This is a genomic window from Nocardioides allogilvus (genome assembly GCF_003047285.1).
GTDB lineage: Bacteria > Actinomycetota > Actinomycetes > Propionibacteriales > Nocardioidaceae > Nocardioides > Nocardioides allogilvus.
This window is the reverse complement of record NZ_PZYX01000003.1, coordinates 222,953-336,039: the sequence shown is the minus strand read 5'-3', so window position 1 is coordinate 336,039 and position 113,087 is coordinate 222,953. Positions and strand designations below refer to the sequence as shown.

Sequence of the window (113,087 nt, the reverse complement as noted above, 5' to 3'; positions counted from 1 at the left end):
GCCACCTCGGCGGCGACCGGTTCGCACCCAACGTGCTGCTCCTGCCCGACCGCACCTGCTACGCCCAGATGCCGGCCGAGCAGGCGGTGCCGACTGTCGAGGCCCACCTCGCCGGGCGGGCGGACGGCGCCTGGCTGCGTGGGGTGGCGGGCCTGCACCCCGCCGAACAGGTCGCCCTCGGCACGGCCCTCACCCGGTGGGGACCGGCGCCCATCGCGCGCCTGTCGACCCGGCTGCTGGACCAGGTCGGCACCTTCGACTCCGGCACCTGGACGGTCGAGCTGCTCGGCGTCGACCCGCTGCCGTCCCGCGTGCGCGTGGTCGTCACCAGCCAGCGCCGTACCGATGCTGCCCGGCTGACCTGCCGGGCGACGCGCGAGACCCGGGCGCTGCAGTGGGACGTGGTGTCGGTGGAGGCCTGACCGCGATGCCATGAAACTCCACGCACAGGCGTGGAGTTTCACCCCGGTTTGGGTGTAGGAGCCCGAAACTCCACGCGCTTGCGTGGAGTTTCACGGGTCAGCTGGGCGAAACAGGTTGCGACCTCGAGCTGGCGGATCGAGAGTCTTCAGGTGCAGGACATTCTCGCTCGCCTTCCGGCCCACTTCGATCTCCACCCGGTGACGTCAGCAAGCGAGGTGTCGGGCGGCCTGTCAAACGCCCTCTACCGGGTTGAGACTTCGGCCGGCGCCTATGCAGTCAAGATCATGGGGATCAACGCCGACTCGCACGACTTCCAAAACAACATCGAGAACGCTTTTGCGGTGGAACAGGCGGCGTTCACCGCCGGCGTTCCGTGCCCCGAGCCGGTCCCCACCTCGCAGGGCACCTGCCTTGCGGCAGTGGCTGGCAAGTTGGTCCGCGTGCACCACTGGGTCGAGGGGGTCACCCCCGCCATCACCCCGGAGTCCGGTCGCTGGGCCGGGGAACTGCTGGCCAAGATTCATTCGATCGAGGGCCATGTCGACCTGACACTGGATGACGATCCATCGGACGAGTCCGGGGGACCAGCCTCGCGAACACCCCGGGACTGAACGAACGACTCGAGTGCCGCCTGAGAGCGGCAGCACCGGCCTTGGCCGACCTGGAGAGACTGACCGCCGCTCCCGGTCAGCTCGCGGCGCATGTGTCAGCGCACGGAGACCTGGATCCCAAGAACACGCTTCTCGATCCCAGCGGTCGCCTGCTCGCGCTGGACTGGGACTCCGCCGGACGCCAACCGGTCCTGCGTGACGTCGTGACGATTGCTCTCGATTGGTCGACAACACCCTCCTCGTTCCGAGGCGTGGTGGACGCCTATGAAGCGGCGTCTGAGGACGTCCGGGTCCCTGCGAAGCCGTGGGTCTTCGGTGGCTGGGTCGTGGCGCACAGCGGCTGGCTGGTCCACAACGCCACCCGGCGTGCCGGCTCAGCCTTGGGGAGTGCCGAGGTCTCGACCACGTGCGACCGGTTGCTGCGGCTCCATGCGAACCTTCCTGTCTACGTGGAGGCCCTCAGCCACCGCTAGTGGGTCAGCCGGGGGCACTAGGAGAGGAACGCCTCCAGGATCGGCCCGGCGGTCCGCGAGCCCGACTCGCCGGTCTCGACGAACACCGCGACGGCGAGGTCGTCCTGGGTGGCGATCATCCAGGTGTGGGTGGGCAGTGAGCCAGACGCGTCGGGCGAGCCGTATTCCGCCGTCCCGGTCTTCGCGCCGACCTGCCCCGGCAGGTCGGCGAGGAACGAGCCGGAGCCGTCGGTCACCACGGCGCGCATCAGCTCCTGCAGGGCTGAGGCCTCGGCACCGGTCAGTGGCTCGGCGGGGGCGGTCTGCGCGACGTCGAGGGACGGCAGGAGCTCCGGGAGTACGGCACGGCCCGCCGCGACAGAGGCGGCGACGGTGGCCATGGCGAGCGGGGAGGCGAGCACCTTGCCCTGCCCGATCAGGTCGGCCGCGGCCTCGGTCTCGCCCTCGGGGGGCGGGACCTGGCCGAAGTAGGCCGGGAAGCCGAGGTCGTGGTCGACGCCCAGCCCCAGCGCCGCCGCGGCCTCGGCGAGGGCGCCGTCCTCCACGAGGGAGCGCGACGAGATGAAGGCGGTGTTGCACGAGTTGGCGACGGCCTGGCGCAGCGTGATCGTGCCCAGCCCCGACGAGGGGTAGTCGTCGTAGTTCTTGAACGACTTCCCGTCCACCACCGTCGTCGGCGCGCACTCGAGCGTGTCCTCGGGCCGCACCCCGGCGCGCAGCAGCGCCAGCGAGGTCACGACCTTGAAGGTCGAGCCGGGTGCGTACTGCCCGAAGGTCGCCGTGTTCAGGCCCTTGCTCCCCGGGCCGCTGGCGGCCGCCAGGATCGCGCCGTCGGAGGGCCGGATCGCGACGACGGCGCTCGCGGGGCCGACGGTCGACAGGGCCTGCTCGGCCTTCGTCTGCAGGTCGATGTCGAGGGTGGTCTGCAGCGGCGTGCCGTCGACCGGGGCGACGTCGTGGACGGCCCGGTCGTTGTCGGCGCCGGCCGCGATGACGGTCAGGCCGGGGGTGCCGGTCAGCTCGTCGTCGTACCTCGCCTGCAGGCCGGACAGGCCGACGACGTCGCCGGCTTCCACCGCGCCACCGGACTCCTCGACGATCTCCGCGGTCGCCTCGCCGACGCTGCCCAGGATGGGCGCCGCGAAGCCCCGCGACGGCGCGAGGTGCTGCTGGTCGGCGAGCGAGACGGCGCCGGGGATCTCGGCATAGGAGGGGGGTACGGCGGTGGTCGCCTCCTCCGCGCGGAGCACGATCGCCTCGACGAACGCCTTGTCGCCGGCCGCCTCGGCCTGCTTGACGAAGGGCCCCGGCCGGACTGAGAGGGCCGTGGCGATCGCGCGCGCCGACGTCGCCAGGTCGTCAGTCGCGGTCAGCTTCGTCTTGTCCAGCCCGAGCCGGACGACGTCGCGCGGCGCGACGATCGCCCGCTCGCCCGCGCCCAGGATCTGGCCGCGCTCGGCGGCGGTGCGGGTCAGGGTGAGGTGCTCGCCCTCGACGAGCGAGGGCTCGACCAGCGACGGCGCCCACTCGACCTGCCAGGCGTCCTCGACGCGGGTGAGGTCGGCGGTGGTCTCGTAGGCCCAGGGCTGGCCGTCGAGCTCCCAGGTCCACGTCAGCGGAGCGGTGGCGGTGTCATCGGTGACCTCGGCGTCGGCGACCTCGACACTGGGTGTGACGTCCCCGAGTCCCTCGACGACCGCCGCATGGGCCGCGACGGCGTCCGGGGAGTCGAACGGCACCCCGCTCAGGTCACCTGACGACAGCCCCTCGGCGAGCGACTCGAGAGCAGCATCGGGGCCCTCCCCACCGTCGAGCAGCTGGCAGCCGGCCAGCGTGAGCGAGCCTGCAATGACGAGGACAGCGAGCCGAGAGCGCATGGCCTCACGCTAGTGGCCACCTGGCACCTATACCCTGCCCCCTATGGGTTGGCGGGGACTCGTTGCGGTCGCGACGTTGCTGGCGGTGGGCATCGTCGGCGGTTTCGCGACGGCGGCCGTCCTCCAGTCGTCCCCCGTCACCTCGGGTGCGCCCACACCGGTGACCGCAGCCGACCCCAGCTTCCCGGTCATTCCGCCGCCGCCGCTGCGTGCGGACCCGCCGCAGCCGCCGCTCGAGACCGGCCTCCCGCTGCGCGAGGTCGCGGTCGGGACCGACAACTACCGCTTCACCTTCCCCGCCCCGCGTGGGTGGAGCAGGTTTGAGACCTCGTCCAACGAGGTGAAGTACAAGAAGCCCCGCAACCCGAGCAACACCTACATCCTGCGCGTCGAGCAGGTCATCACCCAGCACGAGACGATCCCCGACATCCTGGCCGCGCGGATCGAGGACCTCAAGCGCGACGAGGAGGACTACACCGAGCTCTCGCGGACCTACGACGCACTCGAGTTCAGCTACGTCCACGACGGCTACCGGCGGTTCGGGATCATCACCTGGCTCGACATCAACGGCACCGACCAGGCCGAGGCCGAGATCGCCGTCACCGGCCGCCGGGTCGACGTGCCCGGCATGCGCGAGCTCATCACCCGGGTCATCTACGGGATCCGCGCGGGCTGACAGACGAGCTGCGCTGGTGAGCGATCGGCCGCAGATGGATCCCTCAGCCCAGGCGCGTCAGGAGCGAGCGCAACGCCTCGGCGTGCGTCGAGACGTCGAACTCCCAGGTGGACTGGGACGCGGCATAGGACCGTTCTCGACCGTCCGCAGGGACGTCTGCCTTGCTCCAGAAGTAGTGGATGTTGGCGTCGAGCAGCTCCGACATCATGTGCTCATTGCGAGCCAGGTACGCGTCATGGTTCAGCACCACCACGTCGCTCACCTGATCGGCGTAGAGCATGTTGAACATCCCGGTACCACCGAATCCTGCAACCACGCGCGCGTTCGAGAAGGCGTGACACTGCTCCTGAGGCGTCAGTGCGCCGGGGTGGACGATCGTGTAGCCGAGCTCCGAGAAGATGGCTTCCACCTCGTCGACGTTGCGGCACGGCCGATTGCCCTCGCGACGGGTGACGAAGAGACGGTCCCCCTCGGCTGGGGAGACGCCTTCCGGATGGAACCCGTCTCGCAGCCTCCGCCAGATCGCTCGCATGGCCGGGTGGGCCTGGAAGGGTGGACTGTTGTGCCACATCGGAGTTGCACCGACCAACGTGTCCACGACGACCGGCCCGTCGACCCAGACGATGTCCCGCTCGGCGACGCCGAAGGCCCGTAGCACCGCGAGATCCGGGCGTGGGCGGGTCCTTCCGGCATCGCGGGGATGGCGGCGAAGCAGGAGGCGCAGGTCCGGGAGTGCCTCCTTGGCCTCGTCCCAGCCCCACAGCTTGGCGATGGCCTCGGTCATCAGGTGACCGTAATGACCGGGGTGGGCGTAGTCGAAGAAGTAGAAGGCGCCCTCCAGCCGGGTCGGCGGGGACTCGTTCTCCCGCAAGCGTCCGAAGCGGCCCTCGACCTGGGTGAGCTTGGGCTGATGGAGGCGCCTTCCCTGCCACTTGAAGGACTCAGGAAGGACGAACCTCTCCGTGCGGGCGAGAGAACCCGCCGACAGGATGATCTCCCCCTCATATCTGCGCAGGTCCATGCGTGGATAGGAGAGCGTGTTCGAGAGCTGCCCCAGGGGAGTCGCGTCCGGGAACGAGGTGACGATCCGACTGGACGTCTTCGACCCCGCGGGCAGCGAGGCGAGGTGTTCGACGCTCGTCGCCGACCGATGGGCCAGGACCTCCCCCACGTCGCCGTCACGAAGCAGTCGCAGGTGCTGCACGGTCTTCGGCACGAGCACGCCGGCACGTGAGCGTGACGGCGCGCCGATCGCCGCACCCAGCTCACGCTGCCATCTCGCAATGCCGTGCCCGCCGCCTGTCTCGACCCGGGCGCGAAGCTGGCTGAGGCGTGCGACGAGGTCGCGCTGCTTGTCGCGCGGCACCACGACGAGCACCTGCCCGCCGGCAGCCACGTGGGGTGCGAGCCGGGCAACGAGACGGGTCCGCCTGGCCATGGTGCGCTGGACAGCCACCACGACCAGACCGACCTCCCCGATCTCCAGCAGGACCGTGTGCAGCTTGCTCATGCTGTCGGGGCGCGCGACCCACTCCCACCCGCGTGCGACAGCGGATGCGGCCGCGCTCGGCGGACCCACCACGACGACCCTGTCTGCGGTGCACGCCAGCGCGGCGAGGGCAGGCACGTGGTGGCGATCGACCAGGACCACTGCGGTTCCTGCCACGCGCAGACGGCGGCGAGCCTGGAGCATGCCGCGTGCGGCACGTCGCGCAGCGCTCACAAGGACAGCTTGACCGAGTCGAGGACCTCGATGGCGGCCGAGCGGTCCTCGGCGCGGACCTGCACCCACAGCAGCCGGTTGGCGGTGACCTGGATGACCCGCTCGATGGTGATGCCGCCGTGGGGGCAGTCGGTGAACTCGACGGTCATGTAGGAGTCGCCGTTGCGGCGGTCGGTGACGGCCGGGCGGGTGACCTCGCACTCCGGGTGCTGCGGCACGACGGGGGGCAGCTCTCCGGGCAGCACCCCGAGGAAGATGCCCTGGCCCGGGTCGTCGTTCTGGTTCCAGCCGACCGCCGTCCCGGCGGAGATCGAGGCCTGCTCGGCCTCGGCGTCGGGCGGCACCCACTGCTCGGTGTCGACGGCTCGGGTCCACGCCTCGGGGACCGTGACCGAGATGGTGCCCGACACGTCCTCGATGGTGCGGTCGGTGACGATCAGCTCGTGGGCGCCGAAGCCGCTGAGCAGGCCGACGAGCACGGCCGCGAGCCCCACCGCCGTGAGCCGCTTCCGCGACAGCCGGGCGGGCGCGCCCGGCTTCCGGCTCGGGGCCTGCGTGGTCCAGTCCGTGTCGAGGCTGCCGGACGTGCCGGGTCGGGGCGCGGGCAGGGTCAGGTCGGGATCGACCGGGATCCACGTCGGCGGCTCGTCGGTGTGCCCGGCCAGGGAGGTCGACAGCGCGGCGACGAAGGCCGGCACATCGGCGTACCTCTCCTCGCGGTCCTTGGCCATCGCCTTGCTGATCACGGCCTCGGTCTCGGCGGGCAGGCCGTTGTCGAGCGGCGGCGGCGGTGCGGGGTCGGCGGCGGCGTTGAGCGACGCGTGGTTGTACGGCGCCCGGCCGGCCAGCAGCAGGTAGGTCAGCGCGGCGAGGGAGAACTGGTCGGCGCGCGGGTCGAGCGGCTCGCCCTGGGCCTGCTCGGGCGACACAAAGGACGGGGTGCCGCCGATGATCGTCAGCCGCGACGACATGTCCATCGCCTTGCCGAGGCCGAGGTCACCGAGCATCGCGCTGACCTGGGGCGCACCGTTGACCTCGACCGTGCGGAAGAGGACGTTGGCGGGCTTGACGTCGCGGTGCAGCACGCCGCGCTGGTGCAGGGCGTGCAGCCCGGCGCCGACCTGCGCGATGACGTGGACGGCCTGCGAGACGGTCAGCGGCTCGAGGTCCAGCCGGTCTGCGAGCGAGCCCTGGTCGGCGTACGACATGACGAGGTAGGGACGCGAGTCGGGGAGCTCGCCGGCGTCGTAGACGGAGACCACGTGGGGCGACTCGACCTTGCGGAGGAAGCGGCCCTCCTCGACGAACCGCTGGCGCGCGTGGAAGTCCTCGGTCCAGTTGTCGGCGAGCACCTTGATGGCCACCGGGGAGTCGAGCTGCTCGTCATAGGCGAGCCACACGGTCGCGAAGGCCCCCGAGCCGATGCGACGGCGCACGGGGTAGCGACCAAGCCGAGAAGGTGCTGACACATCTGCATTATGTTGCAGTCGTGACTCCAGACGACATCGATGACCTCGCTCGGCGCGCCCGCGACGGTGATCGCGACGCCATGGAGGGCTTGTTGGCCGCCGTCCGCCCCCGTGCGCTCAACGTCTGCCGGGGCGTCCTGCCCTACTCCGGCGACTCCGAGGACGCCTGTCAGGAGGCGCTGCTCAACATCTCCACCAAGCTCGGCTCGTGGAACGGCCAGGGCCGCTTCACCACGTGGATGCACGTCGTGGCGCTCAACAGCGCCCGCACGACCTACCGCAAGCTGAAGAACCAGGCCGTGCCCACCGACTTCGAGGGCGGCCACCACGACCGGCCCGACCCGCGCACGACCTCGGTCATCGCCGGCACCCGTCTCGACCTGCTCGAGGCGATGGAGACGATCGAGAAGGACCACCCGCAATACGTCGAGCCGCTGCTGCTGCGCGACGTCTACGGCATGGCCTACGACGACATCGCCCAGCTCATCGGCGTCCCCCTCGGGACGGTGAAGGCGCAGATCCACCACGGCCGGAAGCTGGCGCGCCCGCTCCTCCGGGGCGAGTGATGACCAGCCCTCGCTGGTTGAGCAGGCGCGCCAGCGCCGTGTCGAAACCAAGAGGGCCCATGGGACTTGCGGCCCTGGTGCTGCTCGCCGGCTGCTCGTCGCCGCCGGACGCCGCGCCGGACGTCGCGCCCCCGGCCCCGTCCAGTGAGAGCGCCACCGCCGTCGCGGTCACCACCCCCGAGGTCGCGGAGCGGGTCGAGCCCGACCTCGAGCTCGCCGAGAGCACCCCGGTCGAGGACTCGGTCTATCCCGCCGTCGGCGGGCCCGACGTCGACGCACTGCTCTACGACCTCGACCTCGCGTGGCAACCGGACGCGCGCACCCTGACCGGCACGGCGACGATCACCTTCCGCGCGGCCCGCGACGCCCGTCGCTTCACCCTCGACCTCGCGGCTCCGCTCGGGGTCGAGAGCGTCACCCTCGACGGCAGCGAGGCGGCGTACGCCCATCGCGGCAAGGACCTCACCGTCAAGGAGCGGCTCGTCCGAGACGGCCGCCACGAGCTCGTCATCGCCTACTCCGGCCAGCCCGGCCCCGTCGCGGCGCCGACCACCCGGCGCGACTTCTCGACCCTCGGCTTCACCGTCACCGACCGCGGCGAGGTCTGGACGATGCAGGAGCCGTACGGCGCCTACAGCTGGTATCCCGTGAACGACCAACCCGCCGACAAGGCGCTCTACGACATCTCCGTCACCGTGCCGGACCCGTGGACCGGGGTCGCCAACGGGCGCCTGGTCGCGGACGTCGCCGAGGACGGGCTGCGCACGACCGAGTTCCAGCTCGACGAGCCCGCGTCGTCCTACCTCATCACCCTCGCCATCGGCGACTACGCCCACTCCAGCGGCTCCTCCGAGAGCGGCGTGCGGCTCGACTACTGGTATCCCCGCGGGCAGCCGCTCGTGCTCGACGACATGACCGCGGCGCACGAGGCGATCGACTGGATCGAGGCACGCCTGGGCCCCTACCCGTTCAGCTCCGCCGGCATCGTCGCGACCGACTCGCAGTCGGCCATGGAGACCCAGACGATGGTCACCATCGGCGACAACGACTACGTCCGATCGGCCCCGGTGCTCGTGCACGAGCTCGTCCACCAGTGGTACGGCGACCAGGTGTCGCCCGCCGACTGGCGCGACGTCTGGCTCAACGAGGGCATGACGATGCTGCTGCAGGGCCTGTGGGAGGCCGACCACGACGGCGACCGGATCAACACCACCATCGGCCGCTGGCGCGACCTCGACCAGGACCTCCGCGACGACTACGGCCCGCCCGGCGCCTACGACCCGGCGCAGTTCGGCGGCTCCAACGTCTACTACTCGCCCGCGCTGATGTGGAACGAGCTGCGCCTCGAGCTCGGCGACGACGAGTTCTTCCGGATCGCCCGCTCCTGGCTGGCCGCCCACGACAACACCTCCGTCACCCGCGACGACCTCTACGCCCACTGGGAGCAGGAGACGGGCCGCGAGCTGTCGGCGTTCTTCGACGCGTGGATCCTGGGACGCACGACGCCACCGCCCGGGGTCTGACTACTCTGCGCGCATGACCCGCCTCGGCGCCCACGACTTCATCGACCTCGTCCTCGACGCCGACTCCTGGGACACGTGGGACACCACGCCCGAGCGGATGGGCATCTCCGAGGAGTACGCCGCCGAGCTGGTCGCCGCCGAGGAGAAGGCCGGCACCGACGAGTCCGTCATCACCGGTGAGGGCCGCATGCGCGGGCGGCGCGTCGCCGTACTGCTCGGGGAGTTCAGGTTCCTCGCCGGCTCGATCGGGCGTGCGAGCGCGGACCGGCTGGTGGCCGGGATCGAGCGCGCCACGCTCGAGGGGCTGCCGCTGCTCGCGGCGCCCGTCTCCGGCGGGACCCGGATGCAGGAGGGGACGCCGGCGTTCGTGCAGATGGTGCGGATCTCCGCGGCGGTCGCCGCCCACCGCGCGGCCGGGCTGCCCTACCTCGTCTACCTCCGCAACCCGACGACCGGCGGCGTGATGGCGTCGTGGGGCTCGCTCGGCCACGTCACGGTCGCCGAGCCCGGGGCGCTGGTCGGCTTCCTCGGACCGCGGGTCTACTCCGCGCTCTACGGCCGCGACTTCCCCGCCGACGTGCAGACGGCCGAGAACCTCTTCGAGCGCGGGATCATCGACGCCGTCGTCCCGCCGGAGGAGATCGCCGACATCCTGGACCGTGCCCTGTCGATCCTGCTCGCTCCGCGCGAGGGCGTCGCCCCGGTCGCCGACCCCGGCCAGGAGGACGTGCCCGACGTCGACACGTGGGACGCGGTGACGCGGTCGCGGCGGCCCGACCGCCCCGGTGTGCGGCGGCTGCTGCGCTATGCGGCCTCCGACGTGGTGCCGCTCAACGGCACCGGGCAGGGCGAGTCCGACCCCGGCCTGCTGATCGCGCTGGCTCGCTTCGGCGAGGCGCCCTGCGTGTTCCTCGGCCAGGACCGCCGCGGCCAGACGACCGACCACCCGATGGGGCCGGGCGCGCTGCGCGAGGCGCGACGCGGCATGCGGCTGGCCTCCGAGCTGGGGCTGCCGCTGGTCACCGTGATCGACACCCAGGGCGCGGCCCTGTCGGCGGAGGCGGAGAACGGCGGGCTGGCCGGCGAGATCGCCCGGTCGCTGGCCGACCTCGTGACGCTCACCGCGCCCACGCTGTGCCTGATGCTCGGCGAGGGCAACGGCGGCGGGGCGCTGGCCTTCCTGCCCGCCGACCGTGTCGTCGCCGCGCAGCACGCGTGGCTCTCGCCGCTCCCGCCCGAGGGCGCGTCCGCGATCGTGCACCGCGACCTCGACCACGCGCCCGAGATGGCGCGCGCCCAGCAGGTCCGCGCCCTCGACCTCTACCGCCGCGGCATCGTCGACCGCATCGTCGCGGAGAAGCCGGACGCCGCCGACGAGCCCGAGGACTTCTGCCGCCGCGTGGGCGCGGTGCTGGAGCACGAGCTCGCCGCGCTGCTGCTCGCCGGGCCCGGCACGGCCGAGGCGCGGACGCGGCGCTACATCTGAGGACGCGTCAGCGGTACCAGTGGAAGCGCACGTCGCCGGGCCCGATGGCTTCCTCGCTCCCGTTCGGAGCATCGGTCGGGGTGGCGAACGGTTCGCGGGGTGACGCTGTGGTCGGCATCGAGCCCGGCAGCAGGTCTGGCTCCTCGCCTCCGAGGTCCTCGGCGAAGAGCAGAATGATGAGCACCGGGGAGGCCGTGAGGAAGAGCAGGACGACTGCACCCAGCACGAGCTTCCAGGCCAGCGGCAGCTTGCGCGGTGGCGGCGCAGCCCTCGGCGCGTACTGCCGGTCCGTGGTGAAGACCAGGCGACACCGAGGACACGACGTGTCGTCCGGGGTGATCGGCTGGCCGCAGCGTGGGCAGTACATCCGACCTCTCCCAGTCGCCACTCGTGAGCTCGGACCCTAGTCGCGTCGCCAGCCCGCGCGCCACGTTATGCCGAGAGTGAACCCCCTTGCCGCATGCACTTCCGGCGGGTGGAGTGAACGCATGAAGCTCCTCGTCCTCGGTGGCACCAGGTTCCTCTCCCGCGCCGTCGCCGAGCAGGCGGTCGAGCGCGGGTGGGACGTCACCTGCGCCTGTCGCGGCGCGTCCGGACCACTGCCCGCCGGTGTCACCCACCTCCCCTGGGACCGGTCGCAGGACGCACCGGCCGAGATCGCGGGCGAGTGGGACGCAGTCGTCGACGTCTCCCGCACGCCGTCGCACGTGCGCCGCGCGGTCGCCGCGGTGCCCGACGCGCACTGGGTCTTCGTCTCGACGATCAACGTGTACGCCGACAACGGCTCACCCGCGATGGAGCCGCTCGTCGAGGCGATCGAGACGGACGTCGATCTCGCCGCTGACCCGGAGGCCTACGGTCCGATGAAGGTGGCCTGCGAGCGGCTCGTCACGGAAGGCACCGCCTCATCGGTGCTCGTGCGGCCCGGACTCATCGTCGGGCCCGGTGACCCGACCGGTCGCTTCTCCTACTGGCCCGACCGGCTGGCCCGCGGCGGCGAGGTGCTGGCGCCCGGGTCACCGTCGGACGTCGTCCAGGTCATCGACGTACGCGACCTGGCGGCCTGGCTGCTCGATGCCGCCGAGGCACGCACGACCGGCGCGTTCGACGGGGTCGGCGAGCCGATGCCGATCGCGCGGCTCCTCGACCAGGTCGCCGAGGGGGTGGGGGCGCTGCCGTCGTGGACCTGGGTCGACGCCGGCTTCCTGACGGAGCAGGGCGTCGAGCCGTGGGCGGGCGAGGGCTCGATCCCGCTGTGGCTGCCGCGGCCCGACTACGACGGGATGATGTCGCACCCGGCCCAGCCCGCGCTCGACGCCGGCCTGCGGCTGCGGCCCGTCGCCGAGACCGCGCGCGACACCCTGGGCGAGACCGCCGTCGGAATCACCGCGGAGCGGGAGCGCGAAGTCCTGGCGGCCTGGCACGCGCGCTAGCAGCCGCGACCGCGTGGGCCGGCTCAGGAGCGGAAGCGTTCGATCTCCTCGGAGATCTGGGCGGCGGGAACCCGGAAGAACGCCTGCGGCACGAGGAAGTCCGGCCCGCTCCCCTTGCGGTCAACGACCACGCCGTAGCCCTTGGGGCCGGATTCACCCGGCCTCATGGACTCCGGCACGCCCGTCCATCGGAACAGGCGGCTGGCCTGGAGCCGGGAGCCGCGCACCTTCACCCAGGGCAGCTCGATGTCGGTGCGATACCCGCGGTAGCGCAGTCCGCTCGGCGCCAGCGTGACGCGCCACCGGTGCAGTCGACCAGTGGCCAGGCGCACAGCGTCAGGGAGAGACGCGAGCAGTGCGCCGACCAGGACCAACGCCGCACCGGGCGACTCGAGAGCATCGATGCCGTCCGTGACCACTGTGAAGACCAAGGATGCTCCGACAACGCCGGCCATGGCCCAGGCGGCGATCATGACCACCACGACGGCCCAGGGGGCCGCGATCGTCAGCGAGCCGTCAACATCGCGGACGAGTTCCCGGCGTCGTCGCGGCCAGAACAGGACGACGCAGAGCACCAGCCCGACAGCGCCCACCGCACCGAAGACCAGCGCCGGCGCCTGTTCGGAATGGCCGCCGACGGCCGCCACCACAACGCCCGCGACCAGCATCAGGGAGAGCACGGCTGAGAGGAAGACACCCGGCCACCGCGGAGCCAGGCGCGGAGCGGTCGCGGCACTGTTCTCAAACGTCACCGCGGCACACTACCCAGCGACGGTCTGCTGCTCGCCTCGGCGGCACCGACGCGGTGCTCGGCACCCGCTGAGATCAGAACGACATCATCAGCATCGCTGCGCCGGCCACCAGGCCGAGCGACATCAGGGCCAGGGCGAAGCAGAACGTGAGGACCTGCGTGCGATCGGAGGGGCCGGAGCGGGGGTGGGGCGCGCGCAGCAGCGGGCCCGACTCCCCGGGCAGCGCCAGGGCGGCCAGCAGGTCGTCGCGCAGCTCCAGCGCGGACCCGTGCCGGCGCTCCGGGTCGCGGTGCATCGCCCGCGCGAGCAGCTGGTTGAGGTGGCGGACCTGCGGCGAGAGCCCGGCCAGCCGGGGCGGCGGGTCCTTGATGTAGCACTCCGCCACCTGGAAGGGCGTGCCATGGTGGACCGGCTGCCCGGTCAGGGTCTCCCACAGCAGGGCACCCATCGAGTGGATGTCGCTGGCCACGCCGGACGGGCTGCCGAGGTGCACCTCGGGGGCCGTCGCGCTCCAGCCGGTGCCGACGTCGGCGAGCAGGCCCACAGCCCGGCCCTCGCGCCACTGCAGCAGCACGTTGGCGGGGGTGAGCGCACCGTGGACGAGCCCGCGCGCGTGGGCCGCGGCCAGGCCGGTCGCCAGCTGCGCCATCAGGTCGATCCCTGCCTGGACGGGCGCCGGGCCCTGGTCGTCGAGGACCTGCGCGAGGCAGCCCTCGGCCACCAGCTCGCTGGCGATGTAGAGCCGCCGGGTGTTGTCCTCGCCGTACAGGTAGACGCGCGCGACGTGGGGCGAACGGACCGACGCGGCGCTGCGCGCCGCCAGGGTGAGGCGGCGCTTGGTGGCCGGGTCGCCGGTGATCGCGGGCGACATCACCTTGAGGGCGACGCGGGCCCCTGACGAGGCCTGGACGGCGGCGAACACGACTCCGTGCTCGCCACCGCCCAGTCGACCTTCGATCCGGTAGGGGCCGACCTTGTCGCCGACCGCCGGATAGGGATGCACCCCGGCCTTCTACCCAGGCCGGGGCGTCCTAATCCCTCAGAACAGCAGTGCCGTTCCCGGGTCCTCGAGGATCCCGGCGACGTCGGCCAGGAACCGCGAGCCCTTCTCACCGTCGATGTGGCGGTGGTCGAAGGACAGCGCCAGCGTCGTGATGTCGCGCGCGACGATCTCGTCACCGACGACCCACGGCTGCTTGCGGATCGCGCCGAAGCACAGGATCGCGGCCTCGCCCGGGTTGATGATCGGCGTACCGGCATCGACGCCGAAGACGCCGACGTTGGTGATGGTGAACGTCCCGCCCGCCATCTCGGCCGGCTGCGTCTTGCCGTCACGCGCCGTGGCGGTCAGCGATGCGAGCGCGCCAGCGAGGTCGAGCATCGAGAGCTGGTCGGCGTCCTTGATGTTCGGCACGACCAGACCACGCGGGGTGGCGGCGGCGATGCCGAGGTTGACGTAGTTCTTGTAGACGACCTCCTGCGCAGCGTCGTCCCAGAACGAGTTGATCTCCGGCGTCTTCTTCATCGCCAGCATGACGGCGCGGCTCAGCACGAGCAGCGGGGAGACCTTGGCGTCCCTCAGCTCGCGGTGCTTCTTGAGCCGGGCGACGAGCTCCATCGTCGCCGTCACGTCGACGGTGATCCACTCGGTGACGTGCGGGGCGGTGAACGCGCTGCCCACCATCGCCTGCGCCATCATCTTGCGCACGCCCTTGACCGGTTCGCGGCGCTCGCGCTCGCCCGTCGCTGCGAACCCTCGCGATGCGTCATGCGAACCCGCATCGACAGGTGCGGAAACGGATGACGCACCAGAGGTCGCGCCTTCGACGTCCGCCCGCGTGATCACTCCACCGGCACCGGAGCCGATCAGGGTCGAGAGGTCGATGCCCAGGTCCTTGGCGAGCTTGCGCACCGGCGGCTTCGCCAGGGCGCGTACGGCGCTGGGCGACTGCACAGCGGCCGGCACCAGCGCCTCGGCGGGCGCGGCGCTCGGGGGCGTGGCAGCGGACGTGGCCGGCACGGCCGGCTCGTCGACGGGCGCGACCTCGTCGGTCCGGGCACCGCCGGGCGCGAACGCGCCCTGGACCTGCAGCTGGGTCTGCGCGCCGGCCTCGGTCGACGGAGTGGCAGAACCTCGGCGGGCCCGGCGCTGCGGACCCCGCTCGGCCTTGTTGCGACCGACCAGCGACTCGCCCTCCCCGCCACCGGAGGCGGCCGGGTTGGACAGGTCCATGTCGGAGAGGTCGTGCTCGGGAGCAGCGGGAGCAGCGGGCGCCACCGCCGGGGCGGCACCGGCCGGCGCGGCCGGGGCGGGCGCAGTCGCCGGAGCAGCAGCGTCGGCCTCGGAGCCGACCGAGATGATCGGCGTACCGACATCGACCATCTGGCCCTCCTCGACCATCAGTGCGAGGACGGTGCCGGCGTAGGGCGACGGCAGCTCGACGATCGACTTGGCGGTCTCGATCTCGACGATGATGTCGTTGATCTCGATGACGTCGCCGACCTTGACCTTCCAGGAGACGATCTCGGCCTCGGTGAGGCCCTCGCCGACGTCGGGCAGCTTGAACTCAGACATGCAGGTCTCCCTTCTCGGTTTCGACACGGCGCTGGCGCGCCTGCTCAACCAGCGAAGTCATCAGAACTCCAGCGAGCGGTCGACGGCATCGAGGACGCGGTCGAGGTCGGGCAACCACTCCTCCTCGATCCGCGAGGGCGGGTAGGGGGTGTCGAAGCCGCCGACGCGCAGCACCGGCGCCTCGAGGGAGTAGAAGCACTCCTCGGTGATCCGGGCGGACAGCTCGGAACCCATGCCGAGGTTGACGTGCGCCTCGTGGGTGACGACGACGCGACCCGTGCGGCGCACCGACTCGTAGACGGGCTTCATGTCCAGCGGCGACAGCGTGCGCAGGTCGATGACCTCGAGCGACTTGCCCTCGTTGGCGGCAGCCTCGGCGGCCTTGAGCGCGGTCTTCACCGTCGGGCCGTAGGCCAGGACGGTCACGTCGGAGCCGGCGCGCACGGTGCGGGCGGTGAACAGCGGGTCGGGCGTGGCCGACTCGTCGAGCTCGAGCTTGTCGGCGTGGTACTGCCGCTTCGGCTCGAGGAAGATCACCGGGTCGTCGCAGGCGATGGCCTGCTGGATCATCCAGTAGCCGTCGACCGGGTTGGAGCAGGCGACGACCTTGAGGCCGGGCGTGTGCGCGAACTGCGCCTCCGGCGACTCGCTGTGGTGCTCGACCGCGCCGATGCCGCCGCCGAACGGGATGCGGATGACCATCGGCATCTTGGACTTGCCCTGCGAGCGGAACGTCATCTTCGCGACCTGGCACACGATCTGGTCGTAGGCGGGGTAGACGAAGCCGTCGAACTGGATCTCGACGACGGGTCGGTAGCCGCGCAGCGCCATGCCGACCGCGGTGCCGACGATGCCCGACTCGGCCAGTGGCGAGTCGATGACGCGGTCCTCGCCGAAGTCCTTCTGCAGGCCGTCGGTGATGCGGAAGACGCCGCCGAGCTTGCCGACGTCCTCACCCATGATCAGGACCTTCGGGTCGTCCTCCATGGCCTTGCGCAGGCCCATGTTGAGGCCCTTGGCGAGCGTGATCTTGGCCATCAGTGGTCACTCCCCTCGAAGGATGCGAGGTAGGCGGCGTAGCCGTCGCGCTGGGCGGCGAGCTCGTCGGTCATCTCGGTGTAGACGTGGTCGAAGACGCTCATCGGCTCCGGGTCCGGCAGTGCCTTGCAGCCTTCGCGCAGGTGGTGGCCGAGCTCCTTCGCCTCCGCGTCGAGGTCGTCGAAGAACGCCTGGTCGACCAGGCCGTTGCGGCGGAGGTAGACCTTGAGCCGCTCGATCGGGTCCTTGAGCTTCCAGTGCTCGACGTCGTCGGAGAGGCGGTAGCGCGTCGGGTCGTCGGTCGTCGTGTGCGCACCCATGCGGTAGGTGTAGGCCTCGACGAACGTGGGGCCCTGGCCGTCGCGCGCACGCTGCAGCGCGGCCTTCGTGACGGCGTACGTCGCCAGCACGTCGTTGCCGTCGACGCGGACGCCCGGGAAGCCGAACCCGAGGGCGCGCTGGTAGAGCGGGATGCGGGACTGACGCTCGATCGGCTCCGAGATGGCCCACTGGTTGTTCTGGCAGAAGAACACGACCGGCGCGTTGTAGGACGCGGCGAAGATGAAGCCCTCGTTGACGTCACCCTGCGAGGAGGCGCCGTCGCCGAAGTGGGCGATCACGGCGGCGTCGCGGTCCGGGTCGCCGGTGCCGACGGCACCGTCGCGCTGGATGCCCATGGCGTAGCCGACGCCGTGCAGGACCTGCGCGCCGATGACGATCGTGTAGAGCCCGAAGTTCTTCTCGGCCGGGTCCCACGCGCCCTGGTCGACCCCGCGGAAGAGGCCGAGCAGGTCGAGCGGGTCGATGCCGCGGCAGTAGGCGACGCCGTGCTCGCGGTAGGTCGGGAAGACGTAGTCCTGGGGGCGCAGCGCGCGGCCGGCACCGATCTGGGCGGCCTCCTGGCCGAGCAGCTGGGCCCAGATGCCGAGCTCGCCGTGGCGCTGGAGCGCGGTGGCCTCGGTGTCGATGCGCCGGGTCAGCACCATGTCGCGGTAGAAGCCGCGCAGCTCCTCGGCGGAGAAGTCGTGGTCGAACTCGGGGTGGTGGACGCGCTCGCCCTCAGGGGTGAGGAGCTGCACGAGCTCGGGGCCACCGTCCTGCTGCGAAGGGCCGAAGACCTCCACGAGGTCGGGGCCGAAGCCTCCGGTGTTCACTGCGGGGTCGCTCATGGCACTCCATTCGCTAGCGGCTGCGCGGGGTCACCGGGCACGCCGACGGCTGTCTGTTGTCCATGGTGCCGCGGGCGTGTGTGACCCCGACCACATGGTGTCCCCAAAGTTATCCGCCGGACCACCTCGGGGGCCAATCGGTCTAGGTTGTGCGCCGTGCTCCCGCGCCTCCGCGCCGCCCTGACCGGCCTGCTGGCGACTGCGCTGGTGGCCGTCGCCGTACCCGCCCAGGCGGAGCGTGCGCCGCGACCGGTCCTCGCCACGGACTTCGCCGATCCCGCCGTCACCGTGCACGGCGACGGCTTCGTCGGCTTCTCCACGGGCAGCCTGGTCCCGCGGTCCCATGCCGACGGACCGGCGGGCGGCTGGCGACCGGCGAGCCCCGCGCTGGTCCGGCTGCCGTCGTGGTCGCACGCCGACGGCGACATCTGGGCCTCCGACATCGCCCGCCTCGGCCGCTGGTGGGTGCTCTACTTCGCCGCGCCCGTGCGGGGTCTGGGCGAGTACGGCCGCTGCATCGGCGTCGCCCGCTCCCGCTCGGCGACCTCCGGCTTCAAGGCTGTCGGCGGACGCCCGCTGGTGTGTCCGTCGTACGTCGACGTGCCGGCCGCCGAGGACCCGGTGCCTGTCGCCGTGGCCGGCCTGCCCCGGGCCGGTGTCATCGACCCGTCGCTGGCCGTCGCGGACGGACAGCCGCACCTCGTCTACAAGACCGACCGCATCCCGTCGTCGATCCGGCTGCTGCCGCTGTCCGCCAGCGGCCTGCACGCGGCCGGCCCGAGCGTCGAGCTCTTCCGCCACGACGGCGTGCTGGAGAACCCGGTGCTCGTCGAGCGCCCGGCCGGGTGGGTGATGCTGCTGTCGCAGGGCAACTTCACGCGCTGCTCCTACCGGACCGTCTGGCGCCGTACGACATCGATCCTGGACTGGTCGGCCGCGACCGGCGGCGTGCTCCTCGACCGGACCTCGCGCCTGTGCGGCCCGGGCGGTGCCGACGCGACGCCGATGCCGCACTCCCCGCGGCTGCGGGTCTACTTCCACGCCTGGACCTGCCACGGCAGGGCCACCCCGTGCGGGCCGGGGATCCGCAAGGACCGGCTGCGCCACCGGTCGCGAGCGATCCGGCCGATGTATGCCGCCGACCTCGGCTGGGTCGACGGGGTGCCGGTCGTCGCGAACTTCCTCTAGGGACGGTGCTGGTCGAGCAGGCGACCGAGCCGCGGGCCTGTCGGTTTGCGCCAACCCCCCGCCCCCGGGGTATCAAGGTGGTGCCTTGAAGGGGGTTCAAGCCACATGACTCGTCACCTGATCAGGTGGGCCGGTGCACTGACCGCATTGACCGTCCTGCCCGCCCTGCTCGCGCTCGCACCGGTCTCGACGTCGGCCAGCGGCGCGGACGACCGCAAGGCCGCGATGGCCCCACGACCGCTGATCTGGGAGCGCGACTTCGGTGACCCGAGCGTGGTCTTCGACGGCACGAAGTGGTTCGGCGCGGCGACCGGCTTCCGGGGACGCGGGTCCGACTCGGCCAACGACTGGGGCATCTGGAACCCCACGGGCGACCTGCTGAACGCGAAGCCCGCCTGGGCGAAGTACGCCGGCGTGTGGGGCCCGGACCTCGAGCGCGGCCCGGCCGGCTGGCTGGCCTACTACACGATGCCGTCGCGCGGGCTCCCGCACGCGCAGGACCGCTGCATCGGCGTCGCGACCGCGCCGTCCGTGGACGAGACCTTCACCCCTGTCAGCGACCGACCGCTCGTGTGCCCCGACTACTCCGCGACCGAGCCCGCCTCCGACCCGGTCGGCGGTCGGGTCGGGCTGCCGCGCCGCGGGGTGATCGACCCGTCCTCCTTCATCGCCCCCGACGGCCGGCGCTTCCTGCTCTACCGCACCCAGGGCACGCCGTCGACGATCCGGATGATCCGCCTGAACCCGGCCGGCACGGGCACCTTCGGACAGAGCCGCGAGCTGATCCGCGACGTGGGCGTCCTGGAGAACCCGGTCATGGTCCAGCACGGCGACTGGTACTACCTGATCACCTCGCGCGGCGACTACGGCGACTGCCGCTACCGCACGATCTGGCGCCGCTCCCACTTCCGGCACAAGGACTGGCAGGGCACGCGCGGGCACGCCCTGGTCAACCGTCGCAACTCCGGCGTCTGCGGTCCCGGCGGTGCCGACTACGTCGAGGCGACCACCACCCACGCCAACCGGCTGTTCTTCCACGGCTGGGTCTGCAAGGGCACCAACCTGCCGTGCTACCAGAGCTACCAGGGCGGCCAGGACTTCGAGGACGTCGGCAAGCGTGCGCTGTACGCCGCCCGGCTGCAGTGGACGAAGGACGGCCCTGTCCTCTCGGCGTTCGTGCAGGGCCCCGAGCCGGTCCCGCCGCCGCCCAGCCCCACACCGACACCGACACCAACCGTGACCCCGACGACCCCGCCGCCGACGTCACCGACCAGCCCGCCACCGACGTCCCCGACGACGAGCACCACCACCACGTCACCGACGACGTCGCCGACCACGACCTCGACGATCCCGATCCCGATCCCCTAGCCGACCGCTCAGCGGCCGTGCGGGGTCAGCCAGCCGGACTCGTCGGGCCCCAGCGGCACGATGCCCGTGGGGTTCACGTCGGTGTGCACGCGGTAGTAGTGCGCCTTGATCTGCTCGAAGTCGATCGTCTCGCCGAAGCCCGGCGTCTGGAACAGGTCGCGCGCATAGCCCCACAGCGCCGGCATCTCGATCAGCTTGTTGCGGTTGCACTTGAAGTGCCCGTGGTAGACGGCGTCGAAGCGGGCCAGCGTCGTGAACAGCCGCACGTCGGCCTCGGTGATCGCGTCACCCATGAGGTAGCGCCGGTCGGTGAGCCGCTCCTCGAGCCAGTCGAGCGCGGTGAAGAGTCGTTCGTACGCCGCGTCGTAGGCCTCCTGCGAGCCCGCGAAGCCGCAGCGGTAGACGCCGTTGTTGACCTCGGTGAAGACCCGCTTCATCACGGCCTCCATCTCCTCGCGGCCCTCGACCGGCCACAGGTCCGGCGCGTCCGCGCGGTGGTGCTCGCGCCACTCGAAGAAGAAGTCGTGGGTGATCCACGGGAAGTCGTTGGTGACGACCTTCGTCGTCGCCACCTCGACGATCGCCGGCACGGTGATGCCGCGCTCGTAGCCGGGGACGCGGTTGAAGTAGGCCTCCTGGAGCCGCTCGATGCCGAGCACCGGGTCGACGCCGCCGGGGTCCAGGTCGAAGGTCCAGCTGCGGGCGTCGTGGGTCGGGCCGGGCAGCCCGAGCGAGATGACGTCCTCGAGCCCGAGGAGGTTGCGCACGATGATCGCCCGGTTGGCCCACGGGCAGGCCTTGGCCGCCACCAGTCGGTAGCGCCCGGGCTCGACCGGCCACACGGGGGCGTCCGGGTCGGCGCCGTACGCACCCTCCAGTGGGTCGGCCGGCGCCGGGCCCGCGCGCAGCCGGTCGGGGATGTAGTTCATGTCCCGCTCGAACGGCTTGCCGTCCTCGGTGTACTTCGCAGTGTCGGCCATGGCTCCATCATGCCGCTTTCAACCACATCCCCCCAGCCCGACCGACAGACCGGCGCCCACCGTGGAGTCACGATGGGCGCCGGTTGCACTCGGGGACCTCAGATGTGCTGACCCGGGTTCGTGTCGTCGCTCCTCGTCGCGGTGGCCGTGCGCGAGTCCGACAGCCGCGCGAGCTGTCGGGCCGCTGCGTCGCGACCACCCAGGCCGAAGGCGAGGGCCGCGGCAGCAGCACCGCCGACGACCAGTGCGCCGAACGCGAGCTCGATGATCGAGTCCGCGATCCCCATGTAGGACAGGCCCATCGCGACGAACAGCACGAGCGTCGCGTAGCGCACGACCGTGCTGCCGGTGCCCGTGACCAGCTTGGCCAGCAGGTTGGCGATGAAGAACCCCGCGGCGATGATCGCGCCGCCGAACAGGACACGGCCGCCCAGCTCGAGCACCTCGCTGAGGAACTCGGTGATCTGCGGGAAGGCGAGCACCTGGGCAGCCATCACGGCGAAGAACAGCACGATCGCCACCTGCGCGACCTTGGCGACCACGGGGGTCGCGCTCTTGCCCTCGGGCAGCACCTCCATGGCCGTGAGCGCCCGGTCGGTGCCGAATCCGTCGAGCACCTGCGCCAGGATCTCGCCCGCGAACTTGGCGATCATCACGCCGATGCCGAGGATCAGCGCAGCCGCGATCACGAGGGGGATCGTGTCGAAGATCTTCGTCAGCATCTGCTCGGCCGGGTCCGAGATCGACTTGATGCCCAGGATCTGCAGAGCCGCGATCGCCACCACGATCATGATCAGCGCGTAGACCACGGTCGCCAGGGTCTTGGGGAGGGCGGAGAGTCCCGACGGGGTCGAGGTGTCTGCGGCGTACGCCGTGGTGCCCGACGCGGTGTCGGCGGACGTGGCCACCGGGCCGGTGCCCGTCTGCCTGTCCACCGTCGACCTGGCCGAGCTGAACCACCGCTCGAAGGGAACGGCACCCAGCGCGGTCTCGATCAGCTGCCGCACCACCTTGGCCACCAGGGCACCGATGAAGAACACGAACAGTGCGCCGATCAGGTTGGGCAGGAACTCCATGACGCGTGTCAGCAACGTCTGGATCGGCGCCAGCACCTGGTCGAGGGCGAAGACCTGGAGGATGGCGACCAGGCCGAACAGCCACACCAGCAAGGACGCGGCCGTGCCGAGGGAGCTCCCCAGTGACTCACCGTCTCCCCCTGCGCGCTGGAGCGCGGATACCCGGCTGGTGATCTTGCTGAACGCCCATTTGACGACACGGGCGACGATCCAGGTGATCAGCAGGATCACCAGTGCGGTGCCCGCCTTCTGGGCTATGTCCGCCCAGTCGATGTCGTTCCAGAATCCTTCTGAAGTGTCCATGTGGGTTACCTCCGAGTAGTTTCCCCCGCCCCTTCCACTGTTCCGCAAATCCGCTCGGTTGTTAACCCCTGGCCTTCATCGCCGGAACTCCTGGGCCAGGGTGATGAGCCGATCGTTGGCCTCGGTCTCGCCGATGGACACGCGGGCGCCCTCCCCGGCGAAGGGGCGCACGACGATGCCGAGCTCGTCGGCGGCCGCGGCGAACTCGGCGGTCCGCTCACCCAGGTCGAACCAGACGAAGTTGCCCTGCGCGTCGGGGATCTCCCACCCGGCAGCGCGTACGGCGCCGACGACCCGGTCCCGCTCGAGCACCAGCGAGTCGACGCGCGAGAAGAGCGCCTCCGTCGAGGCCAGCGACGCGATCGCCGCGGCCTGGGCGACCGACGAGACCCCGAAGGGCAGCGACACGGCGCGCAGCGCAGCGGCCAGCGGCGGGGGGCCGACGGCGTAGCCGACGCGGAACCCGGCCAGCCCGTAGGCCTTGGAGAAGGTGCGCGTCAGCACCACGTTGGAGTGGGCGCGACAGGTCGCGAGCCCGTCGATCGCATCGTCCATCCGGACGAACTCGAGATAGGCCTCGTCGACGACGACGAGCACGTGTGAAGGAACGCGGGCCAGGAAGGCGTCCAGCTCGGACTGGGTGACCGCAGGTCCGGTCGGGTTGTTGGGGGTGCAGACGATCACGACGCGGGTGCGGTCGGTGATCGCCGCGGCCATCGCATCGAGGTCGTGACGACCGTCGGGCAGGAGCGGGACCTTGACCGACACGGCGGCGGCCGCAGTGGCCGCGATCGGGTAGGCCTCGAAGGAGCGCCAGGCGTAGATGACCTCGTCGTCGGGCTCGCAGAACGCGTTGAAGAGCTGGTAGATCAGCGCGACCGACCCCGTCGCGGCCGCCAGGTCCTCGACCGGCACGTCGAGGGACTCCGACAGGGCGGCGTACAACGCACTGTTGCCCATGTCGGGATAGCGGTTCATCGCCTCGGCCGCGCGTGTTGCCGCCTCGACGACGCCCGGGAGCGGCGGGTAGGGGTTCTCGTTGGAGGAGAGCTTGTAGGACGTGAGGCCGGGCCGCGGGGTGGGTGGCTTGCCGGCGACGTACACGGGGATGGCGAGCACGTTGGGCCGAGGCTGCGGAGTGGTGGACATGGGCGCAGGTTAGCGCCGGCGCCACGGTCGCAGCACGAGGGCGAGGACGATCCCGATCCCGCCGCCGATCAGGGCACCGGTGACGTTGTCGACCACGTCGGTGACGTCGCAGGCGCGGTCGATGCGCGCCAGCGCGAGCTGCATCAGCTCGATCGCCACGCTGTAGAGCCCGAGCAGCACGAGGCCCGCGGGCGCCAGCAGCCAGCCGAGGCGCCAGCGCGCGACGCCGAGCACCCACAGCGCGCCGGCCGGCACGAAGACCGCGATGTTGAGCAGCCGCTGGCTGCCGGGCAGGATCCAGAACCCGTCGGGTGCCGGGCCGCCGTAGTCCAGGGAGCAGGTGTCCGCGCGCGACTCGGCGGGCACGACGCCGGTGCCCCACTGCGCCGGCAGCAGCGTGAGGATGCCGAGCACGACGACCGTCCAGGCACAGCCCGCGAGGGCGATCGCGGTGACCCAACCGAGGCGGCGGCTCAGCCCCCAGGCGACGAGCGCGAAGACTCCGAGGCTGGCCAGCGAGGCCAGCAACATCACGCCCGTCCCGCCGATCGTCACCACCCGTCGAGGTTATCGAGCGGGGTGTCGAGACGACCTGCCCCCTACGCTGACGAGCATGGGTTTCCTCCTCAAGCTCCTTGCGTACGCCGCCGGGCTGGCCGTGGCCGCGTGGCTGCTGGCCGACATCCGCTTCACCGGACCGAGCAACGGTTCGGCCGAGGTGCAGGAGAAGCTGCTCCCGCTGCTGGGCGTCGCGCTGATCCTGACGCTGGTCAACACCTTCATCCGGCCGGTCCTCAAGGTGCTCTCGTTCCCGATCACGCTGCTGACGCTGGGGCTCTTCCTGCTCGTCATCAACGGACTGATGCTGCTCCTGGCGGGCAGGATCGCCGAGGCCTTCGACCTGGGCTTCACGGTCGACGGGTTCCTCGCGGCCGTCATCGGCGCCATCATCGTCACCATCGTCACCTGGGGCGTCGACGCCGTCGTGGGCGACGAGTGACCTCCCTGCCGGCGCCCCACGAGCCGGGTCGCTACCGCGTCGCCTTCATCTGCTCGGGCAACATCTGCCGCTCCCCGAGCGCCGACGTCGTCCTCGCCTCGCTGCTCACCGACGCCGGCCTGTCCGACCGGGTGACGGTGGTGTCGGGCGGCATCGGCGACTGGCACGTCGGCAACCCGATGGACCCGCGCTCCGCGTCCGCCCTGTCGGCGCGGGGCTACGACCCCTCGCTGCACCGCGCGCAGCAGGTCGCGGGCCACTGGTTCGGCCGCGACGACGTGCTGCTCGCCATGGACGAGACCCACCGCAGCGACCTGGCCCGGCTCGGCGACGCGGACCGCGTCCGGCTCTTCGGCGACTTCGATCCGCAAGCTCCGGGTGTGGAAGTACCAGACCCCTACTACGGTGGCAGGGATGGCTTCGAGGAGGTGCTGGACATGATCGAGCGCACGTGCCGTGCCCTGGTCCCCCACATCGAGCGAGCCCTCTCGTCCTCATGACCCGCCAGCCGCTGGTCGCGAAGCGTGCCGAGGAGCTCCTCGGCACGTCCGTGGTGTCGACCGCCCCGGTGGCCGGCGGTGACATCGCCACCGCCACCCGGCTGCGTCTCTCCAACGGCCAGACGGCGCTGATGAAGACCCTCGCCCACGCCCCCGCGGGGTTCTTCGAGGCCGAGGCGACCGGGCTGCGCTGGCTGGCCTCGGCGCCCGGGGGCGTGCCCGTCCCCGAGGTGCTGGCCGCCGACGGCGACTGCGTCATCCTCGCCTGGATCGAGCCGACCCCCAAGCACCAGCCCGAGGCCGCGATCAGCTTCGGGACAGCGCTCGCGGCCACCCACCGCGCCGGCGCATCGGCGTACGGCGCCCCACGCGACGGATTCATCGGCCGCCTCCCGATGCCCAACAAGGCGTGCGCGACCTGGCCCGAGTTCTATGCCGTACGCCGCGTGCTGCCCTACCTCAAGCTCGCTCGCGACCGCGGTGCGGTCACCGACGGCGAGGCAGCCACGATCGAGTCGGTCATCGGCCGGCTGTCCTCGCTGATCCCCGACGAGGCGCCCGCGCGGCTGCACGGCGACCTGTGGAACGGCAACTGCCTGTGGGGCGTCGACGGCGTCGTCCACGCGATCGACCCCGCGGCCCACGGCGGCCACCGCGAGGCCGACCTCGCGATGCTGCACCTCTTCGGGCTGCCCCACCTTCCCCGGGTGATGCAGGCCTACACCGAGGCATTCCCCCTGGCTGACGGCTGGGAGGACCGGCTCCCGCTCCACCAGCTCTTCCCGCTGCTGGTGCACGCGTGCATGTTCGGTGGCGGGTACGGCGCCCGCGCGGCCACCGTCGCTGCGCGCTTCGTCTGAGTCGTTCTCTCGGCCGCAGCCCTGCTCGCTTCCCTGATCGATCGCCCTCGGGTGAAGTTCCACTCGAGCAGGTGGAAGTTCATCAGAGTTCACGCGGAGCCACGGTCAGCTCCACCTGAACTTTCACTCGAGCGAGTGGAAGTCCATCGCGGTTCCCGCGACAGGGAACGCGCTTGCTCAGCCCACCCTCAGGCACTGCTGGCATCCTTGGCGCGTGCCCCAGTCCCGTCCCCGCGTGCTCGTCGTCGACGACGACAAGGCCGTGCGCGAATCGTTGCGCCGCTCGCTCGAGTTCAACGGCTATGACGTGTCGCTGGCCGCCGACGGTGCGGAGGCACTGGCCACCCTGGGCACCACCCACCCCGACGTGGTCGTGATGGACGTGATGATGCCGCGGCTCGACGGGATCGAGACGACCCGGGCGCTGCGAGCGACCGGCAACGACGTACCCGTCCTGGTCCTCACCGCCCGTGACGCCGTCGGCGACCGGGTGGAGGGCCTCGACGCCGGGGCCGACGACTACCTCACCAAGCCCTTCGCCCTCCAGGAGCTGCTCGCCCGGCTGCGCGCCCTGCTGCGCCGGATCGTGCCCGGTGACGAGGACGAGACGCTGGCGTTCGCCGACCTGTCGATGGACATCGGGTCGCGCGACGTACGCCGCGGGCAGCGCAGCATCGAGCTGACGCGCACCGAGTTCACCCTGCTCGAGATGTTCCTGCGGCGACCGCGACGGGTGCTGGAGCGCTCGTTCATCCTCGAGGAGGTGTGGGGCTACGACTTCCCGACCAGCGCCAACTCGCTCGAGGTCTACGTCGGCTACCTCCGTCGCAAGACCGAGGCCGAGGGCGAGCCGCGGCTGATCCACACCGTGCGCGGCGTCGGTTACGTCCTGAAGGAAGCATGAGCGAGCGCTGGCACTACCGGCGCTCACTCGCCTCCCGGGTGGCGCTGCTGACCACGCTGGCCGTCGCGGCGTCGATCGCGGCGATGGCGCTGGGCGCGTTCATGGTGATGCGGATGCAGCTGCAGTCGTCCCTCGACGAGTCGCTGCTCAACCGGGCCCACCTGGCCGCCGAGTCGACAGCCCTGTCCCAGGCGACCGCGCAGGACGTGCCGGCCTGGATGCTGGGTGCGGCCGACGTCCGGGTCATCTTCATCACCGCTGAGCGGGGCGTGCGCTCGGCCGACAACCTGCCGACGTTCCAGCTCGGCCGGCCCGAGCTGAAGGTGGCATCCGGCCAGTCGCCGTCCTCGATCAGGACCGTGCTCGACGACGGCGGCGCGCGCTACCGCGTCGCCACCGTGCCCGCCGGCAGCGGTCAGGCGCTGGTGCTCGCGCAGGCGCTGGAGTCGCAGGACCGCACGCTGCGCAAGCTCGGCACCGTCATGCTGGTCTCGGGCGTGCTCGGCATCCTCGCCGCGGCGCTGTCCGGCTGGGCGGTCGCGACCAACGGCCTCCGGCCCGTACGCCGCCTGACCCAGTCCGTCGAGAAGAACGCCGTCCACGAGGACCTGCGCCCGCTGCCGGTCGAGGGCGACGACGAGATCGCCCGGCTCGCCACCGCCTTCAACCAGATGCTCGGCGCCCTCGCCGCGTCCCGCGACCGGCAACGACGGCTGGTGGCCGACGCGAGCCACGAGCTGCGCACCCCGCTCACCTCGCTGCGCACCAACCTCGACCTGCTCGCCCAGGCCGACGGCGCCGACAACCACACGGCTTTCCCCGTCGAGGCCCGCCGCGAGCTGCTCGACGACGTCCGCGGCCAGATCGAGGAGCTGACCACCCTCGTCGGCGACCTCGTCATGCTCGCCCGCGAGGAGCAGCCCGAGGCCTCCATCACCACCCTCGACCTGGCCGAGGTGGCGGACCGCGCCGTGACGCGCGTGCGTCGCCGCGCTGCGGGGGTCGACTTCGACGTACGCCTCGAGCCGTGGACCGCGCAGGGCGACGCGACCGGTCTCGAGCGCGCGATCACCAACGTGCTCGACAACGCCGCGAAGTGGAGCCCTGCCGGCGGGACGATCACCGTGCGGCTCGCCTCCGGCGTGCTGACCGTGGACGACCAGGGACCGGGGATCAGCGAGGCCGACCTTCCGCACGTCTTCGAACGGTTCTGGCGCTCCGACGAGTCGCGCTCGATGCCGGGCTCGGGACTCGGGCTGGCGATCGTGCGCCAGGTCGTCGACCAGCACGGTGGTCGCGTCGTGGTCGGCGAAGCGCCCGGCGGCGGCACCCGCGTCTCGCTGTCGATTCCCGAGCGAAACTGACCCGGGCGCGTCAGCGTCCGGACAGTTTCGCGAGCACGGCCGGGACGCCGACTCGGGGCTACTCGACCGCCGCATCCTGGTCGAAAACCGACAGCAACCGCTCCGCCTTCCAGCGCGACTCGGCCCACTCGTCCTCGAGGTCGGACCGGACGGTGATCCCGCCACCCGTGCCGAGGGTCCAGCTCCCGTCACCCGCGGTCGTCAGCGAGCGGATCACCACCCCGAGGTCGGCCGGCCCGTCGCCGCTGATCCAGCCGAAGGCACCGGCATAGACCCCGCGCGCCGTCTCCTCGACCTCGTCGATGATCTCCATCGTCCGCAGCTTGGGCGCGCCCGTCATCGAGCCCGCGGGGAAGAGCGCCCGCAGCGCCCCCACCGTCGACACGTCGTCGCGCAACCGGCCGCTGACCGTCGAGACGAGCTGGTGCACCGACTCGTAGCTCTCGACCTGCATCAGCGCCGGCACCTCGACCGACCCGACCTCGCACACCGTCGCCAGGTCGTTGCGGAGAAGGTCGACGATCATCAGGTTCTCGGCGCGGGTCTTGGGGTCGGTGGCCAGGCTGGTCCGCAGCGCGTCGTCCTCGGCGGCCGTCGAGCCGCGGGGCGTGGTGCCCTTGATCGGCTTCGTCTGCAGCGTCCGGTCGGGGGTGATCAGCGCATAGCGCTCGGGGCTGGAGGACAGCAGCCAGGCGCGGTGGCCCTCGACGTCGTGCTGCAGGAACCCGGCGTACGGCGCTGGGTTGACCTCGCGCAGCCGGAGGTAGGCCTCCGCCGGGGTGACGGAGTCTCGCCGGGCCAGCCGGTAGGTCAGATTGACCTCGTAGGAGTTGCCGGCGCGCAGCTGCTCCTGGACGTCGACGAACCCAGCGGCGTACGAACGCGGCGGACTGGTGGGGGAAGTTTCGCGCTTCTTGGGTGTTGCAACGGCCAACCCGTGCAGGAGTCCCCGCTTAGGCGGGGACTCCTGCAGGGGCCCGTGCTCGAAGATCCGCACATGCCGCGCCCGCATCCACACGGCGTCGGGCAGGGCGGGGTCGGGGCGGGCGGGGAGGTCGGGGCGGCAGGCATAGCCGAAGTAGCCGAACCACTGCTCGCCCGGAGCCATCGTCTCTTCGAGTACGGCGAACACGTCGTCGCCCACGACCTCGGAGCGAGCGCCGGCGTGCCGGGTGACCAGCCCGGAGGAGGCGGCGTAGGTCAGGGACACGTCGTCCTCGTCGAGCCAACCGATCAGCGAGCGCTGCCCCGACCACTCGCGCGCGCCGCCGCCGTCGAGCCAGAAGCAGCGCGGGTGCTCGGCGGCGACCTGCGCGAAGAAGTCGATCGGGTCACTCATGCGAGGAAGTTCGCGATCAGCTCGGCGCCGCAGGAGGACAGGATCGACTCGGGATGGAACTGCACGCCCTCGAGCGGCAGCGAGCGGTGGCGCACGCCCATCACCACGCCGTCGGCCGACCACGCCGTCGCGACCAGGGACGACGGCAGGGTCGTCGCCGCCAGGGAGTGGTAGCGCACTGCCTCGAACGTCGGCGGCAGGCCGGCGAAGACACCTGCTCCGTCGTGCCGGACGACCGCCACGTCGCCGTGCGCCGGTTCGACGCGCGAGACGACACCGCCGTACGCCGTCACCAGGCCCTGCAGGCCGAGGCACACGCCCAGCACCGGGACCGTGCCGGCGAGCAGCACCTCGCGCCCGACCGCGAAGTCGGCGGGGTTCGCCGGGTGGCCGGGCCCGGGCGAGAGGATCACGTGGGAGTGGGACAGCACGTCGCCCGCGCTGACCGCGTCGTGCTGCACGACCCGCGGCACGGAACCCGTGACACCTGCGACGAGGTGCACGAGGTTCCAGGTGTAGGAGTCGTGGTGGTCGACCACGATCACGTCCGGCGGCACAGGCCGAACGCTAGTGGGTCGGGCTACGACGTGATGCCGCGGCAGGTGGCGGCGACGGCCTCGTTGCCGACCTGGGCGGCGCAGAGGTCGAAGTCCTTCAGCTTCTGGCGCAGCGACTTGACCTCGGCGGCGTAGCGCGGCTTGGCGAAGGAGTTCGTCTTCTCCCAGACCCGGTTCTTGTAGGGATAGAACTCGTAGCCGTGGTCGGTCCGGTCGGGCGCGTTGTCGAAGTCGTAGCGGATCAGCAAACCCGTGCGGCTTCGTACGGCGACGTAGGACGGGATCCGGTCGAGCTCGTCACCGGTGAGCGCGGAGTCGGGGTCCTTCTTCGTCAGCGCCTGCGCGGTGTGCTCGAAAAAGACGTGGTTGCGGCGCACCACAGCGGGGTCGGCGAACGTCGGGACCAGCGAGGCGCCGAAGCGGTAGGGCTGGGGCGCGAGGCCCGCGAGCTCCTCGAAGGTCGGCGCGAGGTCGATGTTCGAGGTGAGCTCGGCGCGACGGCCCTTCACGACGCCGGGGCCCACGACCAGGAGCGGCACGTGCACGTCGGTGTCGTAGGCGGTGCCCTTGCCGCGGCCCAGGCCGTTCTGGCCGAGGTGGAAGCCGTTGTCGGAGGTGAACACGACATAGGTGTTGTCGTCGACCGTGCGCAGGATCTTGCGGACCGTGCGGTCGACCGACTGCGCCATCATCGCGCGGTTGCGCAGGTCGTTGACGCTGACGGCCGCGCGGAACGGGTTGGGCCGGGTGTTCCACTGCTTGGTGCGCTTGCCCTTGGCGGTCAGCGGGTGGTTGTCCTTGCGACTGTCACCGAAGCCGGGCAGGTCGCGCGTCGTCAGCTCGGCGCAGGCCACGCGGCCGCAGTTGCCCGGCTTGCCGTCGTGGGGACGGTCGCGGAACATCGGCGGGAAGACCGGGTCGCCGGGGTAGTGCGGTTCGGGGTTCGTGCGGTTGTGCGGCGCGTACGGCGCCACCTTGAGGAAGTACGGCGCTGCGCCGGCCTGGTGGCGCTTGATGAAGCCCAGCGCGTAGCGCTCGATCACGCTGCCCGCATAGGCGCGGTCTCGCACGGCCATCGGCGCGGACAGCGGCGGCGCGTCGTGCTGGCGGATCTGGAGGCGGCCGTCGTTCAGCGTGGTGGAGGCGAAGCCCCAGCCGTCGTAGGCGGAGCCGAAGACGACGTTGAGCTCCGACCAGCCGGGGGGCGCCGGCGGCACCGCGCGGCCGGGCGCCCACTCGTACTCGTTGAGGTACTTGCCGACGAAGCCGGTGGTGTAGCCGGCCTGCTGCAGCGCGACGTTGAACGAGCGAGCGGGGTTGCCGTTGCCCTCGAAGGCGGGCCAGCCGCCGAGCGGCATTCCGCTGGCTGTGCCGGAGGTGTTGGTGCGGACCCCGGTCTGGTGGGGGTACTGCCCGGTGAACAGGCTGGAGCGCGACACGCAGCACAGCGAGTCGACGACGAAGGCGTGGGAGTAGTCCGCACCGCGGCGGCGCATGTCGCGCACGGACCGCATCGTCTGGACGAGGTCCATCGAGAAGTCGTCCATCAGGACGAGCACGATGTTGGGCCGCTTCGACCTCCGTCCGGCCTTGTCGACCGTCTGCGGCTCGGCGACGACCGCCTCGACCTGGACGGCCGTGGCGTCGGCGCTGGGGCCGGTGAGCGTGTCGGTGGTCTCCGTGGTCCCGCTGGCGACCCCGCCGCAGGCGCTGACCGCGAGCAGACAGGCGGCAGCAACCGATCGTCGTACGAACTGCAAGGACTCCCCCGTCCAGTGATGATGTGCCCACCCATGGTGACGCATGGGGCCGGGAATTCGTTGCTCGACGCACGAATCCGATAAGGCTACTAGTTCAGTGCAGAATCCCCGACGAGGGCCTGCACGAGGTCGTGCAGCAGGTCGTAGCCGTGCTCGGTGAGGATCGACTCCGCGTGGAACTGGATGCCGCGGTAGTGCGGTCCGGCCACGAGGTGGACGTCGCCGGACTCCTCGTCGCGCTCGACGGTGACGCCGTCGGGCAGCGCGCTCGGGTCCGTCACCCGGCCGACGAAGGTGTTGTAGAAGCCGACCCGCTCGGTGCGACCGCGGTAGGGGATCGGCGACTGGGTGCCCTGGAAGACGATGTCCTTGAACGCGAGCGGGATGCCGAGGCGCTCGCACAGCGTCTGGTGGCCGAGGCACACCGCGAGGAACGGCTGTCCGCTCGCGAGCAGGTCGTCCACGGCGCCGCGGAACGCCGCGATCTTGGGGTGCGTGCCGTCGCGCGGGTCGCCCGGACCGGGGCCGACGATCACCAGGTCGGCGCCGTCGAAGGCACCCGTCGCGTAGTCCTCGTGCCGCACCACGGTCGAGGACATGCCGAAGACGCCGAGCACGTGGCGCAGCATGTTCACGAAGTCGTCCTCGCCGTGCAGGATGACGGCGCTCTTGCCCTTCAGCGTCGGGTCCGGCGGCGCGCCCTCCTGGTCGGTCAGCCAGAAGCGGCTCAGCCGCTGGTTGCGCGTCCCGAGCGCGAGCAGGACGTCCTCGTCGCGGGCCAGCGCCGCGATCGCGTCGCTGTCGACGGTCGCGACCGGCACCAGGCCGAAGGCGCTGAGGATGCCGCCCGCCTTCGCGTGCGTCTCGGCCACCTCGTAGGCCGCATCGCTGTCGCGCACCAGGGTGGCCCCGGCTGTCACCTTCAGGTGCCCGTCGGGCGAGACGTCGGCGGTGCGGATCAGGATCGGGCTGTCCATCGTCGGGTTGCCCTGCCGGTCACGGCCGAAGAGCGCCAGCGCCGAGCCGTAGTAGCCGCGGCCCTCGGTCTCGTAGCGGCTGATCAGCCGGCAGGCGTTCTCGACCGGGGCGCCGGTGACCGTGGCGGCGAACATCGTGTCGCGCAGGATCTCGCGGGGGTCGCGCTCGCTGCGCCCGGCGAGGAGGTACTCGGAGTGCACGAGGTGGGTCATCGGCTTCAGGAACGGGCCGAGCACCTGGCCGCCCTCGTGGCAGATGTCGCACATCATCTTGAGCTCTTCGTCGACGACCATGAAGAGCTCGTAGATCTCCTTCTCGTCGCCGAGGAAGTCGAGCAGCCGGCTCTTCAGCTCGTCGGGACCACTGCTCTGGCCGACGCGGAACGTCCCCGAGATCGGGTTCATCCGCACGTCGCCGCCCATCACCGACACGTGCCGCTCCGGGCTCGCCCCGATCAGGAACCGGTCGCCGGTGAAGAAGATGAAGGTCCAGTATGCCCCGCGCTCACGCACGAGCAGCCGCCGGAAGACGGTGAGCGCGCGCTCGACGTCCCAGTCGGCGACGACGGCGCGGTAGTGCCGGCCGATGACGAGGTTGGCGCCCTCGCCCTGGCCGATCTCGTCAAGGATGATCCGCTCGACGATGGTGGCGTAGTCGTCGTCGTCCACGCCGAAGCCGCCGCGGTCGGAGAACTCGACGGGTACGTCGGGGAGCGCGTCGATCAGGTCGTCGACACCGACCTCGTGCTCCTCGGTGATGTCGACGACCACGAGCGGGGTGCCGTCGTCGATCACGTCGAAGCCGCGCTCGGCGATCTGGCGGAAGGGGACGGCGACGAGGCGGTCGGCGCTGCGGCCCGGCTCGGGGACACCCTCCTCGAGCGGGATGTCGAGGATCGAGTCGACCTCGCTGCGCGTGCCGCCGATGATGCCGGCCGTGGGTGCGGCCTTGCGCCGGATCACCGCCCACGCCTCCTGCCCCTGGACCTGCTCCAGGAGGGCGCGGACGTAAGCGGCGGCAGTCATGGCCGAAACCCTAGTTGGCGCTGGGCTCTCGACTTCGCCCCATCTCAGGGCTGAGGTTCCGCTGAACTGGTGAGCTTGACGCGTGCCCGCGTGAGCGGGGCCAGTCTCCAGGTAGGTAACCAGTTACCTACTCGAGTCATGGAGGAGCCGTCAGGCGGAGACCGGCTCACGCTCGGGTGCAGTCGCTGGCGCCGTACGCCGAGTGGTGCGCCGGACGATCAGGTCCTTCAGCCTCATCGACGGCTTCTCGACGAGGTGCCAGGACAGCGCCGCCAGGGCCAGCGTGACGGTCACGACCATCAGCAGGTTGACCGACATCCGCTGCACGCCGAACACGTCGACGACGAGCTGCTGGACCGGGAACGCCCAGAGGTAGAGGCCGTAGGAGAAGTCACCGAAGCGGGCGCTCTGCGCGATGTACGGCGTGCGCGCGAGCCCGATCGTCAGGACGACGTAGGGGACGACCACCGAGGCGACCTCGAGCGCGAGCCCGGGCGCCACCTCGTCGACCAGGAACAGGACTGCCGTGCCGGCGACCGCGATGTCGGTGCGGAAGCGGAACCACGAGAAGCGCTGACCGGCCAGGCGCAGCAGCGCGCCGCCCGCGAAGAAGGCCCACAGGCCGGCCGCGTCGCGGAGCCGCACGCCCCAGAACACCGGCGATTCGTGCTGAGGCACCTCGGCCAGGTGGATCACGACGGCGAGGACGACGAGGGCGCCCAGCGGACGCACGAAGCGCGGGAAGACGAACAGGAACGGCACCGCGGCGTAGCAGAGGAACTCCACGAACAGCGTCCACAGCGAGCCGTTGACCGCCGTCGCGTAGGGGAGGTCCTCCCACACACCGGGCAGCGGGAAGGTCACCAGCAGCTTGATGTTGTTGACGATGTACGTCGCCGTGCCGGGGTTGTCGAAGTACTCCCCCCGCGGCAGCGTCGTCACCAGGGGGCCGATGACCAGGGCGGTCACCAGTACCACCACGATCAGGGCCGGGAAGATCCGCAGGCAGCGCGCCAGCGCATAGGTGACCGGGTTGCGGGTCCGGCTCCAGCTCGCGGTGATGAGGTAACCGCTGATCGCGAAGAAGATCATCACGCCGATGGTCTGGAGCTGGTAGCCCAGGACCACCGGGACGTCGCCCTGGCGGCCCAGCAGCGCATAGCCGTGGCCGAGCACCACCAGCAGGGCGCCGATCAGGCGCAGCGCGTCGAAGTTGTTGGAGCGGCGCTCCGCGGCCGTGACGGGACCCGGGTGCGCCGACGTCGGCGCGGGCAGTGCGCTCACGACACCGTCACCAGGAGCTGCGTCGCGCGGGTGAGCACGACGTAGAGCGTCGCCCGACCTGTGACCGACTCGTCCTCGATCTCCTGCGGACGCACGACCACGATGGCGTCGAACTCGAGACCCTTGGTGTCGAGGCCGGTGAGCACCACGACGCGGTCCTCGCCGCTCGGGGTGACCGACGAGTCGATCGCCGCACGAGCCCCGGCGGCGTCGGACGCCAGCTCGGGCCACGACGCGAGCCAGCCGTTGACCTCGGAGCGCCGGGCGACCGGGACCACGATGCCGACGGTGCCGGAGACCTGGCCCGCGACCGCGAGCACCTCCTCGCGGACCTGGGCCTCCAGGTCGGTGGCCGAGACCTCACGTGGCGGGGTCCCGGTGCGGCGTACGGCGTCGGGCAGGTCGGCGCCGAGTCCGACCCGCTGCGCGTAGGCGGCGGCGAACTCGTAGATCTCGGCCGAGTTGCGGTAGTTGGTCGAGAGGTGGAACTCGTGGGTCTGCTTGCCCTCGAGCGCCTCGGCGCGGGCGGCGGCCGACTCGGCCGGGATCGGCCACGACGACTGCGCGGGGTCGCCGACGATCGTCCAGCTCGCGGTGCGGCCGCGGCGACCGACCATCCGCCACTGCATCGGAGTGAGGTCCTGCGCCTCGTCGATCAGGACGTGGGCATAGCCGTCGTCCTCGATCCGGTGGGTCGGCGGCGCCCAGGCGCGACCGGAGGGGGCGTACTCCCGGTCCGCGGCGGTCGTCAGCTCCTGCAGGTCGACCCCGCCCTCGAGCGCGGTGAGGGTGTCGTCGCGGTCGTGGTCGGCATCGGTCCTGAGCGGCACGTCGCCGAGGGCGTAGCGCAGCTCGTCGATCAGCGGGACGTCCTCCACGGAGAGCCCGTCGGACCAGGACTTCGTGAGCAGGCGCTGCTCCTCGGGGGTGAGGATCCCGTCGGAGACGCGGTGCAGGAACTCCGGGTCGTGCAGCCACGACAGCACCGTCGGCGCGTCGAGCGGCGGCCACCAGGCGGTCGCGAAGTCGACGAAGCGCTGGTCGGAGAGCAGCTCGGAGTTGAAGTACTCCCGGCCCTGCTCGCGACCGCGCTCGCCACGGACCTGGCGCCACAGCGCGTCGAGCAGGGCGTTGGCCACGCGCGGCAGCTGCCGGTTGCGGCGTCCCTGCGACATCAGCTGGCGGCGTACGCGCCCCAGCGTCGCGCGGTCGAGCTTGAGACGGTCGTCGCGCCAGAAGAAGTCGAAGTCGGCCGAGCTGCCGGGCACCTGCTGCCGGGCCGTACGGCGCAGCACCTCCGCCATCCGCGCCGAACCCTTGATGTCGGCGACCGCGGGCTCGTCGTGGCGCGTGGCCCGCAGCCCGTCGACGACCTCGCCGAGGCTGCGCAGCGCGACGGCGGTCTCGCCGAGGCTGGGCAGGACCCGCTCGATGTAGCGCATGAAGACGCCGCTGGGGCCGACGACGAGCACGCCGCCGGACTCGTAGCGGCGACGGTCGGAGTAGAGCAGGAAGGCCGCGCGGTGCAGCGCGACGACGGTCTTGCCGGTGCCGGGGCCGCCGGAGATCGACACGACGCCCTTGCCGGGCGCGCGGATCGCCTTGTCCTGCTCGGCCTGGATGGTGGCGACGATGGAGTGCATGGAGCGGTCGCGGGCGCGGCCGAGCTGGGCCATCAGGGCGCCCTCGCCGATGATGGGGAGGTCGGTCTCGGCGTTCGTGTCGAGCAGCTCGTCCTCGACGCCGACGACGGTGCGGTGCTCGGCGCTCAGCACGCGGCGGCGGATCACGCCCTGCGGCTCGGCAGCGGTCGCCTGGTAGAACACAGAGGCCGCCGGGGCGCGCCAGTCGATGAGCAGGGTGTCGCGGTCGGCGTCGCGCAGGCCGATGCGGCCGATGTAGCGCGGCTCCCGGTCGATCTCGGGGTCGAGGTCGAGGCGCCCGAAGACCAGGCCCTCGTGCGCGGCGTCGAGCTGGGCGATCCGCTTGGCCGCCTGGAAGACCATCGCGTCGCGCTCGACAAGGCCGCCCTCGTGCTCGAGCTTGCCGCGCTCGTGGCCTTCCTTGGCGAGCTGCTGGGCGTTCTTCGCGCTCGCCTCGAGCTGCACGTAGACCCGATCGATATACGCCTGCTCGACCGCGATCTCGCGCTCCACGAGCTGATCACTCACCCGGACATCCCCCAGTCTTCCTCGCGCACGCCACTAGTGCCGCTCATCAAAACGACAGAAGATCAAGACTACCGACTCAGGCCTGCCTGCGCCGACTTCCCGCGGCACTGCGGGTGGTGCGCGTGAGCCGCGTTACTTCTTGCGGCTCAGGAAGGCCGTCATCGACTCGCGCGCCTCGTCGGAGGCGAAGAGCCGGGCCGAGAGGGCAGCCATCTCGGCGCCCTTCGCATCGATGCGGGCGATGAGGTCGGCGTTGAGGATCCGCTTCGACTCGCGCAGGCCCTGGGGGGCACCCGTCGCCAGCGACCGGCAGAGCTCGGCGACCCGCTCGTCGATCGCATCGTCCGGCACGGCCGTCGTCACCAGCCCGTACGCCGCTGCGTCGGCGCCGGAGAAGACCTCGCCGCCGAGCGTGGTCAGCGCGGCCGCGCGGGGGTCCATCCGGTGGTGCACGGTCAGGCTGATGATCGCCGCGGCCAGACCGAGCTTCACCTCGGTCAGCGCGAACGTCGCGGACTCGTTGGCCACCGCGATGTCCGCGGCGGCGACGATCCCGATCCCGCCGGCCCGCACGGCGCCGTACGCCCGCACCACGACGGGCTTGTCCATCGACACGATGAGGCGCTGCAGCTCGACGATGCGGCGAGCGCCCTCCTCCATGCCGTCGGCCGTGGCCTCGGAGAGGTCGGCGCCCGAGCAGAAGACCTTCCCGGACGAGGTGATCAGGACGACCCTGACCTCGTCGTCGGCTGCCGCTGCCTGCAGGTGCCCGAAGAGCTCGGTGACGAGCTGCTTCGACAACGCGTTGCGGTTGTGCGGAGAGTCGAGGGTGATCGTGGCGAGCGGGCCGTCGACGACGTAGTGCACGAGTTCCATGCCCCGCATCCTGCCTCAGGCCACCCATCCAATCCGCGCAGGGCACGGCGCCGAACACCCGATGTGCTGACACGTCTGCTCCACGCCCTGTTCGGCGTCCTCGCCACCCTCGCCGGTGTCGCGGCCGCTCACCTCGTGGCGGCCCTGACCGTCCCGGCGGCCTCGCCCGTCCTCGCCGTCGGATCGACGGTGATCGACCTGACCCCCACCCCGGTCAAGGAGTGGGCGATCAAGAACTTCGGGACCGCCGACAAGCCGATCCTCATCGGCTCGGTCATGCTCGGCGTCCTGGTGCTGGCGGGGATCGCCGGCATCGTCGCCGCGCGCCGCATCACCCTCGGGCTGCTGATGATCGTCGGCCTGGCCGCCCTCGCCGGCGTGCTGGCGATGCTCCGGCCCACCGCCGGTCCGCTGGACCTGCTGCCGAGCGTCGTCGCCGCCGTCGTCGGAGCCGTCGCCCTGTGGTGGCTGCACCGGCTCGAGGAGGCCGGCACCGGAGAGGCCGTGTCCGGGCCCACCCGACGTGGCGTCCTGATCGCGGCCGGCGGCCTGGCGGTCGCCGCTGCGGCGTTCGGCAGCGCCGGACGGTTCGTGGCGTCGTACCGCCTCAAGGGCACCGACATCGAGCTACCCAAGGCGACCGGGCTGGAGAAGCCCCTGCCGACCGGGCTGGAGCAGAAGGTCCCCGGGATCTCCCCGTTCCGGACGCCGACCGCGGACTTCTACCGCGTCGACACCCGCCTCTCGCTGCCGATCGTGGACGCCGAGTCCTGGACGCTGACCATCGACGGTGACGTCGACAAGCAGGTCACGCTCACGCTGGCCGACCTCTACGACCTCGAGGTCATCGAGCGCGACATCACCATGACCTGTGTCTCCAACGACGTCGGCGGGCCCTACATCGGAGCCGCCCGCTGGCTCGGTGTACGCCTCACCGACGTGCTCGACCTCGCCGGCATCGACAACACGTCGGCCGACCAGATCCTGTCGACCGACGTGGACGGGATGACCATCTCGACCCCGCTCGGCGTCGCCACCGACGGTCGCGACGCAATGATCGTCTTCGGCATGAACGGCGAGCCGCTCCCGCGGGAGAACGGCTTCCCGGTCCGGATGGTCGTGCCCGGCCTCTACGGCTTCGTCAGCGCCTGCAAGTGGATCACCAAGATGACGCTCACGACCTACGACGCCGAGCAGGCCTACTGGACCGAGCGCGAGTGGGCCACCGATGCCCCGATCAAGATCTCCAGCCGGATCGACACCCCGAAGCCGTTGTCCAACAACGACCCCGGACGCCTGTTCATCGGCGGTGTCGCCTGGGCGCAGCACGTCGGCATCGACAAGGTCGAGGTCAGCGTCGACGGCGGCGCGTGGCAGACCGCGACGCTCGGTGCGGACGCCGGCAACGACTACTGGCGCCAGTGGTACCTCGAGTGGGACGCCAAGCCCGGCCAGCACTTCCTGGCCTGCCGGGCGACCAACAAGGACGGCGAGCTGCAGACCGCTGCGCGCATGAGCCCCTTCCCCGAGGGCTCCAGCGGCATCCAGCAGATCGCGGTCAACGTCGGCTGAGCCGGCGGCAAAAGTTTTCAAATACGCACCAATCCGCCTCGATCGAGGCAACGAACACCCTCCGGAAACAAACTCCCGGGGCCACCCGCTCTGGAAGCCCCTCACGAAAGGCAGTTCCCCATGAACCGCATTGCCCGCACTTCCGGTCTGGCCGCCATGGCTCTGACGCTGTCCCTCGGTATGGCTGCCTGTGGCGCCGACGAGGAGCCCACCTCCGGTTCCGCCTCCGAGACGACCTCGGAGACCGCTTCCGAGGAGCCCACCACCGAAGAGACCGAGCCCGCCTCCGACGCCGGTGCCGGCACGTTCGGTGAGGGTTGCGCCGCGATCCCGACCGACCCGTCCGACCCGGGCTCCTTCGAGGGCATGGCCACCGAGCCGGTCGCCACCGCCGCCTCCGGCAACCCGCTCCTCAAGACCCTGGTCGCCGCCGTGACCGAGGCCGGTCTCGTCGACACGCTCAACTCGGCCGAGGGCATCACCGTCTTCGCCCCGACCGACGACGCGTTCGCCAAGATCGACAAGAAGACCCTCGACGCCGTGCTGGCCGACAAGGAGACCCTGACGGCGATCCTGACGCACCACGTCGTTGGCGAGACCATCACGCCGGACAACCTGGCCGGCAAGTTCGACACCCTCAACAACGACAAGCTCGTCGTCAAGGGCTCGGGCGAGGCGTTCACCGCCGACAAGGAGGAGAAGGCCAACATCATCTGCGGCAACATCCAGACCGCCAACGCGACGGTGTACGTCATCGACACCGTCATGATGCCCCAGATGTGATTGTCGGATAACCGACACTCAGCAAGGATCTGTCACGTGGACCACTTGAAGTCCGTGCCCGGCGGGGCATCCTCACCAGAGGGTGCCCCGTCGGGGGACGCAGCAGCACGGCTCGCCTTCTTGATGCAGCGGTCAAGCCGCGGCGACGAGGCCGCCTTCGCTGAGCTGTACGACGCCACCTCGGCCCGGGCCTACGGCCTGGCGCTTCGGGTGGTCCGCAACCCCGCTCACGCTGAGGAAGTCCTCCAGGAGGCGTTCCTCGACGCGTGGCGAACCAGCAGTCGCTTCGATCCCACTCGGGGGAGCGCCATCGGCTGGCTGTTGACGATCGTGCACCGCAAGGCAGTCGACCGGGTCCGCTCGGCCGAGGCCTCCACGGCCCGCGATTCGACATACCACCGTGAGAGCCGACCCGTGGAACACGATTCAACGCTCGAAGCCGCCCACGCCTCGCTGGAAGCCCAGCGGGTCCGCGGAGCAGTCGCCGGGCTCACCGCCGTACAACGAGAAGCCGTGGAGCTTGCCTTCTTCGGGGGCTACACACACACAGAAGTGGCAACGATGCTCGACGTTCCTGTCGGCACCGCCAAGACCCGCATCCGGGATGGACTCATCCGGCTGCGCGATGCGATGGGAGTTGGGTCATGAGCGACATTCACAAGCTCACGGGCGCCTACGCCCTCGACGCGGTCGACGACCTCGAACGAGCAGCGTTCGAACGCCACCTCGCCGAGTGCGAGGACTGCCGCGACGAGGTGGCCTCCCTGCGGGAGACCGCCGCGCTGCTGGCCGATTCCGTCGCCGTCACCCCGCCTCCCTCGCTGCGCGCCTCCGTCCTGACCGGCATCACCCACGTCCGGCCGCTCCCTCCGATCGTGGCACCCTCTCGGCGTGCTGCCTGGTTTCCCCTCCTGGTCGCCGCGTCCATCGTCGCCGTCCTCGGCCTGGCTGCTGCTGTCTGGCAGCCATGGACCCCGTCGGACAACCCATCGCTGACCGTCGCCGAGCAGGTTCTCCGCGCTCCCGACGCCCAGTCGGTGAGCATCGACCTCGGCGACAAGGGTCGAGCCACCGTCACGCGGTCCAAGTCGCTGCACAAGGCCGTCATCCGCACCGAGGACATGGCGCCGGCGCCGAGCGGCCAGACCTACCAGCTGTGGCTGCAGCAGCGCGGCGACATGGTCTCTGCCGGCTTGATGGAGGGCGGCACCGAGGAGATCGTCCTGGACGGTGACGCAGCGACCGCCAGCGCCGCCGGTGTGACGATCGAGCCCGCCGGTGGCTCCGAGAAGCCCAACCTCCCGCCCGTCGCACTCTTCGACTTCTCCCAAGCGACATGACCGCCTCGCCCCGGCACATCGGAGTCATCGGCTCCGGTGTCGCTGGCCTGACCGCTGCGTACGTCGCCTCGCGCACCGCCCACGTGACGCTGTTCGAGGCCGACGACCGCCTGGGCGGTCACGCCGACACCCACGTCGTCGAGTCCCCCGACGGCGAGCTGCGCATCGACACCGGCTTCATCGTGCACAACCGCCGGACCTATCCCACGCTGCTGCGCCTGTTCGCCGAGCTCGACATCGCCACCCAGCCCTCCGAGATGTCGCTGTCGGTCTCCGACCAGGGCTCGGGCGTGGAGTACGCCGGCGCCCTGGGCGCCCGCGGGCTCTTCCCGACCCGCTCGGCCCTGACCTCGGCGACCCACTGGCGGATGCTGGCGGAGATCCCGCGGTTCCACCGGCAGGCACGCAAGGTCCTCGCCGCGGCTGCGGATCCGGGATCTCGGGTCGACGACCAGACCCTGCGGGAGTTCCTCGACGCGGGCGGCTTCTCCGCCCACTTCGTGCGGCACTTCATGGAGCCCCTGGTCGCGGCCGTGTGGTCCTGCGATCCCGAGACCTCGCTCGACTACCCCGCCCGCTACCTCTTCACCTTCCTCGAGCACCACGGCATGCTCGGCGTCTTCGGTTCCCCCGAGTGGCGCACGGTCACCGGCGGTTCGGGGACGTACGTCGCCGCCGTCGCCACCCACCTGCAGTCGGTGCGCACCGGCACCAAGATCACCTCGGTGTGCGAGCTGCCCGACGGGGTCGAGGTCACCGACGGCAACGGCCGCGTGCACTCCTTCGACGCGGTCGTCGTCGCCACGCACCCTTCCCAGGCCCTGACGATGCTGGAGTCGCCGAGCCGGGCGCAGTCCGAGGTGCTGGGCGCGCTGCCCTACTCCGCCAACACCGCCCTGCTGCACACCGACACCTCGCTGCTGCCCCAGGCGGTCAACGCCCGATCGAGCTGGAACTTCCAGCGTCCGGCCACGCCCACCGGCCAGGTCACCGTCACCTACGACCTGACCCGCCTTCAGCGCCTGCCCACGTCGACCCACTACCTCGTCACGCTCGGCGGCGAGCACCTCGTCGACCCGGCGTCGGTGATCGAGCGGATGGAGTACGAGCACCCGCTCTACACCCCCGAGTCGGTGGCCGCGCAGCGACGACTGCCCTCGATCGACACCGACCGGGTCGCCTTCGCCGGCGCCTACCACGGCTGGGGATTCCACGAGGACGGCGCGCGCTCCGGCCTGGCGGCCGCGACCCGGCTCGGGCTCACGTGGCCCGTCGCACAAGCCACCTCCGTCCAACCGGTCGAGCCCGGCCTGTTCCGCACCACGGTCCGGCACACCCGGCGCACACCCTTCAAGCGCACCTTCGAGAACCGCTCCCACCTGTGGCTGGTCGACCTCGACGACCTGCCCGACCGCGGCCCGCTCGCCCGGTTCGAGGCGCGCGACCACCTGGGCTCGCCGACGTCGTCGATCCGCGCCAACGTCGAGGAGTTCCTCGCGCTGCACGACATCGACGTCACCGGCGGCCAGATCGTGATGGCCGCCAACCCCCGCTCGCTGGGCTACTGCTTCAACCCCATCTCCGTCTTCTGGTGCTTCGACGCCACGGGCGCGCAGGCGGCAGCGGTGGTCGAGGTGCACAACACGTACGGCGACCGGCACGCCTACCTCGTCCGGCCCGACGGCCAGGGCCGAGCCCGGACCGACAAGGCGATGTACGTCTCGCCGTTCCACGGCGTCGACGGCCACTACGAGCTCGCGATCCCCGTCCCGAACACCCGCCTCGACATCGCCGTCACCCTGCACACCGACGACGGCTCGCCCTTCGCAGCGAGCGTCACCGGCGAGCGCGTCGAGTCGGCGCAGGACGGACGCGGTCGCTGGGCCGGTGCCTGGCGATCCGCCGGTGCTGCCCTGCGCGGCAGCGCCCTGATCCGGCTCCACGGCATCTGGCTGTGGGCTCGCCGGCTCCCGATCCACCCCCGACCGGCCCACCACCAGCCACTCGTGGACGAGCGTGCCCACTCCGCCGCCACCCTGCAGCCCGAAGAAGGTGTCCGATGACGGACCTGGCCAACAACCCCGCCCACACGCCCCAGCACACCCCGACCCACCGGGCCGACGAGCCGAGCTCCCGGCACCCCGGCCTCGAGCCGGTGCGCACCGGCCCGCGCACGACCGTGTCGGCAGCCGTCGCGCGCCGGCTGTTCGCCGCCGCGATCCGCCGCCTCGACGTGCTCGTCGAGGAGGCGCCCAACAGCCGCGGCATCGGGCGCACCTTCGGCCGCGGTGGTCCGCGGATGGTGATCCACCGTCCCGAGGAGTTCTACGCACGCGTCGGCCGGGACGGGCTCATCGGCTTCGGCGAGGCCTACCTCACCGGCGCCTGGGACACCGACGACCTGGCCGCCTTCCTGACCGTGCCGGCGGCCCGGATCGCGACCCTGATCCCCGAGTCGCTGCAACGGGCGCGCGCCTTCGTCACCCACCGGACCCCGAGCCACCAGCGGAGCACCGAGGACAACAGCCAGGCCAACATCGCCCATCACTACGACTTGTCGAACGAGCTCTTCGCGCTCTTCCTCGACGAGACATTGAGCTATTCGTCCGCCCTGTTCACCACCTCCTTCGTCGCCGGGCCCGACGGTCCGGACCACCTGGTCGCCACTCCACCAGCGACCACCGACAACGCAGCTGCCGCGACAGCGCTCGTCCACAGTCCCGACTTCGCCGAGGCACAGGCGCGCAAGATCGAGCGTCTCCTCGACGAGGCCGCCGTGACCGCGGGCAGCCGGGTCCTGGAGATCGGCACCGGCTGGGGTGAGCTGGCGATCCGCGCAGCGCGCCGCGGTGCGCACGTCCACTCGATCACCCTGTCGGTCGAGCAGCTCGAGCTCGCCGAGCGGCGCGTCGCCGACGCCGGCCTCAGCGACCTGGTCCGGATCGAGCTGCTGGACTACCGCGCGCTCTCGGCGCCGGAGTTCGCGGCGGCGTACGACGCGATCCTCAGCGTGGAGATGATCGAGGCCGTGGGCCACGAGTTCTGGGGCACCTACTTCCAGACCATCGACCACGCTCTCGCGCCGGGCGGGCGCGTCGCGATCCAGGCGATCACGATGCCGCACGACCGGATGCTCGCCACCCGCGGCACCCAGACGTGGATCAACAAGTACGTCTTCCCCGGTGGCTTCCTGCCCAGCGTGCGGGTCATCGACGAGATCACCTCCGCCCAGACCGCCCTGCGTCGCACCGGGCTGCTGGAGTTCGGCAGCCACTACGCCGAGACCCTGCGGCGCTGGGACGAGCTGTTCCTCGCGCGCCGCGACGAGGTGCTCGCGCTCGGCTTCGACGACCAGTTCATGCGGATGTGGCACTTCTACCTCGCCTACTCCCGCGCCGGCTTCGCCAGCGGCTACATCAACGTCCAGCAGCTGACGTTCACCAAGGGAGGCGCCCGATGACGACGACCACCGCGCGGCCCACCCTGACCCGGGCCGGCATCGCGCAGCGGCTGGCCGAGGCCGCGCGTCCCTTCATCGGCGGCGACCTCCCGGTGCGCCTGCAGGTGTGGGACGGCTCCGTCGCCGGGCCCGCCGACGCCCCGCTGGTCGTGCTCCGCTCCCCCGACGCACTGCGCCGCCTGCTGTGGCACCCGGGCGAGCTCGGCGCCGCACAGGCCTACGTCACCGGCGACCTCGACGTCCCCGCGCAGGACGGCTGGGACCTCGACTCCGTCCTGACCCACGCGTTCGCCGTCGGCCAGGAGCGCGGTCTTGCGGGCGTACGCCGATCGCCGGGCGCCTTCGTCAACGCCCTGCGCGCAGCCGCCGGCCTGGGCGTGCTCGGCCTCCCGCCGAAGCTGCCCGCGAGCCAGGCGCGCGTCAAGGGTCGCCTGCACAGCGCGATCCGCGACCGCCGCGCGATCAGCCACCACTACGACCTGAGCAACGAGTTCTACTCCCTGGTCCTCGACCCGGCCATGGCCTACAGCTGCGGCTACCACGAGACCCCGGACGCCACCCTCGAGCAGGCGCAGCGCGCCAAGCTCGACCTGGTCTGCCGCAAGCTCGGTCTCGAGCCCGGCATGCGGATGTTGGACGTCGGCTGCGGCTGGGGCTCGCTGTCCCTGCACGCGGCGGAGCACTTCGGCGCCCAGGTCACCGGCGTGACGATCGCGGCCGAGCAGAAGAAGTTCATCGATGCCCGGATCGCCGAGCGCGGTCTGGGTGACCGGGTCGAGATCCGCCTGCAGGACTACCGCTCGGTCCCCGAGAAGGACCACTTCGACGCCGTCGGCTCCCTGGAGATGGGTGAGCACGTCGGCGAGGCCAACTACCCGACGTACGTCGACGTGCTGCGCCGCGCGGTCAAGCCGGGCGGTCGGGTGCTGGTCCAGCAGATGTCGCGCTCCGGCAGGCAGGGCGGTCGCCACCCCGGCGGCGGTCCCTTCATCGAGTCGTTCATCGCCCCCGACATGCACATGCGACCGGTGGGCGAGACAGTCGCGCACCTGGAGCACGGGGGTCTCGAGGTGCGCGACGTGCACGGCCTGCGCGAGCACTACGTGCAGACGGTGGCAGGGTGGCTCGAGCGCTTCGAGACCAACCTGCCACGGCTCACCGAGCTGGTCGGCGAGGAGGTCGTGCGGGTGTGGCGGCTCTACCTCGTCGGCGGCTCGATGGCCTTCCGGGACGGGCGCATGGGGGTCGACCAGATCCTCATGGTGCGCCCGGGCGCGGTCCACACGCTGCCGGCGAAGCGCGCCTGGTGAGAGCCCTTCATGGGTGACCTCACCATGCTCGCCGCTGCTGGTATCGATCTGCTGATCTGCATCGTGGCGATGGGGCTTGCCGCGTGGGTCAGCTGGCGGGTGGGCCGCGTCTCGGTGGTCGACGTCGTCTGGGGACTGGCGTTCGTCGCCGTCGCCGTCGTGCTGGCGGTCGTCTCCGGACAGTGGCTCTCGGCCCTGCTCGCGGTCCTGGTCACGATCTGGGGCACGCGGCTGGCCCTGCACATCCACCGTCGCTCGCGCGGCCACGGCGAGGACCCGCGCTATGCCGCGCTGATCGGCGACGCCGGGTTCGCCACGGTGATCGGCAAGGTCTTCGTGGTCCAGGGGCTCGCGGTGTTCGTCGTCTCCCTGCCGCTCATGACCGCGGCGGCGTACGACGTCCGCTGGCCGTGGCTGGTCGCCGTCGGTGTGGTCGTGTGGCTGGTCGGCCTGGTGTTCGAGGCCGTGGGCGACGCGCAGCTGGCGGCGTACAAGCGGCTGCCCCGCGACGAGAAGCCGCCGGTCATGCAGACCGGCCTGTGGCGCTACACGCGCCACCCCAACTACTTCGGCGACGCGTGCGTCTGGTGGGGCATCTGGCTGGCCGGGGCGTTGTCGCTCGGCTGGCTGCCCGGCCTGCTCACGATCGTGGCGCCGCTCGCGATGACCTACTTCCTGGCCTTCGCCACCGGGGCGCGGCTGCTCGAGCGGACGATGATGCAGCGACCGGGTTATCCGGAGTACGCCGCGCGGACCTCGATGCTCGTGCCGCTGCCGCCCCGCGGCTGATCACGCGGCCGCCGCACTCCCCCGTGGTGGCCGTCCCGGGTTTCATTTCTGCCGGTCCTCCTCGGCGCTCAGCGTCGCGGGACAGGGCACACTCGAGGGATGGACGCCGTCGAGGCCGCCTTCGCTGCCCACCCCCGCGTGGACTTCCTGCCCGCCCACGCGCGCTCGCAGGCCTCCTTCGACGGCCCGCTGCGGATCGCCGCCGGCCAGACCAACTCACAACCCCGCACGGTGGCCGACATGCTGCGGCTGCTCGAGGTCAGCGCCGGTCAGCGGGTGCTCGACGTCGGCAGTGGTTCGGGCTGGACCACGGCCCTGCTCGCCCACCTCGTCGGGCCGACCGGTGAGGTCGTCGGGGTCGAGCTCGAACCGGAGCTCGTCCGGTTCGGCCGGGCCAACCTCGCGGCGACCGACCAGCCGTGGGCCTCGATCAGCCAGGCGAGCGAGGGCGTGCTGGGGGCGCCCGACCGGGCGCCGTACGACCGGATCCTGGTCTCCGCCGAGCCCGACCAGCTGCCGGCGTCGCTGGTCGACCAGCTCGCCGACACCGGGGTCATGGTCATCCCGGTCGCGGGGATCATGCTGCGCGTCATCAACCCTGGCGGGCTCGTGACCGAGCACGGGCGCTACAACTTCGTGCCGCTGCGGTGATCACTCAGCTTCGGGCTGGTCCTTCTGCTGCTCGCGCTTCTTCTGCTGCTCGTAGCGACGGCGCTGCTCCTCCGCGCGCTCGCGCACCTTCTTCAAGAAGTCCTCGTCCTTGACCGGGTCCTTCGGCATCGCGCGACCGGGACGGTCGTACTCCGGGAACGCCGGCGCAGGTCCGGGCCGCGGGCCGGCGACGACCGGGCGACCGGCCACCAGCCAGGCGATCGAGCCCGCGAGCGGGAAGAACAGGATGAGCAGGATCCACCACAGCTTCGGCAGGTTGCGCATGCGCGACTCATCGGTGGAGACGGCCTCGATCAGGCACCACACCATGAGGATGATGCTCACGATCGAGAGCAGCGCGTAGAGCTTGAACACGAGGACAGCATGAGCCCTCGGACCACTCACCGCCAGCGAACGCACCACCCGGTTAGCGTGGCGCCGTGGAGCTGAGCGCGCGCGAGGACGTCAACCGCCGGATGCTCCGCGCGCGCGACGAGATGGACCGCCGCTACGCCGAGCCCCTCGACGTCCCCACGCTCGCGGCGATCGCCCACCTGAGCGCGTCGCAGTTCGGCCGCGTCTTCAAGGAGGTGTACGGCGAGACGCCCCACCGCTACCTGCAGCGGCGTCGCGTCGAGCGGGCGATGACGCTGCTGCGGCAGACGGACCGGCCGGTGACCGACATCGCGTGGGACGTCGGCTTCGCCAGCCTCGGCACCTTCAGCCGCACCTTCTCCACGGTCGTCGGTTCCTCACCGTCGGAGTTCCGGGTGCGGCACGAGCCGGTGCACGTCCCGACCTGCTTCATCGCCGCGTGGACGCGACCGCGGGAGGCTGCGGCAGGGACAGCGGTTTCGGAGAAGCAGACCGACCGCCCTGCCCCCTAGCGTCCTCGTCATGACCACCAACCACATCACCGCCATCAGCCTCAAGAGCCTCCCGGTCCTCGACCAGGACGAGGCGCTCGCCTTCTACACCGAGCTCCTCGGCTTCGAGGTCCGCAACGACATCGACCTCGGCTTCATGCGCTGGCTCACCATCGGCCTCCCCGGCGCGGACGTCCAGCTGCTCCTGGAGCTCGTCGGCGGGCCGCAGCACGACGCCGCCACCGCCGCCCAGGTGCGCGAGCTCGTCACCAAGGGCGCCCTGGGCGGACTGTTCCTCACGAGCAGCGACATCCACGCGACGTACGCCGCACTCGACGCCGCCGGTGTCGAGATCACCCAGGAGCCGGTCGAGCAGCCCTACGGCACCGACATCGGCATCCGCGACCCCTTCGGCAACCCCGTGCGGATCAGCCAGCCCGCCGCGCTCACGTCCGACCAGATCCAGGAGAAGTACGACGGCGCACCGGCGTGATCGGGGTTTCGTGACGGCGCTGGCGCGCCTCCTCGACCGCCGAGGTCGGAGGTTGAGGAGGTCGCGCAGCGACCGTCACGAGACCGCAGGGCGCTCCACCTGCGCCGCCAGGGTGACCGGCGCCTGCAGGCAGTAGGAGTCGGTGAGCAGCTCGCCCAGCTCGGTCCAGTCGGTGTCGTCGTCGAGCAGCATCCCGACGACGTTGGCGCCCCAGCCGGAGCGGAAGTAGGGATCGCCGAGGTGCTCGAAGGCCATCACCTCGTCGGGCTCGGCGCGGAACGTGATCCGGAACAGCTGGTCCTCGCCGCCGAAGACGTGGGCGATCGTCGCCTGCCCGACGCGCCAGCGGGTGCCGACCCAGGCCGGCTCCTCGCGGCACTCCGGCAGCGCGCACAGGATCGAGCTCAGCCGCCGCACCCACTCCTCGGGCACGAGCGGACGGTCCTTCGGCGCCATGGGCCACAGCGTAGGAGAGGCCACCGACAGCGCCCGGGTCGACATGTGCGAGCGCTAGTCCGCGCGTACGGCGAGAGCCACCCCACCCACGAGCTACCGAACAGTCAGGGGGTCTGCGGGTGGGCGGATTCATATGGTCGAAGCAACGCTTGAAGGAGCGTTGTATGCCGAAGAGTTTCCCGCCAGAGGTTCGCGAGGCGTTTGTGGAGTTGATCTGCGGTGGGGTTTCCCTTCGCCAGGCCGCTGAGCGCACTGGGGTGTCGAGCACCCAGGCCGTGGTGTGGTGGAGCCAGTCTGGCCACATGAACTTGCGCTTGGTGTTCGGTCCTCATGGTGGCCTTGGGGCTGTCGCGCCGTTGGTCGCCGTCGTGGGAGGGGTGCGGCGGCAGTTGTCGATCGATGACCGTGCGGAGATTGCCGTTGGGGTTTCTCAAGGGTGGACTCTGCAACGCATCGCCGACTCGATTGGTCGTGACCGGTCGGTGGTGTGTCGCGAGATCCGGCGCAACCGGAGCCCGGACGGTGTCTACCGGGCGAGCGTGGCTCACCGCGCCGCTGCCGGCCGTCGTCCGCGGCCGAAGACGAGCAAGCTCACTGCCAACCCCGGTCTGTGTCGTCGGATCGAGGAGTGGATGGATGACGGCTGGTCGCCCAGATTGATCAGCCAGATGCTCGCGGCCGATGCGGCCAGCGACACTGAGCGGGTGAGTCACGAGACGATCTACCAGGCCTTGTATGTGCAGACCCGTGGGTCGCTGCGCGTTGATCTGCACCGCTGTCTGAGCCTGAAGCGGGCCCGTCGCAAGGCGCACGGCAGCACCCGGAACCCGGCCAGCCCGTACAAGGAGGCCTTCAAGATCAGCGAACGCCCAGCCGAGGTGGCTGACCGGGCGGTGCCGGGTCACTGGGAAGGTGACCTGATCATGGGCGGGACCGCCACGGGTTCGGCGATCGGGACGCTGGTCGAGCGCTCGACCCGGTTCACGATCTTGTTGCACCTGCCCGGTCGGCATGACTCGAACTCGGTGGCCGAGGCGATGATCCGTGAGATGGGCAAGTTGCCTGAGCACTTGCGCCGCTCGGTCACTTGGGATCGCGGTGTTGAGCTCGCCAGGTACGCCGATATCCAGACCGCTTTGGACCTGAAGTTGTACTTCTGCGACCCGCACTCACCGTGGCAGCGGGGCACGAACGAGAACACCAACCGGCTGTTGAGGCACTGGTTCGAGAAGGGCAGCGATCTCTCGATCCATACTGCCGAGGACCTGGCCCGGATCGCGGCCAAGCTCAACGCACGACCCCGTCCGACCCTGGACCTGCACACCCCGGCCCAGAAGCTGAACGAGCTGCTGCAACAGGCAGCAGCTTGACCGAATTGCTTCGACCGATTGACATTGCCGTGCGGCGGACCCTCGTACTGTTCGGTAACGCGACGCACCCGACGCACCCGACGCCCCCCAGCACCCCACCGGCCGACTGCGATGTGCCGCCACCCCGCCAAGCGGGGCCGCTCAGTATGACTTCGGCAGCCCCAGGCTGTGCATGGCCACGAAGTTGAGGATCATCTCGCGGCTGACCGGAGCGATCCGGCCGAGGCGGGCCCCGACCAGCATGTTGGCCAGGCCGTACTCCTTGGTGAGGCCGTTGCCGCCATGGGTGTGTACGGCGACGTCGGAGGCGTTGCAGGCGACCTCGCCGCCTGCGTACTTCGCCATGTTGGCGTACTCGCCCGCGCCGAAGTCGTCGCCGGCGTCGTAGAGGGCGGCCGCCTTCTGCTGCAGCAGCCGCGACTGCTCGAGCTCGATCTTGATCCGGGCCAGCGGGTGTGCGATGCCCTGGTGCGAGCCGATCGGCTGGTCCTTCCAGACCGTGCGGTCCTTGGCATAGGCGACCGCCTTGTCCAGCGCATAGCGCGCCATGCCGTTGGACATCGCGGCCCCCATGATCCGCTCGGGGTTGAGCCCGGCGAACAGCTGCCAGATGCCGCCGTCCTCGTCGCCGACGAGGGCCTCGGTCGGGACACGCACCGAGTCGAGGAACAGCGTGAACTGCTTCTCGGGCGCCGACCAGCCCATCGGGATCGGCTGGCGGGTGAAGCCCTCCGCGTCGGTGGGCACCACGAACAGCGCCGGCTTGAGCTTGCCGGTCTTCGCGTCCTCGGTGCGTGCGACGATCAGCACCGCGCCCGCCTCGTCGACACCGGAGATGAAGGTCTTCTGGCCGGTGAGCACCCAGCCGTCGCCGTCACGGGTGGCAGTCGTGGTGATCTGGTGGGAGTTGGAGCCGGCGTCGGCCTCGGTGATGCCGAAGGCCATCAGCAGGCTGCCGTCGGCGATGCCGGGGAGCCAGCGCTGCTTCTGATCCTCGGTGCCGCAGCGGCTGATGATCGAGCCGCAGATCGCCGGCGAGACGACCATCAGCAGGAGCGGCGCACCGGCCGCCGAGGCCTCCTCGAGGACCGCGGCCAGGTCTGACATGCCGCCGCCGCCTCCGCCGTACGCCTCGGGGATGTTGACGCCGAGGAAGCCGTTGCGACCCATCTCGAGCCACATCTCGGTCATCTTGCCGCCCTCGCGAGCCTGCTTGGCGACGAACTCGTGGCCGTACTTCCCGGCCAGCTTCTTGACCGCCTCGCGCAGCGCGACGCGCTCCTCCGGCTCGGTGAACATGGTGCTCATCAGGCTGCTCCTTCGTCGGTCTCGTCCGGGGTGACCACCGCGAGCACGGAGCCCGCCTCGACCTGCTGCCCGACGGCCGCCGGCAGCTCGGTGAGCGTGCCGGCATAGGGCGCGGCGATGGTGTGCTGCATCTTCATGGCCTCCATCACGAGGATCGGCTGGCCCTCGGCGACCACGTCGCCGAGCGCCGCCCGGACCGCGATCACGCTCCCGGGCATCGGCGCCAGCAGCGAGCCCTCCGCGACCTGGTCGGCCGGGTCCACGAAGCGGGGGGTACGGCGCAGCGCGACGTGGCCGAGCGAGGACTCGACGTCCACGCGCTCCCCGTCGGTGTTGACCATGAAGGTGCGCTGGACCCCGCCGACGTCGAGCCGGACCGTCTCGGGCCCGGCCTCGAGCACCGTCACGTCGTCGAGGTCGGCGGAGGTGAAGGACCGGCCGCCGAACCACCGGACGTCGAGGACCTCGTCGCCGTGCTGGAACTGCGTGAGCTGCGGCTGGGCCACGACGTTGCGGAAGCCCGCCGGGATCCGCTGCTGGACGGGGCGATCCGTGCGGGCGCGCTCGGCCAGCGCCACCGCGGCGGCGAAACCGCTCAGCGCGACAGCGTCGGGACCGCCGGGGGCCGCGGCGAGCGCGGTCAGGTCGGCACCGTCGAGCCAGGTCGTGTGCATTCGCGCCTCGGCGAAGACCGGGTCGCGCAGCAGGTTGACCAGCAGGTCGCGGTTGGTGACCAGCCCGTGCAGCTGCGCCTTCGCCAGCGCCCCGGCGAGCTGGCGCAGGGCCTGCTCGCGCGTCGGGGCGTGCACGACCACCTTGGCGATCATCGCGTCGTAGAACGTGCCGATCTCGTCACCGGCACCGACGCCCGAGTCCAGCCGGATGCCGTACGTCGACGGCCCCTCGAACTCGGAGACCACACCGGGCACGGAGAAGCGTGCGATCCGGCCGCTCTGCGGCTGGTAGTCGTGGGCCGGGTCCTCGGCATAGAGGCGCACCTCGATCGCGTGGCCGCGGGGCCGGCCCACCTCGAGGTCGGCCAGCGACCGGCCCTCGGCGACGGCGAGCTGGAGCGCGACGAGGTCGACGCCGAGCACCGCCTCGGTGACCGGGTGCTCGACCTGGAGCCGGGTGTTCATCTCCAGGAAGAAGAAGCGGTCCTTGTCGGTGTCGTAGAGGAACTCGACGGTGCCGGCGCCGCGGTAGTCGATCGCCTCCGCGGCCGCCCGGGCCGCGTCGTGCAGCGCGGTGCGGGTCGCGTCGGGCAGGGCAGGGGCCGGCGCCTCCTCGATCACCTTCTGGTGGCGGCGCTGCACCGAGCAGTCGCGCTCGCCGAGCACGAACGTCCGACCGGCCGTGCCGAGCACCTGCACCTCGATGTGACGGCCGCTCTCGACGTACGGCTCGACGAACACCGTGCCGTCGCCGAAGGCGGACTCCGCCTCGGACGCGGCCTTCTCGATCTCGCCGGCGAGGGCGCCGAGCGAGCGGACGATCCGCATGCCGCGGCCACCACCGCCGGCGCTGGCCTTGACCAGCAGCGGCAGGTCGGCGGCGGACGCCGTCTCGGGCGTCAGGTTGCCCAGGACCGGCACCCCCGCGGCCTCCATCAGCTTCTTGGACTCGATCTTCGAGCCCATCTGCTCGATGGAGGAGGGGTCAGGACCGACCCAGGTCAGCCCGGCATCGCCGACCTGGCGGGCGAAGGCGGCGTTCTCGGAGAGGAAGCCGTAGCCCGGGTGGATCGCGTCGGCGCCGGCCTTGCGGGCCGCCTCGATGACGAGGTCGCCGCGCAGGTAGGTCTCGGCCGGCGTGTTGCCCGGCAGGCGTACGGCGACGTCCGCCTCGAGCACGAACGGCATCTGCGCGTCCGCGTCGGAGTGGACGGCGACGGTCTCGATGCCGAGCTCGCGGCAGGTGCGGAACACCCGCCGGGCGATCTCGCCCCGGTTGGCGACGAGGAGTCTGTTGATCGTCACAGTCGGAACACCCCGAAGTTCATGGCGCCCTCGATGGGCTGGTTGTCGATCACGGACAGGCAGATGCCCAGGACGGTGCGGGTGTCGCGCGGATCGATGACGCCGTCGTCGTAGACCATGCCGGAGAGGAAGTAGGGCATCGACTGCTCCTCGACCATGCCCTCGACCATGTCCTTGATGCCCTGGAAGCCCTCGGCGTCGAAGACCTGGCCCTTCTTCTCCGCGGACTCGCGGGCGACGATCTCCATGACGCCGGCGAGCTGGGCCGGCCCCATCACGGCCGACTTCGCGCTGGGCCAGGTGAAGAGGAACCGCGGGTCGTAGGCGCGCCCGTTCATGCCGTAGTTGCCGGCGCCGTACGACGCTCCCATGATCACCGTGAGGTGCGGGACGGTGGAGTTGCTGACCGCGTTGATCATCTGCGCGCCGTGCTTGATGATCCCGCCCTGCTCGTACTCCGCGCCGACCATGTAGCCGGTGGTGTTGTGCAGGAAGAGCAGCGGCGTGTCCTTCTGGTTGGCGAGCTGGATGAACTGCGCCGCCTTCTGCGCCTCCTGCGACATCAGCACGCCGCGGGCGTTGGCCAGGATGCCGATCTCGTGGCCGTGCAGCCGCGCCCAGCCCACGCACAGCGCGGAGCCGTAGAGCGGCTTGAACTCGTCGAAGGCCACCTCGTTGCCGGGACCGGCGGTTGAGCCTGTCGAAACCCCGTCGACGATGCGCAGGATCGCGTCCCGCGGGTCGAAGGGCTCCTTCAGGTCCGTCGGGATGAGGTCGAGGAGGTCCTCGGGGTCCAGGTCGGGTTCGGCGTACGGCGCCTGCGGAGCCGCGCCCCGCTTGCGCCAGTTCAAGCGGGCGACCACGCGGCGCGCGAGCCGCAGCGCGTCGTGCTCGTCGAGGGCCAGGAAGTCGGAGGAGCCGGAGGTCCGCGAGTGCATCTCGGCGCCGCCGAGCGACTCGTCGTCGGTCTCCTCACCGGTGGCCATCTTGACCAGCGGTGGGCCGGCCAGGAAGACCTTCGCCTGCTCCTTGACCATGATCACGTAGTCGCTCATGCCGGGGACGTAGGCGCCGCCCGCGGTGGAGTTTCCGAAGACGACCGAGATGCTCGGCTGCTTGCGCGCCGACGCGCGGGTGAGGTTGCGGAAGCCGCGACCGCCGGGGATGAAGATGTCCTTCTGGGTCGGCAGGTCGGCGCCGCCGGACTCGGTGAGGTTGATCGTGGGCAGGTTGTTCTGCTCGGCGATCTCGCCGGCTCGGAAGGACTTCTTCAGCGACCACGGGTTGAGGGCGCCGCCCTTCACCGTCGGGTCGTTGGCCACGATCATGCACTCGACGCCCTCGACGACGCCGATGCCGGTCACCATGCTGGCGCCGACCGTGAAGTCGCTGCCCCAGCCGGCCAGCGGCATCAGCTCGAGAAAGGCGGAACCCTCGTCGACGAGCAGCTCGATGCGCTCGCGGGCGGTGAGCTTGCCGCGGTCCTTGTGGCGGGCGACGTACTTCTCCCCGCCCCCGGCCACCGCGACGGCGTGCTGGGCGTCGAGGTCGGCGAGCTTCTCGAGCATGGTTGCCCGGTTGGTGGCGCTCATGACTCCAGCACCGCCTTCATCCGCTCGAGGGTGGTGCGCATCCCGCGCTCGTTGGTGCGTCCGCGCAGGCGACCGAGCAGCGCCCAGTAGACGCGCATCGGAAGGCTCGTCTCGAGGCGGAAGTACTCCGTCACGTCGGTGCCGCCGTCACGCGGCGTCAGTCGGTAGCCCCAGTTGTTCGCGGTCACCGAGTCGGTGCCGACGGCGAACTCGAAGACCCGCTCCGGCTCACAGACGGTCACGCGGCACGGCGACCAGTAGGTCGGGCCGACCCCGTTGCGCTTCACGTGGCCGGCAAAGTGGGCGCCCACCTCGGGACCGGTCGAGCCGCGGGTCCACTTCGCCTCGAAGGTCTCGGGCGAGAACTCGCCGATCCTGGTGACGTCGCTGACCAGGGCCCACACCTCGGCGGGCGGGGCGTCCATCCAGATCGTCACGTCGCCGCCGAGCGGCCTCACGAGGTTCATGCGTATCCCAACAGCTTGGCTGCCAGGTCGGTGAGCACCTCGGTGGCGCCACCGCCGATCGGCAGCAGGCGGACGTCTCGGTAGTGGCGTTCGACCTCGGACTCGCGCATGTAGCCCATCCCGCCGTGCAGCTGGACGGCTTGGTCCGCGACCCAGACGGCAGTGTCGACCGCGGTCTGCTTGGCCAGACAGGCCTCCGCGATGACGTCCTCGCCGGCGACGTACCGCGCGGCGACCTCGAGGGTGTAGCTGCGCGCGATCGCGACCTGGCGGTGCATCTCGACGAGCTTGGCCCGGACGACCTGGTTGGCGACCAGCGGCTTGCCGAAGGTCTCGCGGTCCTGGCAGTACTGCGCGGTCAGGGTCAGGCAGCGCTGCGCGTGGCCATAGCCCATCAGCGCCAGCCAGATCCGCTCGGTGACGAACTGCTGGGCGATGTAGTAGAAGCCGTGGTTCTCCTCGCCGACCAGGTTGGCGGCGGGCACGCGCACATCGGCGTACGACAGCTCGCCCGTGTCGGAGCAGAGCCAGCCCATCTTCTCCAGCTTGCGGGAGACGGTGAAGCCGGGCGTGCCCTTCGGCACCACGATCAGCGAGATCCCGTGGGCGCCCGGGCCGCCGGTGCGGACGGCGGTGGTGACGAAGTCGCCGCGCACCGACGAGGTGATGAAGGTCTTCGCGCCGTTGATCACCCAGTCGTCGCCGTCGCGGACGGCTCGGGTGGTGATGCCGGCGACGTCGGAACCGGTGCCGGGCTCGGTGACGCCGAGGGAACCGATCAGGTCCCCGGCGAGGACCGGGCGGGCATAGGTGTCGACGAGGTGCGGCGAGCCGTTGGCCACGATGTGCGGGATGGCGATCCCGTGGGTGAAGGCACCCGCCATCAGCCCGCCGGACCAGCCGCCTTCCATGAAGCCCTCCTGCATGGCGCACACGTCGAGCAGGTCGCCGCCGTCGCCGCCGACCTCCTCGGCGACGCCCACGCCGAGCAGGCCAGCATGGGCCAGCTTCTTCTGGAAGTCGCGCGGGATCTCCCCCTCGCGCTCCCAGGCGTCGAGGTGGGGGGTGACCTCGCGCTGGGTGAACTCGATCGCCGAGCGCTTCAGGGCGAGCCGCTCAGGGCTCCAGCCATGGTCGAAGGTCGTCACAGGAGTCCTCCATCGATGTTGACGTGGCGCGAGCGGATCCACTCGCCGAGGCCCTTGGCCTGGGGGTCGAACCGCGTCGAGGCGGCCACCCCCGCGCCGAGGAGGCCGTGGATGACGACGTTGACCGCGCCGAGGTTGGGCAGCAGGAACACCTCGACCTGGAGGTCGGCCGACTCCGGGACCAGCTCGCGCACCCGCCGGGGGTTGATCACCTTGCACAGCCACTCGACACGATCGGCGTAGACGTCGTCGCGACCGTCGTGGGCGACCCACAGCCCGATGTTCGCGTCGCCGCCCTTGTCGCCCGAGCGCGCGTGCACGAAGGTGCCCAGCGGCAGCCGCCGCGTGAGCACGTCGGACGGTGAGGGGTACGGCGACGGGCGCGCGCCGATGTCGGTGGCCGGTGGCAGCGTGGAGACCGGGGGGTTCCCGATCACCTCCCTGTCTCCGTCTGCGTGCACGACGGTGTGCTCGACGACCGAGCGGTCGACGTACTCCGCGCGATAGACGCCGAACGGCGTCGCGGGTGCCGGCGGCGCGGTCATGGTGAAGCCGGGGTAGGACCCGAGGGCGAGCTCGACGGCAGCCGACGTGAAGGCCCGGCCCACCGGCTCGGGCGCGGAGTCCTTGACCGTGCAGCGCAGCAGCGCCGACGCGCCCTCCTCGGAGTCGGCGTCGGGTGCGGGCATGGCCAGGCGTGACCAGGCGACCTCGGCCGGCGGGTTCGCGGCGAGGGCGGCGTCGAGCTGGGTGCGCACCCAGTCGGCCTTGGCCTCGATCTCGAGACCGGTCAGCACGAGCTCGACGCTGTTGCGCCAGCCGCCGAGCTCGTTGACACAGACCTTGAGCTGCTCCGGCGGAGCCTCGCCGCGGACGCCGGTGATGGCGACGCGGTCGGGGCCGACCTGCTCGAGGGACAGCGAGTCGAGGTGGGTGGTGACGTCGGGACCGAGGTAGCGCGTGGACTGGATCTCGTAGACGAGCTGCGCGGTGACGGTGTCGACCGTGACGGCGCCGCCGGTGCCGTCGTGCTTGGTGATCACCGAGGAGCCGTCGGCCGCGACCTCGGCGAGGGGGAAGCCGAGCGGGGTGCCCGTGTGCGGCAGCGACCGGAAGCCGCTGAAGTTGCCGCCGGTCGCCTGCGTTCCGCACTCGAGCACGTGGCCGGCCACGACCGCGCCGGCGAGGGCGTCGTGGTCGGTCATGGACCACCCGTGGTGCGCGGCCGCCGCCCCAACGACGAGCGACGCGTCGGTGACGCGGCCGGTGACGACGATGTCGGCGCCTCGTGTCAGGGCCGCGGCGATGCCGAACCCGCCGAGGTAGGCGTTGGCCGTGAGCGCGCCCTCCCACAGGCCGAGCGGACGCAGGTCGTCGCCGGCGACGTAGGCGATCCTCGGCGCCAGGCCGAGGCCGTTCGCGACCTCCCCCAGCTTCGTCGCCAGCCCCGCCGGGTTGAGGCCGCCGGCGTTGGAGACGATCTTCACGCCGCGTTCGAGCGCGATCCCGAGGGTGTCCTCGACCTGCCGGACGAACGTCTTGGCATAGCCGAGCGACGGGTCCTTCATGGTGTCCTTGCCGAGGATCAGCATCGTCAGCTCGGCGAGGTAGTCGCCGGTCAGCACGTCGATCTCGCCGCCCTCGAGCATCTCGCGCATGGCGCTCAGGCGGTCGCCGTAGAAGCCGGAGCAGTTGCCGATCCTGACCGCCGGTTGAGCAGGGCGCCCAGCGCCCGTGTCGAAACCAAGGCTCATGCCTTGCTCCTCCCCTCTCCGGGCGGTCCCGCGAAGCACTGCGCGATGTCGAGCCAGCGGTCGGCGTCGGGGCCGGTCGCGACGAGGTCGGTGTCGGCGCGGTTGACCCGCTGCGTGGCGAGGAGGCACAGGTCGAGCGCCGAACCGGTCACCGTCTGCTCGGCGTCCTCGGGCCCGAACGACCACACGTTGCCGCTCGGGCTGACCAGGTCGATGCGGAACTCCGCGCTCGGCGGCACCAGGTCCTGGGTGACGAAGGAGAAGTCACGGGTGCGTACGGCGAGGTGGGCGACGTGCCGGATCCGGTCGCTCGGCTCCGGGGTGACGCCGAGCGCGTCGTGCACGTCCAGGCTGTGCGCCCAGGTCTCCATCAGCCGCGCGGTCGCCATCGAGGTCGGTGACATCGGCGGGCCGAACCACGGCATCTTGCCGCCGTCGAAGGCCGCGAGCGTCTCGCGCAGCGCGGTGCGCCCCGAGCGCCAGCGGGCGAGCAGGTCGGCAGGCGCGGCCTCGGCGCCGGCGATCGCCTCGGTGTCGACGAAGCCGGTCGGGTCGGCGATCGCGAGCACCACCGCCTCGTCCCAGGCCTCCTTGTCGGTGGCGGCCTTGACCGCGACCTCGTCGGTCCACGCGAGGTGCGAGATCTGGGTGGCGACGTCCCAGCCGGGCGCCGGCGTCGGCGTGCGCCAGCCGGCCTCGTCGAGGTCGGCGACCAGCGCGTCGAGGACGTCGCCCTCGGCCGTCAGGTCGTCGAGGACTGTGGTGAGTACGTCGGTCACTGGTGACTCTTCTCAGTTGGGGAACGAAAGCGGGGTCGAAGGCTGTTCTGAGCCCGATCTGGTTCCCCAGCGCAGCGGGCGGGGAACGAGATCGGGCCCACGTCGCCGTACGACCCCGATCTGGTGCCCCAGCCGGTCACGCCAGCTCCCGGTCGAGCACGTCGGCCCAGTGGTCGAGGATCCGACGGCGCCGGGCGGCGTCGTCGGAGATGGTGTTGGCGAGGCCGAGCCCGCGGACGAGGTCGAGGGTGGCCTGCACGAGCTCGCGCACGCCGGGCTGCGACTCGTCGGCGCCGAGCGCCTCGACGGTGAGCCGGTGCACCTCGCGCCCGACCCGCTGCTCCAGCGGTCCGACCGCGGCGAGCAGGGCCTCGTCGGTGCGCGCGGCGACCCACAGCTCGAGGGCGGCGGTGAAGACCGGCGAGGCGAAGTGGTCGCCCAGCATGGTGAGTACGGCGCGGGTCCGCCTGCGCCCGGTCGGCAGCCCCGCCACCGCGTCGGCGATCTCGGCACCCCGGAGGACGGTGAGGTGCTCGACGGCCGCGACGACGAGGTCGTTCTTGGTCGGGAAGTGGTGCAGCTGGGCACCGCGAGAGACGCCGGCGCGCGTGCTGACCAGCGTGGTCGACGTACCGGAGTAGCCGCGCTCGACCAGGCACTCGACCGTCGCCTCGAGCAGGCGCAGCCGCATCGCGCGGCTGCGTTGCTCCTGGGGCACGCGGGCGGTCGTCGTCATGTGACCCATCGTGGGGCCAGATCAACAAACAGTCAAGACTGACTTTTAGTGGGTGGACACGCGACTCCTGCTTGAGCGTCCATATTGACGCTCAAGCCACGGCATCAGGCGCGGTAACCGCTCAGATCCCCACTCAAGCCGTGAAACCGACGACCCCTCAGGTCAGCCGGGTCACCAGCGGCAGCCGTGAGCGCGCGGTCAGGCCGACGATCGCCGCCGTGAGCAGGGGCAGCGCCACGACGAGGCCGAGGATGAGCAACCACGGGATGTCGAGGAACGGCCCGGCTGACTCGCAGACGAGCATCCCGTCGGCGCCCGAGGAACAGGACTGCCCGGCTGATCCGGTGAGCGGATAGGTGATCGCCACCCCTGGGATGAAGCCGACCAGCGCACCGAGGACGCCCCCGACGAAACCGACGACCAGTGCGTACGACGCAGCGACTCCTCGCCGCGAACGCGGAGCCGCTCCCACTGCGGACAGGGTGGCCAGGTCGGGACGGGCGTCGGACAGCGCCAGGAAGGTCGCGGTCAGCGTCCCGCCGAGCATCAGCACGCCGCCGAGGGTGAAGAGGACGAGCAGCAGGATGAAGATCTCGTCGGGGGTCTCGTAACCGCGCTCGACGATGAGGTAGGCATTCGCATCAAGGCCCGTGATCTCCTCGCGGATCGCCTGCTCCTGGTCCTTCGAGATCTCGCCCCCGAGATAGAGGGCGACCGTCTCGACGGGCCGGTCGAGCTCCGCGGCGAACGCGGCGGGAATGATGGCCTGCGTCGGCGGCATCTCGGCGTCCGTCTCGACGAAGTGGGCGGGCCAGGTCAGACTCGACGTGGAGGCAGTCTCGTCGCCTTCCCCGTCCCACCGTTCCATCGTCAGTGTCACCTCATCGAGGTTGACAGGGTGGTCGGTGAGGACAACGGCCTTTCCTGCCTGGAGGGCAGCACGCGCGCCTCCCTCGTCGTCGACCTCGAGGAAGCCGGGGACCACCTCGCCGACCAGCAGGTCCGAGCCGAGAGTGCCGCCCCACCCGGACAAGAGCATCTGCGCACTTGGAACGGAGAGGCTGACGTGGACGAAGGCATTTGCATCGCTTGCGAAACGCAGCCCCTCCACCAGCTCCGTGTCGATCTCGGGCGCCTGCGCCCGCACGATGGCCTGCGCCCGGTCCCACGTCTGCTGGGAAGGAGGCACCGAAGCGGAGCCGTCCATGGACTCCGTCGGATAGATGTTGATCAGGCCCGTGTCCATCGGCAACGAGCGCGTGTAGGTCTCGCGGTTCTGCTTCTCGTCACTGGTGTTGGCGATGCCGAGCGCGACGACGCCAGCCACGGTCGCGGCCACCGCGGCGATCGCCGGGACGGTGCGGGTGCGGTGCCTGGCGGCGTCGCGGGCGGCGTACCGCATCACGAGGGGCAGGCTCCCGGACAACCGTGCCAACAAGGTCACGACCAGCGGCACGATGAAGATCATCCCGAACACGGAGACGACGGCACCGAAGGCGATGGCGTACTGGCCCGCCTCGTAGAAGTTGAAGAGGTGACCCCGCCGGACTCCGGCGACGGACAGCCCGATGCCGGCGCCGAGCAGGAGGACCCCGAGGACCGGCGTGCGGGGGGACGGTGGCGGGTCGCCACGACGTCCGGAGAGTACGGCGACCACGTCCTGTCGCGAGGCCAGCCAGGCCGGCACCACCGCGGCGAGCAGTGCGCTCAGGAGGCCGAAGGCGGCCACGATGGAGACCACCAGCCAGTTGACGTCGTCGGGGCCGAACCAAGCGTTGCTGAACCGCTGGACGACAGGCAGGAGGACAAACCCGAGCGGCACACCGAGCACGGCGCCGATCAGGGCCGCGAGGCCCCCGAGCACGATGCCGGACGCGAGCACCACGCGGCGGGCCTGGCGCGGCGTGCCACCGGAGGCGGCCATCAGCGCGAGGTTGCGCGCCTGGCGGCGGGCTCCGACCGCGAAGGCCGGGCCGGCGAGCAGCACCACCTCGAGCAGCGCCATGGTGATGACGAGCGCCGCGACCGTGATGTAGAGGCCGCGGCCCGTGTCGTAGCCCATGCGTTCGGCCATCTCGACGACGGGAGGCGGGTCGGTCAGCACTGCGCGCGAGTGGACGAGAGCACCCAGCTCGTTGAGCGCCAGCACGTCCGACCAGAGCACCGGGTCTCCGCCGACCAACCAGTCGGGCGCGACCCGATCGCCAGTGAAGTGGTCGCCGAAGCTGCCCGGCGGTGAGATGACCGTCAGTTCCTTGCGGTGTTCGGCGTCGCGGCCGATGCCGACGACGGTGACGTCGTGACCGAGCACCTCGAGAGCGTCGCCGATGGCGACTCCGCGCTCGGCGAAGGCGTCGTTGACGACGGCCTCACCCGGTCGGGCAGGGAGCTCACCCACGCGCAGGTCGAAGAGACCTTCGGCGAGTGGGCTGCTCAGGTCGACCTCGGTCGCCAAGGCCGTGACACGGCGATCACCCAGCGGGATGTTGGCGTGACCGTCGGCGATGGTGATGAAGTCGCGACCGCCCAGGGCCTCAGCGAGCTCGGCCGACGTCGACGCCTCCCCCGAGCCGGTCTGGGTCCACATCCCGGATCCGGGGTCCGGGGCCTGCAGGACGGCACTTCCGCCCGTCGGATGGACCCGCGCCTGCGCCGAGCCCATGGTGCGCTCGACCCCCTCGAGCGAGCTGACGTCGGCGGTCGCCTGCACGACGGAAGCAGCCGTCACTGCCAGCACCGGGAGCGCGATCATGAAGAGCACCAGGATGCTGCGGCCACGAGCCCGGAGCACGTCTCGCCACGCCAGCCTCAGGGCAGGGCGCCAACCCTTCACGGCGTGACCTCGAGCAGCTCGTCGGCCACGTCGGCCCCGGACTCGTCGACGATCAGGCCGTCGCGGAGGAAGACGACGCGGTCGGCCCAGGCGGCGTGCCGGGCCTCGTGCGTCACCAGCACCCCGGCCGCGCCCGCGTCGCAGCGGTTGCGCAGCAGGCGCAGGATCTCCTCGCCGGTGTCGGTGTCCAGCGCACCCGTCGGCTCGTCGGCAAGGATCAGCCGCCGCTCCCCGACGATGGCGCGCGCGATCGCGACCCGCTGCTGCTGACCGCCCGACATCTCGTCGGGGAACCTGTCCGCCAGATCGACGATGCCGACCTCCTCGAGCGCGGCCAGCGCGAGCAGGCGCGCCGCCTTGCTGCGCTCGCCGTCGAGCTCGCGCGGGAGGGCGACGTTCTCCGCCGCGGTCAGCGCGGGGATCAGGTTGAAGTCCTGGAAGACGTAGCCGATCGACGTACGCCGCATGCGGGCTCGTCCGGCGTTGCCGAGGCTGCCCAGGACCGCGCCCTCGACGCTGACGGTGCCGCTCGTCGGCTCATCGAGCCCGCCCGCGATGGTCAGCAGGGTGGACTTGCCGGAGCCGGACGGGCCCATCACGGCGACGAGCTCGCCGGCGCAGGCCCTGAAGCTGACGCCGCGCAGGGCGTGCACCTCGGTGGGACCCTCGCCGTGCACACGGGTCACGTTGTCCAGGTGGAGCACGACGGCACTCATGGGCGAACTTCCTCGGAGTCGGCCGTCCGGGTCGGACAGGCAGGGACGTGCAGGTGACCCTCGGCTGCGGCGCGCCGGAGCCGGGCTTCGCAGTGGTCGAGCCAGCGGATCTCGGCCTCGGCGTCGAAGACGAGCGAGTCGAGGACCAGCGACCACGCGAGGTCCTCGGGTTGATCGGGTCGCGACGCGCGACCGCTGCGCTTGAGGCGCGTGTAGTCCTGGAGGGCGGTCATGGTCGCCGTACGCTGCTGCTGGATCAGCGCACCCACGTCGACGCCCGGCAGGGTCACCGCGATGGCGAGCTTGATCGCGAGCTCGTCGCGGGGCGGCTGGGTGCGAGGCACCGGCGTGGTGAACCACGCCGACACCTCGCCCCTGCCGGAGGGGGTGATGCGATACATCACCTGGGCTGCTCGATCGGGCGCGTCTGCGGCCCCCGCCGCGTCGACGCGCTCGTCGTGCTCGATCAGGCCGTCGCGCTCGAGCCGGGACAGGGTCGTGTAGACCTGCCCGACGTTGAGCGGCCAGGTCGCCCCGGTGCGCTGCTCGAACTCCGCGCGGAGCTGGTAGCCGTACATCGGCTCCGGCTCCAGCAGCGCGAGCATCGCCTGTCGGATCGACATCGCGCCCCTCCTCGTCGTCGGCCCCCGTGACCGACGCTGGGAGATGTATACCACGTATGCATACCGGGTATGCAGGGCCCTTTCTCCCTTGAGCGTCCATCTGGACGCTCAAGTGCTGGCATTCGGTGCGGCATCCGCCAAGAACCCCACTCAAGCCGTGACACCGACATCCACAGGTGGCAGGCTCCGGGTTTCGCGACCCGCATTCGGGGGAGGTACCTCGACGCGCGCTCCTGAGGGCGGCCGCACTTCCACGACTTCCCAAGGGGGAAACATGTCCAACTACGGCAACCCGCCATCCGACCCCTACGGCCAGCCCGGCCAGGACCCCTACGGCCAGCCCGTCAACCCCTACGGCGCCCAGTCCTACGACCCCGCTGGCTACGGCGGCGTGCCGCAGGGCGTGACCTTCGCCCACTGGGGCAAGCGGGTCGGCGCGGCGGTGATCGACGGGCTCCTGGGAATGCTGGCCCAGTCCCTCTACATCGTCGGCTCGATCATGGCCGCCAGCAGCGCCGAGCTCACCACCGACCCGGTCACCGGTGAGGTCACGAACACCGGCGGCGGTGCCAGCGGCCTGGCACTCGCGCTGATGGGCCTCGGCATCATCATGGGACTCGCCTTCTTCATCTGGAACAGCTGCATCAAGCAGGGTCGGACGGGCTACTCCATCGGCAAGGGCGTGATGGGCATCAAGCTCGTCAAGGCCGAGACCGGCCAGCCGATCGGCGCCGGCATGTCGTTCGTGCGCCAGCTCGCGCACATCCTGGACGCGCTCCCCTGCTACCTCGGCTTCCTCTGGCCGCTGTGGGACGCCAAGCGCCAGACCTTCGCCGACAAGGTGATCGGCACCTACGTCATCGACCAGCCGAAGGGCTGACCCAGCTCCACCCTCCGACCCGCCCGGGAGACCGGGCGGGTCGAGTCATGTCGGCTGCGCTGTCACACCGTGTCCTGGACGCTCCTGCGGTCGCCTGCCACCGCAGGAGCGTCACCAGGGCCGCAGTGCGGTGGTGTGGCGCCGGCGCGGTGACCACTCCGGGCGTACGGCGATCAGCCGGCCGCGACGGTGAGCGCGATCTCCGCCCGGGCCGGCGCGGAGAGCCAGCGCCGCCGGGCGCGGACGAGCCGGACGCTCGACCAGAGCAGGAACGGCGCGCCCATGGCCGGCGGCAGCCACCACACGTCGACCCCGGCCGCGCCGACGAACAGCATCCCGGTCAGGGTCGTGACCAGCGAGAGCCGCGCGGCATAGCCGAACATCGCCGTGTGCGGGGCCGGGGTGGCGCGCGGTGAGCGCAGGTCGACGGCATACGGGCGCCGTACGGACCACTTCATCGAGATCGCGAGCACCTGCACCACCGCGACCAGCCAGCAGACGACCAGCGCGATCGCGACCTGCTGCGACGGCAGGCCGTTGCGCACCGACCCGACCAGCACGGGGACCGCGGAGACGGCGACGAGGCACTCGGCGGTGACGAGGGTGCGGGCGTCGAAGATCCGCGCGGGCTCGACGGGCAGGCTCTCGCGCCACAGCATCCCGCGACCGTCGAGGCACCAGGCGTTGACGCCGTAGAGCAGCACGGCACCGCTCGCCCCGAGCCCCGGCAGGATCAGGATCGTGTCCCACTCCAGGCCACCGCCCAGGGCGACCAGGGCGGGGCCGAGGGCCAGCACGATCAGGCCGCGGCGCATCCCTACCGAGCGCCAGACCGAACCGCGGTCCAGCCGCCTCAGCAGGGCGAGGTCGTCGCCGAGCAACCGTGCGACCGGCGCGGGCCGGGCCTCGTGGACGCCCGACTCGACCCTCAGCTCCTCGCGCGGCGGGAGCGAGAGCGCCCAGCGGGCGGGTACGGCGCCGACGGCGACCGCGACGCCCAGCACCGCGACGAGGAGGGCCCCGACCAGCGGCCAGCCAGGGTCGCCCAACGAGGACGCGAGGGCAGTGGTCGGCAGCACCCGGACCAGGTCGTCGAGGCGACCGGCGACCTGCCCGACCAGCAGGGCCACGCCGACGAGGACGGTGAGCGTGCGGACGACGAGCACTCCGTGCCGGGTACGGCGGGTGCCCTCGACCGACCAGCCGACGACCTGCGCCAGCGCCGTGGCGACGAGCAGCCAGAGCACGACGACGGCCTGCGCCCCGAGGAGTCCCTGCGGCCCGACGGAGAGCGCCGTGGCCGCGAGCAGCGCCCATGCCTGCAGCAGCCAGGCGAGGTTGAGCGGAGCGAGCACCAGCGCACCGAGGTGCTCGGTGACCGGCCCGATGGGGTGGATGACGGCCTGCTCGCGGGGCAGGAGCTCACGGCCGCCGCCCCCGCCCATCGAGGCACCGATGCCGAGCAGCAGGAAGCCGGCGAACGCGGCCGGCAGCAGGTCCTCGAGCTGGCGCGCACGGTCGGCGGGCAGGCCCGTGATCCAGGCCGGTGCCACGGCCAGCACGACCGTCAGTCCCACGACGACGGCCACGGCCACTGCGGTCAGTCGCGGTCGCCGTACGGTCCCGGACCGGAAGCGGAGGAGGTGGCGCAGGTCGGCGGTGGCGCCGGACCAGGTCTCAGTCGAGGAGCGCACGGTAGGCCTCGACGGTGAGCTCGGCGGCGTCCATCTCGGCGACGCTCGAGCCGCCGCGCAGGACGATCGCAGAGCCGCACGCCTCCAGGGCGAGGTCGCGCAGGTGCGTGGACAGCAGGATGCAGGCGCCACGGGCGCGCGCGTCGGCGACGACCTCGAGGGTGGCCTCGACGCCGATCGGGTCGACGCCGTCGAAGGGCTCGTCGAGCAGCAGCACGGCCGGCTCGTGCAGGGCGGCGAGCACGACGGACAGCCGGCGGCCCATGCCGTGGCTGAAGCCGCCGACGACCCGGTGGGCGACGTCGCCGAGCTCGAAGCGCTCGAGCAGGTCGCGGCCGCGGGCCTCCCAGTCGGGCATCCGCCGCAGCCGGGCGGTGAGCTGGAGGTGCTCCCACGGCGTCGCGCGCGGGACGAGACCGCCGACGTCGGGGCAGTAGCCGACGGTGCGCTTCACGGCGAGCGGGTCGGTGGCGACGTCGTGGCCGTTGACGAGCACGGTGCCGGACGTGGGGGGTACGACGCCAGCCAGCACCTTCATCGTCGTCGACTTGCCGGCGCCGTTGCGACCGAGCAGCGCTGTCGCCCGGCCGGAGTCCGCGGCGAGGTCGATGCCGGCCACGGCCTCCACCTCGCCGAAGCGCACGTGCAGGGCGCGGATGTCGATCACGGGGGTCACGGGATCATCCTCTGTCAAAGTCCCCGCCTAGGCGGGGAAACCCTCACTTGTTGGCCGTTGCAACGGGCGAGAGGTGCAGGAGTCCCCGCTTAACCGGGGACTCCTGCACCTCTTGGGGAACTTTGACGCGTCAGGCGGGGTAGGTGCCCCCGGCCTCGGCCACGGCGACCACGGAGGCCGGCGGCTCGAAGCGCTCGCCGTACTTCGCGGCGAGCTCGCGGGCCCGGGCCACGAAGCCGGCCGGGCCACGGCCCGCTGCGCCCTCGAAGCCGTTGACGTACTGGATCGCGCCACCGGTCGCGGGCGGGAAGCCGATGCCGAAGATCGAGCCGATGTTGGCCTCGGCGGCGGAGCGCAGGACGCCCTCGTCGAAGCACTTGATCGTCTCGATGGCCTCGACCACGAGCTGGCGGTCCTGGATGTCCTGGAGCGGGATCTGCTCCTCGGCGACCGGGAACTCCTCGGCCAGGCCCGACCACAGGCCCAGGCGCTTGCCGGACTCGTCGTAGTCGTAGAAGCCGGCGCCCTTGAGCTTGCTGGAGCGACCGAGCTCGATCATCTTGTCGATGACCTTCTCGGCACCGTTGACGACCCAGGTGCCGCCGTCACGCTCGACGGCGTCGCGCGAGGCCTTGCGGATCTTGGCCATGAGCTCCATGTTGAGCTCGTCGGTGATCTGCAGCGGACCCACGGGGAAGCCGGCCATGGTGGTGGCGCGGTCGATGCTGACCGGGCTGACGCCCTCGCCGAGCATCGCGATGCCCTCGTTGATCTGGGTGCCGATGACGCGCGAGGTGTAGAAGCCACGGCTGTCGTTGACGACGATCGGGGTCTTCTTGATCAGCTGGACGATGTCGATCGCCTGGGCGATCGCGGTGTCGCTGGTCTCCTTGCCGGCGATGATCTCGACCAGCGGCATCTTGTCCACCGGGGAGAAGAAGTGCAGGCCGATGAAGTCGGCCGGGCGGTCGACGCCCTGGGCCAGCTCGGTGATCGGCAGCGTCGAGGTGTTGGAGCACAGCAGCGCGTCGGGGTTGATGTGCTCGGCGATCTCGGCGAACACCTTGGCCTTCAGCGACGGGTCCTCGAAGACGGCCTCGATGACGAGGTCGCAGCCCTTGGTGTCAGCGGCGTTGTCGGTCGGGGTGATCCGGGCGAGCAGCTCGTCGGACTTCTCCTGCGTGAGCTTGCCGCGGGAGACGGCCTTCTCGTTGATCTTCGCGGAGTAGGCCTTGCCGCGCTCGGCGGACTCCAGCGCGACGTCCTTGAGGACGACCTCCATGCCGGCCCGCGCACAGACGTAGGCGATGCCCGCGCCCATCATGCCGGCGCCAAGCACGGCGACCTTGGTGGGCTTGAAGGCAGGCACACCCTCGGGACGCAGCGCGCCGGAGTTGATCTGCTGCAGGTCGAAGAAGAACGCCTGGATCATGTTCTTCGCGTTCTGACCGGTGACGAGCTTGGCGAAGTAGCGCGACTCGATGCGGGCCGCGGTCTCGAAGTCGACCTGGGCGCCCTCGACGGACGCGGCCATGATCGCCTCGGGAGCGGGGAACTGCGCACCCTTGAGCTGCTTCTTCAGACCGGCCGGGAAGGCGGGCAGCATCTGCGCGAGCGAGGGGTGCGACGGCGTACCACCGGGCATCTTGTAGCCCTTGCGGTCCCAGGGCTGGGTCGCGGCCTCGTCGTTGTCCTTGTTGGCCAGCACCCACGCCTTCGCGGCGGGGAGCAGCTCGTCCTGGGTGGCGACGAGGTCGTGGACCAGGCCCTTGGCCTGGGCGGCCGCAGGCTTGTAGCGCTGGCCCTGGAGCAGGACGTCCATGAGGGCGGACGAGACGCCGAGGAGGCGCGTGACGCGGGCGACGCCGCCGCCGCCGGGCAGCAGGCCGAGGGTGACCTCGGGCAGGCCGATCTCGTAGCGACCGTCGACCGCGATGCGGTGGTTGAAGGCCAGCGCGATCTCGAGGCCGCCGCCGAGCGCGGCGCCGTTGATGGCCGCCACGGTCGGCACGCCGAGCTTCTCGATGCGACGCAGCTGGGCCTTGAGGGCCTGGCTCTTGTCGAAGATCTCCTGCGCCTGGTCGGGGCCGACCGACAGCAGGTCCTTGAGGTTGCCGCCGGCGAAGAAGGTCTTCTTGGCAGACGTGATCACCACACCGGTGATCTCGCCCTTCTCCTCCTCGAGGCGGGCGACGGCCTCCTCCATGCTGCGGCCGTACAGCTCGTTCATCGTGTTGGCGCTGGCGGTCGGGTCGTCGAGGGTCAGCACGACGATGCCGTCGGCGTCGCGGTCGTACCGGATGGCGCTCTGGTTCTCAGTCATCTCTTGTCAGGTTCCTTAGGAGTTCGGGTCCGGTGTCAGACGCGCTCGACGATGGTGGCGATGCCCATGCCGCCGCCGACGCAGAGCGTGGCCAGGCCACGACGCAGGTCGCGGCGCTCGAGCTCGTCGACCAGGGTGCCGAGGATCATGGCGCCGGTCGCACCGAGCGGGTGGCCCATCGCGATGGCGCCACCGTTGACGTTGGTGATCTCGTGGGAGATGCCCATGTCGCGCATGAAGCGCATGGCGACGGCGGCGAACGCCTCGTTGATCTCGAACAGGTCGATGTCCTCGACGCCCAGGCCGGCCTTGGCCAGCGCCTTGCGGGCAGCCGGCGCGGGTCCGGTCAGCATGATCGTCGGGTCGGCGCCGCTGACCGCGGTCGCGATGACGCGGGCGCGGGGGGTGAGGCCGAGGTCGGTGCCGACCTGCTCGGAGCCGATCGCGATCAGCGAGGCACCGTCGACGATGCCCGAGGAGTTGCCGGCGTGGTGGACGTGGTTGATCTTCTCGATCCAGTGGTACTTCTGCAGCGCCACGTCGTCGAAGCCCAGGTCGCCGTGGAAGGCGAAGGACGGCTTCAGGCCGGACAGCGACTCCACCGTCGTGCCGGGGCGGATGAACTCGTCGCGCTCGAGCACGGCGAGGCCGTTGACGTCGCGGACGGGGATGACCGAACCGTCGAAGTAGCCGTTGGCCTGCGCCTTGGCCGCGCGGGCCTGCGACTCGGCGGCGTAGGTGTCGACGTCCTCACGGCTCCAGCCCTCGACCGTGGCGATCAGGTCGGCGCCGATGCCCTGGGGCACGAAGTGGGTGTCGAGCGCGGTGCGCGGGTCCATCGCCCAGGCGCCACCGTCGCTGCCCATCGCCACGCGGCTCATCGACTCGACGCCACCGGCGAGGATCAGGTCCTCCCAGCCGGAGCGGATCCGCTGCGCGGCCTGGTTGACGGCCTCGAGGCCCGAGGCGCAGAAGCGGTTCAGCTGCACACCAGCCGTGGTGTCGGGGTAGCCGGCAGCGATCACCGCGGTCTTCGCGATGTCGGCGCCCTGGTCGCCCACGGGGCTGACGACACCGAGGACGACGTCGTCGACACGGGCGGGGTCGAGTCCGGGGTTTCGGGTCTTGACCTCGTCGAGGAGGGTGACCACGAGATCGATCGGCTTCACCTCGTTGAGGGAGCCGCCGGCCTTGCCCTTGCCACGCGGGGTGCGGATGTGGTCATAGATGAATGCTTCTGCCATGCAGTGATTGTGACACCATTACTGTCACAATGGTCAAGGGGTGTGGCCTGATTCACTACGATCGGCACCCACGACCAGGTCCGGAGGAGGTACGCCGCATGGCACCCGCAGCATTCGACGAGCTCCAGCAGCCGCTGCTGCTCACGCTCGACGAGCTGACCGAGCGGGTCGGCATCAGCGTGCGCAACATCCGCTTCTACACCAGCAAGCGGCTCGTGCCACCGCCGCTGCGCCGCGGTCGCTCGGGCTACTACACCGCCGACCACGTCGCCCGGCTCGAGCTCGTCCGCGAGCTGCAGAACCACGGCTTCACCCTCTCCGCGATCAAGGGCTACGTCGATCGCATCCCCGAGGACGCGACACCGTCCGACATCGCGCTGCACCTCTCGCTGCTCGCCCCGGTGACCGGCGAGAGCGACGTCGACGTCCATGACGGACTCGTCGGCATCGGCGTACCCACCTCCGCTGCGGAGGCGGTCGCCGAGGTCTATGCCCGCCACGGCCAGCAGGTCGCCGACGAGCTCTCCGAGATCGTGCGCCGCCACGTCTGGCCGGCCGTGCGCGACGCCGGCGGAGACGTGGAGACCCTGCGCGAGCTGGTCCACCGGCTCAAGCCGCTGACCATCGCGGGCCTGGTGAGCGCCTACGAGCAGGCGATGGACGCGAGCGCCGACTCCTACGAGCGCCGGGGATCGGCCCAGCGCACCTGATGACCGGCGCCGCCGTCTACCTCATCCTCGGCCTCGCGCTGCTGCTCGCGATCGTCCTGCCGCAGGCGACCCGGCGCATCGCCCTGTCGCCCCCGATGGTGCTCGTCGCGGTCGGCATGCTGATCGGGCTGCTGCCGCTGCCGGACGGGGTGAGCCTGGAGCCGGAGGCCAACCGGACGGTCATCCTGCACGTCACCGAGCTCTGCGTCCTGGTGTCACTGATGGGCGTCGGCCTGGCGATCGACCGCGCGCTCGACCTGCGCTCGAGGACGTCATGGCGCACCTGGTCCCCGGTCTGGCGGCTCCTCGCTGTCACGATGCCCGCCACGGTCCTTGGCGTCGCACTGATCGGGTGGTGGGTCGCGGGCCTGGCGCCGGCCGTCGCGCTGCTGCTCGGTGCCGTGCTGGCACCGACCGACCCAGTGCTCGCCTCGGACGTGCAGGTGGGTGAGCCGCTCACCGAGGACATCGGCGACGCTGAAGATCCCGACGACGACATCCGGTTCTCGCTGACGGCCGAAGCGGGCCTCAATGACGGGCTGGCGTTCCCGTTCGTCCACCTCGCGCTGCTGCTGCTGGCGGGGGGCTTCGCAGTCCTCGATGCCGGCACCTGGCTGGGCTGGTACGTCGTCGGCAAGATCGTCCTCGGCGTTCTGGTCGGCCTCGTGGCCGGGTGGCTTCTGGGCCGTCAGGCCTTCCGGGCCCGCACGGACAGCCTCCGGCTGGCCGACCACGGCGAGCCACTGCTGGCTCTGGCCGGGCTGCTGGCGACGTACGGCGCCGCGGAGCTCCTCGGGGGCTACGGGTTCCTGGCCGTCTTCGCGTGCGCGATGAACCTGCGCGCAGCCGAGCGGCGACACTCCTACCAGCGGGAGATGCACGCCCTGGTCGAGCGGCTCGAACGCCTCATCACCTTGCTGGTGCTGCTCGTCCTCGGCATGGCGATGACTCGCGGGCTGCTGGCACACCTGGACTGGCGTGGGGTGGCGCTGGCCCTCGCTCTCGTGCTGGTGGTGCGGCCACTGGCCGGGTACGCCGCACTCTCCACGCTCCCGCGAGCAGAGCGGCTCGTCGGCGGGCTGAGCCGGGGCGAGCGACTGGCGGTGGCGTTCTTCGGCGTCCGCGGCGTGGGTTCGCTCTTCTACCTTGCCTACGCGACCAGCCACCACGACGTGCCGGGCGAGTCGTGGCTGTGGTCGACGGTGGCCTTCACCGTGGTCGTCTCCGTGCTCCTGCACGGGGTCACCGCGACGCCGGCCATGACGCGGCTGGACGCTCGCCGCGCTGCCGGCCGCTGAACCCGAGTCCTCAGGTCACCGACAGCGACGCCGCCCCCAGGCCGCCGACCTCGACCCGGAACGACGAGTGGCCGGCGACCGGCACCGCGTCGGTCATGGCACCGGCGAGCACGAGCGCGCCCGCCGGCAGGCTCTCACCGCGTGCCGCCAGGTGCTCGGAGAGGTGGACCAGGGCCAGGACCGGGTCGCCGAGGATCGCGGCCGGAGACGTGGTCGCGACGAGCTCGCCGTCGACGAACCAGCGCGCCTCCGCGCCGCGGACGTCGCGCAGCGGCGCCCACTCCCCGACCACGAAGCCGGCCGCACTGGTGTTGTCCGCCAGCACGTCGCCGAGCCGGAAGCGGTAGCCCGTCCAGCGCGAGTCGATGACCTCGAGCGCGACGGCGACACCGTCCACGACGTCCGCCACCTCGTCAGGTGTGATCGCGCGATCGAGCACGGCGCCGAGCCGGAAGGCGATCTCGGGCTCGACGCGCGGCTGCCCGAGGCTCGCGAGGTCCAGCACGTCGCCGGCCATCGCGTCGGTCAGGAAGCCGACGATGGGCTGGTGCACGCCCATGGTCTGCTGCTTGGCCGCACTGGTGAGGCCGAGCTTGGCGCCGACGACACGCTCCCCCGCGGCCGTCCGCGCGACGCGGTCGGCGTCCTGGACGGCGTGGCCCCACGCCTCGTCCACCCCGTCGAGGGTGTCGCTGAAACGCTGGAGGGTACGGCGATCGCCGCGCGCAGCAGCGAGGAGCGCCGCGGCCTCGTGCGGATCGAGGCTCATCCGAGCTCGCCGCGCGCGTAGCTGTAGGACGCCTCGACGATGCCGGCCACGACCTCGAGCTCCGCGTCGTCGCGGGGGCCGTAGACCATGAGGAACCCGGGCGAGAGGCGCACGCCCGCCCACATGTGCGACTGCGCCCAGCCCTGGGCGATCGCGTCGCCGGCCAGGTCGAGGGGCAGCGCGAGGTGGAGCGACCCGTCGTGCGCAGGGTGCAGGTGGGCGAACTCCTTGACCTCGGCGACCAGGAAGGCGTCGTCGGGGCCGTCGGCGGCGGGTGCGACGAAGCCGCGGGCGCCGGGGACCGAGATCATCGACTGCCCGCTCGTGATGCCGCCGAGTGCGGAGATCCGCTCGAACAGGGCCTCCTGCAGGTGCGCGGGAGAGTTGTCGGTGAGCTGGGCCTGGGGGATGCGGAAGTGCACCTGCGGCCGCTCCCCGGTCCGGGCGGGGAGCGTGCCGCCGGCCAGGGTCGGCCACGACACGGGCTGCGCGGCCAGGCCGACGGGCTCCGCCCCGCGCCGGGCCAGCCAGGCCAGGCGGTGCGTGAGCCACTCGGCGAGCTCGGCGGCCGTGCCCTGGGTGAGGCCGTGGCCACCCGGGTCGCGCCGGGCGGACGCGGCCGCGCCCGAGGCGCCGAGCAGGTAGGACCAGGTGCGAGCCAGCAGCTCGGCGGGGATGACGTGGTCCTGGTCGCCCTGGGCGACGAAGACCGGCAGCCCGGTCAGGCGGCCCGGCTCGACCGGGACGCCGGCATCCTCGAAGGGCAGCGTGCCGTAGAGGATCGCGGCAGCGGCGTACCGCGCAGGATCGGCGAGGACGAGTCCGCCGGCGAAGGCGGCTCCGCCACTGAAGCCCGCGAGGACCACGGGCCGGCCGGCGGGGGCGACCGAGTCGAGCCAGCCGCGGAACCACGCCATGGTCTCGGCCAGGCTCTCCGCGACCGGGCGGCCGATGCCGCGGTTGGCGAACCACGCATAGCCGCCGCCCTCGCCGATGGGCGCGCGCACAGCGGCGTACGACGGACCCTCCGGCAGGTGGCCGGCGAGCCCGATGATGTCGGTCTCGCTCGAACCGCGACCGTGCAGCAGCACGACCAGCGGGCGGGACGGGTCGTCCTGACCGGCGGCCCAGGCGACCACGGGGTCGGCGAAGGCGGTCATCGGGCCACGACCGGAATGTTGTCGGCTGCGGTGCGGACGCCCGCCCAGGCGCGGACCTCGGCGGCGAGGTCGAGCCGCTCGACCGGGGCCTCGTGCTCGAAGCGGCCCCAGTCCTCGCGCGGCAGCATCCACATCACCTCGAACTCGTTGCCGTCCGGGTCCTTGCCGTAGACGCTCTTGGTGGCGCCGTGGCTGGACTCACCCGTGTAGGCGTCGTGGTTGGCAAGGCTGAGCCGCGCCAGCTCGAGCTGCTCGATCGTGTCGACCTGCCAGGCGAGGTGGTAGAGCCCGATCCCCGGCCGCTTGACCTGGTCGGCGCCGATGCCGAACAGGCCGAGGTCGTGGTGGTTGCCGCCGTGCGTGAGGCGCAGGAAGGCCGCATGGGCACGGGGCTCCGTGGCTGCGACCTCCATGTCGAAGACCGAGGTGTAGAAGTCGATCGAGCGCTGGAGGTCGGCGACGAAGAGGACGGCGTGGTTGAGCCGGACCGCGGGGATGGGCATGGTGCTCTCGCTTTCGTTCGGGACCATGATAGTTGAAGGTTTAACCACTGTCATCCCGCATCCATTCCCGCCGCCGTGCGAGGCTGACCGGCATGACGACAGTCCTTGTGACCGGTGCGACCGGCTTCGTCGGTCGACGGGTGGTCCCCGCCCTGACCGACGCCGGCCACACGGTGCGCGCGATGACGCGCCGGCCCGAGGACTACGCCGGTACCGGCGAGCCCGTGGGCGCCGACGTCGACGATCCGGCGTCGCTCGCCGAGGCGCTGGCGGGCGCGGACGTCGCGATCTATCTCGTGCACTCGCTCGACGACCCCGACTTCGAGCGCAAGGACGCCCAGGCCGCGCGCAACTTCAGCCGCGCCGCGGCTGACGCCGGCGTGCGCCAGATCGTCTACCTCGGCGGGCTCGGCGCCGACGACGAGCACCTCTCCGCCCACCTGCGCTCGCGCCGGGAGGTGGAGGGCCTGCTCGGCACCGACGGCGTCCCGGTCACGACGCTGCGGGCCGCGATCGTCGTCGGCGACGGCGGCATCTCGTGGGAGATCACCCGCCAGCTCGTCAAGAACCTGCCCGCGATGGTCGTGCCGAAGTGGGTGCACACGTTGTCCCAGCCGATCGCGATCGACGACGTGGTGCGCTACCTCGTCGGCGTCGTCGACGAGCCGGCCGCACTCGGCCGGGTCTTCGAGATCGGCGGCCCCGAGCAGCTGACCTACCTCGAGATGATGCAGGTCGCCTCCGAGGTGGCCGGCGGCCGGCGCATCCCGATCGTCACGGTGCCGGTGCTGACCCCGCGGCTCTCGTCCTACTGGCTCGCGCTCGTCACCGACGTCGACGCCACGACCGGGCGCAACCTCATCGACTCGATGTCGACCGAGGTGATCGTGCGCGACACCTCGATCCGCGACCTGGTCCCCGGCGACCCGTTGACCTACGAGCAGTCCGTACGGCGCGCGCTGGCCGATCGTCAGGCTCGCCCGAGCTCAGCCGAAGATCGCGGGTAGCGCGAACAGCATCGCCACCGACCAGGTGACGTGCGTGAGGATCGGCGCGAGCACGCCGCCGCTCGCGCGTCGTTGCAGGCCGCACACGGCACCGAGCAGGACGGCGGCGAAGGCCAGCATGATGTTGCCGGTCGCGAGCGTGGCGACGAAGTAGGCCACGGTCGTCCACACGACAGGGTGGCGCGGGATCGCGGCATAGGCGGCGCCACGGAAGAAGAGCTCCTCGGCGACGCCGTTGACGACGGTGATCACCAGCAGCAGCGGGAGCGAGCCCTGGTCGGCGAAGTCGAGCACCGAGCGGACTTGCCGGTCGAGCCACTCGATCTCGCGGACGACGAGGCCGCCGACCACGAAGACCGCCGCCAGCAGCAGCCCGAGCAGCACCGGCGCGACGACCGGTCGCGCGTGCGTCGCGTCGCGGGGGATGCGACCGAGGTGGAGGCGGCCGCTGAGGACGGCCCCGATCGCCCAGACGAGCGCGAGCAGGGCCGTGCCGGCATAGAACAGGTCGCTGCCGGGCTCGATGCGCAGCGACCAGCCGAGCACGGCCGCCCCGACCAGCACCACGACGACGGTCACGACCTGACGTCGACGCAGGGCCTCGGTGGTGTCGCGCTGGTCGCGCGGCACCACGGTCCACAGGGATCGGCGCAGCCAGTCGAGCATGCTGCTCACCCTAGGACCCGGCCAGATACCGGGTCCGCACGTCCACTCCGGCTCCGCCCCCTCGACCGCAGTGCGGCCCCGGAGACGCAAAAGCGGTGGTGTGCCACCGCAGGAGTGGCAACACCACCGCAGTGCGGTGCTGTGGAGCGGCGGCCCGGGGGCCGACCGATCAGTGCGGGATCAGCGTCCGGAGAAGCCGGCAGCCGAGTGCGAGCGACCGCTGGTCGAGGCACCCTGGCTCCGGTTGCCGCCGCCACCGCCGCCGCCGCTGCGACGACCGCGACCGCCGCCGGTCGAACCGCCGGCCGAGCCGCCGGTCGAACCCTGGCCACCCTGGCCGCCACCGGAGCGACGACGCTGGCCGCCACCCGTGGAACCGGCGGAACCGCCGGTCGCGGTGGCGCCGCCGGTCGGGTTGCCCCGGCGCGACTGGCCGTTGGTCTGGCCGGTGCTGCGGGCGCGCTTGCGCTGGGCGTTGGCGCCGTTGGACGAACCGCCACCGGAGGGGGCGACGTCGGGGACGAGACCGCCGGGCGTGCTGCGCACACCGGGAGCGAGCTCGACCAGCATCGGGTGACCGGGGCCGTGCACCTTCGTGGTGGTGGGCTTGATGCCCGCGAGACGGGTCAGGTCGCGCACGTCGCGCACCTGCTCGTCCGTCATGAGGGTGATGACCGTGCCCTCGGCGCCGGCACGCGCCGTACGACCGGAGCGGTGCAGGTAGGCCTTGTGCTCGACCGGCGGGTCGGCGTGGATCACGAGCGCGACGTCGTCGACGTGGATGCCACGAGCGGCGATGTCGGTCGCGACGAGGGTCGCGGCCTTGCCGGAGTGGAAGGCCTCCATGTTGCGGGTGCGCGCGTTCTGCGACAGGTTGCCGTGCAGCTCGACGGTCGGGACACCGGACTTGTTGAGCTGGCGGGTCAGCGCCTTGGCACCGTGCTTGGTGCGGGTGAACACGACCGTGCGACCCGGCGCGCTGGTCAGGTCGACCAGGATCGGGACGCGCTGGTCGCGGTTCACGTGCAGCACGTGGTGCGACATCGTGGAGACGGTCGCCTGCGCCGAGTCGGCCTCGTGCGTGACGGGGTTGGTCAGGAAGCGCTTGACGATGACGTCGATCGCCTTGTCGAGCGTGGCGGAGAAGAGCAGGCGCTGGCTGTCCTGCGGCGTCTTGTCCATGATCCGGCGCACGCCGGGCAGGAAGCCCAGGTCGGCCATGTGGTCGGCCTCGTCGAGGATGGTGACCTCGATGGCGGACAGGTCGGCGTACTTCTGCTGCATCAGGTCCTCGAGGCGACCCGGGCAGGCGACAACGATGTCGATGCCCTTCTTCAGGCCGGTGGTCTGCGGGCCCTGGCTGACGCCGCCGTAGACGACGATCGTGGAGAGGCCGGCGGCGTCGGCCATCGGCTTCAGCGCGGCGTGGATCTGGCCCACGAGCTCACGCGTCGGGGCGAGGATCAGCGCACGCGGCTTGCGCGGCATGGCCGGCATCTTCGAGGCGTCGAGGCGCGCGACCAGCGGCAGCAGGAAGGCGTAGGTCTTGCCGGAGCCGGTGCGGCCCCGGCCGAGGACGTCGCGACCCGCGAGGGAGTCCGGGAGCGTCGCGGCCTGGATGGGAGTGGGGGTGGTGATGCCCTGCTTCTCGAGGATGTCGATGAGCATGGAGGGCACGCCGAAGTCGGCGAAAGACATGTGGAACCTTTTCGTTGGCGTCTCGCCAACACATCGCGCAGAGCGCGGCATGGCCTCGAAAGGATTTCGAGGTAAGCGGACCCGTGGTGTTGCTGGGCCTGCTGCGACTCGGGGCAAGACTGGCCGAGGCGACTTCGTCCACAACCTTAGTGGGACTCCTGATGTTCCTGTGAATCTTCGCGGTGTGACCTTCACGTCACTCCCCCGCTCGCTCGAAAGACAGCGGTGTCCGCCAGTCACTGGGTGACCGTCGGACACCGCCATCTTCGAGCGTTCAGGAGTCGCCCTTCTGTACGGCGGCGCCGCTCTCGATCAGGGCATCGACGTCTGCGACCCCCCAGGCCGTCAGGGCCTCGCGGGTGTGGGCACCGGCGCCCCCGGGCGGCATGGTGATCGTCGCCCCGGTCCGCGAGAAGCGCGGAGCCGGCGCCGGCTGGGTGATGCCGGCGCTCTCGACGAACGTGCCCCGGGCCGCGAGGTGCGGGTGGGCGGGGGCTGCGCTGAGGGGGATGATCGCGGCCACGCACGCGTCGGTGCCGTCGAAGACCTCCGACCACTCGGCCTGGGTCTTCTCCTTGAACCGCGCCGTGAGCGCCTCGCGGATCGCGCCGAGGTTCGAGAGGTCGTTGCGGTCCGGGAGGTCGATCTCCAGGCGCCGTACGAGCTCGTCGTAGAACTGGGGCTCGAGCGCCCCCACGCTCATGTGCTGGCCGTCGGCGGTCTCGTAGATGTCGTAGTAGGGCGTGCCGCCGTCGAGCAGGCCGCTGGCGCGCCGGTCGCTGGCGACCCCGAGCGTGGTCAGCGTCGTGGCCATCGCGTTGAGGTGGGCGGTGCCGTCGACGATCGCCGCGTCGACGACCTGGCCCTGCCCGCTGGTCTTCGCCTCGAGCAGCGCGGCGAGCACGCCGATGACGAGGTAGGTCGAGCCGCCGCCGAAGTCGCCGACGAGGTTGCCCGGGAAGTGCGGGCGGCTGCGGTCCTGGCCGAGGCCGTGCAGGGCGCCGGTGATGGCGATGTAGTTCATGTCGTGGCCGGCCGCTTGGCTCCACGGGCCGTCCTGGCCCCAGCCGGTCATCCGGCCGTAGACCAGGCGCGGGTTGCGTCCCCAGCAGTCGTCGGGGCCGAGGCCGAGCCGCTCGGTGACGCCGGGACGCATGCCCTCGATCAGCACGTCGGCGCTCTCGACGAGGTCAAGGACGGTGGCGACCGCCTCGGGCTTCTTGAGGTCGAGCGCGATGCTCGGGCGGCTCCGGGTCAGCACGTCGTGCTCACCGCTGCCGAACATGCCGCCACCCGGGCGATCGATCCTGATCACGTCGGCGCCGAGGTCGGCGAGGATCATGCAGGCGTGCGGGCCGGGCCCGATGCCGGCGATCTCGACGACCTTGACTCCCTTGAGCGGACCGGTGCCCTGACCGAGTTCATACGTCATGCACTGATCATGACACCAACACTGTCACGGTTGCGAGGGGCCGTCTCAGCGCCACATGAGAACCCGCTTATGCGGGGGATCGTCACCTTCCTGGGTGTTGCAACACCCCAGAACCCTCGATTCCCCCGCTTATGCGGGGAATCAGCGAGCCGCCGCCGCGAGCGCCTGCGCGAGGTCGGCGCATAGATCGTCGGCGTCCTCCAGGCCGATCGAGAGCCGCAGCAGGTCGTCGTGGGGCTTGGCCTCGCTGGCCACCGGCCGGTGGGTGAGCGCGGCGGGGTGCTGGACCAGCGAGTCGACGCCGCCCAGGGAGACCGCGTGGGTGAAGAGCGCGACCGCCTCAGTGACGCGGGCGGCTGCGGCGTACCCGCCCTCGACCCGGAACGCGAGCACGGCGCCGGGTCCGCGCATCTGGCGTCCGACCAGGTGCAGCGGGTCGCACTCGGGCAGGCCGGGGAAGAAGACATCGCCGACGCCGGGCTGCTCCGCGAGCCACGTCGCGAGCTTGCTCGCGCCCTCCTGCTGGGCGCGCATGCGCAGCGGCAGGGTGGCCAGCCCGCGGTGCAGCAGGTAGGCGCCCATCGGGTGCAGCAGCGCCCCCGTGACCGCACGCACCCGGCGCAGCGCCCCGGCCCACTGCTCGTCGCAGGCGATGACGCCGCCCATCGCGTCACCGTGGCCGCCGATGTACTTCGTCGCGCTGTGCAGCACGAACGTCGCGCCCAGGGCTGCCGGGTTCTGGAGGACCGGCGTGGCAAAGGTGTTGTCCACCAGCACGGGTACGGCGCCTGCTGCATCGACCACGGCCGCGATGTCGACGAGCTCGAGCGTGGGGTTGGCCGGCGTCTCGAGCACGACGAGACAGGTGTCGGCCCGGACGACCGACGCGACCTCGTCGGCGGTGCAGAAGGTCGTCTCGATGCCGAGCGTGCCCGACGCGAGGAGGTGGTCGGTTCCGCCGTACAACGGGCGGATCGCGACGACGTGGCGGCCGCCGGAGCCGTGCTCGGCGACAGCGGCGAGCACCGCAGCGGTCATGGAGGCCATCCCGGTCGAGAACGCGACGGCCGCCTCGGTCCGCTCGAGGGTCGCGAGACCTTCCTCGAAGCGGGCCACTGTGGGGTTCCAGAGGCGCTGGTAGACCAGCCCGCCCTCCGTGGGACGGCCGCCAGTGGCCATGGACTCGTAGGAGTCCCCGCCCAGCCCGATCGAGGGCAGCGGGTTGGTGGTGGAGAAGTCGAGCGGGAGCGCGTGCACGCCCAGCGCCGAGAGGTCTCCGCGGCCGGCGTGGACGGCTTGGGTGTCGAGGCTGGTCATACGGCCATGGTGGAAGAATCAGCGGGAGAAGGGAATGCAGTTCGCAGAAGCATGCCGAGATCGACGCACACGCCGCAGAATCCGAGGATTTCCGATGCCACGACCCATCCCAGCGACAGAACATGCGGCGCTCGACGCCGTCGACCTGCGCATCCTGTCCGAGCTGACCGAGGACGGCCAGGTCACCAACTCGGCCCTGGCGGCGCGGGTGGGCATCGCCGAGTCGACCTGCCTGGCCCGCGTGCGCTCGTTGCGCGAGCGCGACATCGTGCGCGGCATCCACGCCGACGTCGACCTGGCCACGCTCGGCTTTCCCATCCAGGCCGTGATCAAGGTGCGCCTCGGCAGCCACAACCGCGACCACGTGGCGACGTTCCACCGGGCGCTCCCCGCGATCCCGGGCGTCGTGCGGATCCTGCACGTCGGCGGCGAGGACGACTACCTCCTCCAGGTCGCCGTCGCCTCGACCCAGCAGCTGCGAGACCTCGTGCTCGAGCACATCAACGTGCACCCGATCGTGCGGCACACGGAGACCCAGATCGTCTTCGAGGAGATGGTGGGCGCCGGCGTGCTGTGACGCAGCACCTCTTGCAACTAGTTGCATAGGTCTGGCACGATCCCGACATGGCCCTCGAACACGCGCTCCTCGTCGCGCTCTCCGAGCGCCCGGGATCGGGTCTCGAGCTCGCGGGCCGCTTCGAGAAGTCGATCGGCTTCTTCTGGCATGCCACGCACCAGCAGATCTACCGCGTGCTCGGCCGCATGGAGACCGACGGCTGGCTCAGCGTCGAGACCGTCGCGCAGAGCGGCCGACCCGATCGCAAGGTCTACGCCGTCTCGCCCACGGGGGCGCAGGTGCTCGCCGACTGGCTGGTCGAGCCGCTCCCGATGGAGGCCTTCCGCAGCGACCTCGCGGTCAAGCTCCGCGCTGCGTCGTACGGCGATCGCGCGGCGTTGCTCCGACGGGTGCGCGAGACCCTCGGGGACCACGAGACGCGGCTGGCGCACTACCGCGAGCTGGAGAAGCGCGACTACCCCACCCCGGCCGACCTGGCCGGACCCGAGCTCGACCAGTACCTCGTCCTGCGCGGCGGCATCCGCCTCGAGGAGTTCTGGATCGGCTGGCTCAACGAATACCTGGAGGCCCACGCATGACGCCCTACCCGCATCTCCTCGCCCCGATGACCATCGGCGACCTCACGCTGCGCAACCGCGTCGTGATGGGCTCGATGCACACCGGCCTCGAGGACAAGCCCTGGGACATCGACAAGCTGGCGGCCTACTTCGCCGAGCGCGCGCGGGGCGAGGTCGGGCTGATCATCACCGGCGGCTACGCCCCCAACAAGCGCGGCTGGCTCAAGCCCTTCGCCTCCGAGCTGACCACGCGTCTGCAGGCCGCGCGCCACCACCGGGTGACCGACGCGGTGCACGCCGAGGGCGGCGCGATCGCGATGCAGATCCTGCACGCCGGCCGCTACGGCTACCACCCGCTGAGCGTCAGCGCGTCGGCGAAGAAGTCGCCGATCACGCCGTTCAAGCCCTCCGCCCTCTCGACGAAGGCCGTCGACCGGACAGCGACCGACTTCGCCAAGTCGGTCGCGCTGGCGAAGAAGGCGGGCTACGACGGCGTCGAGATCATGGGCTCCGAGGGCTACCTCATCAACCAGTTCCTCGCCGCCCGCACCAACGAGCGCACCGACGCCTGGGGCGGCAGCGCCGCGAAGCGGATGCGGTTCCCGATCGAGATCGTCCGCCGCTCGCGCGAGCTGGTGGGCGAGGGCTTCCCGATCATCTACCGGATCTCGCTCCTCGACCTCGTCGAGGGCGGCCAGAGCTGGGACGAGGTCGTCGAGCTCGCTGGTGAGCTCGAGGAGGCCGGCGTGAGCGTCTTCAACACCGGCATCGGCTGGCACGAGGCGCGCGTCCCGACGATCATCACCCAGGTCCCGCGCGGCGCCTGGCGCTCGGCGACGGCCCGCCTCAAGGAGGTCGCCGGCGTGCCGGTCTGCGCCTCCAACCGGATCAACTCCCCGGAGATGGCCGAGGACATCCTGGCGTCGGGCGAGGCCGACCTCGTGTCGATGGCCCGGCCGCTGCTCGCCGACCCGGACTTCGTCGCCAAGGCCAGGGACGACCGGGCCAAGGAGATCAACACCTGCATCGCCTGCAACCAGGCCTGCCTCGACCACGTCTTCGCCAACAAGCTGGCCTCCTGCCTGGTCAACCCGCGGGCCGCGCGCGAGACCGAGCTGATCCTGCTGCCGACCCGCACCCGCCAGTCCGTCGCGGTCGTCGGCGCCGGCCCGGCCGGCCTCGCCGCCGCGGTCAACGCCGCGGAGCGCGGCTTCGCGGTCACCCTTTTCGAGCAGGCCAGCGAGATCGGCGGCCAGTTCCGGCTCGCCATGCAGATCCCCGGCAAGGAGGACTTCGCCGAGACGCTGCGCTACTTCGCCGCCCGCCTCGACGCGCTCGACGTCGACGTGCGGCTGTCCACCGCCGCCACCGCCACTTCGCTCGCCGGCTACGACCACACCGTCATCGCCACCGGCGTCGTCCCGCGCATGCCGGCCATCGAGGGCATCGAGCACGCCGTGTCGTACGCCGATGTGCTCTCCGGCAAGGTCGAGGTCGGTCGCCGCGTGGCGGTCATCGGTGCCGGCGGCATCGGCGTCGACATGAGCGTCTTCCTCACCCACGAGGAGGAGAGCCTCGACGAGTGGATGGCGCACTGGGGCGTCGGCGACCCCACGCTGCACGCCGGCGGCCTGACCACCCCGAAGGCCCGCTCCGCCGCACGCGAGGTCACGCTCGTCCAGCGCAAGGAGACGCCGATCGGCATCGGGCTGGGCAAGACGTCCGGCTGGGCCCACCGGGCCGTACTGAAGCAGTCGGGTGTGGCGCAGGTCCGCGGGGCGACGTACGACCGGATCACTCCCGAAGGCCTGCACATCACGGTCGACGGTGAGGCGCGCTTCATCGAGTGCGACGACGTCGTGATCTGCGCAGGTCAGGAGTCGGTACGTGACCTCCACGACGCGGTCGGCGGACACCTCGTCGGTGGGGCCGACGTCGCCGCCGAGCTGGACGCGAAGCGGGCGATCAAGCAGGCCACCGAGGTCGTCGCCGCGCTGTAGGGCCGCGGCGCGCGACTTGTCCACACGGCGGATCCGAGCAATGGTGACGGGGACACATTCTCCATTTCGGAAGGGAGAGCCATGCTTGCTCTCACCGAGAACGTGACCGAGATCGTCAAGCAGCTCGCTGCGGAAGTGCCGGAGATCTCCGGCCTGCGCATCTCTGCTGAGGCCGACGGGCAGTCCCTGTCGGTCAGTCCGGCCGAACAGGCCCAGCAGGACGACCAGGTGGTCGAGCAGGACGGTGCCACCGTCTTCATCGACCCGCCGGCCTCCGAGCTGCTGGCCGACAAGGTCCTGGACGGCGGCGTCGACGAGCAGGGCAACATCCAGTTCGCGCTGGGTCAGCAGACCTGACCCACAGCAACACCGTTGGAGTCCTGGGTCTCGCTGCGAGGCCCAGGACTCCACTCATGTCCGGCCTGCGTCACCGGGTCTACGGTGGCCGCATGCCCACAGATCCGACGCAGGCCCGCGCCGCCCGCTGGGGAGCGCTCGCGCTGATGGCGCGACCGGCCTACATCGCCACCGAGCTGATCACGGCCGCCGCGACGACGGGTGGCTACAGCTTCGTCGCCGACTCGGTGAGCAAGCTGGGCGAGGTCGGGTCGTCCGACGGGTATGCCTCCCCGCGCCACGAGGTGATGAACGGTTCGTTCGTCGGCTTCGGGGTGCTGCTGGCCGGCGGCGCGTGGTTGTCCAACAGGGAGCTCGGGCCGTGGGTCACCGGCCTGCTCGTGGTCTCGGGCGTGAGCTCCGTCGCCACGGGCCTCGCGCCGCTCGACCGCGACGCGACGTTGCATGCCATCGCGGCGACGCCGCTGTTCGTGGCGCAGCCGCTCGCGCTGATGGGCCTCGGGCACCGCCTCCGCCACCGCCAGCCGCGACTCGCCCAGGCCCTGCTCGCGACCGGCGTGGTCACCGCCGCGGGGGCGGTCGGGTTCGTGCTCACCGGGGAGGACGGAGCCGCGGCCGGCGCGCTCGAGCGCCTCGCGCTGTGGCCGGTGCTCTTCGGGCTCGCCGGGTGGGCGTGGAGTCAGCGGCGGGCAGGGTTTCGTGACGGTCGCTGAGCGACCTCCTCAACCGCCGGCCACGGGCGGCAGCGTCACGACCTGGCCCGCATAGCTGAGGCCTGCGCCGAAGGCGATCAGCAGCGCCAGGTCGCCGGGCTTCGCCTCGCCGTTGCGGAGCATCGCCTCGATCGCGAGCGGGACGGAGGCGGCGGAGGTGTTGCCGGAGTCGACGATGTCGGTGGCGACGGCGACGGACTCGGGGAGCTTGATGTTGCGCGACAGGGTCTGGGTGATGCGCAGGTTGGCCTGGTGCGGGATGAAGGCGTCGAGGTCCTCGACGGTGACTCCGGCGCTCGCGAGCGCCTCGTGCGCCACCTCGGCCATCGCGAACGGCGCCCAGCGGAACACCGCCGTACCCTCCATCTGGACGACGGGGGTGTCGGCATGCGCGCCGAGGCAGCTCGGGCTCTGGTTGATCACGTGGGCCTTCGAACCGTCGGACCCCCAGGCCGTCGGGCCGATCCCGGTCGCCTCCGCCGGTCCCACGACCACCGCGCCCGCACCGTCGGCGAAGATGAAGGCCGTGCCCCGATCGGTGGGGTCCATGAAGCGGCTCAGCTGCTCGACCCCGATCACCAGCACGTGGGTCTCGGCTCCCGAACGGACCATCGAGGACGCCAGGTTGAGCGCGTGGCAGAAGCCCGCACAACCCGCCGAGACGTCGAAGGCCCCCGCGGTCGACCCGAGCCGGGTGGCGATCTGCGGCGCCGAGGCGGGCGTGTGCTCCGGGTGGGTCGAGGTCGCAACGATGACGCAGCCGAGCTGGTCGGCACTCACGCCGGAGACGGCCAGCGCGCGTTCGGCGGCGGTGGTCGCCATACCGATCAAGGTCTCCTCCGACCCGGCGAAGCGACGGGTCTTGATCCCGGACCGGGACTGGATCCACTCGTCGTCGGAGTCGAGGACCTCGCAGATCTCGGCGTTGGTGACGACCCGCTCCGGGCGATAGACACCCAGGCCGAGCATCGCCGCGTGCGTGAGTTCGGAGGTCTGCTGGATGGTCATGGTGCGAGCATAGGCACGTCGTCCGACCCGCGGGCTGCCTCGGGCGCGGGAGATTGTTCACCGGATGGCGACCGCGCTGGTCACCCGCGGTCAGGGATGATGGGCGCCATGACCACGAAGATCGCCGTCGCCGGGCTCGGCTATGTCGGGTTGTCCATGGCGTGCCTGCTCGCGCGGCACAACGAGGTCGTGGGCCTCGACCTCGACGAGGCACGCATCGAGCTGCTGCGCTCCGGCGAGAGTCCGATCCACGACGAGGACATCTCGCGCTTCCTCGCCGAGGAGGACCTGACCCTGACGTTCACGACCGACCCGGCGCAGGCCTATGCCGGCGCGGAGTTCGTCATCATCGCGACGCCGACCAACTACGACGAGGTCACCAACTACTTCAACACCGCCTCCGTCGAGGCCGTGATCGCCGACGTGATGCGCCTGGCGCCCGACGCGACGATGGTCATCAAGTCGACGATCCCCGTGGGCTTCGTCGACGACGTGCGCTCGCGTCTCGGCTGCGACAACCTCATCTTCAGCCCGGAGTTCCTGCGCGAGGGCCGCGCTCTGCACGACAACCTCCACCCGTCGCGGATCGTGGTCGGCGAGGACAGCTCGCGGGCCCGCCGCTTCGCCGAGCTGCTGGTGAAGGGCGCCGACGTCGACGACGTGCCGCTCCTGTTCACCGAGCCCACCGAGGCCGAGGCGATCAAGCTCTTCGCCAACACCTATCTCGCGATGCGCGTGGCCTTCTTCAACGAGCTCGACTCCTTCGCCCTCTCGCGCGGGCTCTCCTCCCGCCAGATCATCGACGGCGTCGGCCTCGACCCGCGGATCGGCTCTCACTACAACAACCCGTCCTTCGGCTACGGCGGCTACTGCCTGCCGAAGGACACCCGCCAGCTGCTCGCGAACTACTCCGAGGTCCCGCAGAACCTCATCAACGCGATCATCGACTCCAACACCACCCGCAAGGACTTCGTCGCCTTCGACATCCTCGACCGGCAGCCGAAGGTCGTCGGCATCCACCGGCTGCTGATGAAGGCCGGCTCGGACAACTTCCGCGAGTCCTCGGTGCAGGGGATCATGAAGCGGATCAAGTCCAAGGGCGTCAAGGTCGTCGTCTTCGAGCCCGAGCTCGACGAGGACCAGCTCGACGAGGACGGCAAGTTCTACGGCTCGAAGGTCTACAAGAACCTCGACAAGTTCAAGGCGAAGGCCGACGTGATCGTTGCCAACCGAATGGCGCCCGAGCTCGACGACGTGCGGGACAAGGTCTACACCCGCGACCTCTTCGGCTCGGACTGAGCGAGCTTCCGGGAAATTCATTGACGTAAATGAACTTCGCGAAGTTGCTCAACGATCCAGCGGCCGCTTCAGCTTGCCCTCGTAGCGCGGCACGTCCCGCTCGCTCCGCTGCACCCAGCCGGCGTCTCGTGCGGTCAGCCGGATCATCCCGTACGCCGCCTGCAGCCGCTCGTCGGTGACGTCGGTGTGCGCCCGGCGCACCCGCTCGACCGCGGCCGTGCGCTCGAGCCGGCCCACGCCGTCGATGACCGCGGCCCCGTCGTGGTGCTGCTCCAGGTCGTCCAGCAGCGCCTCGATCGCGTCCGCGGTCGGGGCGTTCGCCACGTCGTCGAGGGTGAGCCGCCACGCGGAGCGGCAGCGCCCGGGCGGCAGCGAGTCGAGCAGCTCGACGCGCTGGTCACCGGCGTAGGTCCGGTGCACGATCCGCTCCTCGAGCTGCGGGTCGCCGAGCGGCGACTGCCGGGCGTCGGTGAGCGCGTCGAACTCACCGAGGACGACCACGCGCAGGTCGTCCAGCGACGAGTCGAGCACGGCGTCCACGACACCGATCACCTCGTCGGCGCCCCGGCCGCGGCTGTCCAGCACGACCTCCAGGAACGGCACGTCGTAGCGCCGCCCGCGGCGGTTGCGCTTGGGCCGCATGGTCGGCACGAGGTTGGCGAGGAAGGCGTCGTTGTAGCGGTTGATCTGGTCGCGGTGCTCCATGACGTGGGTGCGCCCGAGGTGCCAGGCGCGCGACGCGTGCTCCGGGATGAGCACTCCCCCCGCCTCGGCCAGCCGGTGCCCGAGCTCCATGTCCTCCCCGAGGCGCAGGCTCGTCGCCATACCGCCCGAGGTGTCGTAGAGCTCGCGCGTCAACGAGCCGGTCGCCCCCACGTGGGCGCGGAAGGCGCGCGGTCCGGCGAGGGTCAGGTCGTCGGTGCGCCGCCACATCCCCTCGACCCACTTGTGGGTCTCCTCCGCGTCCCAGTCCCAGGTGGTGGCGATCTCGTCGGACGCCACCGCGCTCTTGATGTCACCAGCGGATCGTCCCGCCAGCGGCGCGGGGTCGACGAACCGCTTGGTGCCGAGCACGACGGCGTAGTCGATCTCGTGGTGCCAGCGCAGCTGCGCCTCGAGGTGCTCGCGGAACGTGAGCATGTCGGCGTCGAGCCACTGGATGACGTCGCCGTCGCTGGCCAGCGCGCCGGTGTGGCAGGCGTTGGCGCGCCCCCAGCCCTCGGTGACCCGGACGATCCTGGTGTTGTCGGGGCGGACCTCGGGCAGCGTCACCGGGGTCGGGTTGCCGTCGTCGACCACGATGACCTCGACGAGGTGGGCCGGATAGGTCTGGGCAGCGAGGCCGGCGAGCACCAGCGGCAGCGTCGACTCGGCGTCCCAGGTCGGGATGACGACGCTGACGCTCAGGGTCGGCGTCCAAGCGCCGAGCTCGCGCGTCGGCAGCGCCTGCCACTCGTTGCGGCGGATGAGGGGCTGGCTCATGGCAGGTCACCCTCCTCGACCACGAGCTCGGGCGGGGCGTGGAAGCCCGGCCACTCGCGCTCGAGGATCTCGGGCCGCCGGAAGGACTCGGGGTCCGACTGCCAAGTGTGCCCGCTCGCCGTACGGCGCAGGACGTAGCCGAGGCCGTGGGTGCGGTAGATCCGGCCGCCGCTCGCCTCGACCGCGTTGAGCAGTTGCGCGTCGACGAAGCGGCGGACGCGGCGGAAGCCGCCCACGCTGCGCAGGACCCGGCGGTCGACCATGATCGTGCCGCCGGCGACGAAACGGTTGAAGACCTCCGTCGGGTGGTTGCGGCGGGCCGTGACACCCAGCTCCTCGAGGAAGACGAACTCGCTGGGCATGCCCACCACCTCGGCGCCGGTGTAGCGGCGGGCGAGGAGCAGGTCGTGGACGGCGTGCGGGGAGTACCAGTCGTCGTCGTCGACCTTCAGCAGGACGTCGCCGTCGGCGACGGTCGCGGCGTCGTCGAGCACGTCGCCGAAGAACGCGTCCTTCGCGTGCGGTCGTACGACGACGTCGTGCCCGCCCAGCCTGGCGCGGACCTCGTCCTCGGAGACCGTCCAGCCATGGGTGCCAAGGACGACCTGCAGCTCGACGTCCTGCTGGCGGGCGAGCTGGCGCATCGCGAAGTCGAGCTGGTGCGGGCGCATGGTGGCGAGCAGGACGCTGACCCTCGGCTGGTCGACGATCCGGACGCCGGCCCGGGCCGCGAGGCCGCGACGCCAGGCGAGGGTGGAGTGGGTGTCGAGGGCCGCACGCCGGCTCGTGACGCTGTGCTGCTCGCGGGCGAGCGGGTCGTCGAGGTCGGGCGTATGCGCGAGGGCGTCGGCGAGCTTCGTGCTCAGCTGGGGGTTGGTGCCGGTCGCGAGCAGCGGGACGCCGGCCATCGCCAGACCGGCGACAGTGCGCGGGTCCGCCGTCGTCAGGTCGACCCGCAGGCCCTGGACGCCGCGGAGGGCCTCGATCGCCTGCTCGGTCAGGGGTTGTCCGGCAGGCAGGTCGCGGACGGGCTCGTCGAAGTCCTTGCGCCAGCCGCGGGGATTGACGACGTGCTCGTCGATGGGCTCGAGACCGGAGTCGGTGACGACGAGCGGGGCGCGGTCGATGACGTGGTGGACCTCGGGCTCGCCCGGGGTGGCGCTGATGACGACGTCCGGCGGCACGTCCCGCTCCGCGTCACCCGCAGCGGCGGCCGTCTCGAACAGCGGAGCGCGTACGTCGAGGCCCGCCGCGGCAGTCCGGCCGGCGTAGCCGACGACGAGACCGCCGTGCCCGCGGTCGCCGTCGGCCGCCTGCCGGGCGCACTCGACGAGCACCTGGTGGGCGGGGACGGGCTGGGCGAAACGGAGGACCGTGAGCACGCCGCGGGGGGTCTCGCGCGCCATCAGGCTGGTGATCGCCGGCCACTCGGGTCGCGGATGCACGACGAGGGGGGCCGTGGCGTCGGTCAGCCAGATCGCGACGACCCGGGTCTGGCCCACGCGCGGGAGGGCGGAGGCCCGGGCGCGGAGCGTGGCCCGGTCGGCCGTCATCCACAGGACCGACTTCCAGCCGCGGCCGATGTCGGTGGCCCCTGCCAGGGTCGTGAACGTGGCCCCGGCCGGGGCCAGCTCGGCGGACGACTCGTCGTCGCCGATCACCAGCAGCGGCTCGGGAGAGGTGAAGCCATCGAGGGGATGAGTCACGAAGGAGCTCCCGTGCGGGGGGCCCGTTCCCGCAGCGACGCGGGTAGTGAGTGCTTGACGAGGGGCCGCGGTTGCTGCCGCAGCCAGGTCCGGGTCACGTGGTCGATGATGTGGACGCCGGCCGGGGCGTCCACGCGGACCAGGCCGCCGAGCTCCTCGGCTCGGCCCGAGCGGATGGCCTCGTCGACCTCGAACTCGCGCAGCTTGCGGTAGAGCCGGGTGTTGGTGAAGTCCACCCCGTCCTTGCGCCAGTGGGCGTACTCGTCGGCGTCGAGCCACTTGACCTCCACGCACAGACCTTGCTGGAGGACGAGGCGCTCCGTGGCGGCCGGGAACTCACGCAGCTCCCAGTCGAAGGCCTTCACGAAGGTGAAGTCCGGGCCCATGGGATAGACCCACGGCTCCAGGAAGCGCAGCGAGAGGTCGAGCCAGCCGGTCGACTCGTCGACCACGGTCAGCGGGTGCCGCGGCATCGCGACGATGGTCTGCGTCGACTCCAGCTGCCAGGACAGGTCACGCAGGATGCCCGTGCCCTCGGGCGTCAGCACCATGTCGCCGTCCCACTTCATCGAGTAGGTGGTGCGGACCTGGCTGAAGCACCAGTTGTAGAAGTGCGTCAGCGAGTGGACGCTGGTGGCGGGCGTGGCGAGGTGCTCACCGCCGGCGCGCGCGACACGGTGCGGATAGCTCAGGCCGGTGAACCGCTCGGTCGCGCCGCAGTCGGCCGCGATCTTCCGGGCGACGTCGAGGGTGCCGTCGTCGGACCCGTTGTCGACCAGGAGCACGTGCTGGACGGCGGCGAGGATCGGCGGCAGGACCCAGGGCAGGTTGCGGGCCTCGTTCTTCACCCGGAAGACGCAGGTGAGTCCGGGCGCGAGACGCTCACCGCTGCTCCACGGCCACGTGACGTCGTAGTCGGGCAGGCCCTCGAGCGAGGGGATGTCCGGGACAGACATCAGTCCTCCCGGCCGCGTTGCCTGTTGAGCGCCTTGCGCAGGCCGCGGCGGGCACTCTCGGGCACCATCGCCCGGACGGCGTGCGGCACCCGGTCGGCGCGGCGGCCGGCCGGCGCGGGTCCCGGGCGGGTGGCGCCGGCTGCCTCGAGCTCGCGACGGGTCGCGATCGAGCCCTCACGGCGCGCGGCGAGCGTCGTCGAGTGAGCGAAGGCCTCCGCGTCGGCGTACATCTCGTCATAGGCGACCCGGAGCTGGTCGCTGTGGGCGTGCGCCTCGGCGGTGTCGCCGCCCTCGGTGGCCAGGCCATCGAGCGTCTGCCAGGTCTCCTCGGCGAGGTCGCGCAGCGATGCCGGCACCTCGACGTCGTCCCAGGTGAGCGTGACCCGGCGCAGCGACGGGTCGATGAACTTGTGCACCTGCGCGATGTCGCCGGCCATCGCCGTCTTGACGGAGTGCAGGTCGAAGGCCTCGCCCAGTGCGAACACCGGCTGGGTCCAGTCGGCCAGCAGGTCGGCGTACCGCACGAACCGGCGGGCCTCGCCGCGCGTCGCGCGCTCGGTGTGCAGCATCATGTTGACCCAGGCAGCGGTGCGGGTGACATCGCCCTGGCGCTGGTCGTAGTACTTCTTCTTGGAGCCGACGACCTCGGTCGGCGGGCGCAGCATGGTGACGAAGGACGACGTCGCGTCGCAGCGCTCGGCGCTGGCGCGCCACAGGCCCATGAACCAGGCCGCGCGCGGGTCCTTGATCACGAGCTCGTCGCCACCGGCGGCGAACTGCGACTCCAGCCAGCTGATCACCCGCTCGCGGGTGGCGTGGTCGGCGCTGAGCTTGCCGGCCTCGAGCCAGGCCCGGGGCCGGGCGTCGGAGACCTGCACGCCGGACCGGCCGAGCAGCTCTTGGTGGAGGTCGACGACCCACTGCGGCTCACCGAAGCCCTTGGGGTTGGTCGAGTCGGCGACGACCTCCGGCTGCGGGACGTGCAGGCCGAGCGTCTGGAGGGTGCCGCTCATGGTGCTCGTGCCACTGCGGCCCGAACCGACCACGAACACGACCCGGCGATTCGACATGCTCCGCAGCCTATCGGCGCGACCCGACGGTTCAGGCCTCGACCTGCGCCTGGGAGGCGATCAGGCCGGCATACCAGTCGAACGACTTCTTCGGCGTCCGCTGGAGCGTCTCGAAGTCGACATGGACCAGGCCGTACGGCGCCGTGAGCCCCTCGGCCCACTCGAAGTTGTCCAGCAGCGACCAGCAGTAGTAGCCGCGCACGTCGACGCCGCGCTCGATGGCCTGCTGCACCGCACGCAGGTGCGCGTCGAGGTAGTCGATGCGGGGCTGGTCGTCGACCGTGCCGTCCGCATCGGGCGCGACGTCGTAGGCGGCGCCGGACTCGGTGACGATGATCGGCGGCAGCGCGGCGCGGTAGCGGGCGCGGAACATGATCAGCCACTCGCGCAACGCGTCCGGCACGACCGGCCAGCCGCGGTCGGTGACCGGGTAGCCGACGACGTCGCGGAACTCGAAGGGCATCTCCGCGTCCTCGGGAGCGGCGGCCACGCGCATCGGGTTGTAGTAGTTGACGCCGTAGAAGTCGAGCGGCTGGCGGATCGTCGCCATGTCCCCCGGCTCGGGGAGACCGTCGAGGAGCGGCAGCAGGTCGGCGGGATAGCGCCCGAGCAGCATCGGCTCGAGGAACATCCCGTTCCACAGCGCGTCGAAGAGCTTGCTCGCGCCCACGTCGGCATCGTCGTCGGAGGCCGGCCACACCGGGGCGTGATTGTTGGCGCAGCCGACACTCGTCGCGCCGTGCCGGCGCAGCTCGATGACGGCCCGCCCGTGCGCGAGCAGGAGGTGGTGCGAGGCCCACAGGGCGTCGAACATCAGGGTCCGGCCGGGCGCGTGCGTCCCCACGGCATAGCCGAGGAACGAGGCGACATTGGGCTCGTTGATCGGGATCCAGTGCTCGACCCGGTCGGCGAAGTGCTCGGCCACGATGGCGGCGTAGTCGGCGAAGCACTCGACGGTCCCGCGGTTGAGCCAGCCCCCGTCGTCCTCGAGCGCCTGCGGCAGGTCCCAGTGGTAGAGCGTCACCATCGGCTGGATGCCGTTCGCCAGCAGCGTGTCGATCAGCCGGTCGTAGAACGCCAGCCCCAGCTCATTGACCGGGCCACGACCGGTCGGCTGGATCCGCGGCCAGCTCAGCGACAGCCGGTAGGTCGTGGTGCCGAGGCGCTTCATCAGCGCGATGTCTTCCTCGAAGCGGTGGTAGTGGTCGCACGCGACGGCCCCGGAGCTGCCATCGACGATGCGGCCCTCCTGCGCGGCGAACGTGTCCCAGATGCTGGGGCCCCGGCCGTCCTCGTCCACCGCACCCTCGACCTGGTAGGCCGCCGTGCTGGTCCCGAACCGGAATCCGGGGGGAAGCTGGGGGAAGTCGTTCACGTTCGCGAAGATATCTGCATGACCCTCTCCGTGTACGCCGGATCGAACAGGTTCATCACAACCGCTGACGGACGGGTGACCCGACACTCCTTCTCCTTCGGCGAGCACTACGACCCGGCCAACCTCGGCTTCGGGCCGATGATCTGCCACAACGACGACCTGCTCGACCCCGCCGCCGGCTACCCCGACCACCCCCACACCGACCTCGAGATCGTCACCTGGGTGCTCGACGGTGTCCTGCTCCACACCGACGACGCGGGCAACACCGACGAGCTGCGGCCCGGGGACGTCCAGGTCATGAGCGCCGGCTCCGGGATCCGGCACGCCGAGATGGCCGACGCGGCCAGCGGTCCCACGCGGTTCATCCAGACCTGGGTCAGGCCGGACGAGTCTGGTACGCCGCCGCGCTGGCGCTCGGAGCACGTCGACCCGGGCACGGGGCTGACCACGGTCGTGGGCCCCGGTGCCCTCGACATCGGCACCCACGGCGCGTCGCTGCGGATCGCGCGGCTGGCGCCGGGAGCGATTGTCGAGCTGCCCGACGCCGCGCACCAGCACGTCTTCGTCGCGGTCGGCGGCGGACGGCTGGCGGACCAGTCGGTCGATGACCGGGAGCTGGGGTCCGGTGACGCCGTACGCCTGACGGATCAGCTCGGCGCGACCTTCGAGGCGAAGGCCGACACCGAGCTGCTCGTCTGGGACTTCAGGCGATGACGGTGAGCGCTCCCGGGCGCACCGAGATCGCTGCCGGCGCCTGGTCGGGCGTGGGCAGCACGCCGAGCGCCTCGCCGTCGCCACCCATCGGAACGGGCCGACGCGACGTGGCCGAGAGGGTGATCTCCCGGCCGGTGAAGACGTGCACCTGGTCGTTGTCGACGTGCTCGCCCTGGTAGACCTTCGGCAGTGAGCGCATCAGTCCGCGCCGGGATGCAGCCTCGATCACGATGATGTCGAGCAGCCCGTCGTCGAGCACCGCGGCGGGGGCGATCTTCATGCCCTTGCCGTAGTAGGCCGAGTTGGCGACCACAACCGTGGCGCCCTCGAAGACGTGGGACGCGCCGTCGATCGTCAGCTGGTAGGTCGCCGGGGTGTAGGTCGCCAGCGCCCGCAGCGCTGCGAGCGGGTACTGCGCCACCTTGGGGACGAAGCGCGCGTGGTCGACGATCTCAGCGGCCCGCGCGTCGAGCCCGGCATAGACCGAGCCCGCCACGAGGCGGTCGCCGAAGGCGATCAGGTCGATCGAGCGCGGCGTGCCGGTGAGCAGCACGTCGGCCTGGGCCAGCGGGTCGGCGGGCAGGCCGAGCATCCGGGCGAAGTCGTTGCCGCGGCCGGCCGGCACGATCCCGAGCGTGCCACCGGCCCGGGAGACTGCCCCGGCGATCGACGAGAGCATCCCGTCGCCACCGACCGACACCACGACGTCGCCGCGGGCGACAGCCTCGCCGACCAGCGTCGTGGTCGCCTCGATGCCGGGCGAGTAGGTCACCTCGACGCTCGCGCCCTGGTCACGGAGACGGCGGGCGACGGGGACGACAGCCTCGGGGGCGGCGCCACCGCCGGAGGCCGGGTTGACCAGGAAGCAGAAGGAGGCCGGAGCGTCCGTCATGGGATCAGCACTCCCGGGTTGAGGATGCCGGACGGGTCGAGCGAGGCCTTGACCGCGCGCAGCGTCTGCACGCCCACCGGGCCGATCTCGCGCTCGAACCACGGCTTGTGGTCGGTGCCGACCGCGTGGTGGTGGGTGATGGTGGCGCCCGCGTCGATCATCGCGTCGGACGCGGCGCTCTTGGCCGCGGCCCACTGGGCCAGCGGGTCCTCCTTCTCCTTGGTCGCCACCGTGAAGTAGAGCGAGCAGCCGGTCTCGTAGACGTGCGAGATGTGGCAGAGCACGATCGAGCCCTCGCCGAGCGAGGTCTCGAGGGCGGTCTTCACGTCGGCGTACAGCCGCTCGCGGTTGGACCAGAACGTCGCCGTCTCCAGCGTCTCGACGAGCACGCCGAGGTCGAGCAGCGAGTCGCGGAGGTAAGGCGCGTTGAAGCGACCGTGTGCCCACTTCTGCCCGGGCTCCTCGCCGAGGTCGGTGCCGCCGAGCTCGGTCAGGATCGCGGTGACGGCCGCACGCTTGGCGTCGACGGCGGACTGGGTGCCCTCGAAGCCGGTGATCATCATGCAGCCGGCGTCGCCCGCGCCGCCGATGGCGGACGGGTCGGCGAGGTTGATCGCGGTCTCGGCCTCGTCGGAGAGGCGGATCACGGTGGGGAGCAGGCCGGCCTGGGCGAGGGTGCGCATGGCCGTGGCGCCGGCAGCGAAGGAGGGCCAGCGCCAGCCGACGTACTCCTTCACGGCGGGCAGCTCACGCACGCGCACGGTGACCGCGGAGATGACGCCGAACGCGCCCTCGGAGCCGAGGAACAGCTGGCGAAGGTCGGGGCCGGCTGCGTTGGCCGGGGCCGAGCCGACGGTGATGGTGCCCGACGGGGTCACGACGGTCATGGCGACCACGACCGCGTCGAAGCGGCCGTAGCCGGCGCTGGACTGGCCGCTGGACCGGGTGGCCGCGAAGCCGCCGATCGTGGCGAACTCGAAGGACTGCGGGTAGTGGCCCAGGGTCACGCCCTCCTCGGCGAGCAGCGCCTCGGCCTCGGGGCCCCGCAGGCCGGGCTCGAGGGTGGCGGTCATCGACTCCTTGTCGACGGAGAGCAGGCTCTTCATCCGCACGAGGTCCAGGCTCACGACTCCGGCGTACGCCGCACGCGCAGCGACGAGGCCACCGGTGACCGACGTGCCGCCACCGAAGGGGACGACCGCGAGGTTGTGGGCGACGGCCACGGCGAGCAGCGCCTCGATCTCGGCCTGGTCGACGGGGCGGACGACCACGTCGGGGGCGTCCGACAGGTCGCCGGCGCGGGCCTTGAGCAGGTCGGGCGTCGACTTGCCGCGGGTGCGGACGGCCCGGACGGCGTCGTCGACGATCACCTGGTCGGCACCGACGACGGCCTCGAGCGCGGCGAGCGCCTCGGACCCGATGACGGAGGCCGGCGGGGTCGCGCCGGAGACGGCCGGGGACTCGTTGATCCCGAAGGCGAACTCGATCAGTCCGCGCGCTTCTTCAGGCACGGAGGTGGCGGCCGCGGGGTCTCCCCAGCGCTGAGCATGCATCTCGATCTGTTCGGTCATGTGTTACAGTGTGACACATGACGTCACTTCGTCACAATGACCCCGCCAAAAGTTCTCCGACCGACGCCTATCTCGATGCGGCCCGCGACTGCATCCTCGACGTGGGCTGGCGCCGCACGACCCTCACCGAGGTCGCGCGCCGAGCTGGTGTGTCGCGGATGACCATCTACCGGTCCTGGCCCGACATGGAGAAGCTCCTCGGCGACCTGATGACCCGCGAGTGGGCCACGGTCGTCAGCGCCGGCGACCCCCATGCCGACATCATCGACCGGGTCGTCACCACGGTCCGCGCACTGCGCGACAACGAGCTGTTCGTGCGGATCGTCGAGCTCGACCCCGAGCTGCTCCTCCCCTATCTCCTCAACCGGCGCGGCCGCTCCCAGGACCTCATCCTCGAGGTCATCGAGCGCACGATCGCCGATGGCCAGGCCGCCGGCATGATCCGCTCCGGCAACCCGAAGGTGATGGCCCGCAGCCTGGTGCTCGCCGCCCACGGGTTCGTGTTCAGCGGTCACACGATGGTCGACGACGACGTGACCGAGGACGACCTCGCCGCCGAGGCCCGCATCCTCATCGAAAGGGTGCTGGCGCCATGAGCACGACCGAGCGCCGCATCTCCCACGGCACCGCCGACCTGCCCGACCACGTCGACGTGCTGGTCATCGGCCTGGGCATCACCGGCGTCGGCGTCGCCCTCGACGCCGTCACCCGCGGCCTGAGCACCCTCGCCGTCGACGCCCACGACCTCGCCTTCGGCACGTCGCGCTGGTCCTCCAAGCTCGTGCACGGCGGCCTGCGCTACCTCGCGAAGGCCCAGGTCGGCGTCGCCCACGAGAGCGCCGTCGAGCGCGGCATCTTGATGCAGGTCACCGCCCCCCACCTGACCAGCGCGATGCCGATGCTGGTGCCGCTGATGTCGAGCGTCTCCACCTTCGCCGCCACCCTCACGCGCGGCGGCTTCTGGGCCGGGGACATGCTGCGGCGTACGGCGCGGACCTCCGCCCAGACACTGCCCAAGCCGCGCAGGATCTCCGCCACCGAGACCCTCCGCCTCGCGCCGGGCCTCCGCACCGACGGCCTGCGCGGCGGGCTGCTGTCGTGGGACGGCCAGCTCGAGGACGACGCCCGCCTCGTCACCACGGTCGCGCGCACCGCGGCGGCCCGCGGCGCCCACATCCGCACCCGTGCCCGCGTGCTCAGCGCGACCGGCACCAGCGTCGAGCTGCGCGACGAGCTGACCGGCGAGACCCGCACGATCACCGCCGGGACCGTCATCAACGCGACCGGCGTCTGGGCCGGCGAGCTGGTCGACGAGATCACCCTGCGCCCGAGTCGCGGCACCCACCTCGTGCTCCGCGGCTCGACCCTGCCGCGACTGCGGGTCACGGTCACCGCGCCCGTCCCCGGCTCGACGAGCCGCTTCGTCATGGTCATTCCCCAGCCCGACGACACGATCTACGTCGGCCTCACCGACGAGCCCGTCGACGGCGACATCCCCGACGTGCCCACACCGTCCGAGGCCGAGATCGGCTTCCTGCTCGACGTGGCCTCGGCCGCGCTGGCCCAGCCGCTGCGCCGCAGCGACGTCGTCGGCGCCTTCGCCGGCCTGCGGCCGCTGATCGACGCGGGCGACGGCTCGACCGCCGACATCTCGCGCAAGCACGCGGTCCTCACCAGCAAGACCGGGGTGATCACCATCGTCGGCGGCAAGCTCACGACCTATCGCCGGATGGCGCAGGACGCCGTCGACGCCGCGGTCGAGGCCGCCGGGCTCGTCGCAGGACCCTGCGTCACGGCCAGCACCCCGCTGCTCGGCGCTGCGTCACGCGCGGAGCTCGCCCGCCTCGAGGAGCCTGCCCGGCTCGTACGCCGCTTCGGCACCGACGCAGGTCTCGTGCTCGACAACGCGCGCGCCGTCAGTGGCCTGTCCGACGAGGAGCTCCTCGCCCCGGCGACCGACCTGGTCCCGGTGACCCTGGCCGAGCTGATCTTCGGGGTCACGCACGAAGGTGCCGTGGACGTGGACGACCTACTCGACCGCCGTACCCGCGTCGGCCTGGTCCCGGCTGATCGCGAGCTGCTCGTGCCGCTCGCCGCCCGGGCGCTCGAGCTGGCGCGGACCTCGCACTAGCGCGACGACGGCGGCGAGGGCCGCCAGCCCGAGCAGCACCATCGGCGGGGGCGGCAGCAGGAGCACGCTGAGCGCCACCGCCGGCACCAGCACGACGGCCAGCAGCAGCGCTGTCCGCGGGTCCTCGACCAGCCCGGGCGCGCGGCGCCTCACGAGCAGCACCAGCGCACCGAGGCCGACGAGCATCAGCGCCATCATCAGGCTCATGCCCTGGTAGAGGTCCCAGTAGGAGCGCTCCATCCCGGCGACCGGGATCGAGGTCGCGGCCATCAGCGCCCGCACCTCGCGCTCCTCCGGTGACGGCGTCGCGCTGCTGCCGATCGCCACGAGCGTGGTGTGCCCGGCGCCGGTGATGACGAGGAGCCAGCCGATCAGGGCGGTGCAGGTCGAACGGAGGGTGCGCGTGGTCATCGGATCTCCTGGGGTCGGGGTGGTGGTGACTCTATAGATGTAGAGTCACCACCACAACTCTACGGCGGTAGAGTGCGGCGCATGGAGCAGGACCGTCGTCAGTTCATCGCCCGTACGGCGCTGCAGGTGCTGTCCACTGCAGGCGCCCGCGGGCTGACGCACCGGGCGGTGGACACCGCCGCGGCCGTCCCCGCCGGCTCGACGTCCTACTACTTCCGCACGCGCGCGGCCCTGCTGGGCGCCTGCCTCGACGACCTCGTCGCCCAGGACCACGTCGACCTCGACGTCATGGCGCCGCTCGTGGCCGCGGCCGACGCCGACACGATGGCCGCCGCCCTGGCCGACCTGCTCGAGCGCTGGCTGACGAGCGGGCGCGAGCGCCACATCGCGCGCTACGAGCTGTCGATGGAGGCGCTGCGGCGGCCCGACCTCGCCGACCGGTTGCATGCCGGCGGACTGACGATCCGCAACCGCGTGGGCGAGGCGCTGGCCGCCATGGGCGCGGACGACGCGACCGCCCGGGCCCACTGGCTGGTCGCGGCCCTGGACGGGATCCTGTTCGACCGACTGGTCGGGGCCAACGCCGCTGCGTCGGTCGACCACGCAGACCTCGTGTCGGTCGCGCAGCGCCTCACCGCTGGTGCACTGGCACCTCGGCCCTGACTAGGTCGCCGGCAGGGCGACGTACGTCGTGTCGAGGTATTCCTCGATGCCCTCGAAACCGCCCTCGCGGCCGAACCCGCTCGCCTTCACGCCGCCGAAGGGAGCCGCCGGGTTGGAGACCAGGCCGGTGTTGATGCCGACCATGCCGAACTCGAGGCGCTCGGCCAGCCGCAGGGTGCGGTCGAGGTCGCGGGTGTAGGCGTAGGAGGCGAGACCGTACTCAGTGCCGTTGGCGGCCGCGACCGCCTCGTCCTCGGTGGTGAAGGTGGTGATCGGCGCGACCGGGCCGAAGACCTCGACGACGTTGATCTGCGCCTCGGGGGGCACGTCGACGAGGACCGTCGGCGGGTAGAAGTGACCGGCCCCGGCCGGGCGCCCAGCGCCGACGACCACCTTCGCGCCGTCGTGGATGGCGTCGGTGACGAGCTGGCTGACCGAGTCGACGGCGTCGGAGTCGATGAGCGGGCCGACCTGCACGCCGTCGTCCTGGCCGCGCCCGACGCGCAGCGCGCCCATCCGCTCGCCCAGCTTGGTGGCGAACTCCTCGGCGACGTCGGCGTGGATGAGGAACCGGTTGGCCGCGGTGCACGCCTCGCCCATGTTGCGCATCTTGGCCAGCATCGCGCCCTCGACCGCGGCATCGAGGTCGGCGTCGGCGAAGACCAGGAAGGGGGCGTTGCCGCCGAGCTCCATGCTCACGCGCTGGAGGTTCTCGGCCGACTGCTTGACCAGCAGCTTGCCGACCGCGGTCGAGCCGGTGAAGCTCACCTTGCGCAGCCGGTCGTCGGCCATCAGCGCGCCGACGACCGGGCCCGGGTCGGTGGTCGGGATGACGTTGAGGACCCCCGCGGGCAGCCCGACCTCGTCGAGCAGCGCAGCGAGCTTGAGCATCGTCAGCGGTGTCTGTGAGGCAGGCTTGACGATCATCGTGCAGCCCGCCGCGATCGCCGGACCGATCTTGCGGGTGCCCATCGCGATCGGGAAGTTCCAAGGGGTGACGAACAGGCACGGCCCGACCGGCCGCTTGGCGGTCAGCAGTCGGCTCTTGCCGTCGGGCGCGGACATCCAGCGACCGTGGATCCGCACCGCCTCCTCGGAGAACCAGCGGAAGAACTCCGCTCCGTAGGCCACCTCGCCGGCCGCCTCGGCCAGCGGCTTGCCCATCTCCAGGCTGATGACGCGGGCGAACTCGTCCTGGCGCTCCATGATCAGCTCGTACGCCGATCGCAGCAGCTCGCCACGGTCGCGGGGCGCTGTCGCCGCCCACGCGGCCTGGGCCGCGACCGCCGCGTCCAGCGCGTCCGCGGCGTCGGCCTCACCCGCGTCGGCGACCTTCGCGAGGGTGCTCCCGTCGGCGGGATCCTCGACGTCGAACCGGGCGCCGTCATTGGCCTCGCGCCACTCGCCGTCGATGAACAAAAGCTCAGGCAGCTGCTCCATGCGGCCCATCATGGCACCGCCCTCCCCACCCCGACAGGGAGCGCTCAGTGACGGCCGGATGTCAGGCGAACGACGAAATCGCGCAAGTGGTCCTCACCACCCAGGCTGTTTCGCTCGATCTCAAGACACCTCGTTCGGCGAGGTGAGAAGGTTCCTCTCGCGCGCCCCTTGCTGACCCCATGCAGCAAGGGGCGTGCACCCATTTCCCCGCATGCCCCCCGGCAGCCTTGTCAGCGCAGGGGTGGAGCGGCCCGGCCGGATCGGCCCGCGCATCGTCACTCCGGGTGGAGCGAACAGGCCGATTTCGGCGATCTCTTGGCGTTCTGGTGGGGATGCGGTACCTTGGGTGAACAGAAAGTGAACAGGAGATGTCACATGAGGGACACCACGATGACCAGCGGGCTCGTCTGCACGTGGGTGGCGGTCGCCGACCAGGCCGGCCGCACGCACATGGAGGCACGCTGGAGTCAGCCCCGAGCTGCCGCCGCGCGCGCTGCCTGACACCCACCCTGCTTCGTGAGCCGTGACCCGTCGGGTCGCGGCTCGCTTCCATTTCGGGGTGCCTGTCGCCGTACGGAGAAATTTTCTCCAGACGTTGGGGAATACCTGACGAGCAAGTATGTTGAAAGTTGTACTACCTGCTCATCAACCCAAGGAGAAACCCCATGTCGCAGTTCGACGCCCCCACCACCGCCATCGCCGACATCGCCGGCGACTACGCCCTCGACACCTCGCACTCGCGCCTGGGCTTCGTCGCTCGTCACGCGATGGTGACCAAGGTCCGCGGCCAGTTCGGCGCCTTCGAGGGCACGGCCAACATCGACACGGCGACCCCCGCCAACTCCAAGGTCGACCTGACCATCGACGTCACCTCGGTCGAGACCGGCAACGCCGACCGCGACGGTCACCTCAAGTCCGGCGACTTCTTCGACATCGAGACCTACCCGTCGATCCGCTTCGTCTCCACCGACGTCACGCGCAACGGTGACGACTGGACCATCACCGGCGACCTGACCATCAAGGACGTCACCAAGTCCGTCGCGATCGACTTCGAGCAGACCGGCTCGGCGATCGACCCCTTCGGCAACACCCGCGTCGGCTTCGAGGGTGAGACCACCGTCAACCGCAAGGACTTCGGCCTCGTCTGGAACGCCGCCCTCGAGACCGGTGGCGTGCTCGTGTCGGAGAAGGTCAAGCTCGAGTTCGACATCTCGGCGATCAAGTCCGCCTGATCCACCCCGCCGACTCCCGGGTCGGCGTGAACACGAAGAAGCCCCGCCACGTCAGTGGCGGGGCTTCTTCGTTGCGCAGTCGGTGGTGCCGACTCGGTCAGCTCTTGTGGCGCGGCTTCTTGTCGCCGTACGACGAGGAGCGGGCCTGGCTGCGGGCAGCCGGTGCGCCGCCGTCCTGTCGGATCTCGATCAGCTTGCCGGAGATGCGGGTGCCGGCCAGGCGGTCGAGGGTGCCTGGCGGCAGGTCGCGCGGCAGCTCGACTAGCGAGAAGTCGGGACGGATGTCGATGTGCCCGAAGTCCTGGCGCGAGAGGCCACCCTCGTTGGCGAGCGCGCCGACGATCTGGCGGGGCTCGACCTTGTGGCGCTTGCCGACCGCGAGGCGGTAGGAGGCCATCTCGACGTCGGTACGACCGCGGGGGCGACGCTCGGGCTTCTTGCCGCCGCCACGCTCGGGGCGCTGCTCGCGGGTGTCGAAGTCGCGACGGGCGGGCTCGCGCTCCGGCTCCATGTAGAGCGGGTGGTCACCGTGCATGACCGCCGCGAGGGCAGCCGCCACGTCGACCTCGGGCACGTCGTGCTCGGAGATGTAGTGGGCGACGATGTCGCGGAAGAAGTCGAGCTTGTCGCCGGCCAGCGCCGCGGTGATCGCGTCGTCGAAGCGGTTGAGCCGCGTCGAGTTGATGTCCTCGATCGTCGGGATCTGCATCTGGGTCAGCGGCTGGCGCGTGGCCTTCTCGATCGCGCGCAGCAGGTGCTTCTCACGCGGCGTCACGAAGGCGATCGAGTCGCCCGAGCGACCGGCGCGACCGGTGCGGCCGATCCGGTGGACGTAGGACTCGGTGTCGGTGGGGATGTCGTAGTTGACGACGTGGCTGATCCGCTCGACGTCGAGGCCGCGGGCCGCGACGTCGGTGGCGACCAGGATGTCGAGCTTGCCCGACTTGAGCTGGTTGACGGTGCGCTCGCGCTGGACCTGCGGCACGTCACCGTTGATCGCCATGGCCGAGAAGCCGCGAGCCCGGAGCTTCTCCGCGAGCAGCTCGGTCTCGTTCTTGGTGCGGACGAAGACGATCATGCCCTCGAAGTTCTCGACCTCGAGGATGCGGGTGAGCGCGTCGACCTTCTGCGGGTAGGAGCAGATGAGGTAGCGCTGGGTGATCGTGGACGACGTCGTCGTCTTGTTCTTGACGGTGATCTCGACCGGGTCGTGGAGGTACTTCTTGGAGATCCGGCGGATCTGGCTGGGCATCGTCGCCGAGAACAGCGCGACGTGCTTGTCGTCGGGGGTGTCGGACAGGATCGTCTCGACGTCCTCGGCGAAGCCCATCTTCAGCATCTCGTCGGCCTCGTCGAGCACCAGGAAGCGCAGCGCCGACAGGTCGAGCGTGCCCTTCTCGAGGTGGTCCATGATCCGGCCGGGGGTGCCGACGACGATGTGGACGCCGCGACGCAGCGCGGACAGCTGGACGCCGTAGCCCTGGCCGCCGTAGATCGGCAGGACGTGGACGCCCTTCATGTGCGCGGCGTACTTCTCGAACGCCTCGGAGACCTGCAGCGCGAGCTCGCGGGTGGGCGCGAGCACGAGCGCCTGCGGCGTCTTCTGCGTGAGGTCGAGCTGGGACAGGATCGGGAGCGCGAAGGCGGCGGTCTTGCCCGTGCCGGTCTGCGCGAGGCCCACCACGTGGCGGCCCTCGAGGAGCGGCGGGATGGTCTGGGCCTGGATCGCGGACGGGGATTCGTAGCCCACGTCGGCGAGCGCCTTCATCACCTGCGGGGACAGCCCGAGGTCGGCGAAGGTCAGCTGGGGGGCGTCGTTGGCGTCGGGACTGTCGGTCTGGGGAAGGTCACTCACCCTGCAACGGTAGTGGTTATCACGCCCAGTGGCTGCTTCGTCGCCGGGGCGATTCCCATCACTGTGGCGAAAACCGGGCGACAGGCACCGCCGACGGCTCCACAATCGGTTCATGTCCGGAGTCCAGACCGCCCTCCCCGAGGGCCTCACCACGCGCCCGCTGGAGACGTCCGAGTCCCGCGCCCTCTTCGACCTCATCGCCGCCCAGGAGCAGCACGACACCGGGTCGGTCGACATCGAGGAGGCCGATCTGATCAGTGACTGGGCGCTGCCGGGCTATGACCTCGCGGCGTCGTCGATCGGGGTGTACGCCGATGGCAACCTCGTCGCCTATGCCGAGCACATGAGGAACGACCGCGTCGACGCGGCCGTCCACCCCGACCACCGGGGCCGCGGGATCGGCACCTGGCTGGCGGCCTGGCTGCGCTCGCACGCGAAGTCGCGCGGCGCCACGCTGATCGGCATGCCGGTGCCGGAGGGTTCGGCCGGCGACCGGTTGATGGCCGACCTCGGCTATCGCATCCGCTGGACGAGCTGGATCCTCGAGCTGCCTGAAGGCACGGAGATCGAGCACCGCGACCTGCCGGCGGGACACGCTGTCGGCCAGGCCCGGGCGGAGGACCTCGTCGCGCTGCACGACGTGCTGGAGGACGCGTTCCTCGAGTGGTCCGAGCGCGAGCGGGAGACCTTCGAGGCGTTCACCGCGATGGTGCTCCAGCGTCCGGGATACGAGCCCTGGAACGCCCGCGTCGTGACGGACGCGGCCGGCGAGGTCGTCGCTGCGGCGATCGTGTTCCTGTCCGAGAACGGGACGGCGTACATCTCGAGGCTCGGGACCCGCAAGGACCAGCGCAACCGTGGCCTCGCCCAGGCGCTGCTCGTCGACTCGTTCGCCGCCGGGCGCGCCCACGGCGCGACGACCTCCGAGCTGAGCACCGACTCGCGCACCGGCGCGCTCGGGCTCTACGAGAAGGTCGGCATGGTGACGACCGGCGTGTGGGTCAACCGCTGCGTGGAGCTCTGACCTCCGCCGGTTGAGCAGCGGCCTTGATCTCGACAGGGCGCTGGCGCGCCTGCTCAATCGGCGGAGAGCTGACCGCGGCGCCGCGTGAGGTAGGCCCGTTCGGCGGGGTTGTCGGTGGCCGAGATCGCCGCATCGTACGCCGCCGCCGCCTCGCTGCTCCGGCCGAGCCGCCGCAACAGGTCGGCGCGGGTGGCGTGCCACGCGTGATAGCTCGAGAGCTCGAGCCGGTCGACCGCGGCGAGCGCGACCACGGGACCGTCGAGCTCGGCGACCGCGACGGCACGGTTGAGCGCGACGACCGGCGTGGGTGACACGACATAGAGCTGGTCGTAGAGCGCCGCGATCTGGCCCCAGTCGGTGTCGGCCGCGGCCGGCGCGTCGGTGTGGACGGCGTTGATCGCGGCGAGGAGCTGGTAGTGCCCGGGCCGGTTGATCGCCAGGCAGTCGCGGACCAGGGCGTGCCCCTCCTCGATCAGGTCGCGGTCCCACCGACCACGGTCCTGCTCCCCGAGGGTGACGAGCTCGCCGCCGGCCACCCGCGCCGGGCGGCGGGCCTCGGTGAGCAGCATCAGGGCGAGCAGCCCGGTGATCTCCGGCTCGGTGGGGATGAGTGCGCGCAGCAGCCGTGCGAGCCGGATCGCCTCCAGGCACAGGTCGTCGCGGATCGAGTCGGCGCCCGAGGAGGAGAGGTAGCCCTCGTTGAAGATGAGGTAGACGACCGCGAGCACGCCGCCGAGGCGGGCGGGCAGGTCGGCGGCCTGCGGCACGCGGTAGGGGATGTGCGCATCGGAGATCTTGCGCTTGGCGCGGGTGATGCGCTGGGCCATGGTGGTGTCGGGGACGAGGAACGCCGCGGCGATCTCCTCGACCGTGAGGCCGCCGATCAGCTTGAGCGTCAGGGCGACCCTCGCCTCCGGCGACAGGGCCGGGTGGCAGCAGGTGAAGAGCAGTCGCAGCCGGTCGTCGTCGACCACGCCGGGATCGGCGGGTGGTGTGGGATCGATGATCATCGCTGCCTGCTGATGCTTGGTGTCACGGTTCGACTCGCGGCGGATCCGGTCGATCGCCTTGCGGGTCGCGGTGGTGGTCAGCCAGCCGCCGGGGTTCGGGGGGATCCCGGAGGTCGGCCAGTGCTCGAGCGCGGCCACGAGGGCCTCGCTCGCGGCGTCCTCGGCGACATCGATGTCACCGAAACGCCGGACGAGCGAGGCCACCACGACGGCGTACTCCTCGCGATGGATGCGAGTGAGCTCGGCCTCGAGGTCCTGGGTCATGCGGGGTCCCCGCGACGTTGTTCGGGGGAGCGCAGCGGAGGAGAAGAACTTCGTGGGGTGCTCATTAGGCGGACTGGAAGGGCCGGACCTCGACCCTGCCCTGGCACGCCGCCGAGCCTTCCTTGGCCCACACGAGCGCCTCGTCGAGGTCGGCCGCCTCGATGATCCAGAAGCCACCGAGGTATTCCTTCGCCTCGGCGAACGGGCCGTCGGTGACGACCGGCTCGGTGCCGGTGGCGTCGACGGTCGTCGCGGCGTCGATGCCCTCGAGGCCGCCGGCGAACACCCACTTGCCGGACTCACGGACCTTGTCGTTGAACGCGTCGACGGCCTCGAAGATCGGCTGGATCTCCTCGGGCGAGGGGACAGCGTCGGTGGGGTCGATCGCGACGGAGAGCAGGTACTGCGGCATGGGATTTCCTCCTGGTAGGTGACCCTCTGGGCGGGCCTTCATCATGTCTACGAACGAGTCAGGACGGATACGACAGGTCGGCGGAAACTTTTTCCAGATCAGCGGGGCCCGGCGTAGTCCCGAGGTAGTTAAGTGAGAATTTGTAGGGATTCGGCCGGAGGACGACAAGCTTTCACTTGACTACCCCGCGGCGAGGGCGGGCGGAACCACCCGACGGCGGACTGACACCACCTACCGCGCGGACTCGCGCAGCGTCGACCCGCGGGCACCGCGGACGGTCAGCGAGGCCGAGACGAAGGCCGCGATGCCCAGCACGACGGCCGCGATGGCGGTGAGCGCGACGAGGCGCATCGGCGAGATGGCCGCGACGAGGTGCGGGGTGGTGAACGACTCGACGACGCCCAGGGTGATGGTGCGGAGCACGACGTACTGCGCGAGCGAACCGGCCAGCACGCCTGCCACCGCGGCGCCACCGAGCACCACGAGGAACTCCCGGGCGACGGCGGACATCACCGCGGAGCGGGGTACGCCGACGACCCGCAACGCCGCAGCGTCGCGACGCCGGGCCGGGAGCTGGACCGCGGTGGAGACGAACAGCCCGGCCAGCGCCATCAGCAGCACCAGCACCGCGACCACGGCATAGAGCCGCAGGGCCAGCGCGTAGGCGCTCTGGTCGAGCACCCGCTTCTGCGCGGCATAGGTCGTCTCCACGGCGAGGCCGGACCTGGTCAGCTCCCTCGACAGTGACTGCGGAGCGCCCGCGCGCATCAGCACCCGCGTCTCGAAGAGGTTGTCGTAGACCGAGCGGTCGGCGATGAAGGCGGAGTAGTCGACGAGCAGCCCGGCCGGGCCGACGAACGGCATGCCCTCCAGCTCGCCCGCCGGATCGACCTGGACCATGCCGGCGCTCTCCCGGTTGGGCAGGTCGGCGATCACGCGGTCCGAGACGTCGACCCCGCGCAGGACCGGTCGCTGCAACGGGATCCCGCCCGCGGAGAGCCGGGCCATCGCCGGGCCCGCGGCGTCGTCGAAGGTCAGGTCGATGCTGTCCCCGGAGGTGTCGACGGCCCCGATCGAGGAGCGCCCCCGGTTGTCGGCGCTCGGCTGCCAGCCAGCTCCGGCGATGGCGTCCTCGACCACCGCGCCGTCGACCGCGACCGACAGCACCCGGGCCGTGCCGGTCATCTCCATCGCCGTCCCGGCGCCCCCGCCCAGGGTCAGGCCCTCCAGCGGGCAGCCGGTGCGGCAGGTCGTCGGCAGGGCAACGCCCTGGGTGCTCTCGCCCGCCGGGAACGGCCCGAGATAGCTGCGCTCCGGCACGCCACCGACGCTGCCGAAGCGCGCCTCGATGCCGAGCTCGCCCGACGTCGTGGCCTGGTTGTCGACCGTGATCGAGAGCCGCCTGCCGACGAGCAGAGGGATGCGCCCGGGCAGCGTGATGTCGTCGACGACCTGCTCGACGCTGCGACCCGGGCTCCACGTGGCCGGCCAGGTCGCCACCGTGGCCAGCCGCTCGGCGTCGACCACGGCGAAGTCCGCGCCGGGGTTGAGCACCGACGCCGCGGCCATCAGCCACTCCCCCTCCGGGTCGAGGCTGTGGGTGAGGTCGCGGGTCTCGCGCAGCGACAGCGAGGAGGTCCAGGTCGTCGCGGCCGGCGACACGGTGGCCGCGACGCTGCCGCGCCAGGTCGAGGCCGAGTCGTAGACGCCCGCGCCGAAGACCGCGACCGCGATCGCTGCCGCCACCGGGAGGATGACCAGCGTGCCTTCCTGACGACGCGAGATCGCCCGCGCCGACACGAAGCCGCTCAGCGAACGGGTCAGCCCACGACGCGTGGTCCACCACGTCGCCGCCCAGGCCGTCAGCCGCGTCGCCGCGAGCCCGGCCACGATCGCGAGCAGCATCGGCAGCAGCATGTCGGTCAGGTCGGGCGCGCTCTGGCCGGAGGCCGAGAGCTTGGAGACGAGTACGGCGAGGGCGAGCGCCAGCAGGGTCAGCTGGGCGACGACCGACCAACGTCGCGACTCCCGCGGTCGGCGTACGCCCGAGAGCTGGGAGGCGAGGGTGTCGCGCACGACCATCCCGACCGCAACGCAGGCGACCCCGACGGCGACGGCGAGCACCAGCGCTGCGGCGGCCCAGCTCACCCACGGCAGCGGCATCGGCAGTCCCGGCACCAGCCACTGCCGGGTCAGCAGGGCGCCCAGGCCGACCCCGAAACCGACACCCAGCGGCACCGCTGCGGCCAGGACGACGAAGGGCTCGGCCAGTCCGAGCAGCCACAGCCGGGTCGAGGAGACCCCGCGCAGGGAGGCCAGCGCGAGCTCCGGCACCCGGATCTCGCTGGCCGCCATCAGCAGCCGCATCAGCAGCGCGAGGGCGACGAGCACGAGCGACAGGACGGCCGGGGCGATCGACTTGCGCGCGGTGGACTGTTGGGCACGGACCTCGTCGCTGAAGGCCTGCAGGTTGTTGGTGCCGGGGACCCCGACAAGCGTGCCGCCGTCGACCTCCTCGGTGACCTCCAGGCCGGCGGCCGTCGCCACCGCGTCGGCGAGGTCGGCCGGCGTCGCATCCGCCGGGACCGCGAGCGGGGTGTCGACCTGCACCGTCCACGCTCCGGCGCCGAGGGTGCCGAGGGTCGCGTGCGTGGTCAGCAGCGGTGCCGGCATGTAGGGCGTGTAGTCGCCGGTGGGATCGAACCGTTCGCTGGTCGAGCTGAGGCGGAGCGGGTGGGTCCACTCGTCGTCGGAGACGGGCGTGGCATAGGAGCCGACCACGGTGACCTGTGACAGCGGCGAGCGGGCATACGAGCCCCGGAGCGGCTCCGGGATCGCGGTGTTGAGCTCCAGCGGCCGGCCGATCTCCGCGCCCGCCTTCTCGACGTCTGTGGCCAGCATCAGCACCTCGCCGGGCGCGGTGGGGCAGCGGCCCTCGATCTCCAGGCCGGCGCAGACGTCGTCGCGCGACCAGAAGCTCACGATGCCGCCGAGCCCGCTGAAGTCGTCGGACACGAGCGTCGCCGTTGCTGGGCCCCACGGCCCCTCGTTCCTGGCGTCGGAGGCGGCGATCGCACGGTCGACGGCGACCTCCGGGTCGGTGCCACCGTCGGGGGTGAGCTCCCGCGTGAGGTCGGTCGACGCCGCCGACGCCTCCTGCAGCCGGGTGACGACATAGGAGTTGGTGACGGCCTCGGAGAAGATCGGCCCCAGCGCCGCCGACCCGAGCGCGAGCGCCGCGAGCAGCACCGAGCCGACGCTGAGCAGCGCACGCGACCTGAGTCCGCGAATGATGGTGCCGAGGAGCTGGATCATCGGCCCTCTTCCTCACGCAGGGTCGAGGGTCGCGTCGCTGACGGTCGTACGGCGCGGGCCCGGCCGCCCAGGACGAGCATCGCAACCGCCGCCAGCACCGCCGGCACCACCAGCGTCGCCACACGCGGGGTGGTGTCGAGCGGCGCGGCCGCGGGCGACACCGTGACGAGCGGCA

The 113,087-nt window shown here is 71.2% G+C and carries 103 protein-coding genes (2 of these 103 running past the window's edge); 44 read left to right on the top strand and 59 right to left on the bottom strand.

Annotation, left to right across the window (positions count from 1 at the left end; genetic code table 11):
* The 3 genes from C9J87_RS08080 to C9J87_RS20425 all read left to right on the top strand — a co-directional run.
* Positions 1–422, top strand: partial view of a sucrase ferredoxin gene (locus C9J87_RS08080; RefSeq protein WP_107705189.1) — the final stretch only. The gene continues 445 nt to the left of window position 1, outside the view; 422 of the gene's 867 nt are visible here — the last part of the coding sequence; its start codon lies off the left edge, out of view; the stop codon is at positions 420–422.
* A 150-nt stretch (positions 423–572) separates the two neighbouring features.
* Entirely contained in the window at positions 573–1,034 is a 462-nt protein-coding gene (locus C9J87_RS20430; RefSeq protein ID WP_157953150.1) for a phosphotransferase, read from the top strand.
* Positions 989–1,507, top strand: a complete 519-nt coding sequence (locus tag C9J87_RS20425; protein WP_084622922.1) for a phosphotransferase family protein — start codon at positions 989–991, stop codon at positions 1,505–1,507. The genes C9J87_RS20430 and C9J87_RS20425 overlap by 46 nt, the downstream gene beginning before the upstream one ends.
* 17 nt (positions 1,508–1,524) lie before the next feature.
* Here the strand turns inward: C9J87_RS20425 and C9J87_RS08065 are convergent, their stop codons facing one another.
* Positions 1,525–3,384 (bottom strand): penicillin-binding transpeptidase domain-containing protein, encoded by a 1,860-nt coding sequence (locus tag C9J87_RS08065; protein WP_107705187.1) that lies wholly within the window; start codon positions 3,382–3,384, stop codon positions 1,525–1,527.
* Between the two features lie 43 nt (positions 3,385–3,427).
* Here C9J87_RS08065 and C9J87_RS08060 point away from each other — a divergent pair, with 43 nt between their 5' ends.
* Entirely contained in the window at positions 3,428–4,060 is a 633-nt protein-coding gene (locus C9J87_RS08060) for a hypothetical protein (RefSeq protein WP_157953149.1), read from the top strand.
* 43 nt (positions 4,061–4,103) lie between these two features.
* On the opposite strand, the gene C9J87_RS08055 is transcribed toward C9J87_RS08060, so the two are convergent.
* A complete protein-coding gene (locus tag C9J87_RS08055; RefSeq protein ID WP_157953148.1) occupies positions 4,104–5,783 on the bottom strand; it encodes a glycosyltransferase family 61 protein in 1,680 nt (559 codons plus the stop codon).
* On the bottom strand, positions 5,780–7,252 hold the full coding sequence (locus C9J87_RS08050) for a serine/threonine-protein kinase (protein ID WP_157953147.1): 1,473 nt from the start codon (positions 7,250–7,252) through the stop codon (positions 5,780–5,782). The genes C9J87_RS08055 and C9J87_RS08050 overlap by 4 nt, the downstream gene beginning before the upstream one ends.
* 20 nt (positions 7,253–7,272) lie before the next feature.
* On the opposite strand from C9J87_RS08050, the gene C9J87_RS08045 reads away from it, so the two are divergent.
* From C9J87_RS08045 to C9J87_RS08035, 3 genes are read left to right on the top strand one after another with little or no spacing between them, the layout of a single operon-like run.
* A complete protein-coding gene (locus C9J87_RS08045) occupies positions 7,273–7,818 on the top strand; it encodes an RNA polymerase sigma factor (RefSeq protein WP_010834395.1) in 546 nt (181 codons plus the stop codon).
* A gap of 59 nt (positions 7,819–7,877) precedes the next feature.
* On the top strand, positions 7,878–9,341 hold the full coding sequence (locus C9J87_RS08040) for a M1 family metallopeptidase (RefSeq protein WP_198652302.1): 1,464 nt from the start codon (positions 7,878–7,880) through the stop codon (positions 9,339–9,341).
* A gap of 13 nt (positions 9,342–9,354) precedes the next feature.
* The gene (locus tag C9J87_RS08035) at positions 9,355–10,827 is read left to right on the top strand and encodes a carboxyl transferase domain-containing protein (RefSeq protein ID WP_010834397.1); all 1,473 of its coding nucleotides are present in this window, start codon (positions 9,355–9,357) and stop codon (positions 10,825–10,827) included.
* Between the two features lie 7 nt (positions 10,828–10,834).
* Here C9J87_RS08035 and C9J87_RS08030 read toward each other — a convergent pair whose 3' ends face one another.
* Positions 10,835–11,194, bottom strand: coding sequence for a zinc ribbon domain-containing protein (locus tag C9J87_RS08030; protein WP_107705182.1), 360 nt, complete (start codon positions 11,192–11,194; stop codon positions 10,835–10,837).
* A gap of 121 nt (positions 11,195–11,315) precedes the next feature.
* Between C9J87_RS08030 and C9J87_RS08025 the strand changes: the two genes are divergently transcribed.
* Positions 11,316–12,260, top strand: a complete 945-nt coding sequence (locus C9J87_RS08025) for an NAD-dependent epimerase/dehydratase family protein (RefSeq protein WP_010834399.1) — start codon at positions 11,316–11,318, stop codon at positions 12,258–12,260.
* 23 nt (positions 12,261–12,283) lie between these two features.
* Here C9J87_RS08025 and C9J87_RS08020 read toward each other — a convergent pair whose 3' ends face one another.
* From C9J87_RS08020 to pdhA, 5 genes are all read right to left on the bottom strand, one after another.
* Entirely contained in the window at positions 12,284–13,012 is a 729-nt protein-coding gene (locus tag C9J87_RS08020; RefSeq protein ID WP_036491341.1) for a hypothetical protein, read from the bottom strand.
* Between the two features lie 73 nt (positions 13,013–13,085).
* Positions 13,086–14,015 carry a serine/threonine-protein kinase gene (locus tag C9J87_RS08015; protein ID WP_010834401.1) on the bottom strand — a complete coding sequence of 310 codons (930 nt, stop codon included), beginning with the start codon at positions 14,013–14,015 and terminating at the stop codon, positions 13,086–13,088.
* A gap of 36 nt (positions 14,016–14,051) precedes the next feature.
* Entirely contained in the window at positions 14,052–15,587 is a 1,536-nt protein-coding gene (locus tag C9J87_RS08010) for a dihydrolipoamide acetyltransferase family protein (RefSeq protein ID WP_010834402.1), read from the bottom strand.
* 60 nt (positions 15,588–15,647) lie between these two features.
* Entirely contained in the window at positions 15,648–16,625 is a 978-nt protein-coding gene (locus C9J87_RS08005; protein WP_010834403.1) for an alpha-ketoacid dehydrogenase subunit beta, read from the bottom strand.
* Positions 16,625–17,794, bottom strand: a complete 1,170-nt coding sequence (gene pdhA, locus C9J87_RS08000) for a pyruvate dehydrogenase (acetyl-transferring) E1 component subunit alpha (RefSeq protein WP_010834404.1) — start codon at positions 17,792–17,794, stop codon at positions 16,625–16,627. Before pdhA ends, C9J87_RS08005 begins: the two co-directional genes overlap by 1 nt.
* Before the next feature lie 156 nt (positions 17,795–17,950).
* Between pdhA and C9J87_RS07995 the strand changes: the two genes are divergently transcribed.
* Positions 17,951–18,982, top strand: a complete 1,032-nt coding sequence (locus C9J87_RS07995; protein WP_157953146.1) for a family 43 glycosylhydrolase — start codon at positions 17,951–17,953, stop codon at positions 18,980–18,982.
* Between the two features lie 105 nt (positions 18,983–19,087).
* Positions 19,088–20,350, top strand: coding sequence for a family 43 glycosylhydrolase (locus C9J87_RS07990; RefSeq protein ID WP_107705180.1), 1,263 nt, complete (start codon positions 19,088–19,090; stop codon positions 20,348–20,350).
* Between the two features lie 8 nt (positions 20,351–20,358).
* On the opposite strand, the gene C9J87_RS07985 is transcribed toward C9J87_RS07990, so the two are convergent.
* The 4 genes from C9J87_RS07985 to C9J87_RS07970 all read right to left on the bottom strand — a co-directional run bounded on the left by C9J87_RS07985 (position 20,359) and on the right by C9J87_RS07970 (position 24,416).
* Complete coding sequence (locus C9J87_RS07985) at positions 20,359–21,330, bottom strand: glutathione S-transferase family protein (RefSeq protein ID WP_010834407.1); 972 nt, start codon at positions 21,328–21,330, stop codon at positions 20,359–20,361.
* Positions 21,331–21,428: 98 nt separating this feature from the next.
* A complete protein-coding gene (locus C9J87_RS07980; RefSeq protein WP_010834408.1) occupies positions 21,429–22,709 on the bottom strand; it encodes a mechanosensitive ion channel in 1,281 nt (426 codons plus the stop codon).
* 75 nt (positions 22,710–22,784) lie between these two features.
* Complete coding sequence (gene hisC, locus C9J87_RS07975) at positions 22,785–23,858, bottom strand: histidinol-phosphate transaminase (RefSeq protein ID WP_010834409.1); 1,074 nt, start codon at positions 23,856–23,858, stop codon at positions 22,785–22,787.
* Positions 23,859–23,867: 9 nt separating this feature from the next.
* The gene (locus C9J87_RS07970; protein WP_010834410.1) at positions 23,868–24,416 is read right to left on the bottom strand and encodes a VanZ family protein; all 549 of its coding nucleotides are present in this window, start codon (positions 24,414–24,416) and stop codon (positions 23,868–23,870) included.
* Positions 24,417–24,471: 55 nt separating this feature from the next.
* On the opposite strand from C9J87_RS07970, the gene C9J87_RS07965 reads away from it, so the two are divergent.
* The 5 genes from C9J87_RS07965 to C9J87_RS07945 all read left to right on the top strand — a co-directional run bounded on the left by C9J87_RS07965 (position 24,472) and on the right by C9J87_RS07945 (position 28,486).
* A complete protein-coding gene (locus tag C9J87_RS07965) occupies positions 24,472–24,858 on the top strand; it encodes a phage holin family protein (RefSeq protein WP_010834411.1) in 387 nt (128 codons plus the stop codon).
* Complete coding sequence (locus tag C9J87_RS07960; protein ID WP_010834412.1) at positions 24,855–25,358, top strand: low molecular weight protein-tyrosine-phosphatase; 504 nt, start codon at positions 24,855–24,857, stop codon at positions 25,356–25,358. The genes C9J87_RS07965 and C9J87_RS07960 overlap by 4 nt, the downstream gene beginning before the upstream one ends.
* Positions 25,355–26,218: a fructosamine kinase family protein gene (locus C9J87_RS07955; protein ID WP_010834413.1), complete on the top strand. Its 864-nt coding sequence runs from the start codon at positions 25,355–25,357 to the stop codon at positions 26,216–26,218. Before C9J87_RS07960 ends, C9J87_RS07955 begins: the two co-directional genes overlap by 4 nt.
* Positions 26,219–26,432: 214 nt before the next feature.
* On the top strand, positions 26,433–27,122 hold the full coding sequence (locus C9J87_RS07950) for a response regulator transcription factor (protein ID WP_036491342.1): 690 nt from the start codon (positions 26,433–26,435) through the stop codon (positions 27,120–27,122).
* Positions 27,119–28,486, top strand: coding sequence for a sensor histidine kinase (locus C9J87_RS07945; RefSeq protein ID WP_010834415.1), 1,368 nt, complete (start codon positions 27,119–27,121; stop codon positions 28,484–28,486). Before C9J87_RS07950 ends, C9J87_RS07945 begins: the two co-directional genes overlap by 4 nt.
* 58 nt (positions 28,487–28,544) lie before the next feature.
* Here the strand turns inward: C9J87_RS07945 and C9J87_RS07940 are convergent, their stop codons facing one another.
* The 7 genes from C9J87_RS07940 to C9J87_RS07910 form a co-directional block, all read right to left on the bottom strand.
* On the bottom strand, positions 28,545–29,825 hold the full coding sequence (locus C9J87_RS07940; RefSeq protein WP_107705179.1) for an anthranilate synthase component I family protein: 1,281 nt from the start codon (positions 29,823–29,825) through the stop codon (positions 28,545–28,547).
* On the bottom strand, positions 29,822–30,382 hold the full coding sequence (locus C9J87_RS07935) for an anthranilate synthase component II (protein WP_107705178.1): 561 nt from the start codon (positions 30,380–30,382) through the stop codon (positions 29,822–29,824). The genes C9J87_RS07940 and C9J87_RS07935 overlap by 4 nt, the downstream gene beginning before the upstream one ends.
* A gap of 23 nt (positions 30,383–30,405) precedes the next feature.
* The gene (locus tag C9J87_RS07930; protein WP_157953145.1) at positions 30,406–32,142 is read right to left on the bottom strand and encodes a sulfatase-like hydrolase/transferase; all 1,737 of its coding nucleotides are present in this window, start codon (positions 32,140–32,142) and stop codon (positions 30,406–30,408) included.
* Between the two features lie 89 nt (positions 32,143–32,231).
* Positions 32,232–34,145, bottom strand: coding sequence for an anthranilate synthase family protein (locus tag C9J87_RS07925; protein WP_107705176.1), 1,914 nt, complete (start codon positions 34,143–34,145; stop codon positions 32,232–32,234).
* A 150-nt stretch (positions 34,146–34,295) separates the two neighbouring features.
* Positions 34,296–35,429, bottom strand: a complete 1,134-nt coding sequence (locus C9J87_RS07920) for an acyltransferase family protein (protein WP_107705175.1) — start codon at positions 35,427–35,429, stop codon at positions 34,296–34,298.
* Positions 35,426–37,600: a HelD family protein gene (locus C9J87_RS07915; protein ID WP_107705174.1), complete on the bottom strand. Its 2,175-nt coding sequence runs from the start codon at positions 37,598–37,600 to the stop codon at positions 35,426–35,428. Before C9J87_RS07915 ends, C9J87_RS07920 begins: the two co-directional genes overlap by 4 nt.
* A gap of 132 nt (positions 37,601–37,732) precedes the next feature.
* Positions 37,733–38,476 (bottom strand): enoyl-CoA hydratase family protein, encoded by a 744-nt coding sequence (locus C9J87_RS07910; RefSeq protein ID WP_332871069.1) that lies wholly within the window; start codon positions 38,474–38,476, stop codon positions 37,733–37,735.
* A gap of 63 nt (positions 38,477–38,539) precedes the next feature.
* Here C9J87_RS07910 and C9J87_RS07905 point away from each other — a divergent pair, with 63 nt between their 5' ends.
* The 9 genes from C9J87_RS07905 to C9J87_RS07865 all read left to right on the top strand — a co-directional run bounded on the left by C9J87_RS07905 (position 38,540) and on the right by C9J87_RS07865 (position 48,381).
* On the top strand, positions 38,540–40,048 hold the full coding sequence (locus C9J87_RS07905) for a molybdopterin-dependent oxidoreductase (protein WP_107705172.1): 1,509 nt from the start codon (positions 38,540–38,542) through the stop codon (positions 40,046–40,048).
* Between the two features lie 120 nt (positions 40,049–40,168).
* Positions 40,169–40,831 carry a fasciclin domain-containing protein gene (locus C9J87_RS07900; RefSeq protein ID WP_036491348.1) on the top strand — a complete coding sequence of 221 codons (663 nt, stop codon included), beginning with the start codon at positions 40,169–40,171 and terminating at the stop codon, positions 40,829–40,831.
* A 36-nt stretch (positions 40,832–40,867) separates the two neighbouring features.
* Positions 40,868–41,479, top strand: coding sequence for an ECF RNA polymerase sigma factor SigK (gene sigK / locus C9J87_RS07895; RefSeq protein WP_036491350.1), 612 nt, complete (start codon positions 40,868–40,870; stop codon positions 41,477–41,479).
* Positions 41,476–42,171, top strand: coding sequence for an anti-sigma factor (locus C9J87_RS07890; RefSeq protein WP_010834427.1), 696 nt, complete (start codon positions 41,476–41,478; stop codon positions 42,169–42,171). The genes sigK and C9J87_RS07890 overlap by 4 nt, the downstream gene beginning before the upstream one ends.
* The gene (locus C9J87_RS07885) at positions 42,168–44,234 is read left to right on the top strand and encodes an FAD-dependent oxidoreductase (RefSeq protein ID WP_107705171.1); all 2,067 of its coding nucleotides are present in this window, start codon (positions 42,168–42,170) and stop codon (positions 44,232–44,234) included. Before C9J87_RS07890 ends, C9J87_RS07885 begins: the two co-directional genes overlap by 4 nt.
* Complete coding sequence (locus tag C9J87_RS07880) at positions 44,231–45,631, top strand: SAM-dependent methyltransferase (RefSeq protein ID WP_107705170.1); 1,401 nt, start codon at positions 44,231–44,233, stop codon at positions 45,629–45,631. The genes C9J87_RS07885 and C9J87_RS07880 overlap by 4 nt, the downstream gene beginning before the upstream one ends.
* On the top strand, positions 45,628–46,941 hold the full coding sequence (locus tag C9J87_RS07875; protein ID WP_107705169.1) for an SAM-dependent methyltransferase: 1,314 nt from the start codon (positions 45,628–45,630) through the stop codon (positions 46,939–46,941). The genes C9J87_RS07880 and C9J87_RS07875 overlap by 4 nt, the downstream gene beginning before the upstream one ends.
* 9 nt (positions 46,942–46,950) lie before the next feature.
* Positions 46,951–47,730: a DUF1295 domain-containing protein gene (locus C9J87_RS07870; RefSeq protein WP_010834431.1), complete on the top strand. Its 780-nt coding sequence runs from the start codon at positions 46,951–46,953 to the stop codon at positions 47,728–47,730.
* Between the two features lie 99 nt (positions 47,731–47,829).
* The gene (locus C9J87_RS07865) at positions 47,830–48,381 is read left to right on the top strand and encodes a protein-L-isoaspartate O-methyltransferase family protein (RefSeq protein WP_010834432.1); all 552 of its coding nucleotides are present in this window, start codon (positions 47,830–47,832) and stop codon (positions 48,379–48,381) included.
* Here C9J87_RS07865 and C9J87_RS07860 read toward each other — a convergent pair whose 3' ends face one another.
* Entirely contained in the window at positions 48,382–48,756 is a 375-nt protein-coding gene (locus tag C9J87_RS07860; protein ID WP_010834433.1) for a PLD nuclease N-terminal domain-containing protein, read from the bottom strand.
* A gap of 65 nt (positions 48,757–48,821) precedes the next feature.
* Between C9J87_RS07860 and C9J87_RS07855 the strand changes: the two genes are divergently transcribed.
* Both C9J87_RS07855 and C9J87_RS07850 read left to right on the top strand, forming a co-directional pair.
* Positions 48,822–49,268 (top strand): helix-turn-helix domain-containing protein, encoded by a 447-nt coding sequence (locus C9J87_RS07855; protein WP_010834434.1) that lies wholly within the window; start codon positions 48,822–48,824, stop codon positions 49,266–49,268.
* Between the two features lie 10 nt (positions 49,269–49,278).
* Positions 49,279–49,740 (top strand): VOC family protein, encoded by a 462-nt coding sequence (locus C9J87_RS07850; protein ID WP_010834435.1) that lies wholly within the window; start codon positions 49,279–49,281, stop codon positions 49,738–49,740.
* A 75-nt stretch (positions 49,741–49,815) separates the two neighbouring features.
* Here the strand turns inward: C9J87_RS07850 and C9J87_RS07845 are convergent, their stop codons facing one another.
* On the bottom strand, positions 49,816–50,196 hold the full coding sequence (locus tag C9J87_RS07845; protein WP_107705168.1) for an MmcQ/YjbR family DNA-binding protein: 381 nt from the start codon (positions 50,194–50,196) through the stop codon (positions 49,816–49,818).
* Between the two features lie 164 nt (positions 50,197–50,360).
* Here C9J87_RS07845 and C9J87_RS07840 point away from each other — a divergent pair, with 164 nt between their 5' ends.
* On the top strand, positions 50,361–51,566 hold the full coding sequence (locus tag C9J87_RS07840) for an IS30 family transposase (RefSeq protein ID WP_107705167.1): 1,206 nt from the start codon (positions 50,361–50,363) through the stop codon (positions 51,564–51,566).
* Between the two features lie 141 nt (positions 51,567–51,707).
* Here C9J87_RS07840 and C9J87_RS07835 read toward each other — a convergent pair whose 3' ends face one another.
* The 11 genes from C9J87_RS07835 to C9J87_RS07785 all read right to left on the bottom strand — a co-directional run bounded on the left by C9J87_RS07835 (position 51,708) and on the right by C9J87_RS07785 (position 65,501).
* Positions 51,708–52,874 (bottom strand): acyl-CoA dehydrogenase family protein, encoded by a 1,167-nt coding sequence (locus C9J87_RS07835; RefSeq protein ID WP_107705166.1) that lies wholly within the window; start codon positions 52,872–52,874, stop codon positions 51,708–51,710.
* Positions 52,874–54,853: an acetyl/propionyl/methylcrotonyl-CoA carboxylase subunit alpha gene (locus tag C9J87_RS07830; protein WP_010834439.1), complete on the bottom strand. Its 1,980-nt coding sequence runs from the start codon at positions 54,851–54,853 to the stop codon at positions 52,874–52,876. Before C9J87_RS07830 ends, C9J87_RS07835 begins: the two co-directional genes overlap by 1 nt.
* Complete coding sequence (locus tag C9J87_RS07825) at positions 54,850–56,445, bottom strand: acyl-CoA carboxylase subunit beta (protein ID WP_036491353.1); 1,596 nt, start codon at positions 56,443–56,445, stop codon at positions 54,850–54,852. Before C9J87_RS07825 ends, C9J87_RS07830 begins: the two co-directional genes overlap by 4 nt.
* Positions 56,442–56,912 (bottom strand): SRPBCC family protein, encoded by a 471-nt coding sequence (locus C9J87_RS07820; RefSeq protein WP_010834441.1) that lies wholly within the window; start codon positions 56,910–56,912, stop codon positions 56,442–56,444. Before C9J87_RS07820 ends, C9J87_RS07825 begins: the two co-directional genes overlap by 4 nt.
* On the bottom strand, positions 56,909–58,060 hold the full coding sequence (locus tag C9J87_RS07815; RefSeq protein ID WP_010834442.1) for an acyl-CoA dehydrogenase family protein: 1,152 nt from the start codon (positions 58,058–58,060) through the stop codon (positions 56,909–56,911). The genes C9J87_RS07820 and C9J87_RS07815 overlap by 4 nt, the downstream gene beginning before the upstream one ends.
* Positions 58,057–59,814: an acyclic terpene utilization AtuA family protein gene (locus C9J87_RS07810; RefSeq protein ID WP_010834443.1), complete on the bottom strand. Its 1,758-nt coding sequence runs from the start codon at positions 59,812–59,814 to the stop codon at positions 58,057–58,059. The genes C9J87_RS07815 and C9J87_RS07810 overlap by 4 nt, the downstream gene beginning before the upstream one ends.
* On the bottom strand, positions 59,811–60,593 hold the full coding sequence (locus C9J87_RS07805) for a TIGR03084 family metal-binding protein (RefSeq protein WP_010834444.1): 783 nt from the start codon (positions 60,591–60,593) through the stop codon (positions 59,811–59,813). The genes C9J87_RS07810 and C9J87_RS07805 overlap by 4 nt, the downstream gene beginning before the upstream one ends.
* A 136-nt stretch (positions 60,594–60,729) precedes the next feature.
* Positions 60,730–61,329: a TetR/AcrR family transcriptional regulator gene (locus C9J87_RS07800; RefSeq protein ID WP_010834445.1), complete on the bottom strand. Its 600-nt coding sequence runs from the start codon at positions 61,327–61,329 to the stop codon at positions 60,730–60,732.
* A 157-nt stretch (positions 61,330–61,486) separates the two neighbouring features.
* Positions 61,487–64,162: an FtsX-like permease family protein gene (locus C9J87_RS07795; protein WP_036491357.1), complete on the bottom strand. Its 2,676-nt coding sequence runs from the start codon at positions 64,160–64,162 to the stop codon at positions 61,487–61,489.
* Entirely contained in the window at positions 64,159–64,878 is a 720-nt protein-coding gene (locus C9J87_RS07790; RefSeq protein ID WP_010834447.1) for an ABC transporter ATP-binding protein, read from the bottom strand. Before C9J87_RS07790 ends, C9J87_RS07795 begins: the two co-directional genes overlap by 4 nt.
* On the bottom strand, positions 64,875–65,501 hold the full coding sequence (locus C9J87_RS07785) for a PadR family transcriptional regulator (protein WP_107705165.1): 627 nt from the start codon (positions 65,499–65,501) through the stop codon (positions 64,875–64,877). Before C9J87_RS07785 ends, C9J87_RS07790 begins: the two co-directional genes overlap by 4 nt.
* Before the next feature lie 274 nt (positions 65,502–65,775).
* On the opposite strand from C9J87_RS07785, the gene C9J87_RS07780 reads away from it, so the two are divergent.
* Positions 65,776–66,381 carry an RDD family protein gene (locus C9J87_RS07780; RefSeq protein ID WP_157953144.1) on the top strand — a complete coding sequence of 202 codons (606 nt, stop codon included), beginning with the start codon at positions 65,776–65,778 and terminating at the stop codon, positions 66,379–66,381.
* 173 nt (positions 66,382–66,554) lie between these two features.
* On the opposite strand, the gene C9J87_RS07775 is transcribed toward C9J87_RS07780, so the two are convergent.
* From C9J87_RS07775 to C9J87_RS07760, 4 genes are all read right to left on the bottom strand, one after another.
* Positions 66,555–68,075: a hypothetical protein gene (locus C9J87_RS07775; RefSeq protein ID WP_107705164.1), complete on the bottom strand. Its 1,521-nt coding sequence runs from the start codon at positions 68,073–68,075 to the stop codon at positions 66,555–66,557.
* The gene (locus tag C9J87_RS07770; RefSeq protein ID WP_036491359.1) at positions 68,059–68,751 is read right to left on the bottom strand and encodes an ABC transporter ATP-binding protein; all 693 of its coding nucleotides are present in this window, start codon (positions 68,749–68,751) and stop codon (positions 68,059–68,061) included. The genes C9J87_RS07775 and C9J87_RS07770 overlap by 17 nt, the downstream gene beginning before the upstream one ends.
* A 130-nt stretch (positions 68,752–68,881) precedes the next feature.
* Positions 68,882–71,074: a 3-hydroxyacyl-CoA dehydrogenase NAD-binding domain-containing protein gene (locus C9J87_RS07765; protein ID WP_107705163.1), complete on the bottom strand. Its 2,193-nt coding sequence runs from the start codon at positions 71,072–71,074 to the stop codon at positions 68,882–68,884.
* Between the two features lie 35 nt (positions 71,075–71,109).
* Positions 71,110–72,318 carry an acetyl-CoA C-acetyltransferase gene (locus tag C9J87_RS07760; protein WP_010834453.1) on the bottom strand — a complete coding sequence of 403 codons (1,209 nt, stop codon included), beginning with the start codon at positions 72,316–72,318 and terminating at the stop codon, positions 71,110–71,112.
* 98 nt (positions 72,319–72,416) lie between these two features.
* Here C9J87_RS07760 and C9J87_RS07755 point away from each other — a divergent pair, with 98 nt between their 5' ends.
* Together C9J87_RS07755 and C9J87_RS07750 are read left to right on the top strand one after the other, a co-directional pair.
* Positions 72,417–73,028 carry a MerR family transcriptional regulator gene (locus tag C9J87_RS07755; RefSeq protein WP_051204259.1) on the top strand — a complete coding sequence of 204 codons (612 nt, stop codon included), beginning with the start codon at positions 72,417–72,419 and terminating at the stop codon, positions 73,026–73,028.
* Positions 73,028–74,326 carry a cation:proton antiporter gene (locus C9J87_RS07750; protein ID WP_010834455.1) on the top strand — a complete coding sequence of 433 codons (1,299 nt, stop codon included), beginning with the start codon at positions 73,028–73,030 and terminating at the stop codon, positions 74,324–74,326. Before C9J87_RS07755 ends, C9J87_RS07750 begins: the two co-directional genes overlap by 1 nt.
* A 10-nt stretch (positions 74,327–74,336) precedes the next feature.
* Here C9J87_RS07750 and C9J87_RS07745 read toward each other — a convergent pair whose 3' ends face one another.
* Genes C9J87_RS07745 through C9J87_RS07735 form a run of 3 tightly spaced genes read right to left on the bottom strand, consistent with a single transcriptional unit; the run spans position 74,337 to position 76,758 of the window.
* The gene (locus C9J87_RS07745; RefSeq protein WP_010834456.1) at positions 74,337–75,095 is read right to left on the bottom strand and encodes a 2-keto-4-pentenoate hydratase; all 759 of its coding nucleotides are present in this window, start codon (positions 75,093–75,095) and stop codon (positions 74,337–74,339) included.
* Positions 75,092–76,255 carry a luciferase domain-containing protein gene (locus C9J87_RS07740; protein WP_010834457.1) on the bottom strand — a complete coding sequence of 388 codons (1,164 nt, stop codon included), beginning with the start codon at positions 76,253–76,255 and terminating at the stop codon, positions 75,092–75,094. Before C9J87_RS07740 ends, C9J87_RS07745 begins: the two co-directional genes overlap by 4 nt.
* Positions 76,252–76,758 carry a VOC family protein gene (locus C9J87_RS07735; protein WP_010834458.1) on the bottom strand — a complete coding sequence of 169 codons (507 nt, stop codon included), beginning with the start codon at positions 76,756–76,758 and terminating at the stop codon, positions 76,252–76,254. Before C9J87_RS07735 ends, C9J87_RS07740 begins: the two co-directional genes overlap by 4 nt.
* 92 nt (positions 76,759–76,850) lie before the next feature.
* Between C9J87_RS07735 and C9J87_RS07730 the strand changes: the two genes are divergently transcribed.
* The gene (locus tag C9J87_RS07730; protein ID WP_010834459.1) at positions 76,851–77,765 is read left to right on the top strand and encodes an NAD(P)H-binding protein; all 915 of its coding nucleotides are present in this window, start codon (positions 76,851–76,853) and stop codon (positions 77,763–77,765) included.
* Here the strand turns inward: C9J87_RS07730 and C9J87_RS07725 are convergent.
* From C9J87_RS07725 to C9J87_RS07710, 4 genes are all read right to left on the bottom strand, one after another.
* Entirely contained in the window at positions 77,745–78,431 is a 687-nt protein-coding gene (locus C9J87_RS07725; protein ID WP_107705212.1) for a CPBP family intramembrane glutamic endopeptidase, read from the bottom strand. The genes C9J87_RS07730 and C9J87_RS07725 overlap by 21 nt on opposite strands.
* A gap of 180 nt (positions 78,432–78,611) precedes the next feature.
* The gene (locus C9J87_RS07720; RefSeq protein ID WP_107705162.1) at positions 78,612–80,129 is read right to left on the bottom strand and encodes a DEAD/DEAH box helicase; all 1,518 of its coding nucleotides are present in this window, start codon (positions 80,127–80,129) and stop codon (positions 78,612–78,614) included.
* Positions 80,130–80,403: 274 nt separating this feature from the next.
* Positions 80,404–81,561 (bottom strand): CaiB/BaiF CoA transferase family protein, encoded by a 1,158-nt coding sequence (locus C9J87_RS07715; protein WP_107705161.1) that lies wholly within the window; start codon positions 81,559–81,561, stop codon positions 80,404–80,406.
* A gap of 141 nt (positions 81,562–81,702) precedes the next feature.
* Positions 81,703–82,878 (bottom strand): trans-sulfuration enzyme family protein, encoded by a 1,176-nt coding sequence (locus C9J87_RS07710; RefSeq protein WP_107705160.1) that lies wholly within the window; start codon positions 82,876–82,878, stop codon positions 81,703–81,705.
* 94 nt (positions 82,879–82,972) lie between these two features.
* On the opposite strand from C9J87_RS07710, the gene C9J87_RS07705 reads away from it, so the two are divergent.
* The 5 genes from C9J87_RS07705 (at position 82,973) to C9J87_RS07685 (ending at position 87,082) form a co-directional block, all read left to right on the top strand.
* Positions 82,973–83,455, top strand: coding sequence for an Lrp/AsnC family transcriptional regulator (locus tag C9J87_RS07705; protein WP_107705159.1), 483 nt, complete (start codon positions 82,973–82,975; stop codon positions 83,453–83,455).
* A gap of 47 nt (positions 83,456–83,502) precedes the next feature.
* Positions 83,503–84,033: a PadR family transcriptional regulator gene (locus C9J87_RS07700; protein ID WP_107705158.1), complete on the top strand. Its 531-nt coding sequence runs from the start codon at positions 83,503–83,505 to the stop codon at positions 84,031–84,033.
* Entirely contained in the window at positions 84,030–86,012 is a 1,983-nt protein-coding gene (locus tag C9J87_RS07695; protein WP_107705157.1) for an NADPH-dependent 2,4-dienoyl-CoA reductase, read from the top strand. The genes C9J87_RS07700 and C9J87_RS07695 overlap by 4 nt, the downstream gene beginning before the upstream one ends.
* Positions 86,013–86,093: 81 nt before the next feature.
* A complete protein-coding gene (locus tag C9J87_RS07690) occupies positions 86,094–86,369 on the top strand; it encodes an iron-sulfur cluster assembly accessory protein (protein WP_010834467.1) in 276 nt (91 codons plus the stop codon).
* A gap of 92 nt (positions 86,370–86,461) precedes the next feature.
* A complete protein-coding gene (locus C9J87_RS07685; RefSeq protein ID WP_157953143.1) occupies positions 86,462–87,082 on the top strand; it encodes a DUF998 domain-containing protein in 621 nt (206 codons plus the stop codon).
* 9 nt (positions 87,083–87,091) lie between these two features.
* Here the strand turns inward: C9J87_RS07685 and C9J87_RS07680 are convergent, their stop codons facing one another.
* Positions 87,092–88,090 carry a beta-ketoacyl-ACP synthase III gene (locus C9J87_RS07680; RefSeq protein WP_010834470.1) on the bottom strand — a complete coding sequence of 333 codons (999 nt, stop codon included), beginning with the start codon at positions 88,088–88,090 and terminating at the stop codon, positions 87,092–87,094.
* A 108-nt stretch (positions 88,091–88,198) separates the two neighbouring features.
* On the opposite strand from C9J87_RS07680, the gene C9J87_RS07675 reads away from it, so the two are divergent.
* Complete coding sequence (locus C9J87_RS07675; protein WP_232819943.1) at positions 88,199–89,389, top strand: nucleotide sugar dehydrogenase; 1,191 nt, start codon at positions 88,199–88,201, stop codon at positions 89,387–89,389.
* 48 nt (positions 89,390–89,437) lie between these two features.
* On the opposite strand, the gene C9J87_RS07670 is transcribed toward C9J87_RS07675, so the two are convergent.
* The 5 genes from C9J87_RS07670 to C9J87_RS07650 are packed head-to-tail and all read right to left on the bottom strand — an operon-like array spanning position 89,438 to position 95,978.
* Positions 89,438–90,871, bottom strand: a complete 1,434-nt coding sequence (locus tag C9J87_RS07670) for a glycosyltransferase (RefSeq protein WP_107705154.1) — start codon at positions 90,869–90,871, stop codon at positions 89,438–89,440.
* A complete protein-coding gene (locus C9J87_RS07665; RefSeq protein ID WP_107705153.1) occupies positions 90,868–92,577 on the bottom strand; it encodes a hypothetical protein in 1,710 nt (569 codons plus the stop codon). The genes C9J87_RS07670 and C9J87_RS07665 overlap by 4 nt, the downstream gene beginning before the upstream one ends.
* Positions 92,574–93,533 carry a glycosyltransferase family 2 protein gene (locus C9J87_RS07660; RefSeq protein WP_107705152.1) on the bottom strand — a complete coding sequence of 320 codons (960 nt, stop codon included), beginning with the start codon at positions 93,531–93,533 and terminating at the stop codon, positions 92,574–92,576. Before C9J87_RS07660 ends, C9J87_RS07665 begins: the two co-directional genes overlap by 4 nt.
* On the bottom strand, positions 93,533–94,603 hold the full coding sequence (locus C9J87_RS07655; RefSeq protein WP_107705151.1) for a sulfotransferase family protein: 1,071 nt from the start codon (positions 94,601–94,603) through the stop codon (positions 93,533–93,535). The genes C9J87_RS07660 and C9J87_RS07655 overlap by 1 nt, the downstream gene beginning before the upstream one ends.
* Before the next feature lie 31 nt (positions 94,604–94,634).
* Positions 94,635–95,978 (bottom strand): GH1 family beta-glucosidase, encoded by a 1,344-nt coding sequence (locus C9J87_RS07650; RefSeq protein ID WP_107705150.1) that lies wholly within the window; start codon positions 95,976–95,978, stop codon positions 94,635–94,637.
* A gap of 18 nt (positions 95,979–95,996) precedes the next feature.
* On the opposite strand from C9J87_RS07650, the gene C9J87_RS07645 reads away from it, so the two are divergent.
* Entirely contained in the window at positions 95,997–96,692 is a 696-nt protein-coding gene (locus C9J87_RS07645) for a pirin family protein (RefSeq protein WP_107705149.1), read from the top strand.
* Here the strand turns inward: C9J87_RS07645 and C9J87_RS07640 are convergent.
* Together C9J87_RS07640 and C9J87_RS07635 are read right to left on the bottom strand one after the other, a co-directional pair.
* The gene (locus C9J87_RS07640; protein WP_107705148.1) at positions 96,682–97,584 is read right to left on the bottom strand and encodes a diacylglycerol/lipid kinase family protein; all 903 of its coding nucleotides are present in this window, start codon (positions 97,582–97,584) and stop codon (positions 96,682–96,684) included. The genes C9J87_RS07645 and C9J87_RS07640 overlap by 11 nt on opposite strands.
* The gene (locus tag C9J87_RS07635; RefSeq protein WP_232819941.1) at positions 97,581–99,155 is read right to left on the bottom strand and encodes an FAD-binding oxidoreductase; all 1,575 of its coding nucleotides are present in this window, start codon (positions 99,153–99,155) and stop codon (positions 97,581–97,583) included. Before C9J87_RS07635 ends, C9J87_RS07640 begins: the two co-directional genes overlap by 4 nt.
* Positions 99,156–99,172: 17 nt before the next feature.
* Here C9J87_RS07635 and C9J87_RS07630 point away from each other — a divergent pair, with 17 nt between their 5' ends.
* Both C9J87_RS07630 and C9J87_RS07625 read left to right on the top strand, forming a co-directional pair.
* Positions 99,173–99,751, top strand: a complete 579-nt coding sequence (locus C9J87_RS07630; protein ID WP_107705147.1) for a TetR/AcrR family transcriptional regulator — start codon at positions 99,173–99,175, stop codon at positions 99,749–99,751.
* The gene (locus C9J87_RS07625) at positions 99,748–101,286 is read left to right on the top strand and encodes a glycerol-3-phosphate dehydrogenase/oxidase (protein ID WP_107705146.1); all 1,539 of its coding nucleotides are present in this window, start codon (positions 99,748–99,750) and stop codon (positions 101,284–101,286) included. The genes C9J87_RS07630 and C9J87_RS07625 overlap by 4 nt, the downstream gene beginning before the upstream one ends.
* Here C9J87_RS07625 and C9J87_RS07620 read toward each other — a convergent pair.
* The gene (locus C9J87_RS07620; protein ID WP_107705145.1) at positions 101,185–101,697 is read right to left on the bottom strand and encodes an LIC_13387 family protein; all 513 of its coding nucleotides are present in this window, start codon (positions 101,695–101,697) and stop codon (positions 101,185–101,187) included. The two genes, C9J87_RS07625 and C9J87_RS07620, sit on opposite strands and share 102 nt — an antisense overlap.
* 81 nt (positions 101,698–101,778) lie before the next feature.
* Between C9J87_RS07620 and C9J87_RS07615 the strand changes: the two genes are divergently transcribed.
* A complete protein-coding gene (locus C9J87_RS07615) occupies positions 101,779–102,360 on the top strand; it encodes a TetR/AcrR family transcriptional regulator (RefSeq protein ID WP_010834482.1) in 582 nt (193 codons plus the stop codon).
* On the opposite strand, the gene C9J87_RS07610 is transcribed toward C9J87_RS07615, so the two are convergent.
* Positions 102,361–103,800: an NAD-dependent succinate-semialdehyde dehydrogenase gene (locus tag C9J87_RS07610; protein WP_232819940.1), complete on the bottom strand. Its 1,440-nt coding sequence runs from the start codon at positions 103,798–103,800 to the stop codon at positions 102,361–102,363.
* A 375-nt stretch (positions 103,801–104,175) separates the two neighbouring features.
* Between C9J87_RS07610 and C9J87_RS20420 the strand changes: the two genes are divergently transcribed.
* Positions 104,176–104,301, top strand: coding sequence for a hypothetical protein (locus C9J87_RS20420; RefSeq protein WP_269801727.1), 126 nt, complete (start codon positions 104,176–104,178; stop codon positions 104,299–104,301).
* A 164-nt stretch (positions 104,302–104,465) separates the two neighbouring features.
* Positions 104,466–105,032, top strand: coding sequence for a YceI family protein (locus tag C9J87_RS07605; protein WP_051204260.1), 567 nt, complete (start codon positions 104,466–104,468; stop codon positions 105,030–105,032).
* A gap of 97 nt (positions 105,033–105,129) precedes the next feature.
* On the opposite strand, the gene C9J87_RS07600 is transcribed toward C9J87_RS07605, so the two are convergent.
* Positions 105,130–106,887, bottom strand: coding sequence for a DEAD/DEAH box helicase (locus tag C9J87_RS07600; RefSeq protein WP_010834485.1), 1,758 nt, complete (start codon positions 106,885–106,887; stop codon positions 105,130–105,132).
* Between the two features lie 112 nt (positions 106,888–106,999).
* Between C9J87_RS07600 and C9J87_RS07595 the strand changes: the two genes are divergently transcribed.
* Complete coding sequence (locus C9J87_RS07595) at positions 107,000–107,911, top strand: GNAT family N-acetyltransferase (protein ID WP_010834486.1); 912 nt, start codon at positions 107,000–107,002, stop codon at positions 107,909–107,911.
* Between the two features lie 53 nt (positions 107,912–107,964).
* Here C9J87_RS07595 and C9J87_RS07590 read toward each other — a convergent pair whose 3' ends face one another.
* The 4 genes from C9J87_RS07590 to C9J87_RS07575 form a co-directional block, all read right to left on the bottom strand.
* Positions 107,965–109,185, bottom strand: coding sequence for an RNA polymerase sigma factor (locus tag C9J87_RS07590; protein ID WP_107705144.1), 1,221 nt, complete (start codon positions 109,183–109,185; stop codon positions 107,965–107,967).
* 64 nt (positions 109,186–109,249) lie between these two features.
* Complete coding sequence (locus C9J87_RS07585) at positions 109,250–109,597, bottom strand: YciI family protein (protein WP_010834488.1); 348 nt, start codon at positions 109,595–109,597, stop codon at positions 109,250–109,252.
* A gap of 231 nt (positions 109,598–109,828) precedes the next feature.
* Positions 109,829–112,912, bottom strand: coding sequence for an FtsX-like permease family protein (locus C9J87_RS07580; protein WP_107705143.1), 3,084 nt, complete (start codon positions 112,910–112,912; stop codon positions 109,829–109,831).
* Positions 112,909–113,087 carry the final stretch of an ABC transporter permease family protein gene (locus C9J87_RS07575; RefSeq protein ID WP_107705142.1) on the bottom strand. 2,158 nt of this gene lie beyond the right edge of the window, so only the last 179 of its 2,337 coding nucleotides appear in the window; the start codon falls outside the window, past its right edge; the stop codon is at positions 112,909–112,911. The genes C9J87_RS07580 and C9J87_RS07575 overlap by 4 nt, the downstream gene beginning before the upstream one ends.

Excerpts from the sequence above, each read along its gene's own strand:
- C9J87_RS08065 (WP_107705187.1), bottom strand. The coding sequence starts at position 3,384 with ATGCGCTCTCGGCTCGCTGTCCTCGTCATTGCAGGCTCGCTCACGCTG.
- C9J87_RS08060 (WP_157953149.1), top strand. The coding sequence starts at position 3,428 with ATGGGTTGGCGGGGACTCGTTGCGGTCGCGACGTTGCTGGCGGTGGGC.
- C9J87_RS08040 (WP_198652302.1), top strand. The coding sequence starts at position 7,878 with ATGGGACTTGCGGCCCTGGTGCTGCTCGCCGGCTGCTCGTCGCCGCCG.
- C9J87_RS08035 (WP_010834397.1), top strand. The coding sequence starts at position 9,355 with ATGACCCGCCTCGGCGCCCACGACTTCATCGACCTCGTCCTCGACGCC.
- C9J87_RS08030 (WP_107705182.1), bottom strand. The coding sequence starts at position 11,194 with ATGTACTGCCCACGCTGCGGCCAGCCGATCACCCCGGACGACACGTCG.
- C9J87_RS08025 (WP_010834399.1), top strand. The coding sequence starts at position 11,316 with ATGAAGCTCCTCGTCCTCGGTGGCACCAGGTTCCTCTCCCGCGCCGTC.
- C9J87_RS08010 (WP_010834402.1), bottom strand. The coding sequence starts at position 15,587 with ATGTCTGAGTTCAAGCTGCCCGACGTCGGCGAGGGCCTCACCGAGGCC.
- C9J87_RS08005 (WP_010834403.1), bottom strand. The coding sequence starts at position 16,625 with ATGGCCAAGATCACGCTCGCCAAGGGCCTCAACATGGGCCTGCGCAAG.
- pdhA (WP_010834404.1), bottom strand. The coding sequence starts at position 17,794 with ATGAGCGACCCCGCAGTGAACACCGGAGGCTTCGGCCCCGACCTCGTG.
- C9J87_RS07990 (WP_107705180.1), top strand. The coding sequence starts at position 19,088 with ATGACTCGTCACCTGATCAGGTGGGCCGGTGCACTGACCGCATTGACC.
- C9J87_RS07985 (WP_010834407.1), bottom strand. The coding sequence starts at position 21,330 with ATGGCCGACACTGCGAAGTACACCGAGGACGGCAAGCCGTTCGAGCGG.
- C9J87_RS07980 (WP_010834408.1), bottom strand. The coding sequence starts at position 22,709 with ATGGACACTTCAGAAGGATTCTGGAACGACATCGACTGGGCGGACATA.
- hisC (WP_010834409.1), bottom strand. The coding sequence starts at position 23,858 with ATGTCCACCACTCCGCAGCCTCGGCCCAACGTGCTCGCCATCCCCGTG.
- C9J87_RS07965 (WP_010834411.1), top strand. The coding sequence starts at position 24,472 with ATGGGTTTCCTCCTCAAGCTCCTTGCGTACGCCGCCGGGCTGGCCGTG.
- C9J87_RS07955 (WP_010834413.1), top strand. The coding sequence starts at position 25,355 with ATGACCCGCCAGCCGCTGGTCGCGAAGCGTGCCGAGGAGCTCCTCGGC.
- C9J87_RS07945 (WP_010834415.1), top strand. The coding sequence starts at position 27,119 with ATGAGCGAGCGCTGGCACTACCGGCGCTCACTCGCCTCCCGGGTGGCG.
- C9J87_RS07940 (WP_107705179.1), bottom strand. The coding sequence starts at position 29,825 with ATGAGTGACCCGATCGACTTCTTCGCGCAGGTCGCCGCCGAGCACCCG.
- C9J87_RS07925 (WP_107705176.1), bottom strand. The coding sequence starts at position 34,145 with ATGACTGCCGCCGCTTACGTCCGCGCCCTCCTGGAGCAGGTCCAGGGG.
- C9J87_RS07910 (WP_332871069.1), bottom strand. The coding sequence starts at position 38,476 with ATGGAACTCGTGCACTACGTCGTCGACGGCCCGCTCGCCACGATCACC.
- C9J87_RS07900 (WP_036491348.1), top strand. The coding sequence starts at position 40,169 with ATGAACCGCATTGCCCGCACTTCCGGTCTGGCCGCCATGGCTCTGACG.
- C9J87_RS07890 (WP_010834427.1), top strand. The coding sequence starts at position 41,476 with ATGAGCGACATTCACAAGCTCACGGGCGCCTACGCCCTCGACGCGGTC.
- C9J87_RS07885 (WP_107705171.1), top strand. The coding sequence starts at position 42,168 with ATGACCGCCTCGCCCCGGCACATCGGAGTCATCGGCTCCGGTGTCGCT.
- C9J87_RS07880 (WP_107705170.1), top strand. The coding sequence starts at position 44,231 with ATGACGGACCTGGCCAACAACCCCGCCCACACGCCCCAGCACACCCCG.
- C9J87_RS07875 (WP_107705169.1), top strand. The coding sequence starts at position 45,628 with ATGACGACGACCACCGCGCGGCCCACCCTGACCCGGGCCGGCATCGCG.
- C9J87_RS07870 (WP_010834431.1), top strand. The coding sequence starts at position 46,951 with ATGGGTGACCTCACCATGCTCGCCGCTGCTGGTATCGATCTGCTGATC.
- C9J87_RS07865 (WP_010834432.1), top strand. The coding sequence starts at position 47,830 with ATGGACGCCGTCGAGGCCGCCTTCGCTGCCCACCCCCGCGTGGACTTC.
- C9J87_RS07850 (WP_010834435.1), top strand. The coding sequence starts at position 49,279 with ATGACCACCAACCACATCACCGCCATCAGCCTCAAGAGCCTCCCGGTC.
- C9J87_RS07845 (WP_107705168.1), bottom strand. The coding sequence starts at position 50,196 with ATGGCGCCGAAGGACCGTCCGCTCGTGCCCGAGGAGTGGGTGCGGCGG.
- C9J87_RS07840 (WP_107705167.1), top strand. The coding sequence starts at position 50,361 with ATGCCGAAGAGTTTCCCGCCAGAGGTTCGCGAGGCGTTTGTGGAGTTG.
- C9J87_RS07835 (WP_107705166.1), bottom strand. The coding sequence starts at position 52,874 with ATGAGCACCATGTTCACCGAGCCGGAGGAGCGCGTCGCGCTGCGCGAG.
- C9J87_RS07825 (WP_036491353.1), bottom strand. The coding sequence starts at position 56,445 with ATGAGCGCCACCAACCGGGCAACCATGCTCGAGAAGCTCGCCGACCTC.
- C9J87_RS07820 (WP_010834441.1), bottom strand. The coding sequence starts at position 56,912 with ATGAACCTCGTGAGGCCGCTCGGCGGCGACGTGACGATCTGGATGGAC.
- C9J87_RS07810 (WP_010834443.1), bottom strand. The coding sequence starts at position 59,814 with ATGAGCCTTGGTTTCGACACGGGCGCTGGGCGCCCTGCTCAACCGGCG.
- C9J87_RS07800 (WP_010834445.1), bottom strand. The coding sequence starts at position 61,329 with ATGACGACGACCGCCCGCGTGCCCCAGGAGCAACGCAGCCGCGCGATG.
- C9J87_RS07790 (WP_010834447.1), bottom strand. The coding sequence starts at position 64,878 with ATGAGTGCCGTCGTGCTCCACCTGGACAACGTGACCCGTGTGCACGGC.
- C9J87_RS07785 (WP_107705165.1), bottom strand. The coding sequence starts at position 65,501 with ATGTCGATCCGACAGGCGATGCTCGCGCTGCTGGAGCCGGAGCCGATG.
- C9J87_RS07780 (WP_157953144.1), top strand. The coding sequence starts at position 65,776 with ATGTCCAACTACGGCAACCCGCCATCCGACCCCTACGGCCAGCCCGGC.
- C9J87_RS07765 (WP_107705163.1), bottom strand. The coding sequence starts at position 71,074 with ATGACTGAGAACCAGAGCGCCATCCGGTACGACCGCGACGCCGACGGC.
- C9J87_RS07760 (WP_010834453.1), bottom strand. The coding sequence starts at position 72,318 with ATGGCAGAAGCATTCATCTATGACCACATCCGCACCCCGCGTGGCAAG.
- C9J87_RS07755 (WP_051204259.1), top strand. The coding sequence starts at position 72,417 with ATGGCACCCGCAGCATTCGACGAGCTCCAGCAGCCGCTGCTGCTCACG.
- C9J87_RS07750 (WP_010834455.1), top strand. The coding sequence starts at position 73,028 with ATGACCGGCGCCGCCGTCTACCTCATCCTCGGCCTCGCGCTGCTGCTC.
- C9J87_RS07745 (WP_010834456.1), bottom strand. The coding sequence starts at position 75,095 with ATGAGCCTCGATCCGCACGAGGCCGCGGCGCTCCTCGCTGCTGCGCGC.
- C9J87_RS07740 (WP_010834457.1), bottom strand. The coding sequence starts at position 76,255 with ATGACCGCCTTCGCCGACCCCGTGGTCGCCTGGGCCGCCGGTCAGGAC.
- C9J87_RS07735 (WP_010834458.1), bottom strand. The coding sequence starts at position 76,758 with ATGCCCATCCCCGCGGTCCGGCTCAACCACGCCGTCCTCTTCGTCGCC.
- C9J87_RS07730 (WP_010834459.1), top strand. The coding sequence starts at position 76,851 with ATGACGACAGTCCTTGTGACCGGTGCGACCGGCTTCGTCGGTCGACGG.
- C9J87_RS07725 (WP_107705212.1), bottom strand. The coding sequence starts at position 78,431 with ATGCTCGACTGGCTGCGCCGATCCCTGTGGACCGTGGTGCCGCGCGAC.
- C9J87_RS07720 (WP_107705162.1), bottom strand. The coding sequence starts at position 80,129 with ATGTCTTTCGCCGACTTCGGCGTGCCCTCCATGCTCATCGACATCCTC.
- C9J87_RS07715 (WP_107705161.1), bottom strand. The coding sequence starts at position 81,561 with ATGACGTATGAACTCGGTCAGGGCACCGGTCCGCTCAAGGGAGTCAAG.
- C9J87_RS07710 (WP_107705160.1), bottom strand. The coding sequence starts at position 82,878 with ATGACCAGCCTCGACACCCAAGCCGTCCACGCCGGCCGCGGAGACCTC.
- C9J87_RS07705 (WP_107705159.1), top strand. The coding sequence starts at position 82,973 with ATGCCACGACCCATCCCAGCGACAGAACATGCGGCGCTCGACGCCGTC.
- C9J87_RS07700 (WP_107705158.1), top strand. The coding sequence starts at position 83,503 with ATGGCCCTCGAACACGCGCTCCTCGTCGCGCTCTCCGAGCGCCCGGGA.
- C9J87_RS07695 (WP_107705157.1), top strand. The coding sequence starts at position 84,030 with ATGACGCCCTACCCGCATCTCCTCGCCCCGATGACCATCGGCGACCTC.
- C9J87_RS07690 (WP_010834467.1), top strand. The coding sequence starts at position 86,094 with ATGCTTGCTCTCACCGAGAACGTGACCGAGATCGTCAAGCAGCTCGCT.
- C9J87_RS07685 (WP_157953143.1), top strand. The coding sequence starts at position 86,462 with ATGCCCACAGATCCGACGCAGGCCCGCGCCGCCCGCTGGGGAGCGCTC.
- C9J87_RS07680 (WP_010834470.1), bottom strand. The coding sequence starts at position 88,090 with ATGACCATCCAGCAGACCTCCGAACTCACGCACGCGGCGATGCTCGGC.
- C9J87_RS07675 (WP_232819943.1), top strand. The coding sequence starts at position 88,199 with ATGACCACGAAGATCGCCGTCGCCGGGCTCGGCTATGTCGGGTTGTCC.
- C9J87_RS07670 (WP_107705154.1), bottom strand. The coding sequence starts at position 90,871 with ATGAGCCAGCCCCTCATCCGCCGCAACGAGTGGCAGGCGCTGCCGACG.
- C9J87_RS07660 (WP_107705152.1), bottom strand. The coding sequence starts at position 93,533 with ATGTCTGTCCCGGACATCCCCTCGCTCGAGGGCCTGCCCGACTACGAC.
- C9J87_RS07655 (WP_107705151.1), bottom strand. The coding sequence starts at position 94,603 with ATGTCGAATCGCCGGGTCGTGTTCGTGGTCGGTTCGGGCCGCAGTGGC.
- C9J87_RS07645 (WP_107705149.1), top strand. The coding sequence starts at position 95,997 with ATGACCCTCTCCGTGTACGCCGGATCGAACAGGTTCATCACAACCGCT.
- C9J87_RS07640 (WP_107705148.1), bottom strand. The coding sequence starts at position 97,584 with ATGACGGACGCTCCGGCCTCCTTCTGCTTCCTGGTCAACCCGGCCTCC.
- C9J87_RS07635 (WP_232819941.1), bottom strand. The coding sequence starts at position 99,155 with ATGACCGAACAGATCGAGATGCATGCTCAGCGCTGGGGAGACCCCGCG.
- C9J87_RS07630 (WP_107705147.1), top strand. The coding sequence starts at position 99,173 with ATGACGTCACTTCGTCACAATGACCCCGCCAAAAGTTCTCCGACCGAC.
- C9J87_RS07625 (WP_107705146.1), top strand. The coding sequence starts at position 99,748 with ATGAGCACGACCGAGCGCCGCATCTCCCACGGCACCGCCGACCTGCCC.
- C9J87_RS07620 (WP_107705145.1), bottom strand. The coding sequence starts at position 101,697 with ATGACCACGCGCACCCTCCGTTCGACCTGCACCGCCCTGATCGGCTGG.
- C9J87_RS07615 (WP_010834482.1), top strand. The coding sequence starts at position 101,779 with ATGGAGCAGGACCGTCGTCAGTTCATCGCCCGTACGGCGCTGCAGGTG.
- C9J87_RS07610 (WP_232819940.1), bottom strand. The coding sequence starts at position 103,800 with ATGGAGCAGCTGCCTGAGCTTTTGTTCATCGACGGCGAGTGGCGCGAG.
- C9J87_RS20420 (WP_269801727.1), top strand. The coding sequence starts at position 104,176 with ATGAGGGACACCACGATGACCAGCGGGCTCGTCTGCACGTGGGTGGCG.
- C9J87_RS07605 (WP_051204260.1), top strand. The coding sequence starts at position 104,466 with ATGTCGCAGTTCGACGCCCCCACCACCGCCATCGCCGACATCGCCGGC.
- C9J87_RS07595 (WP_010834486.1), top strand. The coding sequence starts at position 107,000 with ATGTCCGGAGTCCAGACCGCCCTCCCCGAGGGCCTCACCACGCGCCCG.
- C9J87_RS07590 (WP_107705144.1), bottom strand. The coding sequence starts at position 109,185 with ATGACCCAGGACCTCGAGGCCGAGCTCACTCGCATCCATCGCGAGGAG.
- C9J87_RS07585 (WP_010834488.1), bottom strand. The coding sequence starts at position 109,597 with ATGCCGCAGTACCTGCTCTCCGTCGCGATCGACCCCACCGACGCTGTC.
- C9J87_RS07580 (WP_107705143.1), bottom strand. The coding sequence starts at position 112,912 with ATGATCCAGCTCCTCGGCACCATCATTCGCGGACTCAGGTCGCGTGCG.